The organism is Salaquimonas pukyongi (genome assembly GCF_001953055.1).
Taxonomy (GTDB): domain Bacteria; phylum Pseudomonadota; class Alphaproteobacteria; order Rhizobiales; family Rhizobiaceae; genus Salaquimonas; species Salaquimonas pukyongi.
The window spans coordinates 793,447-906,255 of sequence record NZ_CP019044.1 but is presented as its reverse complement, the minus strand read 5'-3'; the positions used below and the strand labels follow the sequence as shown (position 1 = coordinate 906,255).

The 112,809-nt window shown below is 59.1% G+C and carries 109 protein-coding genes, 1 tRNA gene and 1 riboswitch (2 of these 111 cut by a window edge); of the genes, 24 read left to right on the top strand and 86 right to left on the bottom strand.

Features of this window, described 5'->3' with window-relative positions; translation table 11 throughout:
- Window positions 1-1,314, top strand: partial view of a xylulokinase gene (gene xylB / locus BVL55_RS04400; protein WP_083649358.1) — the 3' portion only. Its footprint begins 141 nt before the window's first position; 1,314 of the gene's 1,455 nt are visible here — the last part of the coding sequence; its start codon lies off the left edge, out of view; its stop codon occupies window positions 1,312-1,314.
- 36 nt (window positions 1,315-1,350) lie between these two features.
- Entirely contained in the window at window positions 1,351-2,289 is a 939-nt protein-coding gene (locus BVL55_RS04395) for a carbohydrate kinase family protein (RefSeq protein WP_075995896.1), read from the top strand.
- Between the two features lie 331 nt (window positions 2,290-2,620).
- On the opposite strand, the gene BVL55_RS04390 is transcribed toward BVL55_RS04395, so the two are convergent.
- Entirely contained in the window at window positions 2,621-4,189 is a 1,569-nt protein-coding gene (locus BVL55_RS04390; protein ID WP_075995895.1) for a bifunctional helix-turn-helix transcriptional regulator/alpha/beta hydrolase, read from the bottom strand.
- A gap of 216 nt (window positions 4,190-4,405) precedes the next feature.
- On the opposite strand from BVL55_RS04390, the gene BVL55_RS04385 reads away from it, so the two are divergent.
- On the top strand, window positions 4,406-9,898 hold the full coding sequence (locus tag BVL55_RS04385) for an autotransporter-associated beta strand repeat-containing protein (RefSeq protein ID WP_083649357.1): 5,493 nt from the start codon (window positions 4,406-4,408) through the stop codon (window positions 9,896-9,898).
- 397 nt (window positions 9,899-10,295) lie between these two features.
- Here the strand turns inward: BVL55_RS04385 and BVL55_RS04380 are convergent, their stop codons facing one another.
- Window positions 10,296-10,814 carry a PadR family transcriptional regulator gene (locus BVL55_RS04380; RefSeq protein WP_075995893.1) on the bottom strand — a complete coding sequence of 173 codons (519 nt, stop codon included), beginning with the start codon at window positions 10,812-10,814 and terminating at the stop codon, window positions 10,296-10,298.
- 87 nt (window positions 10,815-10,901) lie between these two features.
- Between BVL55_RS04380 and BVL55_RS04375 the strand changes: the two genes are divergently transcribed.
- Window positions 10,902-11,324 (top strand): DUF6194 family protein, encoded by a 423-nt coding sequence (locus tag BVL55_RS04375; protein ID WP_156892412.1) that lies wholly within the window; start codon window positions 10,902-10,904, stop codon window positions 11,322-11,324.
- A 207-nt stretch (window positions 11,325-11,531) separates the two neighbouring features.
- Here the strand turns inward: BVL55_RS04375 and BVL55_RS04370 are convergent.
- From BVL55_RS04370 to BVL55_RS04295, 16 genes are all read right to left on the bottom strand, one after another.
- A tRNA-Ser gene (locus BVL55_RS04370) sits at window positions 11,532-11,621 on the bottom strand.
- Between the two features lie 267 nt (window positions 11,622-11,888).
- On the bottom strand, window positions 11,889-12,701 hold the full coding sequence (locus BVL55_RS04365) for a ferredoxin--NADP reductase (RefSeq protein ID WP_075997887.1): 813 nt from the start codon (window positions 12,699-12,701) through the stop codon (window positions 11,889-11,891).
- A 55-nt stretch (window positions 12,702-12,756) separates the two neighbouring features.
- A complete protein-coding gene (locus BVL55_RS04360; RefSeq protein ID WP_083649356.1) occupies window positions 12,757-13,203 on the bottom strand; it encodes a DUF934 domain-containing protein in 447 nt (148 codons plus the stop codon).
- Window positions 13,204-13,226: 23 nt separating this feature from the next.
- The gene (locus tag BVL55_RS04355; protein ID WP_075995891.1) at window positions 13,227-13,949 is read right to left on the bottom strand and encodes a phosphoadenylyl-sulfate reductase; all 723 of its coding nucleotides are present in this window, start codon (window positions 13,947-13,949) and stop codon (window positions 13,227-13,229) included.
- Window positions 13,939-15,606 (bottom strand): nitrite/sulfite reductase, encoded by a 1,668-nt coding sequence (locus BVL55_RS04350; RefSeq protein ID WP_075995890.1) that lies wholly within the window; start codon window positions 15,604-15,606, stop codon window positions 13,939-13,941. The genes BVL55_RS04355 and BVL55_RS04350 overlap by 11 nt, the downstream gene beginning before the upstream one ends.
- A gap of 11 nt (window positions 15,607-15,617) precedes the next feature.
- Window positions 15,618-15,920: a DUF2849 domain-containing protein gene (locus BVL55_RS04345; RefSeq protein ID WP_075995889.1), complete on the bottom strand. Its 303-nt coding sequence runs from the start codon at window positions 15,918-15,920 to the stop codon at window positions 15,618-15,620.
- Entirely contained in the window at window positions 15,920-17,044 is a 1,125-nt protein-coding gene (locus tag BVL55_RS04340) for an NAD(P)-dependent oxidoreductase (RefSeq protein WP_162841447.1), read from the bottom strand. The genes BVL55_RS04345 and BVL55_RS04340 overlap by 1 nt, the downstream gene beginning before the upstream one ends.
- A 236-nt stretch (window positions 17,045-17,280) precedes the next feature.
- Window positions 17,281-18,324 carry a Fe(3+) ABC transporter substrate-binding protein gene (locus tag BVL55_RS04335; protein ID WP_075995887.1) on the bottom strand — a complete coding sequence of 348 codons (1,044 nt, stop codon included), beginning with the start codon at window positions 18,322-18,324 and terminating at the stop codon, window positions 17,281-17,283.
- A gap of 232 nt (window positions 18,325-18,556) precedes the next feature.
- Window positions 18,557-19,624, bottom strand: coding sequence for a 3-carboxy-cis,cis-muconate cycloisomerase (locus BVL55_RS04330; protein ID WP_075995886.1), 1,068 nt, complete (start codon window positions 19,622-19,624; stop codon window positions 18,557-18,559).
- Between the two features lie 6 nt (window positions 19,625-19,630).
- Window positions 19,631-20,830, bottom strand: a complete 1,200-nt coding sequence (gene pcaF, locus BVL55_RS04325) for a 3-oxoadipyl-CoA thiolase (protein WP_075995885.1) — start codon at window positions 20,828-20,830, stop codon at window positions 19,631-19,633.
- Between the two features lie 29 nt (window positions 20,831-20,859).
- Window positions 20,860-21,693: a 3-oxoadipate:acetyl-CoA acetyltransferase gene (locus BVL55_RS04320; protein ID WP_075995884.1), complete on the bottom strand. Its 834-nt coding sequence runs from the start codon at window positions 21,691-21,693 to the stop codon at window positions 20,860-20,862.
- An 11-nt stretch (window positions 21,694-21,704) separates the two neighbouring features.
- On the bottom strand, window positions 21,705-22,286 hold the full coding sequence (gene pcaG / locus BVL55_RS04315) for a protocatechuate 3,4-dioxygenase subunit alpha (protein WP_075995883.1): 582 nt from the start codon (window positions 22,284-22,286) through the stop codon (window positions 21,705-21,707).
- Between the two features lie 12 nt (window positions 22,287-22,298).
- A complete protein-coding gene (gene pcaH / locus BVL55_RS04310) occupies window positions 22,299-23,060 on the bottom strand; it encodes a protocatechuate 3,4-dioxygenase subunit beta (RefSeq protein WP_075995882.1) in 762 nt (253 codons plus the stop codon).
- Complete coding sequence (pcaC, locus tag BVL55_RS04305; protein WP_075995881.1) at window positions 23,044-23,460, bottom strand: 4-carboxymuconolactone decarboxylase; 417 nt, start codon at window positions 23,458-23,460, stop codon at window positions 23,044-23,046. Before pcaC ends, pcaH begins: the two co-directional genes overlap by 17 nt.
- A complete protein-coding gene (pcaD, locus tag BVL55_RS04300; protein WP_075995880.1) occupies window positions 23,457-24,284 on the bottom strand; it encodes a 3-oxoadipate enol-lactonase in 828 nt (275 codons plus the stop codon). The genes pcaC and pcaD overlap by 4 nt, the downstream gene beginning before the upstream one ends.
- Window positions 24,285-24,727: 443 nt before the next feature.
- Window positions 24,728-24,994, bottom strand: a complete 267-nt coding sequence (locus BVL55_RS04295) for an SEL1-like repeat protein (protein ID WP_075997885.1) — start codon at window positions 24,992-24,994, stop codon at window positions 24,728-24,730.
- A gap of 638 nt (window positions 24,995-25,632) precedes the next feature.
- Here BVL55_RS04295 and BVL55_RS04290 point away from each other — a divergent pair.
- The 5 genes from BVL55_RS04290 to BVL55_RS04270 all read left to right on the top strand — a co-directional run bounded on the left by BVL55_RS04290 (window position 25,633) and on the right by BVL55_RS04270 (window position 29,755).
- Window positions 25,633-25,986, top strand: a complete 354-nt coding sequence (locus BVL55_RS04290; protein WP_075997884.1) for a DUF2147 domain-containing protein — start codon at window positions 25,633-25,635, stop codon at window positions 25,984-25,986.
- Window positions 25,987-26,227: 241 nt separating this feature from the next.
- A complete protein-coding gene (locus BVL55_RS04285) occupies window positions 26,228-26,434 on the top strand; it encodes a hypothetical protein (protein ID WP_075995879.1) in 207 nt (68 codons plus the stop codon).
- A gap of 64 nt (window positions 26,435-26,498) precedes the next feature.
- A complete protein-coding gene (locus BVL55_RS04280; protein WP_075995878.1) occupies window positions 26,499-28,001 on the top strand; it encodes an AMP nucleosidase in 1,503 nt (500 codons plus the stop codon).
- A 12-nt stretch (window positions 28,002-28,013) separates the two neighbouring features.
- A complete protein-coding gene (locus tag BVL55_RS04275) occupies window positions 28,014-28,973 on the top strand; it encodes an endonuclease/exonuclease/phosphatase family protein (protein WP_083649355.1) in 960 nt (319 codons plus the stop codon).
- Window positions 28,970-29,755, top strand: a complete 786-nt coding sequence (locus BVL55_RS04270; RefSeq protein WP_075995876.1) for an NAD(P)H-hydrate dehydratase — start codon at window positions 28,970-28,972, stop codon at window positions 29,753-29,755. The genes BVL55_RS04275 and BVL55_RS04270 overlap by 4 nt, the downstream gene beginning before the upstream one ends.
- Window positions 29,756-29,759: 4 nt before the next feature.
- Here BVL55_RS04270 and BVL55_RS04265 read toward each other — a convergent pair whose 3' ends face one another.
- Entirely contained in the window at window positions 29,760-31,349 is a 1,590-nt protein-coding gene (locus tag BVL55_RS04265) for a cation:proton antiporter (RefSeq protein WP_075995875.1), read from the bottom strand.
- Between the two features lie 122 nt (window positions 31,350-31,471).
- Entirely contained in the window at window positions 31,472-32,794 is a 1,323-nt protein-coding gene (locus tag BVL55_RS04260; RefSeq protein WP_075995874.1) for a serine hydroxymethyltransferase, read from the bottom strand.
- A gap of 153 nt (window positions 32,795-32,947) precedes the next feature.
- Here BVL55_RS04260 and BVL55_RS04255 point away from each other — a divergent pair, with 153 nt between their 5' ends.
- Window positions 32,948-33,784, top strand: a complete 837-nt coding sequence (locus tag BVL55_RS04255; RefSeq protein ID WP_205410839.1) for a LysR substrate-binding domain-containing protein — start codon at window positions 32,948-32,950, stop codon at window positions 33,782-33,784.
- 9 nt (window positions 33,785-33,793) lie between these two features.
- On the opposite strand, the gene BVL55_RS04250 is transcribed toward BVL55_RS04255, so the two are convergent.
- The gene (locus BVL55_RS04250; RefSeq protein ID WP_075997883.1) at window positions 33,794-35,455 is read right to left on the bottom strand and encodes an electron transfer flavoprotein-ubiquinone oxidoreductase; all 1,662 of its coding nucleotides are present in this window, start codon (window positions 35,453-35,455) and stop codon (window positions 33,794-33,796) included.
- A gap of 266 nt (window positions 35,456-35,721) precedes the next feature.
- On the opposite strand from BVL55_RS04250, the gene BVL55_RS04245 reads away from it, so the two are divergent.
- Window positions 35,722-36,588, top strand: a complete 867-nt coding sequence (locus BVL55_RS04245; RefSeq protein ID WP_075995872.1) for a uracil-DNA glycosylase — start codon at window positions 35,722-35,724, stop codon at window positions 36,586-36,588.
- 15 nt (window positions 36,589-36,603) lie between these two features.
- On the opposite strand, the gene BVL55_RS04240 is transcribed toward BVL55_RS04245, so the two are convergent.
- From BVL55_RS04240 to BVL55_RS04220, 5 genes are all read right to left on the bottom strand, one after another.
- On the bottom strand, window positions 36,604-37,689 hold the full coding sequence (locus BVL55_RS04240; protein WP_075995871.1) for a TRAP transporter substrate-binding protein: 1,086 nt from the start codon (window positions 37,687-37,689) through the stop codon (window positions 36,604-36,606).
- A 34-nt stretch (window positions 37,690-37,723) separates the two neighbouring features.
- The gene (gene thiD, locus BVL55_RS04235) at window positions 37,724-38,551 is read right to left on the bottom strand and encodes a bifunctional hydroxymethylpyrimidine kinase/phosphomethylpyrimidine kinase (protein WP_075995870.1); all 828 of its coding nucleotides are present in this window, start codon (window positions 38,549-38,551) and stop codon (window positions 37,724-37,726) included.
- A complete protein-coding gene (gene thiE, locus BVL55_RS04230; RefSeq protein ID WP_075995869.1) occupies window positions 38,548-39,213 on the bottom strand; it encodes a thiamine phosphate synthase in 666 nt (221 codons plus the stop codon). Before thiE ends, thiD begins: the two co-directional genes overlap by 4 nt.
- A complete protein-coding gene (gene thiM, locus BVL55_RS04225; RefSeq protein WP_075995868.1) occupies window positions 39,210-39,977 on the bottom strand; it encodes a hydroxyethylthiazole kinase in 768 nt (255 codons plus the stop codon). Before thiM ends, thiE begins: the two co-directional genes overlap by 4 nt.
- Before the next feature lie 51 nt (window positions 39,978-40,028).
- Window positions 40,029-40,145: riboswitch (TPP riboswitch) on the bottom strand.
- A 51-nt stretch (window positions 40,146-40,196) separates the two neighbouring features.
- Window positions 40,197-42,503: a xanthine dehydrogenase family protein molybdopterin-binding subunit gene (locus BVL55_RS04220; protein WP_075995867.1), complete on the bottom strand. Its 2,307-nt coding sequence runs from the start codon at window positions 42,501-42,503 to the stop codon at window positions 40,197-40,199.
- 229 nt (window positions 42,504-42,732) lie between these two features.
- On the opposite strand from BVL55_RS04220, the gene BVL55_RS04215 reads away from it, so the two are divergent.
- The gene (locus tag BVL55_RS04215) at window positions 42,733-43,662 is read left to right on the top strand and encodes a DMT family transporter (protein ID WP_075997882.1); all 930 of its coding nucleotides are present in this window, start codon (window positions 42,733-42,735) and stop codon (window positions 43,660-43,662) included.
- Window positions 43,663-43,700: 38 nt separating this feature from the next.
- Here the strand turns inward: BVL55_RS04215 and pgi are convergent, their stop codons facing one another.
- Window positions 43,701-45,335, bottom strand: a complete 1,635-nt coding sequence (pgi, locus tag BVL55_RS04210) for a glucose-6-phosphate isomerase (RefSeq protein WP_075995866.1) — start codon at window positions 45,333-45,335, stop codon at window positions 43,701-43,703.
- Window positions 45,336-45,491: 156 nt separating this feature from the next.
- On the opposite strand from pgi, the gene pepN reads away from it, so the two are divergent.
- Both pepN and BVL55_RS04200 read left to right on the top strand, forming a co-directional pair.
- The gene (gene pepN, locus BVL55_RS04205; protein WP_075997881.1) at window positions 45,492-48,140 is read left to right on the top strand and encodes an aminopeptidase N; all 2,649 of its coding nucleotides are present in this window, start codon (window positions 45,492-45,494) and stop codon (window positions 48,138-48,140) included.
- 208 nt (window positions 48,141-48,348) lie between these two features.
- Complete coding sequence (locus BVL55_RS04200; RefSeq protein WP_075995865.1) at window positions 48,349-50,760, top strand: sensor histidine kinase; 2,412 nt, start codon at window positions 48,349-48,351, stop codon at window positions 50,758-50,760.
- A 59-nt stretch (window positions 50,761-50,819) separates the two neighbouring features.
- Here the strand turns inward: BVL55_RS04200 and BVL55_RS04195 are convergent, their stop codons facing one another.
- From BVL55_RS04195 to BVL55_RS04025, 35 genes are all read right to left on the bottom strand, one after another.
- Entirely contained in the window at window positions 50,820-53,777 is a 2,958-nt protein-coding gene (locus BVL55_RS04195; protein ID WP_075995864.1) for a bifunctional [glutamine synthetase] adenylyltransferase/[glutamine synthetase]-adenylyl-L-tyrosine phosphorylase, read from the bottom strand.
- 362 nt (window positions 53,778-54,139) lie between these two features.
- Entirely contained in the window at window positions 54,140-55,534 is a 1,395-nt protein-coding gene (locus BVL55_RS04185) for a sensor histidine kinase (protein ID WP_075995862.1), read from the bottom strand.
- Window positions 55,535-55,806: 272 nt separating this feature from the next.
- Window positions 55,807-56,484, bottom strand: coding sequence for a response regulator transcription factor (locus BVL55_RS04180; protein WP_075995861.1), 678 nt, complete (start codon window positions 56,482-56,484; stop codon window positions 55,807-55,809).
- 169 nt (window positions 56,485-56,653) lie between these two features.
- On the bottom strand, window positions 56,654-58,237 hold the full coding sequence (locus BVL55_RS04175; protein WP_075995860.1) for a Do family serine endopeptidase: 1,584 nt from the start codon (window positions 58,235-58,237) through the stop codon (window positions 56,654-56,656).
- A gap of 185 nt (window positions 58,238-58,422) precedes the next feature.
- Complete coding sequence (locus tag BVL55_RS04170) at window positions 58,423-59,661, bottom strand: bifunctional alpha/beta hydrolase/OsmC family protein (RefSeq protein ID WP_075995859.1); 1,239 nt, start codon at window positions 59,659-59,661, stop codon at window positions 58,423-58,425.
- A 45-nt stretch (window positions 59,662-59,706) separates the two neighbouring features.
- On the bottom strand, window positions 59,707-60,198 hold the full coding sequence (locus BVL55_RS04165) for a cytochrome c-type biogenesis protein (protein ID WP_075995858.1): 492 nt from the start codon (window positions 60,196-60,198) through the stop codon (window positions 59,707-59,709).
- On the bottom strand, window positions 60,185-62,185 hold the full coding sequence (locus BVL55_RS04160) for a heme lyase CcmF/NrfE family subunit (RefSeq protein ID WP_075995857.1): 2,001 nt from the start codon (window positions 62,183-62,185) through the stop codon (window positions 60,185-60,187). The genes BVL55_RS04165 and BVL55_RS04160 overlap by 14 nt, the downstream gene beginning before the upstream one ends.
- Window positions 62,182-62,625 (bottom strand): cytochrome c maturation protein CcmE, encoded by a 444-nt coding sequence (ccmE, locus tag BVL55_RS04155; protein WP_075995856.1) that lies wholly within the window; start codon window positions 62,623-62,625, stop codon window positions 62,182-62,184. The genes BVL55_RS04160 and ccmE overlap by 4 nt, the downstream gene beginning before the upstream one ends.
- Window positions 62,622-63,800, bottom strand: coding sequence for a c-type cytochrome biogenesis protein CcmI (gene ccmI, locus BVL55_RS04150; protein ID WP_075995855.1), 1,179 nt, complete (start codon window positions 63,798-63,800; stop codon window positions 62,622-62,624). The genes ccmE and ccmI overlap by 4 nt, the downstream gene beginning before the upstream one ends.
- A 154-nt stretch (window positions 63,801-63,954) precedes the next feature.
- A complete protein-coding gene (locus tag BVL55_RS04145) occupies window positions 63,955-64,347 on the bottom strand; it encodes an RT0821/Lpp0805 family surface protein (RefSeq protein ID WP_075995854.1) in 393 nt (130 codons plus the stop codon).
- A 23-nt stretch (window positions 64,348-64,370) separates the two neighbouring features.
- Window positions 64,371-65,720: an ATP-binding protein gene (locus tag BVL55_RS04140; protein ID WP_083649354.1), complete on the bottom strand. Its 1,350-nt coding sequence runs from the start codon at window positions 65,718-65,720 to the stop codon at window positions 64,371-64,373.
- On the bottom strand, window positions 65,717-66,409 hold the full coding sequence (locus BVL55_RS04135) for a response regulator transcription factor (RefSeq protein WP_075995852.1): 693 nt from the start codon (window positions 66,407-66,409) through the stop codon (window positions 65,717-65,719). Before BVL55_RS04135 ends, BVL55_RS04140 begins: the two co-directional genes overlap by 4 nt.
- 42 nt (window positions 66,410-66,451) lie before the next feature.
- Complete coding sequence (locus BVL55_RS04130) at window positions 66,452-66,673, bottom strand: hypothetical protein (RefSeq protein WP_075995851.1); 222 nt, start codon at window positions 66,671-66,673, stop codon at window positions 66,452-66,454.
- A 70-nt stretch (window positions 66,674-66,743) separates the two neighbouring features.
- On the bottom strand, window positions 66,744-66,998 hold the full coding sequence (locus tag BVL55_RS04125) for a hypothetical protein (RefSeq protein WP_156892410.1): 255 nt from the start codon (window positions 66,996-66,998) through the stop codon (window positions 66,744-66,746).
- Window positions 66,943-67,194 carry a hypothetical protein gene (locus BVL55_RS04120; protein ID WP_075995849.1) on the bottom strand — a complete coding sequence of 84 codons (252 nt, stop codon included), beginning with the start codon at window positions 67,192-67,194 and terminating at the stop codon, window positions 66,943-66,945. Before BVL55_RS04120 ends, BVL55_RS04125 begins: the two co-directional genes overlap by 56 nt.
- Before the next feature lie 14 nt (window positions 67,195-67,208).
- Window positions 67,209-67,415, bottom strand: a complete 207-nt coding sequence (locus tag BVL55_RS04115) for a hypothetical protein (protein ID WP_075997880.1) — start codon at window positions 67,413-67,415, stop codon at window positions 67,209-67,211.
- A gap of 20 nt (window positions 67,416-67,435) precedes the next feature.
- The gene (locus BVL55_RS04110; protein WP_075995848.1) at window positions 67,436-71,320 is read right to left on the bottom strand and encodes a baseplate multidomain protein megatron; all 3,885 of its coding nucleotides are present in this window, start codon (window positions 71,318-71,320) and stop codon (window positions 67,436-67,438) included.
- Between the two features lie 2 nt (window positions 71,321-71,322).
- Window positions 71,323-71,781, bottom strand: coding sequence for an NlpC/P60 family protein (locus tag BVL55_RS04105; protein WP_075995847.1), 459 nt, complete (start codon window positions 71,779-71,781; stop codon window positions 71,323-71,325).
- Window positions 71,778-72,662 (bottom strand): DUF2163 domain-containing protein, encoded by an 885-nt coding sequence (locus BVL55_RS04100; RefSeq protein WP_075995846.1) that lies wholly within the window; start codon window positions 72,660-72,662, stop codon window positions 71,778-71,780. The genes BVL55_RS04105 and BVL55_RS04100 overlap by 4 nt, the downstream gene beginning before the upstream one ends.
- Entirely contained in the window at window positions 72,659-73,300 is a 642-nt protein-coding gene (locus BVL55_RS04095; protein ID WP_075997879.1) for a DUF2460 domain-containing protein, read from the bottom strand. The genes BVL55_RS04100 and BVL55_RS04095 overlap by 4 nt, the downstream gene beginning before the upstream one ends.
- A 33-nt stretch (window positions 73,301-73,333) precedes the next feature.
- Window positions 73,334-73,957 carry a phage tail tape measure protein gene (locus tag BVL55_RS04090; protein ID WP_075995845.1) on the bottom strand — a complete coding sequence of 208 codons (624 nt, stop codon included), beginning with the start codon at window positions 73,955-73,957 and terminating at the stop codon, window positions 73,334-73,336.
- A complete protein-coding gene (locus BVL55_RS04085; protein WP_075997878.1) occupies window positions 73,958-74,182 on the bottom strand; it encodes a phage tail assembly chaperone in 225 nt (74 codons plus the stop codon).
- Window positions 74,166-74,513, bottom strand: coding sequence for a gene transfer agent family protein (locus BVL55_RS04080; protein ID WP_075995844.1), 348 nt, complete (start codon window positions 74,511-74,513; stop codon window positions 74,166-74,168). Before BVL55_RS04080 ends, BVL55_RS04085 begins: the two co-directional genes overlap by 17 nt.
- The gene (locus tag BVL55_RS04075) at window positions 74,513-74,923 is read right to left on the bottom strand and encodes a phage major tail protein, TP901-1 family (protein WP_075995843.1); all 411 of its coding nucleotides are present in this window, start codon (window positions 74,921-74,923) and stop codon (window positions 74,513-74,515) included. Before BVL55_RS04075 ends, BVL55_RS04080 begins: the two co-directional genes overlap by 1 nt.
- A gap of 27 nt (window positions 74,924-74,950) precedes the next feature.
- Window positions 74,951-75,358 carry a DUF3168 domain-containing protein gene (locus tag BVL55_RS04070; RefSeq protein WP_075995842.1) on the bottom strand — a complete coding sequence of 136 codons (408 nt, stop codon included), beginning with the start codon at window positions 75,356-75,358 and terminating at the stop codon, window positions 74,951-74,953.
- Window positions 75,355-75,522 carry a hypothetical protein gene (locus BVL55_RS16375; RefSeq protein ID WP_156892408.1) on the bottom strand — a complete coding sequence of 56 codons (168 nt, stop codon included), beginning with the start codon at window positions 75,520-75,522 and terminating at the stop codon, window positions 75,355-75,357. The genes BVL55_RS04070 and BVL55_RS16375 overlap by 4 nt, the downstream gene beginning before the upstream one ends.
- Window positions 75,519-75,854, bottom strand: a complete 336-nt coding sequence (locus tag BVL55_RS04065; RefSeq protein WP_075995841.1) for a phage head closure protein — start codon at window positions 75,852-75,854, stop codon at window positions 75,519-75,521. Before BVL55_RS04065 ends, BVL55_RS16375 begins: the two co-directional genes overlap by 4 nt.
- On the bottom strand, window positions 75,851-76,420 hold the full coding sequence (locus BVL55_RS04060) for a head-tail connector protein (protein WP_075995840.1): 570 nt from the start codon (window positions 76,418-76,420) through the stop codon (window positions 75,851-75,853). The genes BVL55_RS04065 and BVL55_RS04060 overlap by 4 nt, the downstream gene beginning before the upstream one ends.
- Window positions 76,421-76,552: 132 nt before the next feature.
- Window positions 76,553-77,854: a phage major capsid protein gene (locus BVL55_RS04055; protein WP_083649621.1), complete on the bottom strand. Its 1,302-nt coding sequence runs from the start codon at window positions 77,852-77,854 to the stop codon at window positions 76,553-76,555.
- 61 nt (window positions 77,855-77,915) lie between these two features.
- Entirely contained in the window at window positions 77,916-78,653 is a 738-nt protein-coding gene (locus tag BVL55_RS04050) for an HK97 family phage prohead protease (RefSeq protein WP_075995839.1), read from the bottom strand.
- Window positions 78,654-78,674: 21 nt separating this feature from the next.
- Entirely contained in the window at window positions 78,675-79,046 is a 372-nt protein-coding gene (locus tag BVL55_RS04045; protein ID WP_244530587.1) for a DUF6107 family protein, read from the bottom strand.
- A complete protein-coding gene (locus BVL55_RS04040) occupies window positions 79,015-80,214 on the bottom strand; it encodes a phage portal protein (protein ID WP_083649353.1) in 1,200 nt (399 codons plus the stop codon). The genes BVL55_RS04045 and BVL55_RS04040 overlap by 32 nt, the downstream gene beginning before the upstream one ends.
- A 16-nt stretch (window positions 80,215-80,230) precedes the next feature.
- On the bottom strand, window positions 80,231-81,493 hold the full coding sequence (locus BVL55_RS04035) for a DNA-packaging protein (RefSeq protein ID WP_428977279.1): 1,263 nt from the start codon (window positions 81,491-81,493) through the stop codon (window positions 80,231-80,233).
- Window positions 81,489-82,064, bottom strand: a complete 576-nt coding sequence (locus tag BVL55_RS04030; protein WP_075995837.1) for a hypothetical protein — start codon at window positions 82,062-82,064, stop codon at window positions 81,489-81,491. The genes BVL55_RS04035 and BVL55_RS04030 overlap by 5 nt, the downstream gene beginning before the upstream one ends.
- Before the next feature lie 139 nt (window positions 82,065-82,203).
- Window positions 82,204-82,614: a YcgN family cysteine cluster protein gene (locus BVL55_RS04025; protein WP_083649618.1), complete on the bottom strand. Its 411-nt coding sequence runs from the start codon at window positions 82,612-82,614 to the stop codon at window positions 82,204-82,206.
- 203 nt (window positions 82,615-82,817) lie between these two features.
- Between BVL55_RS04025 and BVL55_RS04020 the strand changes: the two genes are divergently transcribed.
- From BVL55_RS04020 to BVL55_RS04010, 3 genes are read left to right on the top strand one after another with little or no spacing between them, the layout of a single operon-like run.
- Entirely contained in the window at window positions 82,818-85,052 is a 2,235-nt protein-coding gene (locus tag BVL55_RS04020) for a transglycosylase domain-containing protein (RefSeq protein WP_075995836.1), read from the top strand.
- Window positions 85,053-85,097: 45 nt separating this feature from the next.
- A complete protein-coding gene (locus tag BVL55_RS04015) occupies window positions 85,098-85,679 on the top strand; it encodes a DUF1214 domain-containing protein (protein WP_075995835.1) in 582 nt (193 codons plus the stop codon).
- A complete protein-coding gene (locus BVL55_RS04010) occupies window positions 85,676-86,230 on the top strand; it encodes a DUF1254 domain-containing protein (RefSeq protein ID WP_075995834.1) in 555 nt (184 codons plus the stop codon). Before BVL55_RS04015 ends, BVL55_RS04010 begins: the two co-directional genes overlap by 4 nt.
- 20 nt (window positions 86,231-86,250) lie before the next feature.
- Here BVL55_RS04010 and BVL55_RS04005 read toward each other — a convergent pair whose 3' ends face one another.
- Complete coding sequence (locus BVL55_RS04005) at window positions 86,251-86,439, bottom strand: hypothetical protein (RefSeq protein WP_075995833.1); 189 nt, start codon at window positions 86,437-86,439, stop codon at window positions 86,251-86,253.
- 193 nt (window positions 86,440-86,632) lie between these two features.
- On the opposite strand from BVL55_RS04005, the gene BVL55_RS04000 reads away from it, so the two are divergent.
- Entirely contained in the window at window positions 86,633-87,913 is a 1,281-nt protein-coding gene (locus tag BVL55_RS04000) for a hypothetical protein (RefSeq protein ID WP_075995832.1), read from the top strand.
- 3 nt (window positions 87,914-87,916) lie between these two features.
- Here the strand turns inward: BVL55_RS04000 and BVL55_RS03995 are convergent, their stop codons facing one another.
- The 3 genes from BVL55_RS03995 to BVL55_RS03985 form a co-directional block, all read right to left on the bottom strand.
- Window positions 87,917-88,270 (bottom strand): DUF1491 family protein, encoded by a 354-nt coding sequence (locus tag BVL55_RS03995; protein WP_075995831.1) that lies wholly within the window; start codon window positions 88,268-88,270, stop codon window positions 87,917-87,919.
- A gap of 69 nt (window positions 88,271-88,339) precedes the next feature.
- Window positions 88,340-89,053: a peptidoglycan-binding domain-containing protein gene (locus tag BVL55_RS03990; protein ID WP_162841446.1), complete on the bottom strand. Its 714-nt coding sequence runs from the start codon at window positions 89,051-89,053 to the stop codon at window positions 88,340-88,342.
- Between the two features lie 9 nt (window positions 89,054-89,062).
- A complete protein-coding gene (locus BVL55_RS03985; protein ID WP_075995829.1) occupies window positions 89,063-90,364 on the bottom strand; it encodes a sensor histidine kinase in 1,302 nt (433 codons plus the stop codon).
- 344 nt (window positions 90,365-90,708) lie between these two features.
- On the opposite strand from BVL55_RS03985, the gene BVL55_RS03980 reads away from it, so the two are divergent.
- On the top strand, window positions 90,709-91,041 hold the full coding sequence (locus BVL55_RS03980; RefSeq protein WP_075995828.1) for a DUF5330 domain-containing protein: 333 nt from the start codon (window positions 90,709-90,711) through the stop codon (window positions 91,039-91,041).
- A gap of 105 nt (window positions 91,042-91,146) precedes the next feature.
- Window positions 91,147-91,563: a SufE family protein gene (locus BVL55_RS03975; protein ID WP_075995827.1), complete on the top strand. Its 417-nt coding sequence runs from the start codon at window positions 91,147-91,149 to the stop codon at window positions 91,561-91,563.
- A 16-nt stretch (window positions 91,564-91,579) separates the two neighbouring features.
- Here the strand turns inward: BVL55_RS03975 and BVL55_RS03970 are convergent, their stop codons facing one another.
- The gene (locus BVL55_RS03970; protein ID WP_156892407.1) at window positions 91,580-92,398 is read right to left on the bottom strand and encodes a DUF6456 domain-containing protein; all 819 of its coding nucleotides are present in this window, start codon (window positions 92,396-92,398) and stop codon (window positions 91,580-91,582) included.
- Entirely contained in the window at window positions 92,391-92,843 is a 453-nt protein-coding gene (locus tag BVL55_RS03965) for a helix-turn-helix domain-containing protein (RefSeq protein ID WP_083649352.1), read from the bottom strand. Before BVL55_RS03965 ends, BVL55_RS03970 begins: the two co-directional genes overlap by 8 nt.
- A gap of 204 nt (window positions 92,844-93,047) precedes the next feature.
- On the opposite strand from BVL55_RS03965, the gene BVL55_RS03960 reads away from it, so the two are divergent.
- Window positions 93,048-93,347 carry a hypothetical protein gene (locus BVL55_RS03960; protein WP_075995825.1) on the top strand — a complete coding sequence of 100 codons (300 nt, stop codon included), beginning with the start codon at window positions 93,048-93,050 and terminating at the stop codon, window positions 93,345-93,347.
- A 77-nt stretch (window positions 93,348-93,424) separates the two neighbouring features.
- On the opposite strand, the gene BVL55_RS03955 is transcribed toward BVL55_RS03960, so the two are convergent.
- The 8 genes from BVL55_RS03955 to BVL55_RS03920 all read right to left on the bottom strand — a co-directional run bounded on the left by BVL55_RS03955 (window position 93,425) and on the right by BVL55_RS03920 (window position 99,978).
- On the bottom strand, window positions 93,425-93,853 hold the full coding sequence (locus tag BVL55_RS03955; RefSeq protein ID WP_075995824.1) for a Ros/MucR family transcriptional regulator: 429 nt from the start codon (window positions 93,851-93,853) through the stop codon (window positions 93,425-93,427).
- A gap of 239 nt (window positions 93,854-94,092) precedes the next feature.
- On the bottom strand, window positions 94,093-94,452 hold the full coding sequence (gene mnhG, locus BVL55_RS03950) for a monovalent cation/H(+) antiporter subunit G (RefSeq protein WP_075995823.1): 360 nt from the start codon (window positions 94,450-94,452) through the stop codon (window positions 94,093-94,095).
- Window positions 94,449-94,730 (bottom strand): cation:proton antiporter, encoded by a 282-nt coding sequence (locus tag BVL55_RS03945; RefSeq protein WP_428977278.1) that lies wholly within the window; start codon window positions 94,728-94,730, stop codon window positions 94,449-94,451. Before BVL55_RS03945 ends, mnhG begins: the two co-directional genes overlap by 4 nt.
- Window positions 94,731-94,782: 52 nt before the next feature.
- Window positions 94,783-95,256, bottom strand: coding sequence for a Na+/H+ antiporter subunit E (locus BVL55_RS03940; RefSeq protein WP_075995821.1), 474 nt, complete (start codon window positions 95,254-95,256; stop codon window positions 94,783-94,785).
- On the bottom strand, window positions 95,253-96,842 hold the full coding sequence (locus BVL55_RS03935) for a Na+/H+ antiporter subunit D (RefSeq protein ID WP_075995820.1): 1,590 nt from the start codon (window positions 96,840-96,842) through the stop codon (window positions 95,253-95,255). Before BVL55_RS03935 ends, BVL55_RS03940 begins: the two co-directional genes overlap by 4 nt.
- 9 nt (window positions 96,843-96,851) lie before the next feature.
- On the bottom strand, window positions 96,852-97,229 hold the full coding sequence (locus BVL55_RS03930) for a Na+/H+ antiporter subunit C (RefSeq protein WP_075995819.1): 378 nt from the start codon (window positions 97,227-97,229) through the stop codon (window positions 96,852-96,854).
- The gene (locus BVL55_RS03925; protein WP_075995818.1) at window positions 97,229-97,648 is read right to left on the bottom strand and encodes a Na+/H+ antiporter subunit B; all 420 of its coding nucleotides are present in this window, start codon (window positions 97,646-97,648) and stop codon (window positions 97,229-97,231) included. Before BVL55_RS03925 ends, BVL55_RS03930 begins: the two co-directional genes overlap by 1 nt.
- The gene (locus tag BVL55_RS03920) at window positions 97,645-99,978 is read right to left on the bottom strand and encodes a putative monovalent cation/H+ antiporter subunit A (RefSeq protein ID WP_075995817.1); all 2,334 of its coding nucleotides are present in this window, start codon (window positions 99,976-99,978) and stop codon (window positions 97,645-97,647) included. Before BVL55_RS03920 ends, BVL55_RS03925 begins: the two co-directional genes overlap by 4 nt.
- A 283-nt stretch (window positions 99,979-100,261) precedes the next feature.
- Between BVL55_RS03920 and BVL55_RS03915 the strand changes: the two genes are divergently transcribed.
- Complete coding sequence (locus BVL55_RS03915) at window positions 100,262-102,364, top strand: S9 family peptidase (RefSeq protein WP_075995816.1); 2,103 nt, start codon at window positions 100,262-100,264, stop codon at window positions 102,362-102,364.
- Window positions 102,365-102,669: 305 nt separating this feature from the next.
- Here the strand turns inward: BVL55_RS03915 and BVL55_RS03910 are convergent, their stop codons facing one another.
- The 3 genes from BVL55_RS03910 to BVL55_RS03900 form a co-directional block, all read right to left on the bottom strand.
- Window positions 102,670-103,584, bottom strand: coding sequence for a c-type cytochrome (locus BVL55_RS03910; RefSeq protein ID WP_075997872.1), 915 nt, complete (start codon window positions 103,582-103,584; stop codon window positions 102,670-102,672).
- Window positions 103,585-103,633: 49 nt separating this feature from the next.
- Entirely contained in the window at window positions 103,634-104,083 is a 450-nt protein-coding gene (locus tag BVL55_RS03905) for a c-type cytochrome (RefSeq protein ID WP_075997871.1), read from the bottom strand.
- A gap of 229 nt (window positions 104,084-104,312) precedes the next feature.
- Window positions 104,313-104,921, bottom strand: coding sequence for a superoxide dismutase (locus BVL55_RS03900; RefSeq protein WP_075995815.1), 609 nt, complete (start codon window positions 104,919-104,921; stop codon window positions 104,313-104,315).
- Between the two features lie 169 nt (window positions 104,922-105,090).
- On the opposite strand from BVL55_RS03900, the gene BVL55_RS03895 reads away from it, so the two are divergent.
- Window positions 105,091-105,750, top strand: a complete 660-nt coding sequence (locus BVL55_RS03895; RefSeq protein ID WP_075995814.1) for a haloacid dehalogenase type II — start codon at window positions 105,091-105,093, stop codon at window positions 105,748-105,750.
- Here the strand turns inward: BVL55_RS03895 and BVL55_RS03890 are convergent, their stop codons facing one another.
- Window positions 105,751-107,244, bottom strand: a complete 1,494-nt coding sequence (locus BVL55_RS03890) for a helicase HerA-like domain-containing protein (RefSeq protein WP_075997870.1) — start codon at window positions 107,242-107,244, stop codon at window positions 105,751-105,753.
- Window positions 107,245-107,491: 247 nt separating this feature from the next.
- Here BVL55_RS03890 and BVL55_RS03885 point away from each other — a divergent pair, with 247 nt between their 5' ends.
- Window positions 107,492-108,895, top strand: a complete 1,404-nt coding sequence (locus BVL55_RS03885; protein WP_075995813.1) for a TIGR03808 family TAT-translocated repetitive protein — start codon at window positions 107,492-107,494, stop codon at window positions 108,893-108,895.
- Between the two features lie 17 nt (window positions 108,896-108,912).
- Here BVL55_RS03885 and pyk read toward each other — a convergent pair whose 3' ends face one another.
- The 6 genes from pyk to sucC all read right to left on the bottom strand — a co-directional run.
- Window positions 108,913-110,361 carry a pyruvate kinase gene (gene pyk / locus BVL55_RS03880; protein ID WP_075995812.1) on the bottom strand — a complete coding sequence of 483 codons (1,449 nt, stop codon included), beginning with the start codon at window positions 110,359-110,361 and terminating at the stop codon, window positions 108,913-108,915.
- A gap of 299 nt (window positions 110,362-110,660) precedes the next feature.
- Window positions 110,661-111,590 carry a succinate--CoA ligase subunit alpha gene (gene sucD / locus BVL55_RS03875; protein WP_075995811.1) on the bottom strand — a complete coding sequence of 310 codons (930 nt, stop codon included), beginning with the start codon at window positions 111,588-111,590 and terminating at the stop codon, window positions 110,661-110,663.
- Between the two features lie 27 nt (window positions 111,591-111,617).
- Window positions 111,618-111,971: a PIN domain-containing protein gene (locus tag BVL55_RS03870; RefSeq protein WP_244530586.1), complete on the bottom strand. Its 354-nt coding sequence runs from the start codon at window positions 111,969-111,971 to the stop codon at window positions 111,618-111,620.
- 46 nt (window positions 111,972-112,017) lie between these two features.
- Entirely contained in the window at window positions 112,018-112,275 is a 258-nt protein-coding gene (locus tag BVL55_RS03865) for a DUF6364 family protein (protein ID WP_075995809.1), read from the bottom strand.
- 51 nt (window positions 112,276-112,326) lie between these two features.
- Entirely contained in the window at window positions 112,327-112,545 is a 219-nt protein-coding gene (locus BVL55_RS03860; RefSeq protein WP_156892406.1) for a hypothetical protein, read from the bottom strand.
- 103 nt (window positions 112,546-112,648) lie between these two features.
- On the bottom strand, window positions 112,649-112,809 hold the final stretch of the coding sequence (gene sucC, locus BVL55_RS03855) for an ADP-forming succinate--CoA ligase subunit beta (protein ID WP_075997869.1). 1,033 nt of this gene lie beyond the right edge of the window; the window shows 161 of its 1,194 coding nt (coding positions 1,034-1,194); the start codon falls outside the window, past its right edge; the stop codon is at window positions 112,649-112,651.

Below are 112,809 nucleotides of genomic sequence, written 5' to 3'. Positions count from 1 at the left end.
GACTGGGTAGCCGCCGCTGCGGCCTGCTGCAGCGACCTTCGGCAGGCTTTGGGCCGGCGATGGCAATCGGTTGGGGCGATCGGGCTTTCGGGCCAAATGCACGGGGCAACCCTGCTGGATGAAACGCTGAAACCCGTCCGCCCCGCAATCCTGTGGAACGACGGGCGCAGCGCGGAGCAATGCAATGCGATCAACCGAACTGTTGAAGACATTGAGAGCCGGGCCGGCATTTTCGCCATGCCGGGATTTACCGCACCAAAAGTGTTGTGGTGCGCACAGATGGAACCGGACGTTCATGCCCGCATCGCCCATCTGCTTTTGCCCAAGGATTATGTTCGCCTTGCCCTGACCGGCGAACGGGTAACGGACATGGCCGATGCCGCCGGAACCCTCTGGCTGGATCAGAAAAACCGCCGGTGGGATGATTTGCTTTGCAAGGCGAGCAGAACAGACCCGGCATGGCTGCCGGCCCTTGTGGAGGGAACCGAGGTTTCCGGCCTTCTTAGAGCGGCAATGGCAACGCAACTCGGGCTTCCTGCCGGAATTCCTGTCGCAGGCGGCGGCGGTGATGCGGCAGCCGGCGCGCTGGGGATCGGCGCGGTCAATGAAGGCGATGCCTTTGCCTCCCTTGGTACATCGGGTCAGTTGTTCGTTTCAACAAACACCTATCGTTCGGCACCCGGCACCACGGTTCACTGTTATGCACATTGTGTCCCCAAGCGCTGGTTTCAGATGGCTTGCATGCTGAACGGGGCAAGCCCCATGAGCTGGTTTTCGCACTTTTCAAACAGGCCGATTTCAGATCTGTTGAGAGAAGCCGAAACGATTTCAAACGCACCGCTGTTTCTCCCCTATCTGACCGGCGAACGCACACCCCACAACGATGCCAATATCCGGGGTGCCTTTTACGGGCTGGGGCCCGATACCTCCCACGCACACGCCATGCGGGCCGTCGTTGAAGCAATTGCCTATTCGTTTTGCGATGCCAATGACTGTCTGAAACAGGCCGGCACCCGTTTGCAGTCCATTGCCTCGATTGGCGGCGGCACGCGCAGTAATTTCGTCCTGCAAACGATGGCCGATGCCCTGGGCGTTGTCATTCAGCGCTACAGGGGGTCTGCGACCGGTCCGGCCCTTGGCGCAGCGCGGCTTGCCATGGTGGCAAGCGGTGTACACGATCTCAAGGATGTGGTGGCAAAACCGGAACCCGATGGCGAGTTCGAACCACGCAGCGAAACCAAACCATATCACGACAAGCAGCTTTCGCGCTGGCGCGAACTGTATCAGGCGCTCAAGCCGGTTGCCGCTGCCTGATACCAAGCAGCAGCTTCCAAAAGGGAGAATCAAACCATGATCATCTGTTGTGGCGAGGCGCTGATCGACATGCTGCCGCGCCAGCTTGAAAACGGTGAGGATGTCTTCCTTCCGGTTTGCGGCGGCGCGGTGTTCAATACGGCGATCACCCTGGGCAGGCTGGGCATGCCGGCGGCGTTTGTCTGCGGCATTTCCACCGACATGTTCGGCGAACAGCTCATCGACAGCCTGAAAGCTTCTTCCGTCGACACAAGCCTTTGCGTTCGCAAGAACAATCCCACCACACTGGCCTTTGTGAAACTGGTGCAAGGCCAGGCACAATACAGTTTCATCGACGAAAACTCTGCCGGCCGGATGCTGAGCACTGACGACCTGCCCGATCTTCCTGCCGGTCTTTCAGCGCTGCATTTCGGGGCAATCAGCCTGATACCGGAACCCTGCGGGACAGCATACGAAACGCTCATGACGCGATACCGGGACAAGGCCGTCATATCGCTCGATCCCAATATACGGCCGGGCTTCATCACCGATGAAACGGCGCACCGTGCCCGCATCAACCGCATGATTGCCATGTCCGACATCATCAAGGTTTCCGATGAAGACCTTGACTGGATCGCACCCGATGTCGCGAACGAGCAGGCAATCAGGGACATGATCGCCGGCAAGGGAGCCAGCATTGTCATCCTGACAAAAGGCTCTGAGGGTGTTGATATCCATACCGGAGCAGGCTGTTTTGAGGTAGCTGCCAGAAAGGTCGAGGTCGTTGATACCATCGGGGCGGGCGACAGTTTTAATGGCGGATTTCTGGCTGGCCTTCACCGGGCCGGCCTGCTGAGCAAAACGTCCCTCAAAAACGCCCGCCCTGGCGATCTGAAGCCCATTGCCGAACTGGCCGTCGAAGTTGCGGCAATCACCGTTTCCCGCGCCGGCGCAAATCCTCCTTGGGCAGAAGAAGTCCAGAAAATTCCCGTTTAAGCGGAACGACTGTTTCCCGCCCGAAGGCGATCTGCGTCTTCGATGAACTCCCGTCCGTGTTTTTTGGTCGAGGCTGTATCAACATTCAGGTTTCGGACGCGGCGAGAGACGGATTTCGTCTCTGGCAAGGCGAAAAAATCACCCATGCAAACTGCTTCCATTTAAACCTGACACGCTCCAGCTGAACCAGCCAGCCGATACCTTTCTGCCTTTCTGCCGTATTCGCCAGCCTCTTAAGCGCGCAAGGCGGACGATCTCAGGCGATGTCTTGGAGTAGCAAAACAGGCTGATCCAGGCCATCCCCAGAGGCTGAGCCCGTGCCAAGGTCAGTTCAATGGATTTTCTTTGACAGTGCCTTTTTCCGAATTTTGGCGACATTGTCTTTCCATGCATCCGCGTCACGCGTGACCAGCTCTTCAAAGCAGGTCAGGAACAGTGATTGCCCGCGGTCTTCCAGCTCGATGAACGTTGAATTTGCAAAGCGTTCGCTGACGGCTTTTGCCGCATCCAGCGGGTTTATCGGATCAAATGCGCCGTGAACAAATGTCACGCGGCATTTGAGCGAATCAACCCCTGCCCAAATGTCCAGATTGCCCAAAGTGACATCGCGGATGACGGACCAGCGCGAGAGACGATAGGTCTCAAATATCCAGGAATAGATCAGCGGATTGTCGATGATGTCGTTGAAGGTCTGAACATCAATCTCGGAATTTTTGTAGGTGGATTGCAACAGTTTTCGGAAGCCTGCCGGCGTACTCATCCGCCGCAGATACTGGTCATAGGTTTTTTCCAGAACCAGATTGTTGCTGGAGGCCAGTTTCTTCATGGCTGACACGAATTTGTGGACCTTGCCGCTCGTGTAGTCTCCCAAATGGGCCGCCGCGGCGATGGTGTACTCCTCCACCAGTTCCGGCGCATCCATTGCTGCCCTTAGTCCATAAGCGACCCCGGTGGATTGGGATACCAGCCTGGCAGAGCCGTTGCAAAGAAGCCTGATGGTATCGGCAATGTCCTGAGCACTTCGATGCAGGTGCACCGGGGCTGTATCCGGTTGAACCGTCCCCTGCATAAAGCCATGGCGCAAAGGAATAAGAAGCCTGGTATTGGACGCCGCCAACCATGATGGCTTAACCTGGGACGGCGGTGGCAGGGTTTGGCTGTGAACAAAGACCACAGGCTTGCCAAGTACCGGCCCTGCGTCGGCAACCCGCAGGGTTCGCCCGCCTTCCAGGGATATCTCGTGAAACCGGAACGTGTCGGGGTAATACAGATCGAGAAACACCTTTTCATCGACAACAGTCGAACCGGTCCGGGCAGCTTCCACGCCCACCGCATCAAGAATGTAGGACAACAAGGTTGCAAGGGTGATGCGAACCACCTCGCTTTGCGAATGGGTATCCGTTTTGGAAGCCAAAGACTTGAACTGGGAGCGTTTGGTTTCATAGGCAACGCCATCGATGTCAGCGGCTTCCTTCAGGCTGTTGCCGCATAAAATCTGAACCATCAGATGCAGTTCAGCGTCCGACAATTCAGCGGCAGGATAGATCTCTCCCAGCATTCGAAGAAGAAAGGCACGGGTAATGACGATGATTCTGCGGGTGTTCTTGATTTGTGAATAAAGAACGGTGTTGTTGCCAAAGGCATGCATTCGCGCCTGTTTTTCATCAGGATCATCTGCCTGAATGAGGGCGCCAAGCTCGCGGCAGATATGCAGGTTGCCAAATCCCCAGACTTCCTGGCCGGTGGAATTCAGGTAGAGAATACCAATCGTCGGATTGTCACGTGGCTCCTGCGCCACCGAAGCGCCGCGGCTCGCGCGCGTTTTGTCAACTTCCAGCAGTCCGAGGCTGTCTTCGTACCATGCACGAAGCCGATTGGGATCGGAAGTCTGGTTTTTCATCTCAGCCAAAGCATTCCCGCACCATGCTGCATGTTTGCCGCATGCCACCTTCCTTGCACATCACGCCCCGGTTTCAAAGAAGCTGTGTGATTGCTTACTGCCCGGTAAGGGGAACGTGATCACCCAATTGGGTTAAGACATGCAATTGGCGGTGTGGTTCGTTGCTCCGAAGAGTCGCCCTTAACGTGGCTGTGACAAGTTTTCGGAGTAAATTCAATGCGTAGCAGGGTAACCCGCCCTACCTTGATCATGCCTGCATCCGCTGCCCGGCGCGGCGGTGCAGCCGTTCTTCGCGATTTGCGGCGCGGATTGCTGTCTTCTGTTGCTGCAACGGTTTTGGCGATGAGCACGCTCAATGGTGCTGCGCCCGCTTTGGCAGCCGATACCCACTGGACAGGCGCGGGCGGCGATACAAACTGGAACAACCCTGCCAATTGGTCGAACGGGCTTCCTGGCGGTAACGATACCAGCAGAATTAGAAACGGACAGACGGCAACGGTTGACGGCATTACCGCAAGCGGAAACCGCTATACCTATATCGGCGGGAACTACTCCGCAGGCCACGTCGATGTAATAAACGGCGGGAACCTGTCTGGGGGCTGCTGTTTCTATATTGGCGACTACGGAGACGGTTCTATGACGGTTTCCGGCACCGGATCGACCGTCAGTGCCGGTGGTTCCGTTTTTGTCGTTGGACAATCAAGCACCAGGGGTGAACTCCTGATCACCAACGGTGGCACGGTCAATACACCAGCATCGTATACGATGATTGGCCGGTATGGCGGCAGCGAGGGCGTTGTAACCATATCGGGCACAGGTTCCCTGTTCCAAAGCGGCGGCCATTTGATGCTTGGTGGAGAATCCGCCAGCAGCACCTACAATACGAAAGGTACGCTCAACCTCGTTGAAGGTGGTCTTGTTCGGGCAGGCGGTTCCGGCATTCGGAAGATCATCATCGCACACTCAAACGGATCGACCGGTACCGTCAATGTCGGCAATGGCGGTACGCCCGGCACAGTGGAAGCCTCCAGCATACAATTCGGCAATGGCACAGGTGTGTTGAATTTCAATCACACTAATACAGGGTACAGTTTCACCGTCCCCATAACCGGCAATGGCGAAGTGCGCCAACTGGCCGGGACAACGGTCCTTTCGGGTTCAAACTCCTACAGTGGCGGGACAACGATCAATGGCGGCACCTTGCGGGCCGGCAGCGCGTCGGCGCTGGGAACCGGGCTTGTCACCGTCGCGGCGGATGGCACGCTGGATCTTGGCACCAATACCGGCGCAAGTGCCCTTGGCGGAAGCGGGCTTGTAACGCTCAACGCCAACACATTGACCCTGAGCGGCGATGGCAATGGCAGCATTGAGCAGGAATCAACCTATGCAGGGATCATCTCGGGCACAGGCGGTCTGATCATCAACAATGGCAATGACAATCAGATTCTGACCGGCGACAACACGTTTTCCGGCGGCATAGCTGTCGCCGGCGGCGCGTTGACGCTGGGCTCCAACACGGCTGCCGGTACGGGACCGATCACCACTACCGGATCGGTCATTGGGTATCTGAACGGCGTGAACAGTGCGGCGCCAATTATCATCAATTCCAATACGACCCAGTTGGAGGTGAACGGCACGGATACCGCCGTTCAATCTGGTGTGATTTCTGAAAGTGGCGGTGTGAGGCCGCTGGAGAAGATCGGCACCGGCACGCTGACGCTTTCTGCTGCCAACACCTATACGGGCACGACCACGATCACTTCGGGTACCTTGAACGTTACCGGTTCGCTGGCCTCCAACGCACTGGTTGTTCAGGACGGCGCAGCTCTTCAAGCTGATGGCGCGGCAATCCTCGACACAGCCTCGGTTACCCTGAACGGCTCCGGCAATCTGTCTCTAACCGGCAATGAGCAGATTGGCTCGCTCGCAAGTGCTTCAAATACATCCACCGTAGTCCTGGGGGCGAACCTGTTGACTACCGGTGGTGCAGCAAACACATCTTTCGCTGGCTCGATCACCGGAAGCGGCGGTCTGACCAAAGAAGGCAACGGCATCTTCTCGCTCACCGGCAGCAGCAATTACACCGGTGCGACGACCGTCAGCGCCGGAACTCTGGAAGTCACTGGTACTGGTGCTCTGGGTGGAACCGGTGGTGTGACCATCAGCAATAGCGGTACCCTGCAGGTTGACGCTGGCGCACTCGCTGCCGCACAGGCCGTCCAGATCAACGGGACAGGTACCTTCGATGTTGATGGAGACACGGCGATCGGTTCTCTGGCGAGCGTGGCAGGCACGACGGTTGACATTGCAAACAGTTCAACGCTGACGGTCAATCAGGGTACAAACGGCACCATTGCCGGAGTTGTCCAAGGCGGCGGTGGCTTGACCAAGGCCGGAGCGGCCAATCTGATCCTGACCGGAAACAATACCTATGCCGGTCTGACCACCATCAACAGCGGTACGCTGGAACTGCGGGGTAACGGAGCGATATCGGATGGCACTATCGGCGACGACGGCTCTGAAGGATCGATCCTCGTCAACGCGGGAGGGACGCTGCAAGTGGCTCAGTCGGAGACCATTGCCTCGCTGTCGGGCGCCGGCAATGTGGTGTTGTCGGGCACACTGACCACCGGCGATGCAGGAGACGACGAGATTTCGGGCGTTATCTCCGGCACGGGTCTCCTGATCAAGCAGGGCGCCGGCAATCTGACACTGAGCGGCAACAATACGAACTCGGGCGACATAACAGTCGATGGCGGCACCCTAACCCTTGCCTCCAACGCCGCTGCCGGTACCGGCAGCATTTGGACAACCGGATCGGTTGTTGCCTATGCCAATGGCGTCAACATCGCCAATCCGATTGTCGTCAGTTCCAATACCACGCAATTGGAGGTAAACGGCACGGATGCCGCCGAGCAATCCGGGGTAATCTCGCAAAGCGGCGGGGCTCGGCCACTTGAAAAGACCGGCACCGGCACGCTGACCTTGTCGGCTGCCAACACCTATACGGGCACGACCACGATCACTGCGGGCACCCTGAACGTTACCGGTTCGCTTGCCTCGACCGCGCTGGTTGCAAAGGATGGTGCAACCCTACAAGCAGACGGGGCCGCAATCCATGACAGTGCTGCAGTGACGCTGAATGGAACCGGAATCCTGTCGCTGACCGGCAGCGAACGGATCGGATCACTGGCCAGCACATCGGCAGGATCAACCGTGAGCCTGGGCGCCAACACGCTGACAACGGGGGATGCGGCAAATGCAGCTTTTGCCGGTTCGATCACCGGAACCGGTGGCCTAACCAAGGAAGGCGCCGGTACGTTCTCGCTGACCGGCGGCAGTAATTACACTGGTACCACGGCAGTCAACGGCGGTATTCTGGACATCACCGGAACCGGCGCCTTGAGCGGTGCCGGTGGGGTGACCATCAACAACAATGGCACGTTGCGCGCCGATGCCGGCGCACTCGCTGCGGCACAGGCCGTTCAGGTCAACGGCACCGGCACCTTCGATGTTGATGGCGATACGACAATCGGCCGCTTGACGGGCATGGCGGGCTCAACCGTTGACATTGCAAGCGGCTCGGCTCTGACGGTCAATCAGGGTTCCAACGGCACCTTCGCCGGGAACATGCAAGGTGATGGCGGCCTGACCAAAGGGGGGGCAGCCAATCTGATCCTGACCGGAAACAACAGCTACACCGGTACCACCACCGTCAGCGGGGGTGTGCTTGAGATCAAGAACGCAGGCGTACTCTCCAGCACGGGCGGGATCGTCATCAACTCAGGTGAGGTCGAGACCGACGGCGGCGGATTGGGAACCGGCCGGGCCGTTACCCTCAACGGGGCCGGATTGAATTCCATGCTTGATCTCAATGGAGATGAACAAATCGCTTCCCTGGCAGGTGTAGGAACCGTCGATTTCGACAGCATTCTGACAATCAAACAGGCCGCCGACACGGTGTTTTCCGGCAATCTTGTTGGCAACGGAAACCTGGAGAAATCCGGCGCCGGTTCGCTGACCCTTTCCGGCAACAACACGTTTGGCGGCGGCATCGACCACAAGGGCGGCACCCTGGAGCTGGCTTCCCAAAATGCCGCGGGCACGAGCGCCATCTTCAATGCCGCCATTTTGAACATCACGTCGAACCTGAGCGGGAGCGGCCTGTTGAAAAACGAAAACGGCGGCGTTGCCAATTTCGGTGGAAACACCGTTACCGGCTTTACCGGATTTCAAAATGATGCTGGCGGAACCGCCAGTTTCGGCAGTGGCAGCTCGTTCAATGCCGGGATCAACGACCTCTTCAACAACGGCCTGCTCAATGCCGATGGTGCCGTGGCCCTTACCGGCAAAAGTTTCACCAATGCAGGCGGCCGGCTGTCGATGAAGGATGGAGTGGCCGGTGATGCACTGACGATCAATGCGGCATTCGCAGGCACCGGCACGCTGAGCGTCGATGTCGATTATGCAGCGAACATAGCCGATGTTCTTGCCATTAACGGTGATGTGACTGGCGGTAAGACGATGATCACGCTCAATGACGTCACCACTGGAAAAGCGACCGGCAATGACATCCTTGTCGTTGACGGCAATGGTGCCATGCCGGCGGATGCCTTTTCACTCGCCGCACCGGCAACGTCCGGCGCCTTCACCTACGATCTGAGTCTGGTTGGCAATGACTGGTTCCTGACCCTTGCGCTGGCCCCCTCAACCGCCACCTACGAAGCTCACGCAGCTCTGCTGACGGAGCTAAATGGCACATCGGGTTTGCTGCGTCGTCTCAGCAACCGCAACTGGGGAAACGGAAGCAGCGCGCAAGCCAATCCAACGGTATACGGGTTTCCCGGAATTGCCGAAGCTGGCGACGAACTTCCAGGCGGAATTTGGACGCGGGTTGAAGCAGCGCATAGCTTTCATGACGCAAGCAGTTCCACCGCCGGCCAGTCCAGAGATACCAATATCAGGAAACTGCACTTTGGTTTTGACGGCCCGGTGGCCGACGCGGGCAACGGAACCGTCACCGCCGGCTTGTTCGGTTTCATCGGCTCGGCCCATACGGATATCTCGTCACCGACGGGTGATGGATCAATCGCCACGCGAATGTATGGCGCAGGCGGCTCCCTTACCTGGCTTGGTACCGGCGGGCTGTACTTTGATGCGGTCGGGCAGTTTTCCTGGTACAAGTCGGATCTTGAATCGGACAGCGCTGGCACCCTGAACAGCGATATGGATGCCACCGGCTACAGCCTGTCTGCGGAGTTCGGAAAGCGCCTGTATTTCTCCGAAAACCGGATCGCCATTCCCCAGGCGCAGATTACCTATTCCGGCATTGATTTCGACAGCTTCACCACCAACACCGGCAGCACAGTGAAACTCACCGATGGAGACAGCCTTAAGGGAAGGCTCGGCATTGCTCTCGGCAAGGAAGCGCAGTGGGAGAATGACGATGGCCAGCAAAACCGCAGCTACACCTATCTCAATCTCGACCTGGAAAACGAGTTTTTCGACGGCACGGAGATCAAAGTGGCAGGGACGGCTTTGAGAAACGAAAATGACAGGCTGACGGGAACCGCTGCCCTGGGTGGCACACTCACCTTGAATGACGGCCGGCTTTCGGTATTCGGTGAAGTGGCTTTTTCAACCAGCCTGGAAAACCTGGGAGATTCCGGAACGGTGCGGGGCAATGCAGGATTTAAACTGCATTTCTAGAGCGTGTCCTGGTTGGATGGAATCGTTTGAACGCCGGTTACCGGGTCTTCGGCAAGGGTGAGAGCTGCCCTGATCGGGTACAAAACCGAATCCGCATACGGGATTTGTACGGGGAACTTCCGCAAGTTATTGCCTTGTTCCTGCAATCATTCGCAGATTTCTGCATTCTCCCGTCAATCCATTATGCTTCAATGTTTCCGGCCAAACCGGAAGCGGCAATTATTTCAAGTGGTTGGAGAATACTCTGGCGAGCCGAAGCCGCCGAAACACAGAACTACGTCTACGCCATAGCCCTCCAAAATTGAGGCGAGAGCGAATAGCTTCGCCGGGTGGGGAACTGAATGTCGGCTTTTGGGGACATGGGCTTGCAAGCAGACGTACAAGCCGGACTGGAAAGCTATTCCCGAGCCAAAATCTTTGCCAGGCTGCCCGCCGTGGCGAAAAGATTGGCGCTCCACATGATGAGAAGATCATGTGTTCTGGGTGCCCCCTTTGCAGCGGAAGTAGTGGCTGCAATCTTTTGCAGCCGATGCGCATTCTCGTTCAAACGCACTGTGGTCTCGGCGAGAAGCGCCGGTCCCTCTTCGGGTAGAGCGTCGAGAAAGGCGATGCCCGAACTCAATTCGATCAAGTCAGAACTCGCAAGGGCTTCGCGCAGCAGCGCAAAGAACTCGGCGTCGCCCGCATTGGTGATTGTGAACCGCGTCTTACCGGGACCACGATCACCGGTTTCCTGCTCGCCTGCCGTGATCAGTCCTTCTTTCGTCATTTGCCGAAGAGCGTGATAGACGGAACCGGATCGCAGGCGGGTCCATGTTTGCACCTGCCAATCCTCCAGCAACTGACCAATTGCATAGCCATGAGATGGGCTTGTCTCGCGGAGCGCTCCCAGCACCAATAACCTCACCACATTCATGCTAGTTTACCTTCGATATTGAGAGCTAGCCAAATTTGGTTAATGGGTGTAAGCCTGATTGACCAAATTTGGTTGTTGGAGCTTAGCATGAGTGTTTCCCTCGTCGATACCCGATCGTTTCTCACCACACTGCCAGATGTCAGCGTGCACGACGGCACGGATGATCTGTTCTTTTTCCGGGGAGATGAGCAAAAATTTCCATTTGCGACCATCGTTACCCACGATGATCCCTATGACACATTGTCGAATTTGAGCCGGCCAGGGGTCTTCCGGCTTAACTTCGCAACCGACAAGGAAACCTTTGCGATGCTGTTTCCAGATTTGCAGACAAAGGCAGCGCTGACAGAAGCAAATCTGGACTATCAGGCCCTAGATGTTTTTTTCCCGCACCCCGTTTATGGCAGGATGCGGTGGGTAAGCGTCATCAATCCCGACAGGGTATGGAGCCATTGCCAGGAACTGCTGGTCAAAGCGCATCAGATTCGCGAACTCCGACCGAACAACTGGTAGATGCAAATCTCCGATAATCATAGCGCGAGCTATTGGCTGAATTTGAGGTTTGTCCCTGCAAACGGCAATGTCAGTAATGAGGTGGGAAGCTGCGGTCGCTGATCTTCAAGATATATCGGGCTGTAGCGTAGAAGCGGCGGTTTACTGCCGCTTGTGGAGCGTGGTGACCGGCACCAAGCCGCGCCATAGAGGGAAATTGGTTGTTTATGGCGGAGAGGAAGGGATTCGAACCCTCGAGACGGTTCCCCGCCTACGCCCTTAGCAGGGGCGCGCCTTCGACCACTCGGCCACCTCTCCGCTGGCGTGGATATATGCTGTGCTGCGTGAAAACAAGGAGTTTTTTCCGGGCGCCCGGGACAAATGTTGGCGATTGCAACACGCTGCAAATTGGCGCGCCAGCACTGCCGGATACCGCACCGGCAGGACTGTGCGGCTGTGTCAAACTGCAGACAAGGTACAGCCTGCGCGCGGAAGAAGATCCGGCGCACACTCTGGCTACACTCTGGCTACACAAGGAAATCCCGCAATGAACTCGCCGCGCGGGTTTTCAGGACACGCTCCAGCCTAACCGACAAAGGCTTTTTCGAGCACATATTCGCCGGGGGCAGCGTTCGAACCTTCGCCAAGCCCGGCGGCCTCGCAGATCGCCTTGACTTCCAGATTGAGCGCCATTGAGCCGCAGATCATGACCCGGTCGTCCTGCCCCAGGGGCGGTATTTCCAGATCGCTGAACACCTTGCCGGACTTCAGCAGATCGGTGATGCGGCCGGTATGGCGGGATTCCTGGCGGGTAGTGGTGGGATAATAGTGAAGCTTCTGCCAGGCTTCAGCGCCCACCAGGGGATCGTCGGCAAGATTGGCGACCAGGGCTGCGCCATAATCAAGTTCCGGCACGGTGCGGCAGGTATGGGTCAGGATCACTTCGTCGAACCGCTCATAGAGTTCGGGGTCGCGGATCAGCGAGGCAAAGGGGGCAATGCCGGTACCACTGGCAATGAGCCAGATGCGCTTTCCCGGAAGCAGCGCATCCAGCACCAGCGTGCCGGTCGGCTTGGGACGCACGATCACGGCGTCGCCCGGTGCTATTTCCTGCAGCCTTGAGGTCAGCGGCCCATCGGGCACCTTGATCGAATAAAATTCAAGTTCATCGTCCCAGCTTGGCGAGGCGATGGAATAGGCGCGCAGCAGCGGCTTGCCGTTTTCCTGCTGCAGGCCGATCATGGCGAATTCACCGGAGCGGAAGCGCAGGCTTTTCGGCCTCGTAACCCGGAAGGAAAACAGCCGGTCGGTAAAGTGTTTGACCGCCGTTACCGTCTGGGCGTCGGGATGGCGCGGCGCCAGGGGCACGGCGTCTTCTATCCTTGCGATCTCGTTCATCGATTTCATTCCTGTATTGGTGGCACCTGCAATGGCCATGTTGAATTGGCGGCCTTCAGGCTGCCTGGTGTTTGAGCCGGTCGAGATAGTTGTTCCGGGTGCGTTCAAGTGCCTCGCGCCACTGGGCCTGGGGCATGCGGCCGGCCTGTTCGTTGGAAATTTCCACCTCGTCAAAGCCGGACCGGATGGCGAGTGGATACTGATCGGCAAGAACATGTCCCTTTGCGCGAACAAGCCCGGCAAATCCCATGCGGCGCAGTTTGCGGGCGATGGAAAAGCCGCGGCCATCGGCAAAGGCGGGAAAGGCAATGCGGATGGCGGCAACCGAATTCATCAGCCCCGCCAGGGCCTGGGGATCGGTATCGTTGGGAACATCGATCCCGGTCAGGGCTGCTTCGCGGTCATGAACGGCAGCAGAATACTGATCGAGGGCAACGAATGCCCCGCCCGCCTCCACGAAGAGATCCTCGACAAACCGTCCATCCTTGATGATTACGGGCATGGTGATGCTCCCGGTGGCCGCCGTCAGGCGGTGGGGCGTGTGATCACGCCGTTTTCGATGTGAATGCCGCATTCGGTCTTTTCCTGACCGGACCAGCGCCCGCTGCGCGGATCAGCGCCTTCTGCAACCCGGACAGTGCACGGGGCACAGCCGATCGAGGTAAAGCCCTTTGCCACCATCGGATGGGGTGGCAGGGCATGACGGCTGAAATAGGCTTCGATGTCCTGGCGTTCCCAGAATGCCAGCGGGTTGAGCTTGAGGCGGCCGGAGGGATCGGCTTCGGAAAGCCTGATGGCCGAACGGCTTGCCGCCTGATGCCGCTTGCGGCCGTTGATCCAGCAGTCAAAGCCCGAAAGTGCCTGTTCCAGCGGAATGGTCTTGCGCAGGTTGCAGCAGGCATCGGGGTCGGAAAGGTGAAGCCGTCCGAAAACGTCGCCACGGCGAAGGTCGCGGCTGTCGGCGGAGATGCGGCGCACATCGGTAAGCCCAAGCCGCTCCGCCAGGCTTTGCTGATAGTCAAGCGTTTCGGCAAACATCATGCGCGTGTCGATGAACAGCACGGGCACGGAGGGGTCGACCCGGGAGGCAAGATGCAGCAGTACCGCTGCCTCCGACCCGAAGGAGGAGACCAGCGCTGCCTCGCCATGGGCCTTTTTAGCGATCGCCTCCTCAAGCAGAAAGAGTGCGCCAGCCTCGAGCGCCGCAGCATTGGTTTCCTGCACCCTGGTCTCAACATCACGCTGCATGGCGTTCGTCCTCCGGATAGAGCGCTGCAAGAAACGGCGCAGCGCCAAGACGGCGGTAGGCTGCAAGGAAGGTTTCCGACCGGTCCCGGCGCAGATCAAGATAGGTTTCCACCAGCCGCTCCAGCGCCGGGATGAGTTCGCCGGCGGCAAATCCCGGCCCGGCCCGTTCGCCCAGCGCCATGGTTTCCGTCGCATCGCCGCCAAGGGTAACCTGATAGTTTTCGACGCCTGCCTTGTCCAAGCCCAGTATGCCGATATGGCCGACATGATGGTGTCCGCAGGCATTGATGCAGCCGGAAATCTTGATCTTCAGTTCGCCGATTTCGTGTTCGAGCTTCAAGGCATGGAACCGCTCGGCAATTTCCTGGGCGATGGGGATGGAGCGCGCCGTTGCAAGGGCGCAGTAATCCATGCCGGGGCAGGCAATAATGTCCGAGACAAGGCCGATATTGGCGGTTGCGAGGCCCGCTTCCCGCAAGGCAGCGTGAACGGCAGGAATGTCGGCCTTGCGCACATGAGGCAGTACGGCGTTCTGCTCATGGCTGATGCGGATTTCGTCATGGCCATAGCGTTCGGCAAGATCGGCGATGACGCGCATCTGGTCTGCAGTCACATCGCCCGGTGTGCCGCCAACGGGTTTGGTAGAGACCGTTACGATGCCATAGGCCGGGTTCTTGTGTTGGGAGACGTTGGTTTCGACAAACGACCGCAACAGGGGGTCGGCCTCCTGCGCTTCCTCGAAGGCAAGGGTTTGGGTGTTGTCGAATTCCGGCGGCTCGAAATGACTTGCAATTTCGCTGATGAGGGCATCTGAGGGATATTCGAACTCTTCCAGCACCCGCTCGAAGGTTGCTTCCACCGCATCGCGGATTTCCTCAAGACCGGTCTCGTGAACCAGTATCTTGATGCGCGCCTTGAACTTGTTGTCCCGGCGGCCGGAGAGATTATAGACCTGCAGGATTGCTTCCAGATAGGGCAGCAGATGCGCCCTGGGCAGAAAATCGCGCAGCACCTTGCCGATAAAGGGTGAGCGGCCAAGCCCGCCGCCGACGATGATTTCGTAACCCGGCTCCCCCTGCTCGCTGCGCACCATGCGAATGCCGATATCATGGGCTTTCGTCACCGCGCGGTCATTGGGCGCACCGGTAATGGCGATCTTGAACTTGCGCGGCAGGAACTGGAATTCGGGATGATCGGTCGACCACTGGCGAATCAGTTCGGCGGTCGGGCGCGGATCCTCGATTTCATCGGCTGCAGCACCGGCGAAGTGATCTGCGGTAACGTTGCGAACGCAATTGCCGGAAGTCTGAATGGCATGCATGCCGACATCGGCAAGCGCCTCCAGCATGTCGGGCACGTCTTTGAGCTTCGGCCAGTTGAACTGGATGTTCTGGCGGGTGGTGAAATGGCCATAGCCCTTGTCCCATTTCTCGGCAATCATGGCGAGCTGGCGCATCTTGCGGCTGTCGAGCGTGCCATAGGGGATCGCCACCCGCAGCATGTAGGCGTGCAGTTGAAGATAAAGCCCGTTCATCAGCCGAAGCGGCTTGAACTCGTCCTCGGTCAGCGAACCGTCCAGCCGCTTTTCCACCTGGCCACGGAACTGGCGAACCCGTTCGCGGACAAAGGCTTGGTCAAATTCGTCATACGCATACATGGAAGAACGCCTCAGACTTCAGCCTGTTTGCCGTGAAAATAGTTGGAGGGTCCGCGGGTGCGAAACGCTTCGCGGAAATGCACCGGATGGGGGGTGCCGCTATCGTCCAGCGTTACTTCAGCAAGATAGGCGCCGACGATCTCGTCCTGCCGCGCACTGGCATGGGCGAGCATGGTCTGGGCCTGGTCTGCGGAAACGGCGACATGGGCATCTTCATGGCGGCGGGACCAGTTGCCCGCCTTGGTCAGATAAATCACATCGCCCAGCAGCAGATCATTGGCGGTCACGATTTGCGGTTTGAACTCACGGGCCATTACGCTGCCTCCGTGCGGGAGGTTTGGGTGCCAGACCGCCGGGCATTGGTATGCGGAGCGCCGGTCTTCAGGACGGTATTGTGCTGCTGCAGGTTTTGCCCTGCTGCGGCAAACCGGGCGATGCCGGAAGAAGAAACAACTGGCGCTGTCACACCGGGAAGGATTTCCCACGCGATGCCGGCAGCATCAAGGGCAGTAATTTCACGGGCAAATGTGTGAACGTCTGCGATTGCATCCCTTGCAAGGTGAACAACGGTGCCGCCACCGGCAGCGGTCTGCGCGATATCGGCTGGAATGCCGTTTTCGTTGTCGTCACGCCGTTCCACGAAAACCGCTTCCCGCCGGGCAAGCTCCAGGATGGAACCTGGAACGCCACCATCAAAGACCACCGCATCGGCATGCTGCAGCACCTTGCGCGCCTTCAGCGTCAACAGATCGGGATCGTCCTGGGCAGCGCTGATGAAAGTAACGCGGCCAGCCTGAAGCCCGCCGGCCGAAATTCCCGCAAGCAATGCGTGGAGCTTTCCGACCGCAGCGGCAGCACCGCCCGATGCGAAAGCTGCGGGTCCATCGCGAAAAAAGAAACGGGTCCACAGTTCGCGCCGGTCACGGCCCTGTTTCAGCCTGGCAACAGCCGCGCGGAAGGACTGGGCGATGCGGGCAAGCCTGCCGGTATCGGCAGGAAGCATCTCTTCCAGATCACTCTTGATCTTGCGGGCGAGAACAGGCGCTGTCCCCTCCGTGCCGATGGCGACAGTGACGGGATCGCGGTCTACTATTGCGGGCGTTAGAAACTCGCTGTGCTCAAGATCATCGACAACATTGGTCAGCGCGCCTGCCCAGCGTCCAAGTTCCGCCGCCTGTGCATCGAGTGCAGGTTCGCCATTGGCGCCATAGACGAGCCGCGCTCCGGCAACATCGTCCCATTGCAGGGGGCGCTCTGCAAGGATGAGGTGGCCCTCTTCATGCCATTGCAAAACCGCCGCGCAGGGCTCAGTTCCGAAAACCCTGATATGGGCGTCCGTCTTCAACAGCAGGCGGATTTTTGCCGCCGCATGTTCGCCAGCACCGGAAACGACCACTGTCTGGCCCTTGAGATCGACAAAGAGAGGAAAGAACCGCATGGACATGGCCTTGTGTGAAGCCGATTGCCATTACCGGCAATCTGGAGATGTTTTTTCCAAGATAGCGGTTTTGACGCCCCCTTTCGCGCTACATGATTTCAAATCCAGTAGTTTTTCTGCAAATTATTACCTCATCGGGCATTTGGCGGGACAAAAATTGGCAAACAAAAAGGCCGGGGTCCGAAAACCCCGGCCATAGCTGCAAGTCAGGCAGCTACCACAAATTGTGAAAAACGCTAGTTCGTCGGCCCGTTATTGTAGCCCACCCGGTCCACCAGTTCGGAAGCAAGCTTGCGGTTTTCGGCGATTTTCGCCAGCGGCAGGGTATCCGGCTTGATCTCGCCAAAGCCCTTGACGATTTCAGACGCGCTGGCACCGGGAGCCACCGGATATTCGAACACCTGCTCGGCATAGATTTCCTGTGCCTTCGGGCTGGCCAGAAATTCCATCAGCTTGACGGCGTTTTCCTTGTTCGGCGCATGTTTTGCCAGTGCCATGCCGGAAATGTTCACATGGGTGCCGCGGTCCTGGGAATTGGGAAACAGGACCTTGATGGCCTTTGCCCATTCCTTTTGCTCAGGCTCCTTTTCATTGGTCTGCATCAGACCGACATAGTAGGAGTTTCCGATGGCAAGATCGCATTCGCCTGCAAAGATCGCCTTTGCCTGGGCGCGGTCATTGCCGTTCGGCTTGCGGGCAAGGTTCTCCTTAAGGCCGGCCAGCCAGGCTTCCGTCTCCTGTGCACCGTGATGGGCGATCATGGAAGCAAACAGGCCGATGTTGTAGGCGTGCTGGCCGTCACGGGTGCAAATCTTGCCCTTCCATTTGGGATCGGCGAGTTCCTCATAGGTGATCGCATCCTGGGCAAAACGCTCGGAGGAGGCGTAAACAACGCGACCGCGGGTTGTCACCCCAAACCAGTTGTTGTCGGGATCGCGGTACTGGGCGGGAATGTTGGCGTTAATCGCCTCGCTTTCGAGCGGTGCGGTGACGCCCGCATCTTCCGCGCCCTGAAGGCGGCCGATATCGACCGTCAGGATCACGTCGGCAGGCGAATTCTCTCCCTCGGTGGCGATGCGCTCCACCAGACCCTTGTTGAGGAAAATGACATTTGCCGAAATGCCGGTCTCTGCCTTGAAGGCATCCAGCAGCGGCTGGATCAGTTCGGGCTGGCGGTAGGAATAGATGTTGACTTCGCCTTCGGCGAGCGCCGGCGTTGCGGCAAGAGCAGAAGCGAACATGGTGCAGCCGGCAAGGGCTGCGCTGAGTTTCTTGATCATTTTATTCTCCAATAGGCATCGTTAAAGGCGATGCAACCGGATTGCGTTTGCGCCGGCAGGAATAGCATTCCGCAAGCCGATGTCAATATTTTTCCAATAAAATCAATACTTTAGAATTGTTCTAAAGTAGGGCGGAACAGCGTATGCGGTTCGGCAGGTCACGCCAACCCCCAGGCCATTGGAAACATGGGAAAAACCGGCACAGCAAGGCAGGCGGCTTTGGCGTGCAGGATTACCGCTCGGGACTTCCCATGCGCTCGACGCTTTCCAGCAACAAGACCGCGTTGCGGGTAGCGGCAGCAGTTGCGACGCACATTTGCGGCAGCAGCATCCATTCCAGTGCCCAGGCAGCGCCCGAACGTTCCTGCTCGTGCACCATTGCCTGATGCATGCCGGAAAGCAGGACCGCATTGAAGCGGGCGAGCGTTATCAGGCTTTCCGCCTGCACCGGGTTCTGCTTGTGGGGCATGGCTGACGACCTGCCGGTTCCAGAAAGCGCGACTTCATCGATGCCGTTCTGCGCCATCAGCGCCATGTCCTGGCCAATCTTGCCGAGGCTGCCGGTGACCAGCGACAACCAGTTTGCGTAGCCGGCAATCGCGGATCGGTTGGTATGCCAGTTGCGCCGCGGCGTTTTAAGACCCAGCAGGCCGGCAAGTTCCCCTGCTACCGGTTCTGCCTTGTCTCCCAGCCTGTCGAGGGTTCCCGCCGCCCCGCCGAATTGCAGGCAAAGCAGACGCGGTTTTAACTGCGCCAGTTGGGACCGGTGGTCTTCAAACGGGCTGCGCCAGGCGGCGATCCGGTCCGCCACGGTGATGGGAATGGCTGCCTGCATGCGGGTGCGCGCCATCAAACCATTGCCGCCAAATGCCGTTTCGAGCCGTTCAAGTTGCGATTCAACCTGAAGCAATCTTGAGTCCAGGAGATTAGACAACTCCTTGATTCTCAATACCAAACTTGTATCGACCAGATCCTGGCTGGTGGCGCCGAAGTGAAGATGGGCGCTGTGCGGTTCGCCAATGGCGCGGCGCATCTGGCGCACCAGTTCGGGAACCGTAACACCGTCGCGGGCGGTTGCTGCGCCGATTGCCCGCACATCGGGTTCAAATCCCTCCAGGGCATCGGCGATTGCGCGGGCGGCATCCTTCGGAATGACATCATGGGCAGCTTCGGCCTTGGCGAGCGCCGCTTCAAAACGGATCATGCCATCAAGATCGGCCTTTACCGAGAAGAATGCTGCAGCATCCCTGTCGCCCAGCAGTTCACCCAGCAGTGGTGCGTTAAAGGGCGTAAACGACATGGCAGGTCAAACCCGTTCGATGGCGACGGCAATCCCCTGCCCCACGCCGATGCACATGGTGGCAAGCGCCAGCTTTCCACCGTTCTGCTGGAGTTCCAGCGCTGCCGTTCCGGTAATGCGTGCGCCCGACATGCCCAGTGGATGGCCAAGCGCGATGGCGCCGCCATTGGGATTTGCATGGGAAGCATCGTCGGCAATGGAAAGATCGCGCAAGGTCGCCAACCCCTGGGAAGCGAAAGCCTCGTTGAGTTCAATAACGTCAAAATCCTGTGGCGTAATGCCAAGGCGCCCGCAGAGTTTCTTCGTCGCCAGCGCAGGACCAAAGCCCATGATGCGCGGTGCCAGTCCGGCGGCAGCTCCACCCAGCACCCGGGCAATGGGCGTCAGGCCGTGCTTTTTGGCTGCTGCCTCCGATGCCACGATCAACGCCGCCGCGCCATCGTTGACGCCCGAAGCATTGCCTGCCGTCACGCTGCCGCCTTCCCGGAAAGGCGCCTTCAGGGAGGCAAGTTTTTCCAGGGTGGTTTCGCGCGGGTGTTCGTCGGTATCTACGACCGTATCGCCCTTGCGGCCGTTGATGGTAACCGGGGTGATCTCCTTCGCCAGCCTGCCTGATGCGATGGCTGAAGCAGCCCTTTGCTGGGAGCGCAGGGCAAAGGCGTCCTGATCCTCACGGGAGATATCAAAATCCCCGGCGACGTTTTCGGCCGTCTCAGGCATGGAATCGACGCCATATTGTGCCTTCAGCACCGGATTGATGAAGCGCCATCCGATGGTGGTGTCGTAGACCGCGTTGTCGCGGGAAAAGGCGGCTGCAGCCTTGGGCATCACAAAGGGTGCCCGGGTCATGCTCTCGACACCGCCGGCGATCACGAGTTCTGCTTCATCCGCCTTGATGGCGCGGGCAGCGGCGATGACCGCATCCATGCCGGAACCGCACAGCCGGTTGATGGTATTGGCGGGAACGGTTTGCGGCAGGCCGGCCAGAAGCGCCGCCATCCTGCCGACATTGCGGTTGTCCTCACCGGCCTGATTGGCGCAGCCATAATGAAGGTCGTCCACCGCGTCCCAATCCACCTTTGCATTGCGTGCCATCAGTGCTGCAAGCGGTACGGCTCCCAGATCGTCGGTGCGGATATGCGCCAGCGCGCCGCCAAACCGGCCAATGGGGGTCCGGATGTAATCGCAGATAAAGGCTTCGGTCATGGAGAAGAATACTCCCTTTCGGGCACCGTTCAGGCCGCGGGGCGCAGTTCAAGGATGCGGCGTGCCTCCTGGGACGTTGCCACGGGCCGGCCATACTTCTCGCACAGCGCGACGGTACGCGCCACCAGCGCGGCATTGGAGGGTGCCAGGGTGTTACGGTCGAGGCGGACATTATCTTCCAGGCCGGTGCGGGTGTGGCCGCCGGCTGCAATGCACCATTCATTGACATCGATCTGGTGGCGGCCGATGCCGGCAGCACACCATTCAGCTTCGGGCGCCAGCCGGTTCACGGTCTTCACATAGTAATCAAAGACATCCTTGTCGGCGGGCATGGCGTTTTTTACTCCCATGACAAACTGGATGTAGAGCTTGCCGGCAATCCGTCCGTCACGGTTCATGGCGACAGCCTGATGAATATGGGAAAGATCGAATGCCTCGATCTCAGGCTTTATGTCATGCTTGCGCATTTCTTCGGCGAGCCAGTCAACGAGGTCCGGCGGGTTTTCATAGACACGGGTGGGGAAGTTGTTCGAACCGACGGTAAGCGAGGCCATGTCCGGCCTGAGCGGCAGCATGCCCCCGCGCTCGGCACCCGCGCCCGACCGGCCACCGGTGGAAAACTGGATGATCATGCCGGGGCAGTGTTGTTCGAGCTGCTCTTTCAGCCTGGCAAAGCGCTCGGGATCGGAAGTGGGGGTACCGTCTTCAAGGCGCACATGGCAATGGGCAATCGAGGCGCCAGCCTCGAAGGCCGCATGGGTCGATTCGACCTGTTCTGAAATGGTGATCGGAACAGCGGGATTGTCCTCCTTGCGGGGAACCGAACCGGTAATGGCGACACAGATGATGCAGGGTTTTGACATGAGTTCATGACCTAGACGTCGAAAAACACGGTTTCATCCTCCCCCTGCAAGCGGATGTCAATGCAGTAGCGGCTCTTGCCGGTCTTATCGGCGATCAGCGTAGCACGCCGTGATTTCGGCACGCGGGAGAGCACCGGATCGGCGGCATTGGCTTCGGCTTCATCGGCAAAGTAAATCCGGGTGTGCAGGCCGATATTGATGCCGCGGGCAACAATCCATGCGGTGATGTGGGGCGCATGAAGGGTGCCATCAATGTCCTTGATGGCACCGGGTTTTGCCGTTTTCAACCGGAACTTCCCGGTTTTCAGATCAACCGGCACGCGGGCAAAACCGGTGAACTTACCGGTTTTCCTTCCTACCTTTGCCAGCTTCGTGCGGCCCTTTTCATCGGCCTGGGTAAATTCGATCAGACAATCGCGCACGGGTTCACCGGCCCCGTCAAAGACGGTTCCAGTCAGGGTAATCGCGTCCGCCCCGGTTTCCTTGCCCAGGTCCTGCGCATAGATGCCCCGAATGCCGACCGCGCCCGGCGTAAGCCCGATGTGAACATAGGGTCCGGCGGTCTGGGAGGGGCTTTCCTTTTTTCTTGCCATCGTCTTCTCCCCTCAATTCCCTTCAAGACGGTTTTCAAACAGGGTTGAACGGGCGCCGCGCAATATGATGTCAAAGCGGTAGGCCAGCGAATCCATGGGCTTTGCCCCGTCCATGTCAAGTTTTGCCACAAGCTGACCGATGGCCTTTGGATCCTTGATCGTGCGCACGATGGGACAGCGCGGGATCAGCGGGTCGCCCTCGAAATACATCTGGGTAATCAGGCGCTGGGTAAAGGCCTGGCCGAACAGCGAGAAATGGATGTGCGCGGGACGCCAGTCATTGGGGCCGTTCGGCCAGGGATAGGGGCCGGGCCGGATTGTGGTGAAGCGGTAGCTGCCGTCCTTTGCCGTCAGCGTTCGCCCGCAGCCGCCGAAATCGGGATCGAGCGGAGCGATATAGGATTCATTGACATGGCGGTAGCGCCCGCCCGCATTGGCCTGCCAGATTTCCACCAGGCAATCGGGTACGCCCCTGCCCTGTTCGTCGAGCACCCGGCCATGGACGATGATACGCTCCCCGATGGCCGATTTTCCCGAGCGGGCAAAATTGGTGATGAGGTCTGTGTCCTTGTTGCCGATGAGGTCATGGCCGAATACCGGGCCGGTAAGCTCTGATGCCGTCTGCGGGATTATCACCAGTTTTTTCTTCGGCGAGCGCAGGATGCTGGAGCGATAGCCTGCATCGCGCGGTTTTGGATGCCATTTGCGGTCGCGAAGCGGGAATACCGCACCGGGCCGGGCCGAAGCACCGGCTTTGCTAGTTGCCTTCGCCATTATCCTTGTCCTTCTCCGATTGGGCAAACACCTGTTTGGCAATTTTGAAAGCCCGGTTGGCGGCAGGAACGCCAGCATACACCGCCACATGCATCAGGGCCTCGCGGATGTCTTCCCTGGTAGCGCCTGTATTGGCGCTAGCGCGCACATGCATGGCAACTTCCTCGTCGTGCCCGAGTGCTGCCAGAAGCGCGATGGTAATCATGGAGCGCTCGCGTTTGCTCAGATGACCCCCGGACCAAACCGAACCCCAGGCGCCTTCAGTAATGAAGGTCTGGAAAGGTTCGTCGAACGCCGTCATCGCTGCCGTGCTGCGGTCCACATGATCGCCGCCCAGAACCGAACGGCGCACCGCAATGCCTTCCTCATAGCGCCTGGAGGGTGGGGTTTTGCCGCTCAATGCAAAGACCCTCCATCACCTTCTGCCTGTGCTGCCGCGTTTGCCGTCAAAAATCCCTTGATCAGGCCTGCAAGCTTTTTCGGTTGATCAATCGATGGCAGATGGCCAGCTTCCCCGATCACCTCAAACCCTGCATCGGGGATCAGGCCCGCCAGCTCTTCAACGAGCGCCGGCGGTGTTGCACCGTCTTCTGCCCCGACAACGCACAGGGCAGGCACGGCGATATTGGCCGCGTCCTGGGTGAAATCGGCATCGCGGATGGCGACACAGGTCCCCGCATAGCCCTCAGCGGGCTGGCGGGTCAGCATGTTGCGGTAACCCTCCAGTTCACCGGTTCGGCTTTTCCGGAAATCCGCGGTAAACCAGCGCTCGAGAATGGGCTCTGCCAGCACTGCGATGCCATCTTCTGTGACCTTTTTGATGCGCTCGTCCCACATTTCTTTCGTGCCGATCTTGTGGCCGGTATCGCACAAAATCATGGAGGCAACGAGGTCCGGCCGCTTGGCATAAACGCCCTGGGCAATCATGCCGCCAACCGACACGCCGCACAAAACCGCCGGCTTGACGGCAAGATAATCGAGCAGGGCAATCAGGTCCTCGACGTGATCGCCCATCGAATAGGGCGGTGAGCCGAGGGAAGAAAGGCCGTGGCCGCGCTTGTCATAGGTCAGAATGGCCGCATTCCCGGCCAATTCGACGATGACATCGCGCCATATGCGGAAATCGGTGCCCAGCGAGTTGATGAACACAATCAGCGGCTTGTCCTTTGCTGCACCGATTGTCTGATAGTGCAGCGTAACCCCGTTCAGTTCGGCAAATTGCATGACATCTCCCTGTTGCCGGTATGGCGCCGGGGCAGAAAGTGGCATTGTTTTGCGGTCAAGTAAAATGGCAGGTGGCAGCCAGGCTGCGGGCCCACAAACAGCCAGCGGAACTGGCGTCCATTGTATGCAAAATAATGCCGTTCCGCGGATAGATCATGCAGGGTTTGGCAAACAAAAGCTGCCTGTTTCCAACAACCAAGGCCGCTGGCAAGCCAACTGGCAGCCCTGACGATTGGTGGAAACAGACAGCATCTGGTGTGGGCGCCTCCCGAAAACCGGCACCACTTTAGGATCAGGCGCTTTTCGCGCTCTTGTTTTTCTGCCCCGGCTTGTCGCCCCGGCGCTTTTCGCGCTCTTTTCGGCAGAGTTTGCGGCCGGTTATCCGGCTCATGATTATTGGCCGGCCTACCGGCTATTTATGGAACTTTTGATTACCCGCAGTTCTAGTGGCGGGTAATCCAGTCACGGGCTTCGCGCTGGGCCTGGGCGATTTCCTCACGGCTCATTTCCGCCGCCAGCGCCTCACGATGATGCTTGGCCGCGTCAATACCGCGGAAAGCGGCAATGTTGAGCCATTTGTGCGCGGCAATGACATCGGTCTCGCCGTTGCGCCCGGTGGCATACATCAGACCAAGCTCAAACAGTGTCTCGGCATTGCCGGTAGCGGCAATATCGTCAAAACTTGTGGTTCCGGCATCAAAATAGGCCATTTTTCTGTCCCCGTCCTGTCCGCCTTTGCGGCGGTTTTCCATCGGCCCTCATGAGTATTCCCGCCTCATGGGTATTCCCGGGGGCCGTTGTCCAAAAAGTTCCCTGTCAACGCTTCAGAGCCACTTCGTGCCCTTCTGCCTTATGTCCGGTTTTTCCGGCTTCTTGTTCTTGCGGCCGGTTGGTCCGGCTCTTGTTTGTGAGTGGGAATTTGCCAGCCCGCCTTGAATCTTTCGCTAAACCAAATGCTTAATCAGCCACAAACAAAGATAAAATGCTTCGTAAATTTCACTATTGATTCACTTACAAATCCCTTGTTTTTCAATTGCTTACAAGGATTTTTACCCGCGATTCACTTCTCAAACTTAAGCGCGGAGTAACCTTGGCGCGAAGCGCGGTTGGGAATTTGAATTAAATTGCGGACAAAACCCGTGGGCGGTGGGCCGGCTGGGCCACCCGCGATTGTCTCGTCAAACCAGAACGCGATACACCTGTCTCTTGCTCCAGATCACGTTTACGTATAAGTAAGACACTGGTCAGACCGGAACGGGCAAGCGGCAAGCAGCTTTGCACTGCCGCCTGCGGATGACCGGGGCAAAACACAGGCAATACCCGTTATTGCCGGAAGGTGGAGGAAATCATGAAAAAGTTTCTTGTTGGCGGCGCCTTGATGCTTGCGCTGTCCGTTTCTTCAGTTGCTGCGTATGCTGCTGAGCCGATCGAAGGCAACTGGCTGCGGCCGTCCACTGGCACGCTGATAAAATATTCCAAACGGGGCGGGCAGTTCTGTGGCACTGTTCAAAGCGGTGAACACAAGGGCAAGTCGATTGGCTGCATGACGGGTTCGGGTGCCGATTACAAGGGCAAGGTCATCGCGCTTGACGAAGGCAAAACCTATAGCGGCAAAGCCAAGATCAACGGCAATACGATGAAGCTTTCGGGCTGCGTTCTTGGCGGCATGATCTGCAAGGGCGAGAACTGGAAGCGCCAGTAGGCCTTTACATCAGCGGTCCGGGCATGGTCCGCGGACCGCGCTGCAAACAATACAAGACCGTTTTCAGGGGGGGCCGCGGCTCCCCTGTTTGCTTTCCTGTCCCGCAACGTCGGGCTTCACTCTTTCTGAACACCACCTGAACGTCCCCCTCAGAACAAGTTCAGCGCTCCTCTGGCACACTCTCCAGCATCGGGGAAACGCCATTGCTGCGATCTTCTGCAAAACCGGAAAAGGGGAAGCCATGACCATCCTGTACCGCCGCTTCATATTGGTAGCCGCCATGATCGCCGCATTCGGCGTGCTGACGGCCAATCTCATTCAGGAAACCCGCCGGGACGTCATTTCCAGTCCTTCAATCTCTCCGGAATTGCCACTGATCATGAAGTTTTCCTGCAAGGGCCAAAAAACCTGCGCGATCCGCCCGTCCGCCAACACGCTGATCGGCTGAAGCCGGCGCATTACCGGCTTCTTCCGCAGTTGGCAGAGCCACCGGAAATGCCCTATTCAGGGATATGGAATCGATCAGCCATCCAAACCGCTCCGACCTGCCCATTCAAACTCCGGACTATCCGGAAGCCAGAACGACTTCCGATGCCGGGGAAGCCGTCGCGGAACTGCAGTCGCTCTATGCCCTTTCGACCGAGTTCCTGCGCAAACATTTCGAACAGGCACTGAAAGGCGAACCGCCGACGCACCGTTTTCGCGCGTTCTATCCTGAAATCCACTTTTCCACGACCAGTCACGCCAAGATCGACTCGCGGCTGGCCTATGGTCATGTGGCGGGTCCAGGAGACTATTTCACCACGGTAACGCGGCCCGATCTCTTCAAGCATTATCTGGAAAAACAGATTGCACTGCTTTTGGAAAATCACGGCGTTCCGGTCACCATCGGCATATCGGCGGTTCCCATGCCGCTGCATTTTGCCATCGGCGAAGGAACCCATGTTGACGGCTCGATCCATTCGCGGCTTGAACGGCCACTGCGCGATATCTTCGACGCGCCGGACCTGACCACAACCGATGACCGCATCGTCAACGGCCAGTTCGATGACACGCCCGGCACGCCGCAGCCCCTGGCACCGTTTACTGCAACGCGGATCGACTACTCCCTGCACCGCCTGGCGCATTACACCGCCACCAGCCCGACCCATTTCCAGAACTACATGCTGTTTACCAACTACCAGTTCTACATGGACGAGTTCGTGCACTTCGCCCACCGGATGCTGGATGATCCCGACAGCGGCTATACCGAACTTGTGGAACCGGGCAACGTGATCGTGCGCGGATCGAAGGTTGAGCCGGAAGGGGTATATCCTGCCCGTCTTCCGCAAATGCCGGCCTATCATCTCAAGCGCAAGGGCCGCTCCGGCATCACCATGATCAACATCGGCATTGGCCCGTCCAACGCCAAGACGATTACCGACCATGTGGCGGTGTTGAGGCCCCATACCTGGCTCATGCTCGGCCACTGCGCCGGCCTGCGCAACACCCAGTCGCTTGGCGACTATGTGCTGGCTCATGCCTATGTGCGCGAAGACAACGTGCTCAATGAGGATTTGCCGGTCTGGGTACCGATCCCGGCCCTGGCGGAAGTGCAGATTGCGCTTGAAAGTGCCGTTGCGGAGGTGACCGGTCTTTCAGGCTATGAACTGAAAATGATCATGCGTACCGGCACGGTCGCCACCATCGACAACCGCAATTGGGAATTGCGCGACCAGCAGGGGCCGGTGCAGCGCCTTTCCCAGTCGCGGGCGATCGGGCTCGACATGGAATCGGCGACGATAGCCGCAAACGGGTTCCGCTTCCGTGTTCCCTATGGAACGCTGCTTTGCATTTCCGACAAGCCGCTGCATGGCGAGCTGAAATTGCCGGGCATGGCGACCGAGTTCTACAACCGGCAGGTCGCCCAGCATCTTACCATCGGCATCAGGGCCATGGAGAAACTGCGCGAGATGCCGGCCGAAAGGCTGCATTCCAGAAAGCTGCGGGCCTTCAACGAGACGGCGTTTCAGTAGCGGACACATCAGATGACATCGTTGACCCGCATTTTGTTCCTGCTGGCAAGCCTCGGCCTGATTGCCGGCCTTGTGTCGGGCTTTTTCGGTTTCGTGCATCCGGCTTTCGACACGGCAGCCCATTTCAGATGGCATTTTGCGCTTGGGCTATTGCTGCTGACGGCTGCCGGACTTTTGCTGCGTATTGAGCGCGCGCCGCTTATCCTGCTGGTATTTGCCGCCTTGGGCATCTGGCAGAGCGGCGCCAACAACCGGATTGAACCGGCGAGCGCTGATCCCGGTCTTGCGGGAAATGCAGCGGGAATGCCATTTCGCCTGCTTCAGTTCAACCTGCGCTTCGACAATCCGGGGCGGCAGGAAGTCATCGACCTTATTCTGGATACCGATGCCGAAGTGGTCATGCTCAACGAAACCTCCCGGCTTTGGCAGGATGCGCTCAACCAGCTCAACGCGCATTATCCGCAACGCTTTCATTGCGCCGAATGGGGTGCCATCGGCGGCTCGATGATTTTCTCGAAGTTTCCGATGCGCAGCGGCAAGGATTATTGCGGCCCTTATGGAGCGATGGGTTTCAGCGAATTCATGATCGGCGATGAATGGGTTGAACTGGGCATTGTTCATCTTCGCTGGCCGTGGCCTGCCAGCGGCCCCCGGCAGATTGACGAGATCAGGCCCAGGCTGGAAAGCCTCGGCAAGAATGCGATTGTCGCGGGGGATTTCAATGCGGCGACATGGAGCCATTCGGTGGCGCGCATTGCCGCCTATGGCGGGCTGAAGATTCAGCGCGGCTTCGGCGGCACCTGGATGTACAAGTGGTTTCCCGGTTTTCTCGCGCCGCTCTTCGGGCTGCCGATCGACAACATTCTGTTCAAGGGGCGGTTCACGGTTGACCGCACGCAAACGCTTCCGGCCATCGGCTCCGACCACCTTCCCCTTCTCAGCCATGTACGGCTTAAGGGAGTAAAGCAGTGACCGAAAACACGCCCGCGCTCTGGAAGCATCTGCTGCCGCGCCCCAAGCCCGATACACACAAATACGACCGTGGCCATGCCGTCATCAAGGCAGCAGACGAACTGACCGGGGCAACACGGCTTGCAGCCACCGCCTGCTCCCGCATTGGGGCGGGGCTGGTTACCGTCCTTTCCCCGGCCAAGGCCGATTTCTTCCGGGCGGTGCTGCCGCCCGACATCATGGTGCGCAAGGCTTTGGACCCTTCGATGCGAAATGTGACCGCCGTCCTTGCCGGGCCAGGGGGCGGCGATGCCGCGTCGCCGCTACCCGATTTCGATGGTCCAGCTTTCAAGGTGCTTGATGCCGGCGCCTTGCCGCTGCCGGGTGACTTTTCCGGCGTCGATGCCCGGACCGTGCTTACGCCACATGATGGCGAATTTGCCCGAAGCTTCCCGGATTTGTCCGGCACCCGCACCGAACGCACGGCAGCGGCGGCAAAAGCCTGCGGCGGGATTGTCGTCCTGAAAGGAAGCGAAACGGTGATTGCGGCGGCCGACGGGCGGCATGTGGTCAACCGCCACGCCTCGCCCTTTCTTGCCAAGGCGGGAACGGGCGATGTGCTGGCCGGCATGATCTGCGGCCTGCTGGCGCAGGGCGATCCGTCAGATCACACGGCGATGTTTGAAACCGTGTGTGCGGCAGTGTGGATGCATGGCGAAGCCGGCATCCGCCTTGGCGCCGGCCTGACCGCAAGCGACCTTGAAAGTGCCCTGCCCGGCATTCTGACCGACTTCATCGGCTGAGCATTCATGCCTTTTCCGGTACTTCGCCCGGGTTTTTGCCGCCATGCGGGCTCGTATCCGGGTCTCCGTCATGCGACGGATCGCCGACGTGGCTGAGATGGGGCGTCATGACCTCGCGGATGGATTTTTTCTTGCGGCGGCGCTTTTTGGCCGCCATCCGGGCCGCGCGGTAATAGACCCGGCCGCGAAAGCGTGCGCTGGAAACCGCTTCCCCCGCTGCCTGAAGTCGGTCGAGTTCGGATGCGTATGCAAGGGCCAGTGCCTCGCGCATGGTCGAAATGCCCTCGGTGGTTTCGGCGTGGAACCGGCGAATGGTAATCATCCATATCGGCGAGATCATCAGCGTTACGGCGATGACGGAAAGTGCCAGCCGGTAAGCATCGAAATCGAGCACCCGGTTGGCAAGACCGACCGAAGCAAGAATGAAGGAGAACTCACCGATCTGTGCCATGGCAAGGCCCGCCGGCACCGCCACATCCCAGGAAAAGCCGGTGCGGCGCACCAGCACGATGTTGAGCAGCGTCTTGATGATCACGACGGCGAGCACGAAAAGCAGCACTGTCTCCCAGTTGGCCATGATGTAGTCGAGGTCAATCAGAAGGCCGATCGACAGGAAGAATATGAACACAAGGATGGACTGCACCGGATAGGTGAGCTGGATCGCCTCCGAGCGCAAGGTGGAATTGGCGATGACAAGCCCGGCGATAAAAGCCCCGTAGACTGCCGACAGGCCAAGGAGGCTTGACAGGGCAGCCCCTGCAAAACAGAAAGCAAGCATGGCCAGCGTGATAAGATCGGGCTTGCCGGTGAAATAGCGGGTGAAGGGCAAGGTAATCTTGCCCGGCATGTTCAGATACCAGATCAGCGCGCCGAGAATCGCCACGGAGGCAGTGATCAGCGTCAAGGTCTGCCAGACGGGCTGGCCGTCACCTGCTGCGCCGAAGCTCTCGGCGATGATCAGCATAGGCACGATGGCAATGTCCTGGGCGATCAGCACCCCGATGGTTATGCGCCCGGTTTCGGTGCGCAGTTCGCCGACATCATCCAGCACCTTGATCGCAACCGCCGTCGAGGACAGCGCGACAATGAAGGCCAGCAGCAGAATTTGCGGCAGGCCCCATCCAAGCAGCCAGCCGAACAGAAATGCCACCCCCATGCCCGTCACTAGCTGTCCTGCAGCAATCAACAGGGCTGGTGCGAGCACCAGAACAAAGGCGCGGATCGACAATTCCATGCCGATCAGGAACAGCAGAAGAAGAACGCCCATTTCCGCCAGAAGCGTGATCGATTCGGATTGTTCGACAATGCCCAGGCCGGTCGGGCCCAATAAAATGCCTGCCGCGATATAGCCGACGATGGGCGGCTGGCGCAGGCGCACGAAGATCAGCCCGAGAATGACGGCAAGGGAGGCAACCGCGGCGATGTTGCCCAGATCGGTCAGATGCTCGGCTGCCTGGCCAATGGCTTCGACCGTTTCTCCTGCGGTCTCACCGATTGCCTCTACGGTTTCTTCGGCGGTTTCGGTGATCGCATCGACTGTCTCTTCGACGCTTTCACCGACAGCTTCGCCGGCATCCTGGCTCGTTTCGTCCAAATCTGCTCTCCTGCCTCAGGCTATATCAACAGCCTGGCACAATGGTAGTGGATCGTTGCAGGAGTTTGAACCGGCCAGAGAAAAATAACCGGTTACTGTGAACCGTCTCTCCAGGCGATACCTTACGACGCAGTAAAATGGATCCTGTCAAATTGCGGGCGCCAGCCTGCGACCTGCGAAGCAACTGCCTGCAGATCGTTGCCGCGCAGGGCACGGGCGATCAATTCGGCAAGGCGCGGCATGTCGTCTGCCGTCATTCCCCAGCGTGCCAGTTCCGGCGTCCCGATGCGCAGACCGTTCATGTCGCCTTCTACCGGATCAATGGGCAATCCGATGCCGCAGGCAAGAAATCCTGCCTCACGCAAGGTCTTCGCCGCGGCCTGTCCGCCGCCAAATCCTTTCGCCTCGATGGCAAACTGGTGGGAGCGGGTGAAATCCTTGCCGGCAGCAAAAACCGGCAGGCCATGATCGGCAAGGGACCGGGCCAGCACACCCGCCAGTTCGACCATTGTGGCGGCATATGCTTTGCCCGCAGCGCGCCAGTCGGCCATGGTGATCGCAAGGGCAGCTGATTTTGCTGCGTCGAAATTCGCCGTCATGCCGGGAAAGGCAATGGCGTCGAGCTTTTCGGCCAATGCCGCATCGCTGGTGACGATCAATCCGCCCGGCGGGCCGCCAAGGCTCTTATAGGTGCTCATGGTCATCAGATGGACGCCTTCGGCAAGCGGGTTCTTCCAGGCTCCGCCGGCAATGATGCCGCATTGATGGGCCGCATCGAACAGGACCAGGGCGCCCACCTCATCGGCGATGGTTCGTATCTCAGCCACCGGATGCTCAAACAGGTTCAGACTGCCGCCTATGGTGATCAGTTTCGGTTGCACCCTTCTGACGGTATCGCGCAGGGCATCGAGATCGACGGTATAGCCATCGGCGCTCACCGGGGCGTGGTGGATATCAAGACCGTAAAGCCCCGCGCAGCCCGCGTCATGATGGGTGACGTGCCCGCCGATGGAGGCGGGCGGCACAACAATGGCATCGCCGGGGTTGCAGGTTGCCATGAAGCCATAGAGGTTGGCGATGGCGCCGGAGGGAACCCGGATCTCCGCATAGGCCGCCCCGAATACCTGTGCACACAGTTCAGCGCAGATCACCTCGATTTCCTCAATCGCCTCCAGGCCCATCTCGTATTTGTCGCCGGGATAACCCAGAGAGGGACGCGAACCGATGCCGGAGGCCAGCAGCGCCTCGGCACGCGGGTTCATCACATTGGTTGCCGGATTGAGGTTGAAGCACTGCCTTTCGTGAATGAGCCGGTTTTCGGCCGCCAGCGCCTCGATGCGGCCGGCTAGCGATGCGCTGTCCAAACCCGCGGCAGCTTCAGCGATTTGCTGAACGCGGTCTTCACAGTGTGCCGGAACCCAGCTCCGGCGCTCAAGGGCGGTCATATTCTGTTCCTTTCGGGAAGCCTTAGGCTGTAATTGGACAATGGTATCCAATTCATGGCAAACTATATTTTCTGTTGTCTAGGGGTAGAAATATTAGGGCATAGTGTCGTGGCCGTTATCCCTCCCCGACTTAGACCACCGCCGTTAAACGCCTTGCGGGCGTTTGAGGCCGCGGCAAGGCTTGGCGGATTTTCAGCCGCTGCACAGGAACTGTGCGTTACACAAGGTGCGATTGCCCAGCAGATCAAGCATCTGGAGGCGTGGGCTGGCGTATCGTTGTTTGTCCGTCATGCACGTGGGGTGAGGCTTTCGGCGACAGGCAAGGCGGTATTGCCAAAGCTTGGCGAGGCTTTCGATGCGCTGGGCGAAGTTACCCAGACTATGCGGCGGGAAGGCACTGCCAGCGAAGTACGCATCGCTACACTGCCGAGCATTGCTCAATTGTGGCTTTCGCCACGCCTGCCCGCCATCCGTCTTGCCCTGCCCGAATCTACCGTTTCGGTGACCGCCATGGAAGATGCGCCCAATCTGGTCCGCGACCCGTACGACATGGCGATCTTCTTTGCCGATGCAAACACGCTCGATACCAATACGCTCTCCCTTGGGCAGGATGTCATCTATCCAGTTTGCGCACCGCAAATCGCGAACAGGCTCAAAACACCGGCTGATCTGGCAGACTGCACGCTGATCCATGACGCAAGCTGGAAGGACGATTGGGAGGCATGGCTTGCGTTTGCAGCATCCGGTCAGTCGTTCGACACATCAGGCCCGGTCTTTTCGCTCTATGCACTGGCTGTCGAGGAAGCCCGCAACGGAGCCGGCATTCTGATCGGCCACAACGCACTCGTCCGCCCGCTCATTGAACGGGGTGAGCTTGCTGCGCCTTTCGAAATGACCGTCGAATTGCCACGGGTGCTTGCGCTCGAAACGGCACCAGCAATGCGCGGCAAGGCCGATGTCGAAACGGCAATCGGTATCCTTGCTGAATAAAGCGATACCCTACATGTTTGGATAGACCGGCCCTTCGCCGCCCTGCGGTGGAACCCAGTTGATGTTCTGGTTCGGGTCCTTGATGTCGCAGGTCTTGCAGTGAACGCAGTTCTGGAAATTTATTACGAATTTGGCGCCTTCCAGATTGCCCTCGCCATTGACGATGGTTTCGCCGCTTGCATCGACCCATTCATAGACCCCTGCCGGGCAGTAACGGCTTGACGGACCGGCGAATTCCAGCAGTTCCGAATTATACTGCAATTCCATGTCTTCCACATGCAGATGCGCCGGCTGCTCCTCGGAATGGTTGGTGTTCGACAGAAACACCGAGGAAAGCCGGTCGAAGGTAAGCTTGCCGTCCGGCTTGGGGTAATCGATTTTCTGGTGCCTGGAAGCAGGTTCCAGCGCATCGCAGTCCCGCTTGCCATGACTCATCGTGCCGAGAGGCGACCAGCCGAACAGGGTGTTGAGCCACATGTCGATGCCGCCCAGCACAATGCCGATCCTGGTGCCGTATTTCGACCAGAGCGGCTTGGCGTTGCGCACCCTTTTCAGGTCCTTGCCGATTTCGCTTTGCCGCCAGGCTTCGTCATAACCGGTCAGCTCGTCCTGTCCGCGCCCGGCAGCGAGCGCTTCGGCAACGTGTTCCGCCGCCTGCATGCCCGACAGCATCGCATTATGAGACCCCTTGATGCGGGGCACGTTCATGAATCCGGCCGAGCAGCCGATCAGGGCGCCGCCCGGGAAACAGAGCTTGGGCACGGATTGCCAGCCGCCCTCGGTGATGGCGCGGGCGCCATAGGCAACGCGCTTGGCTCCCTCAAAGGTCGGGGCGATCGCCGGGTGGGTCTTGAACCGCTGGAACTCGGCGAAGGGATACAGATAAGGGTTTTTGTAGTTGAGATGCACCACATAGCCGACAACGACCTGGTTGTTGTCGAGGTGGTAGAGGAAGGAACCGCCACCGGTATTGTTGTCGAGCGGCCAGCCGAAAGCGTGCTGCACCAGGCCTTCCTTGTGCTTTGAGGGATCAACTTCCCACAGTTCCTTCATGCCGAGGCCGAATTTCTGCGGTTCACATCCTTCATCCAGGTTGAACTTGCTGATCAGCTGTTTTGCCAGGGAACCGCGAACCCCTTCGCCGATCAGAACGTATTTGCCGTGCAGTTCCATGCCGCGTTCGAAATTCGGGCCGGGCTTTCCGTCCTTGCCGATGCCCATGTCACCGGTTGCAACGCCATAGACCGCGCCGTTTTCATCATAGAGTATTTCGCTTGCGGCAAAGCCCGGATAAATCTCCACGCCCAGCGCCTCGGCGCGCCCGGCTAGCCAGCGGCACACATTGCCGAGCGAAACGATGTAGTTGCCGTGGTTGTTCATCAGCGGCGGCATGCCGAAATTGGGCAGGCGGAACTTGCCGGATTTCGTCAGGAAATAGAACTGGTCATCCTTTACCGGCACGGTGAAAGGGTGATCTGCATCCTCCTGCCAGTCCGAAAGCAGCTTGTTGATGGCAATGGGATCGACGACGGCGCCCGAAAGAATGTGTGCGCCCACTTCCGGGCCTTTTTCCAGGACAACGACCTGCAGATCGGCGTTGATCTGTTTGAGGCGGATTGCGGCGGCGAGGCCTGCAGGTCCGGCACCGACAATCACCACATCGAACGGCATGCTCTCGCGTTCGGGCAGGGCTTCGTTTTGTGTTTGCGTGGCCGCTTCGTTTTCCACTGTCTTCCCCCTCACTGTCTTTGCCTGACGCTTCAACCAGCCGGCATTTCGGGTTTTCCCAATCCGTAGTAACCGAACATTTCTGCGGCATAAAGCCTTCAATGCGAAGCGTTGCAAGTCTGTTTGCGCTATCGCGGCGATAAAGCGCAAGCCGGGGGTAAGGTGAAAAACGGCTGGGATTGCGCCAAGCCACACGGTAAACTCGCCGCATGAACCACCAGGCGCTGGAGATTCTCAACTGGCTTTCGCAAATGGGCGATGATGTTGCCCTTTGTGAAACACCCGTCGACCGTTTTGCCGAAAGTGCTGCGGCAAGGAAAGCGGCTGCCGCCAATGCGGGAAAACAAAAGGCAGGCGCGGCTGCCCAGCCGAATCTTCAGCAGCGCGCTGCTGCAGTTAAAAAACACCTGCCGCAGCAAAATGCCGGCCGGACCGGCGGTGTTTCGGGCGCCACCCTGCCGGATGCCGAGGCCGTCGCATCGGCACGCGAACTGGCGGCCAAAGCCGATACGCTGGAAACGCTTCGCGAGGCGCTGGCGGCCTTCAACGGCTGCAACCTGAAACTGACCGCCAAAAACCTCGTTTTTGCCGATGGCAATCCTGAAGCCCGCATCATGCTGGTGGGCGAAGCGCCGGGGCGGGACGAGGATGCCCAGGGGCTGCCCTTTGTGGGGCGCTCGGGCCAGTTGCTGGACCGGATGCTGGCGGCCATCGGGCTCGACCGCACCAGTGTCTACATCACCAACGTGCTGCCCTGGCGCCCGCCGGGCAACCGCACGCCAACACCGGCGGAAGTCGAAATCTGCCGTCCGTTCATCGAGCGGCACATCGAACTTGCCGCGCCCGACCTGCTGGTGGCCGTTGGTGGTTCATCGGCAAAAATGCTGTTTCAGACCACGACCGGCATCCTGTCCCTGCGCGGCAAATGGCAGAAATACAGGGTCGGCGGGCGGGAAGTGGATGCACTTGCCACCCTGCACCCGGCCTATCTGCTGCGCCAGCCGGCACAGAAGCGGCTGGCCTGGCACGATCTGCTGCAGATCAGGGCAAAGCTGGACGCCCAGGCGCAGGGCTGAATTTGCTCCGGAAGATCAGCCGGCAGGTTGCCCACGGGCGGCGAGAAACGCCTTAACCGAAACATCCGACCATTTGCCGAGGTGGCGGGCGGCCGCGGTATAGCTTTCGACAATCCTGCCGGTCAGCGCATCGGTTTCCGCCAGTTCGGCCATCACCTCGGTGGTGGCGATCCTTGCCGCCGTCAGAACATCCTGCGGATATTCGCGCAGAATGACGCCTTCTTCAGCCTGCAGGCGCTCCAATGCGCGGGCATTTTCCCACTCCGCATCGGTGAGCGACCACAGATTGACCCATTCGCAGGCTCTGGCGACCGCTTCCTGCAGGTCCGCGGGCAAGGCTTCCAGCGCCTTGATCGAAACCAGCGCCTCGCCGGTGCCATTGGGTTCATGGAAACCGGGATAATAATAGTTCTTCGCCGCCTGCTGAAAGCCCATGGCGCTGTCGGAAAACGGGCCGAGAAACTCCGTCGCGTCGATCACGCCGGTCTGCAGGCTGGTGATGATTTCTCCGGGCGGCAGATTGACGGGGGCCGCTCCAAGCTTTCCAACCACCTGCCCGCCAAGCCCCGGCATGCGGATTTTCAATCCCTTGAAATCCTCCACCGATGCGACCGGTCTTTTGTACCATCCGCCCATCTGATAGCCGGTGTTCGATGCCATGAAGGGTTTGACGCCCAGCGGCGCATACAATTCGTCCCACAATTGCTGCCCGCCACCCTTGGATATCCAGGTGATGTGTTCAAGCGGCGTCAGGCCAAAAGGCGCGGCGGTGAAGACAGGGGCTGCGGGAAACTTGCCAGCCCAGAAAAGCGGTGCGGTGTGGGCCATTTGTGCGGTGCCGTTGGAAACCGCGTCGAACACTTCCAGCGCCGGAACCAGCTCACCGGCAGCATACAGTTTGACGGTCAGCCTGCCGCCGGAAAGTGCGGTGATGAGATCGGCAAGTTTTTGTGCCGTAACCCCAGGCCCCGGAAGGTTGCGCGGCCAGGAAGTGACCATCTTCCACTCGATGGTTTCAGCCGCGATTGCAGGCGCCGCCAAAGGCGCTGCAGCACCGGCAAGGCCGAGGCCGGCAACAAGGTTTCTGCGGGTAATGCTCATCAGTCCAACTCCTGCTCCTTTGAAAGCGGCGCCATCAATCCTTGCGCCACAGATTGTGAAAATGATGCACAGGTCCTGCCCCCTTGCCGACGGCCAGCGCGTGCGAGTTTTCCAGGGCACCGGTCAGCCACACCTTGGCCGCCGCCACGGCAGCGGACAAATCCATGCCCGCTGCAAGGTTAGCGGCAATCGCCGACGAAAGGGAGCAGCCCGTACCATGGGTGTTCGCGGTTTCAACACGCGGGGCGCTGAACCATTCTTCGCCCTGGCGGGAGACCAGAACATCGGCAGCTTCACCGGCATCGCCTTCGATCGGCGCATGCCCGCCCTTCATCAGTACAGCACCCGCGCCCATGGCGAGGATGGCTCTTGCCTGCCCCTTCATTTCGTTGCGGTTTGCAGCGACCTGGCCGCGGGCAAGCCGTGCTGCTTCATGCAGGTTCGGGGTCACGATGGCTGCAAGAGGAAAAAGCTCGCCTTTCAGTGTCTCCACCGCCTCATCGGCGATCAGCGGATCGCCGCTTGTGGTAACCATGACCGGGTCGACGACGATGTTGACCGCCTCCCATTTGCGCAGTCCTGCGGCCACCGCTTCAATGATCGGAGTGGAAGCCAGCATGCCGACTTTCACTGCGGCGACGTTCAGGTCGGAAAAGACCGCATCGATCTGGGCGGAAACGAATTCGGGCGGCACTTCGTGAATGGCCGACACGCCCAGCGTGTTCTGGGCCGTCAGGGCCGTGATGACGCTGGCGCCATAGGCACGGTTTGCCGAAAATGCCTTCAGGTCCGCCTGGATGCCGGCACCGCCGCCAGAATCAGAACCTGCAATGGTCAGCGCTATGGGTACAGGGCCGCTCACAGGTTCTGCCCATTGCTTTCGCGGGCTTCCTCGATCGCCCGCCGGAAGGCCTGGGTTGCGGCGCCAACATCCTCGGCTTCGAAAAGGGCGGAGATTGCCGCAATGCCATCGGCGCCTGCCTGGACCACTTCGGCACAGTTTCCCGGCGTCAGCCCGGCAATGGCGCCAACCGGCAGGCGCGGTGCGGATTCGCGGATGCGCTCTGCCCGCTCCCGCCAGCCATCAAGCCCGAAGGCGGCCGGATTGTCCTTTGAAGTGGTTTCATGCACGCCGCCGATAAAAGCATAATCGACCAGATGACAGGGGATGCTTTCGGCCCCTTCCGGTGTCTTGACGGATATGCCGATGATCAGGTCATCGCCGGCAATGCGGCGCGCCCGGCCTGCGTCCATGTCCGACGGGCCGAGGTGAACCCCGTGGGCACCGGCCGCCAGAGCGACATCCACCCGGTCGTTGACGATCACCTTCACCTCGCTGTCGCCCAGCGCATCGAGGATGGAAGTGACCGCGGCAACCATGTGCCGGGTTCCGTTGATCTTGTCGCGGTATTGCAGCAGCGTCGCGCCATTGTTGGCAGCGGTAACCGCCAGCTCGGCCAGATCCCGGTCGAGACAATGCTCGGGATCGAGAATGCCATACAGCGTAATATCAAAATTCTTCATGCCAGTTTTGCCCGTTCGATAAGTTCTGCCGGTTCAAGGTCGTAAATGCAGTCCACAAGCGCTGCCTGGAAGCTGCCCGGACCCTGCGCTGTTCTGGCGGCGTTTTCAGCCGCCACGTTCATCCAAAGCAAGGCAGCGGCCGCCGCTGCCGGCAAACTCTCCGCGGCCGCTGACGTCGCCGCCATCAGCGCGCCCTGGGCGCAGCCGGCTGCCGTGACCTTCGAAAGCCAGGGATGCCCATTGGCCAGTTGGTATTTCACGCCGTCATGAACAATGCTGTCCTGCTCGCCGGTGACCACCTGGCAGGCGGCACCAGTACCGGCACTGACCCTGGCACCGGGCGCGGCCTCCTCAATCGCCTGTGCCTCGGCTGCATTGCTGCGCAGGATCGCGGGCGCGTGTTGCAACAGCCTGACGGCAAAGTCCCGGCGCAGGGAGGAAAGGTGGCACATGACGGGATCGAGCACGAAAGGCTTGCCGGTTTCTTCGCACAGTTCACCGGCGGCCTTCATGGCCGCCATGCGTGGCGGATCGAGCGTTCCCAGATTGATCAACACCGCATCGGCGCGGTTGGTAAAGGAGGCAATCTCCTCACGCGCCACAGTCATCGAGGGCGTTGCACCGGCAGCCAGCAGCACGTTGGCGGTGAAGGGCTGGGCCACGGCATTGGTCAGGCAATGGACACGCGCACCCCGGGAACGCAGGCGCGCCATTGCACGCCCTGCGGCATTCAGCAGTTCCCTGGACGTGTGTGCCTGCGACATTGCCCTCTGCCCGGTTTGCACAGGTCATGCTGACAGGAACGGGTACTTTCACGGAAAAGCGCGCTCATTCCCTACGCCGGCATGACCCGGATCAGGTTCAGGGAGTTGGGATCACCCTCTCAGCCCGGTTTTCGCAAAAGCGACAAGCGGGCACCTCCATGAGTTCGCCCAAGTTTTAACCTGCGCAGGTCTTCCTAGCAAGTAGGTAAAACAGGGCGTTCAAGCACCCGTTCGTGCCGCTTCAATCGCTTCCCAAAGCAGATGGGGAACTACCGGCATGTCGATGGGCGCTGCATCGTATTTGCGGCGCAGGGCGTCGTTTACCGCATTCATGACTGCCGGACACGCGCCGATGGTACCAGCTTCGCCCGCTCCCTTGATGCCCATGGCATTTGTGGTGGAAGGCACGTTGCGGGTTTCAAAATGGAAGTTCGGGATTTCTGCTGCCCGCGGCATGGAATAGTCCATGAAGCTCGCCGTCAGCAATTGGCCATCCTCATCATAAACCACGCGTTCGTTAAGGCACTGTCCAATGCCCTGAACGACGCCGCCATGGATCTGGCCGGCCAGCAGTAGGGGGTTAACCGTGGCGCCGAAATCATCGACAATGGTGTAGGCAACAACTTCAATGCTGCCGGTTTCAGGATCGATCTCCACTTCACAGACATGGGTGCCGTTGGGATAGGTGGCCTCGTCCTGGGTGTATTCGGCGCTGGCGTTGCGATCTGATTCACTGGCCGCTTTGGCGATGGCCGCCAGCGAGATGGTCCGGTCCGTGCCGATGATCCGCGCCTCGCCCTCGGAAAGTTCGATGTCGCCGGGTGAAGCTTCCAGTTCGCCGGCTGCGACTTTCCTGACCTTTTCGGCCAGTGCGTCAGCGGCCCTGGCAACGGAAATGCCGCCCAGGGGAACAGAGCGCGAACCGCCCGTCCCGCCGCCTTTTTCCAGCACGGCGGTATCGCCCTGATGCACCCGGAAATTCTCAACCCCCATGCCGAATTTTTCAGCAGCAAGCTGGGAATAGGCGGTGGCATGGCCCTGGCCGTTCGACTGTGTCCCGATCCGGATCAGGATGGTGCCGTCGTCCTCCAGGGTCAAAAAGGCCGGCTCGGAACCGGCAAAGGCACAGGCTTCGATATAGGTCGACATGCCGATGCCGCGAAAGCGCCCGCGCTTGCCTGCTTCCTCATTGCGCTTGTCAAAACCGTTCCAGCCGGCGCGTTCCATGCAAAGCTTCATGTGCTCTGCAAATTCACCGGTATCGTAGAGCCTGCCCCCCGGCGTCTTGTAGGGCAGTTGGTCCGGCCGGATGAAGTTGCGATTACGGATTTCGTCCGGCGTCATGCCCATGTCCTGTGCGCATTGTTCGACAAGGCGCTCGATGAGATAGGCAGCTTCCGGCCGGCCCGCTCCGCGATAGGCATCAAGCGGCGTGGTGTTGGTGTAGGTGCCGCGGCAGGTGACCGCCATTGCCGGGATATCGTAAATGCCGGTCGTCATGGTCATGCCGAGCCAGGGAATGTAGGGTCCGTAGCAATGCAGATAGGCCCCCATGGCGGCAATCAGATCGACCTCGACGGCCAGAAACCTGCCGTTTTCGTCCATCGCCATGCGGGCATAGGCAATGTTGTCGCGGCCATGGGCATCGGCGACAAAATGCTCGGACCGGTCGCTGGTCCACTTGACCGGGCGGCCAAGGCGTTTTGCCGCCTCCATGGTGAGGGGATATTCGCGATAGGGGAACACCTTGGTGCCGAAGCCGCCGCCGACATCGGGCGTTATCACGCGAATGCGGCCGGCATCCTCACCGGTTATCGCTGCCAGATGCCGGCGAATGCCGTGCGCGCCCTGGGAGCAGACCGTGACCGTATAACCTTCTGCCTCGCTCCACTGCGAAAGACAGGACCGCACTTCCATGTAATTGCAGACCAGGCGGCTGTTGACGATCCGCAATTCGCTGACACGGGCGGCTTTGGAAAATAGTTCCGCAGTTTTTTCCCGGTCGCCGAGAAAGGTGGTGAAGGCGAGATTGGTACCGGCTTGGGGGTAGACAAGCGGCGCATCCTCATCAAGGGCGCCCTCGGTATCGATAACCACGTCAAGGTCTTCGAAGTCCACCTCAATGAGTTCGGCGGCATCCCTCGCCTCAGCCGTGCTGTCGGCCACAATGAATGCGATGGCATCGCCGACATGACGCACGATCCCGTCGCACAATACCGGAAGATCGCGGTTTACGATTTCAGAACCGTCCTCATTCCTGATCGGTGTGACGTTCGACAACGGCTTTAGGTGCGCGATATCGGCCGCCGTCAAAATCAGGTGAACGCCGTCGGCCTGCCGGGCGGCGGATGTATCAGTGATCGTAAAACGGGCATGGGCATGGGGAGAACGCAGAACATAGCCATGCAGCATTCCCTCTGCCTTGATGTCGTCGGTATAGCGGCCCTGTCCGGTGGCAAAGGCGTCATCTTCCGTGCGCAGAACAGATGCGCCCATTCCGAATTTGGCGTGAACGGTTTCGTTCATTGAGTGTCTCCGGCAGAACGGCAAGGCAGGTGGCAAATGCACTCGCCTGGTCTATTAGGTGATGGGAATCCCTATGTAGTGCAGGAAGCCGAGGCTTGCCAGATCGGGAGGCAACAATCGGTCCGGTGGTGAAGCCGGTCCTGCATGCCGGACTGTTCAGCACAAAAGCAAAAAATCACGATTGCAGGCGGCAGCACACTCTGTCATCGTGGCCATGAAAGTTCATACCGTGTCAATCCAGTCCACCCGCTCCAGCTTCAATGCGCTTTCCGGAAACCTGAAGGGATCGTTGACCCTTCTGGTTGCGGCAGCCCTGTTTGCCCTGATGACCTTGATGATCAAGGTTCTGGGGCAGCATTTGCACGTCACCCAGATCCTGTTCATCCGCCAGATCATCATGGCAGCCATTGTGATGCCATCCATTCTCCGGGGTTTTCCCGGCGTCATGAAAACGAGCCAGCCGCACCTTCAAATCCTGCGCATCGTGCTTGCCCTCGGGGCCATGCTGATGGGCTTTTCCGCGATCATTCACATGCCGCTTGCCGATGCGACGGCGCTTGGATTTGCAAAGAGCTTCTTTGTGACGATCTTTGCCGTATGGATCCTGGGGGAGGTTGTGGGCCTGCGCCGCTGGACGGCGGTGGCGCTCGGCTTTGCCGGTGTCTTCATCATGCTGCGGCCCGGTACGGAAAGTTTCACCGGTTATGGGCTGATGGCAGTTGCCGGTGCTGCCTGTGCCGGCCTGGTGATGGTGCTGATCCGGCTGATGTCGAAACGCGACAGCCCGACGACCATCCTATCCTGGCAGGCAATCGGTGTTGGCATCGCGGTAACGATCCCGGCCATCTATTTCTGGCGCTGGCCGACGAACACCGAGTGGTTGATGCTGGTGGCCATGGGCGCAATTTCCTATCTGGCCCAGATGGCGAACATCTTCGCGTTCAAATGGGGAGAGGCCTCCATCCTGGCCTCGCTCGACTACATGCGGCTGATCTATGCGACAATCCTGGGATATCTGGTGTTTGAGACCCTGCCCGGAACGGCCACATGGATCGGTGCCAGCGTGGTTGTTGCCGCCTCGGTCTATTCGATCTGGCGCGAGGCACGCAAGAATCAGCGCCTTACCCGCTCACCCTCCGGGCGCGGCTTCACGCATTAATCTGCGCCAGTAGGGGGCAGCATCAGCGGCAGTCTGCATCAGCGTTTTTTTCTGTGATAGGCGGCAAGCAGACCGGCGGTGGAAGCATCTTTTCTGCCGGCAGGCTTCTTGCCGCGGACCATGGGTATCAGATCGTTTGCCAGTACCTTGCCCAGCTCGACCCCCCACTGGTCGAAGGAATTGATCCCCCACAAGACGCCCTGAACGAAGACCTTGTGCTCATAAAGCGCGATCAGCGTGCCGAGCATTTTCGGGTCGAGCCGTTCATAGAGGAAGGTGGTGGACGGGCGGTTTCCTTCAAACACCTTGTGCGGTGCCAGCCGTTTGACTTCCGCAGCGGACAGGCCGGCTGCCGCCAGTTCGGCCTTTGCCTCGCCAAGCGTTCTGCCGGTCATCAGTGCTTCGGACTGGGCAAGGCAGTTGGCGACCAGCAATTCATGGTGGCCGGAAAGCCGGTCGTTCGACTTGGCGGCGATCAGAAAATCGCAGGGGATGACGGACGTACCCTGATGGATGAGCTGGTAGAAGGCATGCTGGCCATCGGTGCCGGGCTCGCCCCACAGAATGGCGCCGGTATCGGTGGACACCGCGCGGCCGTCCATCATCACCCGCTTGCCGTTCGATTCCATCTCCAGCTGCTGCAGATAGGCCGGAAAGCGGGCCAGCCGGTTGTCATAGGGCAGCACCGCATGGGTCTCAAAGCCCCATACATTGCGGTACCACACTCCCAAAAGGGCCATGACAACGGGAATGTTTGCGCCATAATCGGCTGTCCGGAAGTGGGTATCGGCCTCATGGGCCCCGTCCAAAAACTCGCCAAACCGCTTCGGCCCGATGGCGATCATCACTGACAGGCCAATGGCAGACCAAACCGAATAGCGCCCGCCGACCCAATCCCAGAACCCGAAGGTTCGTTCGTCGGCAATGCCGAATTTGCGGGTTTTATCCAGACTGGTGGAAAGCGCTGCAAAATGCGCCCCGACATCCTTGCGCTTCAGCTTGCGGCGCAGCCAGGCGCGGGCGGTCGCCGCATTGCGCATTGTCTCCTGGGTAGTGAAGGTCTTGGAGGCAATGATGAACAGGGTCGTCTCCGGCCTGATAACCTTGAATACCTCGGCAAGATCGGCCGCATCCACATTGGAGACAAAGTGGGTTTTCGGTCCATTGTGCCAGGGCGCCAGAGCGCGGGCCGCCATGGCAGGGCCCAGGCTGGAACCGCCGATACCGATGTTGACGACATCGGTAATGGCGCCGCCGCCAACCTTGTACCTGCCGCTGCGAACGGCATTGGCAAAGCGCGTCATGGCGCGGCGGACGGCGGCAATATCCGCCATCACATTGCGGCCATCGAATTCAATCAGCTCGCCGGACGGCGCCCTCAGTGCCGTATGCAGAACCGCCCTGCCCTCGGTGGCGTTGATGATCTTGCCGGAAAACATGGCATCGCGTCTGGCCTTCACGCCAGCTGTTTTCGCCACATCGAGCAGTGCGGCAAGACTGCGTTCATCCAGGCGATGTTTGGAGTAATCAAAGAGCAGCCGGTCCCAGGCGATGGAAAAGCGCTTAAAGCGTTTGGCATCTTCGGCAAACATTTCACGCATCGAGGTGCGCGCAAGCCGGTTCTTGTGCGCCTTGAGCGTGATCAGATGTGCCTTTACCGCATTGACTGCCATGCATTTGCCCCTGGTATCGGAAACGGCTTTGGATATCCGCCTTGCAAATTCTCATAGCAGGGCATGCGCGAATGGCAACGCCAGAGCCCTCAAACCGGTTTCCCGCGCCATGCGTTTGAGATAGGAGTGGCAAAGGAAAGTGGGGATTACCCGATGCTGCGTACCGACACTGCCAAATCGTTCTATCTGAAAGACTACAGGGCGCCGGACTATCTGGCGCGGACCGTGGATCTGCGATTCGTGCTGCATCCAGAACAGTCGGAGGTAACGGCCACCGTCAGCTATGAGCGGCGCAAGGGAGCAGATGGTGACGCACCGCTGGTGCTCGATGGCGACGGGCTTGAACTGGTGTCGGCTTCGCTCGATGGCAAACCGCTTGCCGGTGATCGGTATTCGGCAACGCCGGATCGCTTCACGCTTGCCTCCCCGCCGCAGCGCTTTACCCTTAAGACCGTCACCAGGGTCAATCCCGGTGCCAACACCGCGCTGTCGGGGCTGTACCTTTCGGGCGGCAATTATTGCACCCAGTGCGAGGCGGAGGGGTTCCGCCGCATCACCTATTTTACCGACCGGCCGGATGTGATGGCCGTCTACAGCGTGCGGCTCGAGGCCGATGCGAAACAAACGCCGCTGCTACTTTCCAACGGCAATCCCGGCAGGAAGGGAAAACTTGCCGGTGGCCGCCATTTCGCCGAGTGGCATGACCCCCATCCCAAGCCGTCCTACCTGTTTGCCCTGGTGGCCGGCGATCTTGGTTCAATTCACCGGGCCTATGTGACCAGCGAGGGCCGCAAGGTAAAGCTCGGCATCCATGTGCAGAAGGGCAAGGAGAACCAGGCCGGCTATGCGATGGACGCGCTGGTGCGCTCCATGCGCTGGGACGAGGAAGTCTTCGGCTGTGCCTATGACCTGGACGTCTTCAACATCGTCGCCGTACCGGACTTCAACATGGGGGCGATGGAGAACAAGGGGCTGAACATCTTCAACGACAAGTATGTGCTGGCAAGCCCCGAAACGGCGACCGATACCGACTATGCGCGCATCGAGGGTATTGTCGCCCATGAATATTTCCACAACTGGACGGGCAACCGGATCACCTGCCGCGACTGGTTCCAGCTCTGCCTGAAGGAAGGGCTGACCGTCTATCGTGATCAGGAGTTTTCCGCCGACATGCGGTCGCGTGCGGTCAAGCGGATCGAGGATGTGAGCCTGTTGCGTGCCCACCAGTTTCCCGAGGATGCCGGCCCGCTCGCCCATCCGGTGCGCCCAGACCGCTATCGCGAGATCAACAACTTCTATACCGCGACGGTGTATGAAAAAGGCGCTGAACTCGTACGGATGATTGCCACGCTTCTGGGCCCCGATGTGTTCATGAAGGGCATGCGGCGCTATTTGAGCAAGCACGATGGCGAAGCTGCGACCATCGAACAATTCATTGCCTGTTTCGAGGCGGTTTCCAAACGCGACCTGTCCCGCTTCTTCCTGTGGTATACCCAGGCTGGAACACCGGTGCTGCATGTTGCCACCCATTATGACCGCAGCCGCAAGACCTTTGCCGTCGACATCGAGCAATCGCAAGCCCCAACACCCGGCCAGGCACGCAAAAAACCCCTGCACATGCCGCTCGCCGTCGGGCTGGTGGGCAGCGTGAGCAAGCAGGACCTGAAAGCGGAAAAGGTCACCGGTGCGGAGGACCAGGGCGGGATTTTCGAGCTCAGCCAGCGGCGGCAGAAGATCACCTTTCACGGTATTGACGAAAAGCCGGTCCTTTCGATCAATCGCGGCTTTTCAGCGCCCGTGGAAATCGACTACCGGCATCTGGACCGTGAACTCGGCCTGCTGGCGGCCCATGACAGCGACCTGTTCATGCGCTGGCAGTCCTTCCGCCTGTTCGCTTCACGCCAGATCTTTGCGGCAATGCGCTCGCTTGCCCGGCGCAAAAAACCGGTATGGAAAAAGGAATTCCTGGATGCCGCCGTCAAAATCGCGGAGAACGGCGATCTGGAGCCGGCATTCCGGGCGATGGCGCTGACATTGCCTTCGGAAACGGAACTTGCAAGGCTGCTGGGGCGCAACATCAACCCCGATGCGATTTACAAGGCGCGCCGGGCACTGTCGAACGCGGTCGGCGAACAGCTCGAGCCGCTGCGCGAAACCATTACCGAAACGCTCGATCTGCCAGACCGCTTTGAGCCCTCGGGTGCGGACGCAGGCAAGCGCGAACTGGCCAACCGTTTGTTGGCTTATGGCGTTCACGCCGACAGTGAGACGGCTGAAGCAGCGCTGGTGGAAAAATTCCGCGCTGCCACCAACATGACGGACCGGGAGTTTGCCTTCCGGCTGATCCTTCAGGAAATGCAGGGCACACCGGCAGCCGAAGACGCTGTGACGCGCTTCCATGAGCGCTATCGCGACGACCCGATCGTTCTGGACAAATGGTTTGCCGCGCAGGCAGCCGTCAGCGGGCGCGGTGCGGTGGCAACCTGCCGCAAGCTTGTTGCCGATGATGCTTTCAACTGGACCAATCCGAACCGTGTCCGCTCGGTGATCGGTACCTTTTCCTCCGGCAATCCGACGGGCTTTAACCGGGCAGATGGGGCGGGCTACCGCTTCATCATTGATGCGATCAGAAAACTGGACGCCATCAACCCGCAGGTGGCCGCCCGTTTGCTGACTGCCTTCCGCTCCTGGCGCATGCTGGAGCCCGAGCGCCGCAAACAGGCGCAGAGTGCCCTTCGCCGCTTGAAGAAGGGACGAAAGCTCTCCCGAGACAGCAGTGAAATTCTCGATCGCATGCTTTCGTGATTGAGGGCTTCGCCCGGCTGAGGGCGCTTTGACACCGGCAGGTGTTACAAAAAAGACTCACTTTTTCTTCCGGGCCGCGAAAAATTGCGGCTGTTTCCCGATTTCGGCTGCCGTGATCTGGACAAGGCAATTCCACCTGATTCATGGTGGGGCGAATCGTCTGTGCGGCGTTGGCGGTTGGCAGCAAAACGATACGGGGAGGCCTTAAATGGCGAATGCGGACGCCCGCCCAGCGAGCGCCGGCTTTCAGGATTCCGCAGCCGGTGGGCGCGGAATACGCCAAAAGGGCCGTGCTGCCACGCGCGGTGTGGGCGGCTATGCCCGGATTTTCAGCCATCCCGCATACGAAAACCTGTTGTCGTCCGAAGACTTTCTGCGCAGGCTGGTGCCGGTTCTGATTGTCCTGTTTCTCGCCGTCGTGGGCGTCGCCCGGTGGGTGCAGATCAACAAGTTTGCCGAACAGATCATCGATACCAACCGCGCCGAACTTCACTTCATTGCCGAATTGCTGGAAGAGCGCATTTCCCATCAGCTCGACGCCGATGGCGCCTTGCCCGATGAAGAAGCCCTGAAACGCATTCTGCGCAATACCGTGGCTGCCCGTTATCTTGGCGGGCACCGCCAGATACTGGTGACCGGCAGCGACCACACCATCGTTGCGACGGTGCCGCAGGTCAGCCGGTATGTTGGCCGCAATCTACATTCGCTGGTTGGCAATGCGCATCTACTGACCATGTTCGGACGATCCGCTTCAAGCCGTGAAGTGGTGGTCGAAGGCGATGTGCAGGCCCTGGCGGTACATCGCATTCTGCCCGACGGACTGGGCGGCATTACGCTCTATCAGCCAAAAGATCCGATGATGGAAAACTGGCGCTATGCGGTTTCCACCAACGTTTCCCTTTTTGTCGGCACTTCCAGCATTCTGCTGGTCATTCTGTATGCCTATTTTGCCCAGAGCGCGCGGGCGCGGGAAGCCGACTCGATCTATCTTCTGGCGCAAAACCGGTTCGAAACCGCGCTTGACCGCGGCAAGTGCGGTTTGTGGGACTGGGACATTTCGCGCGGCCGTATCTACTGGTCGGATTCAATGTTCGCCCTGCTTGGCATGGAGCATGACAAGTCCCAGCCCGACGCCAATATTCTGGGCTTTCAGAAGATCGCCGAGCTGATCCACCCGGACGACACCAGCCTTTATTCCGTCGCCGATCTGGTGCTTGTCGAACAGGCAGACGCCATCGACAAGGTTTTCAGGATGCGGCACCACAACGGACAGTGGCTGTGGACGCGCATCCGTGCCCAGGTGGTCTATAACCGCCGTGGCGAGCCCCATCTTATCGGCATTGCCATCGATGTCACCGAGCAGGAGAAAATCCGCATGCGGACGCGGACGATTTCCACCCGTCTGCATGATGCCATCGAAAATCTCTCGGAAGCCTTCGTGCTGTGGGACCACCGCAAGCGGCTGGTCATGTGCAATTCAAAGTTCCAGCAGCTGCACGGACTGAAGCCGCAACTTGCCGTTCCCGGCGTGCCTTACGAGGAACTGATGGAACAGGCCGGAAACCCGCTGCAGGGCACCGAGATCATCCAGGGCGGAAAGAACAGCGGCAATTCGCGGTCCTATGAGGTGAAACTGCGCGACGGGCGCTGGTTGCAGTTCAACGAACGGCGGACCCAGGATGGCGGCTATGTATCAGTCGGCAACGACATCACGACGATCAAGCGGCATGAAAAGCAGCTGATCAATTCCGAACTGCGCCAGAAGGCGACCATCGCCGATTTAAAGCAATCCCGCCAGAAGCTGGAAGTGCAGGCAAGACAGCTTGAGGAACTTGCCGGCAAGCATGAGAAGGAAAGAACCCGTGCGGAGGAGGCCAACCAGGCAAAATCCGATTTCCTGGCCAATATGAGCCACGAGCTGCGCACGCCGCTTAACGCCATCATCGGTTTTTCAGAGATCATGCAGGAGGAAATGTTCGGCGCGCTGGGTTCGGAGAAATACCGTGAATACTGCCGCGACATTCACAACAGCGGCGCGTTTCTGCTCGGCGTGATCAACGATATTCTGGACATGTCCAAGATCGAGGCCGGGCGCTTTACCCTGGATTTCGAACCGGTCAGTGTCGACAGCCTTCTTGAGGAAACGCTGCGCATCATAAGCCGCGAAGCGGCGAAGAAAGATATCCGCATACGCGAGGAAGTGCGCCCCGGCCTGGAAATCGAGGCCGACCGCCGCGCGGTCAAGCAAATCCTGCTTAACCTCCTGTCAAATGCCGTCAAATTCTCAAGCAAGGGCGGGGAGATTTTCGTGCGCGCGCGCATCGTTTCCAAATGCCTGCGCATCTCCATCGAGGACAAGGGAATCGGCATTTCGCGACATGATCTTTCAAAACTTGGCCGGCCGTTCGAGCAAGCCCAGAACCAGATGACACGCGATCACAAGGGTTCGGGCCTGGGATTGGCGATCTCTGCTTCACTGGCCCACATGCATGGCGGCAAACTGAAAATCCGCTCCCGCGAAGGCGAAGGAACCATTGTTTCGGTGCAGCTTCCGCTCAGCCGCACCGGGGTCAACAAACGCAAGGCGAAAGCAGCAAAACCGGAAGAAGCTGCCGCTTAATACGCTACGAGCTTCCCTGCCAACTGGCTCCCCGGATCCTTCGTGATCCGGGGATTTTTTTATCCGACACAGCGCCTGAAAACATCGCGCACCGAACCCTGAACCGCTTCAAGTTCCTGCTCAAGCGCTGACAGTGCGGGATGGCCGGTTTGTTCGCACAGCAGGGATTTGAACCCCGACAATCCTTCTTCCTGCGGATCGAAGCCTCCCCTCAGGCAAACGCGCTGGATTTGAAGCACGGTGTTGTACAGCCCGTAGGCAGCCTTCAGCGTGTTGACGGCATCACTGTCGATAATGGCGGGATCGGCATGGTCGATCAACTCGATGGTGCTGGTCGGGTTTTGCGGCAAACCTTCCGTCAGATTCCCGGTCAAGGCCAGCCATTGGGCGATGAATTCGATGTCGATCAGGCCACCGGGCGCGCGTTTTGCATCGAAGGTGTTTTCGGGCGGCTTTTCTTCATCCAGCGTTTGCCGCATCTCCGCGATTTCCCTGGTGATCCTGGTGGCATCACCGCGCACCTTGCGCAGTTCGGCAAGTTTGGCGCGCAAGGCTTCGGCAAGGCCGGCGTCTCCCGCCACCGGGCGGGCCCGAACCAGCGCCTGGCGCTCCCAAACCCAGGCCTCCTTTGCCTGATAGCGGCAGAACGCATCAAAATGGGTGGCAAGAGGGCCGGCATTTCCCGATGGGCGCAGGCGGAAATCCAGTTCGAAAATCCTTCCTTCGGCCATGGGCGCGGACATGGCGGTGATGAGACGCTGCACCAGACGGGTGTAATACTGCTGGGCATAGAGCGGTTTTTCGCCATCGGACTGTTCTGCTGCCTCGTCATGGCGGTAAAGAAAGATCAGGTCGAGATCCGATCCGGCGGTGAGGTCACGGCTGCCCAGCCGGCCCATGCCGAGAATGGCGATTTCCCCTCCCGGTATCTCGCCATGGCGCAGTTTGAACTCGCCCAGCACCTCATCGAAAATACCGTTGATCAGCGTTTCGGCAAGGATGGTATAGGCTTCGCCCGCCCGTCTGGGTGAAATCGTTCGATTGATCAGCCGGACCCCGATGAGGAAACGCTGCTCGGCAGCAAACAGCCGTGCCTGATCGAGTTTTTCCTCATAGCCGCGGGAGCGGGCAAGAACAGCGCTCAGGCGTTCCTTCAATTCTTCGGGACCTGGAATGTCGGCACTGAAGGTGGGATCGATCAATCCGTCGAAGATATGCGGCTTGCGGGTGATGATGTCGGCCAGGCGGGGGGCTGCATCCAGCAGCAATGTCAGCAGCCGGGTCAGATTGGGATTGGCCTTCAAAATACCGAAGAACTGAATGCCCGCCGGCAGGCCCTGCAGAAAACGGTCGAACCCGACAAAAGCCTGATCGGGATTGCCGGTGGTGCTGAAATCTTCCAGCAATTGCGGCGTGATCTCGGTCAGCATCTCGCGCGCCTGGGAGGAGCGTACCGCCGGATAGCGGCCGTAATGCCATGCCTTGATGCTGGAGATGACCTGCGAGGGCCGTTGAAAGCCGAGCCTGCTCAAGGTCTCCACGGTTTGCGGGTCTTCATCCTCGCCGGTGAAGACGAGATTGCCGCCCTGGCCTGTCAGTTGTGGCGCCTGCTCGAATAGCTCCGCGTAAAAATGCTCGACCTCGCGCATGGTGGCAACCAGCGCACCGGTGAACGCGTCCACGTCTTTAAATCCTGCCATTGCTGCAATACGGCAAAGACCCTCATCATCTTCCGGCAGGACATGGCTCTGCTCGTCGGCAACCATCTGAATGCGATGTTCGACCTTGCGAAGAAACCAATAGGCAACGGAAAGGCGCTCTGCTGCCTCGGCGGAAATCCAGCCATCGTCCCGCAGCTTTTCAAGGCCCTCTACCGTGCCGCGAACCCGCAATTGCTCGCGCCGGCCACCGGCGATGAGTTGCTGGGTCTGGACGAAGAACTCGATCTCGCGAATGCCGCCCCGGCCGAGCTTGATGTTGTGGCCCTTGATGGCGATCTCACCATGCCCCTTGTGGGCGTGGATCTGCCGCTTTATGGAATGAACATCCTGAATGGCGGCAAAGTCCAGATATTTGCGCCACACAAACGGTGCCAATTCGCGCAGGAACCGTTCTCCGGCAGCAAAATCACCGGCGACGGCCCGCGCCTTGATAAAGGCGGCGCGCTCCCAGTTCTGACCATAGGCGGCGTAATAATTCATCGCCGTTTCAACGGGAATGGCCAATGGTGTGGAACCGGGATCGGGGCGCAGGCGCAAATCCACCCGAAACACGTAACCATCGCCGGTGCGCTCCTGCAGCAGGCGGCTCAATTGCTTTGCAAGGCGTGCAAACAATGAGGCCGGGTCATCACAGGCTGAAAGCACCGGGCTCTCGTCATCGAAAAAAAGGATGATGTCGATGTCCGAGGAGTAATTGAGCTCGTACGCCCCGTACTTGCCCATGCCAAGCACGATCAGTCCGCTGCCATGGGAAGGATTTTCCAGATCGGCAAGCACCAGACGGCCTGCCTCGTGCTGAGCTTTCAGCAGGTGATTGACGGCAGCAGAAAGTACGGCATCTGCAAACAGGGACAGATGGCGCGTTATCTGCGCTCCATTCATCCAGCCACCCAGATCGGCAAGGCCAAGACACAGGGCCATTTGCCGCTTTGCTTCGCGCAGGCCGGCCATCAATTCTGCTTGGGAACCAGCGGTATTCCACAGAACGCCGGCGTTCCCGGTTATGGAACCGGCAGCCATATCAAAGGAATTGCCGAGAACCTGGACGAGGTTTTGCGGCTTTATCAGTGCGCAATCGCGCAGATAGGGCGAAAGGACAAACGCGCCGGAAAGAAAGGCAAGGGCATTGTCCTTGTTGCGCAATTCCCCGATCAGGTGGCCTGCCTGCCGCTCCTCAGATGACAGTTCATTCAGCGCTTCGATGATGGTGCGCTGCATATCATCATCGCCACTTGCAGCAATAACCGCTGCCTGATCGCTGTCAGTTTGAAACAGGGGGTTTGTGATTTTCACCATTTAGAGCCTTTCACGCTCATATGGGATCGTTTGAACGCCGGGGGTTCGGTCTTCGGAGAGGCGCAAAAGGCGCAGCAGTGCAGACACTGTCAGCTTTCCAGGGCGCTGTGCGAAGGCCGAAGAACCAGGTTCAAACGATTGCAGGAATGACAGGTGTTTCAACAGGTCAAACTCCCGGCTGTGGAAGCTTTTCCAATCTGCATTCGTCGAAATCCTCGCAGGATGGGCAACCATCCTGCTGCGGTATTCTCCTTGCCAGATGTGAAAAATCCCACCATTCAAACTGCTTCCATAAGAGCGTGAAAGGCTCTACCCGCTTTGCTGCATTCCCGGATTCGCACCGTACCAGCCGGCAGGATCGTTCATGCGGAAGGTGCTGGCAAGATCAGTTTTGCTTCAAGGCCCGGCGCGGCATCGCTGAATTCCAGCCGCCCACCGTGAATTTTCGCAATGGCTTCCACCAATGCAAGCCCAAGCCCGTTGCCCGGCTTGGTGCGGCTGTCATCGAGCCGGGTAAAGCGCTCCTTGACTGCCTCATATTTGTCGGCGGGAATCCCGGGGCCAGTGTCACGCACTGTAATGACTGTCCGGTTCTTGTCCGAACGTGCGCTCAAGGAGATGCGGCCCTTTCCGTCCGGCGGCAGTCCGTATTTGAGCGCATTATCAATCAGATTGGTAATTGCCTGGGAAAGCAGCTCGCGGCTTGCATCAATGCGCAGTCCTTCCGGCACATCCACTTCAAAGACAATGCCTTCATCCTCGGCAACCGGCTCGTAAAGTTCTGCAACATCGTTCAACAGCTCACTGAGATCGAGCGCCTGCAAGTCGGTGACATGGGAACCGGCTTCCACCCGGGAAATCATCAACAAGGCATTGAAGGTCTTGATGAGCTGATCTGCCTCCTGAATGATGTCCGACAGCAATTCGTGCCTGCGCTCGCCTGCATCGGCAGCCAGGGCCTGGTCGGCCTTGTTGCGCAGGCGGGTAAGCGGTGTCTTCAGATCATGCGCGATGGAGTCCGACACGTTCCGCAATCCCTCATCAAGCAGGAAGATACGGTCAAGCATCAGGTTCATGCGCTTTGAAAGCCGGTCGAACTCGTCATTGGAATCGCCTACCGGCAACCGTTCGCTGCGGTCACCGGCCAGGATGCGTTCGGTTGAGCGCGAAACCATGTCGATGCGCTTGAGCGCGCGGCGCCCCACGAAAAACCAGATGAGCAGGGCAGCCATCAGCATCATGCCCATGGAAAAGGTAAGGGCGCGGCGTACCACCTTGCGGAAGCGTTCAGGTTCGCCGATGTCCTGGCCGATCAGGATGCGCATGCCATTGGGCAGATCCATGATGCGCGCCACCGCCCGGTTGGAGCGGTCATCGTCTTCATCGGCAAGGCTTTCATATTCGAAGGGATGTTCCTGCCAGCCGCTTCTGGCCAAGACCTCCGGATCGATCGACAGCACATTGCCGGCAAGGATGCGGCCATCGGGCCCGGCTACCACATATAGATTGGCGCCAGGGGCACGCGAGCGGCGCTCCATCTCGCGCACCATGCCGTTAAGGCCGCGGGTGCGATAGGTTCGTTCAAGCGAAAGGATTTCCTCGTTGATCGACTGGCGGAACTGCTGGCGCAGATAGTCCACCGCACCGCCGGTCATGTAGAAAATGAGGATTACCGCAAGAATGCCAAAGGCAAGCGTATAGGCAATCGACAGGCGAATGGCCGTCACGCGCGAAAGCTGCTTAATGCGCGCCCACATTTGCTAGGTCCAATCAACATGCAGGTTTCGGATGCGGCGCGTGACGGATTTTCGTTCTGAGCAGGCAAAAAGGCCGCCGTGGTGCGGACCACCACAAGGGCTTTTCAGCGCATTCAGGGCAAGAAGCCGCCGCGTCCTTATAGGATATGGCGAAAATCGCTCATTTTGGTGTCGCAGATCCTTGAAAGGGTGGCGACCTGTCTTCGGCCCTGCTCCTGAAACTGAACGATTTTCGCGCATACCGCATTCCAAATCCTGCATGTTGATTGGACCTATATCTCGGTGCGCAGCATGTATCCCGCGCCACGGACAGTATGCAGCAGGGGCGGGTCGAAACCCTTGTCGATCTTGCCGCGCAGTCTGGATATATGTACATCGATCACATTGGTCTGCGGGTCGAAGTGGTAGTCCCAGACCTCTTCCAGCAGCATGGTTCGAGTGACCACCTTGCCGGGATTTCGCATGAGATATTCCAGCAGGCGGAATTCCCGCGGCTGCAGCAGAATTTTCTTGCCGGCCCGTGTTACCTCGCGGCTGAGGCGGTCAAGGGTCAGGTCGGCAACGGTGAGAACCGTTTCGGCCTCATCCGGTTTCCTGCGGCGGGCGAGAATCTCAATTCGGGCCAGCAATTCAGAAAAGGCATAGGGTTTGGTGAGGTAGTCGTCTCCCCCGGAACGCAGGCCCTTGACGCGGTCATCGACCTGTCCCAGCGCGGAAAGAATGAGAACCGGCGTGTCGTCTTCTTCGGCGCGCAGTTCGCGAATCATGGAAAGTCCGTCACGCTTCGGCAGCATGCGGTCGACAATGAGCACATCATAGGAGGCAGAGCGGGCCATTTCGAGCCCGGTTTCACCGTCGGCGGCCTCATCTGGAATGTGGCCCGCTTCCTTCAACGCCCTGGCAAGATAGGCGGAAGCGTCACGGTCGTCTTCGACAATCAGAACTTTCATCGCACATTTTTCCTGGATGTTTCCTATCACAATCGGCGGTCAAGGAAACCTGCCGGAAAGTTGATGCTGACCGAAAAGGGGCGGCGGCGGGCTAAGGGGAGTTGGCCCGCCGCCTGCCTGCCGGCTGCATGGAGATACCAGACCACCGACAGGGATGCTTTGAGGCTTGTTATGCCTTGGGGAACGGGACAGCCACAAAGCGGGAGTTTCCGCCGCGCTCAATCTGGAAGAGCGTGCTCTTGCGGCCATTCTCCTCAGCTTCACGGACAGCCCTGGATACATCGCCGGGCGACTTGACGGGCTCGCCGTTGACAGAGGCAATAATGTCGCCGGAACGGATGCCCTTGCGGTCAGCGCTGCTTTCGGGCGCTACTTCCAGCACCACGACACCACCATCGTCTCCGGTGCCCAAAGCGAGGCCGAGCTTGCCGGTGCGAGCCGCGTCTTCCTTGTCTTTACTGCCGCCCAGGGCGGCGGTGTCGCCCAGCGTGCCAAGGGTTACCTCGACCTCTTCTTCTTCACCATCGCGGAAGATGGTCAGCGTTGCCGTGCTGTCAGGATCGAGCTGACCGATCATGCGGGCAAGCGCCCTGGGGCCGCGTACCTTCTTGCCGTTGACTTCTGCAATGACATCGCCAGCGCGGATACCTGCCTTGTCAGCGGGGCTGTCGTCCTGGGGTTCGGTAACCAGCGCGCCGCGGGCATCCTCGAGATCCAGTGCTTCGGCAATGTCACGGGTTACCGGCTGGATTTGCACACCAAGCCAGCCGCGCACAACGCTGCCGTTTTCAATCAGCTCTTCAACGATCTCCTGGGTGGTGGCTGCGGGAATGGCAAAGGCAATGCCCACATTGCCGCCGCTGGGCGAGAAGATTGCGGTGTTCACACCAATGACCTCGCCTTTCAGGTTGAAAGCCGGGCCACCGGAATTGCCCTTGTTGACGGCAGCATCGATCTGGATGAAATCGTCATAGCGATTGGAGCTGATTTCACGGCCCTGGGCAGACACAATGCCTGCCGTCACGGTTCCGCCGAGGCCGAATGGATTGCCGACGGCCACCACCCAGTCGCCAATGCGCGGTTTGGTCTCTGCAAAACCGACATAGGTGAACGTGCGCTCTTCATCGACCTTGAGCACTGCGAGGTCCGAGCGCTCGTCGGCACCGATCAGCTTTGCTTCATATTCGGTGCCATCATCCATCTTGACGATGTATTTGGAGCCACCTTCCACAACATGGTTGTTGGTGACAAGATAGCCGTCTTCAGAAATGAAGAAGCCGGAGCCCTGGGACATGCCGAAGCGCTTGCCCCGGCGACGGTCGCGCGGCCTGTCGTCATCGCGGCGATCACGCTCGCTGTAACGGTGGCGGTCGTCATCACGGCCATGACCACGTTCGCCAAAGCGTTCGCCAAAGAAGCGTTTGAAGAATTCAGGATTGCGCCGGAAGAATTCCGGCAGATCATCGCCATCGCGGCGGTCAAAGCGGTAATCCCGGCGGGAGTCCCCGTCTCTGGATGCCGGGTGGATCATCTGCTCGACGCGGACGCTGACGACAGCAGGCGAAACGGCTTCTACCACATCGGCAAAGCCGGGCGTTGCCGGAGCCTGCAGTTTGACGGCTTCCGCATTGGCGACAGGCAGTGAAAGCGGCGAACCGGTTACCGGTGCAACAGCGAAAGCGGTAACGGCGACCGTGGAAGCCAGCAAAGCGGCCCGTATCAATTTGAATGTGCTTTTGGGTTTGCGTTTCATGCTTTTCCCTCTGGTTCAGGTGTCCTTGCCGGACGTTTTCCTCACGAGCGGACATCTGGGCGGGACTGGAGGGCCGCCGCGATGCCGCTTTGAGGCCAGACTATGGAAAAAGCCAGATTACACGATGCTTACGGGCAGATTAAATATCGTTCATGTAAGCAGAAGAGCTTTCAGACCGCGGAAGATCAAGCTCCATCCTTGACGGCAAGGGCGGTGGTGATTTCGGAAGAGGCATGGAGTGTGCGGTGCACCGGGCATTTGTCCGCAATCACCAACAGCGCTTCTACCCTCTCTTCGTCGATGCCGGGTTTCAGTGTGATGGTGCGGTGGAAGCGGTCGATCTTGCCACCTTCTTCCTTGCGTTCCTCAGAACAGGTCTCGCAATCGACCGCATGGATTTTTGCATGGTCCACCGATACCGAAACCGGTGAAATATCCCAGCCCTTGCGGTCGGCATACATTTTGAGCGTCATGGAAGTACAGGCCGCCAGCCCGATCGCCACATAGTCATAGGGTGAGGGACCGGTATCATCACCACCATAGGATTTTGGTTCGTCCGCAAACATGTGATGACGGCCCGATTGCACAAGGTTCTGGAATTTGCCAACGCCGGTCTCCGTGACCGTAATGCCTGCCTCGTCAACCGTTTCGCCGGCTGAAGGTGTCTGCGGCACGTAGCGCTGCGCCCAGGCAGCAATCGTTGAGGCAACGAATTCCGCATCGTCGGGCCTGGTCAGCAGATGGTCGGCTGTATCAAGCGAGACGAAACTCTTTGGGTGTTTTGCTGCCATGAAGATGTCGCCGGCATTCTCAATTCCGACCGTCTGGTCAATCGGCGAGTGGAATATCAGCAGGGGTTTCTTCAAAGCCTTGACGTGTTTTTGAACGGAGCTTGCCGATACATCTTCCAGAAACTGCTTCTGGATGGTGAACTTGCGCCCGCCAAGGCTGACTTCGGCGCTTCCCTCCGTTTCGATCTTTTCAAGGTTTGCGGCAAAATTATGGGTGACATGGGCAGCATCGGCAGGTGCGCCAATCGTCACCACTGCTTCGGTTTCAGGAATGCTGGATGCTGCAACCAGAACGGCAGCGCCGCCCAGCGAGTGGCCGATCAGGATCGAGGGAGCTGCATAGCGTTCACGCAGAAAGTCCGCCGCACTGACCAGATCGGCGACGTTGGAGGAAAAATTGGTCGAGGCAAATTCTCCGCCCGACTTGCCAAGGCCGGTGAAATCAAACCGCAGAACTGCGATGCCCTCGGCTGCCAGACTGGCTGAAATCCGCCGGGTGGCGTTCAGATCTTTCGAACAGGTAAAGCAGTGGGCAAATAAGGCATATGCGCTGACCGGGCCGAGCGGCAGGTCAAGCCTGGCTGCCAGCGTTGCGCCGCTTGCACCGGCAAACTCAAGTCGCAGCGATTCCATGACAAACTCCTGTAGCAAGACGGATTACCCGTACTACCGGAAGTTTTATTCACGATCATCCAGAATTTTCGTGAGTTTGGCGTGTTCGGCTTTTGTCAGGTCACCAGCGGCCGGCTCTGCTTCCCCTTTTCTTGTGCGGAAATAACGCATTACCAGCAGAAAACCGCCCAGAAGTCCGAGAACCGGTGCAGCCCAAAGAAGAAGGTTTGCTGCCGTAAAACGGGGCTTGAGCAGAACGAACTCACCATAGCGTGCGACCAGAAAATCAAGGACTTCCTGATCGCTGTCACCGGCGGCCAGACGCTCGCGAAGCAGAATGCGCAAGTCGCGGGCAAGATCGGCATCAGAGTCGTCAATCGACTGGTTCTGGCACTTCATGCAGCGGATCGTCGCCGAAAGGTCGCGGGCACGTTCCTCCAATACCGGATCGGACAGAACCTCATCGGGATTGACAGCAAAAGCAGGCTGCGTTGCAACCAGTGCAACCATGATCGATACGAACAGGCAAAGGGCAGATATCGGTTCAGGTAAGCGCATCGGCCTGCCTTCCCTCATTTGAGGCAGTGCTGCGTTTTGCCCGCCGCGCAACGCCCACGCGCAGGCGCCGGTCGGAAAGCGAAATCACGCCGCCTGCCACCATGAAGATCGGACCGATCCAGATCAGCGTTACCAGGGGCTTCCACCATGCGCGAACAACAAGCTTGCCATCCTCACTGATTTCACCGGGAGAAACGTAAAGCTGGGAAAAACCGATGGTGCGTATTGCAGCTTCCGTGGTTGGCATGCCCCGCGCCTGATAAAGGCGTTTGGAAGGCTTCAACGGAAAGGTTTTTCCCGAAGAGGTGGCGACAAGGAGATTGGCTACGGTTTCAGTGTAATTCGGGCCGGTGACAGGGGTTACGCCCTGAAAGGTGATTTCGTAACCGGCAATGGCCACCGTTTCACCGGGGGCGACCTCGGAAACACTTTCGCGCTCAAACACCGAAACGGTGACAACGCCCAGCAGGACTACACCCAAGCCGAAATGGCCAAGCGCCGTTCCCCACATGGAGCGCGGCAGTCCGGCAAGGCGGGAAAAGACACTCGAAGCCTTTGACTTGCCAATGCCGGCGCGGCTCCAGATCTCGGCAAATGCCCCAATCTTCACCCAAACCGCCAGGCCGATGCCAAGGCTCGCCAGAACCGGCTCACCGGAGGTGAAGGCCAGCACGACGATGACGGTAAGGAGCGCCAGTCCGGCGATCCAGAACAGGCGCTGCAGCGCCCCGTAAAGATCGGCGCGCTTCCAGGAAAGCAGCGGGCCGATCGGCACCAGCATCAGCAAGGGGATCATCAGCGGGCCGAAGGTGACGTTGAAGAACGGCGCGCCTACGGAAATCTTTGCTCCCGAAATCGCTTCGACAACGAGCGGATAGAGGGTTCCGACCAGCACGGTCGCTGCCGCGGTCGTCAGGAATACATTGTTGAAAACCAGCGCACCTTCCCGCGAAATCGGCTGAAACAGCCCGCCTGCCTTCAGCAAGGGAGCCCGGATCGCAAACAAGGTCAGCGAGCCGCCGATAAACAGCAGCAAAATCATCAGAATGAAAACCCCGCGCTCCGGATCATTGGCAAAGGCATGAACGGAGGTCAGGACCCCGGACCGGACCAGGAAGGTGCCCAGCAGCGACATGGAAAAGGTGATGATGGCCAGCAGGATGGTCCATATCTTCAATGCATCGCGCTTTTCCATCACCAGGGCAGAATGCAGCAGGGCGGTGCCGACGAGCCAGGGAATGAAGGAAGCGTTTTCCACCGGATCCCAGAACCACCAGCCACCCCAGCCGAGTTCGTAATAGGCCCAGTAAGAGCCCATGGCGATCCCGGCGGTCAAAAACAGCCAGGCCGTCAGAGCCCAGGGCCTGACCCAACGCGCCCAGGCAGCATCAATACGGCCTGAAAGCATGGCCGCTACGGCAAAGGAAAAGGTCACCGAAAAGCCGACATAGCCGAGATAGAGCAGCGGTGGATGGATGGCGAGGCCGATATCCTGCAGGATGGGATTTAGATCATTGCCCTCGAACGGGGCGGGAGAAAGCCGGGCGAAGGGATTGGAAGTAAGCAGAATGAACAGCAAAAACGCCGCCGCGATCCATCCCTGAACGGCAAGCACATTGGCCTTCAGTTGTGCGGGAATGTTGGAGCCGAACCAGGCGACCAGCGCGCCGAAGAAAACCAGGATCAACACCCATAACAGCATTGACCCCTCGTGGTTTCCCCACACGCCGGTAATCTTGTAGAGCATGGGCTTGGCCGAGTGGGAATTTGCCCAGACGTTTTCGAGCGAAAAGTCGGAGGTAACATAGGCACTTGTAAGTGCTGCGAAGGCCAGTGCTGTGAAAACGAACATGCCGGTGGCGGCGGACGAACCGATCGCCATCAGTTTGTGATTGCCGAGCTTTGCGCCGGCCAGCGGCACGGCCGACTGGACCAGCGACAGGGCAAAGGCCAGCACCAGGGCGAAATGGCCCAGTTCGTTGATCACTGCGCTGCCTCCTCTCCCTGCCAGACACCTTTTTCCTTCAATGTGTCGGCAACCTCTTTCGGCATGTAGTTCTCATCGTGCTTGGCAAGCACGGTGTCGGCCGCAAACACCGTGTCAGACAGGCTTCCCTCGGCAATCACCCCCTGCCCTTCGCGAAAAAGGTCGGGCAGAATGCCAACATAGGCGACCGGCAGTTCATGTTCGGTGTCAGTGATAACGAAGCGGACGGTTTCGCCGCTCTTCTCGATGCTGCCTTCCTTGACGAGCCCGCCAAGGCGGAAGCGTTCCCCGGGCCGCGCCTTGTGTTCGGTCAGAATATCGGTCGGCGAATAGAAGAACACGATCTCGTCACGCAGGGCAAACATTACAAGAAGCACTGCGGCCATCAGCACTGCGCCGATCGCGCCGATCATTGTCAACCGTTTCTGCTTGCGGGTCATTGCGTATTATTCTCCGAACCCGCCTCGCCGGCAGGCATTTGTTCGCCATCCTGGGTTTTTAGCTGTTCCAATGCCGATTTCATCTCGGCCACGAAAGCACCATCGCCGGCATTGGCGGCAATTGCCTGTTCCACCGCGCTCTTCGCAGCATTGCTGTCGCCCAAAACGATATAGGCACGCACCAGCCGTTTCCAGCCCTCTTTGTCCGTGGGGTTGTCCTCCAGCCTGCCGGCAAGGTTCTGCACCATGGCGGTGATCATCTCGCCGCGCTCCTCAGCAGTCATGGAGGCAGCTTGTTCCACCTGGTCAGCGGTTGGACCCGGCTGGACTGATTGCGCCGGCGCAAGACTGGCAAGGCGGGCGGATTGCCCGCGGAAGGTTTTTGCCGCCTCCATCCAGGGAGACTGGTCGGTGCCGCCGGAAATCAGCTCGTCCCACAATTCGACGGCTTCCTCGTGTTTTCCTTCCTGCCCCTTTGCCATGGCAAGATAAAAGCGGGCCTTTGCCGAAGCCTGATTGTTGACGAGTTCCTGGCGAAACAGCCGGCTGGCCTCTTCGGTCACGACGCCGCCGGCAACCGCAACCATGCTTTCTGCAAGATTGGCACGCACGCCCGGTCTTTGCGGGTCAAGCCGCAGGACATTCGCCCAGGCCTGGGCTGCATCGCGATCGCGGCCCATGCGGGTATAAACAGGCGCCAGCACCTGCCAGCCGCGAACATCGTCGGGCTTTGCCGCCAGATGAGCTTCGGCGCGGGCCACCAATTCTTCGATACGCTGGTTTTCAAGATTGCCGGCCTGCCGCCCGGCAAGGCGTTGATCGGGCAATTGCGGATTACCGGCCTGAAGGTAGAAGGCCGTGGCAACCACCGGAACGCAAACGACCGCAGCCAGGGCTATTGCGCGGGACAGGCCGAGATTTGCCGGCGTGGTGCCAGGCAGGTTCTCAACAGCAGCAATCAGCTTGCGGCTTTCCTCGGCGATTGCCGCCCGCGCAGCATCGGCATCGATGCGGCCTATGGCGAGATCGTTTTCGATCTCCGCCTTGCGCGCCTTGAAAAGCGCCTTTTCAAGATCGGCAGGGCTTTCGTCTTTGGTGCCGACGGCAAACAAGGGCACCAGCACGAAGGCTGCCGCCAATACCATCAATACGATTGCCATGATCCAGAACGCCATGGCGGCTAACTAGCGCTTAAAGACGGGGAAAAAAAGTTCCAGCAGGCTAATTCCGCATTTGCGGACATCAAGTCGCACATCATCGCAGCTTAAGGTCACGAGCAGGACACGGGAAAAGACATTGGGCAAGACATTGGACAAGACATGGGCGATGTCAGCCTCCGACCGGCTGCCAGACATCATCCTCATTCTTGCAGGCGGTTTCCGTACGGCTCGATTGCGTTCCATCGACGGTAATCTGATGGGTATAGCGGCGGCAGATGCGGCCGGATACTTCAAAGGGCGGCCCCGGCAAGACCCTGCCCGATGCTGCCTTGCCGCTGCGCCAGTCCTTTGCGCCACCGGCTGGCGTTGCCTCCAATGCGCTGACCTCCGCCGAGACCGCCTTGTTGAGCGCGAACTGATTAAGTTTCTGGCCGGAAGGCGTGGCAGCCAGGTTTGCAGAAAGCAGCGAACCTGGCCCTTTTCCGGTCGTAACACACGCTGAAAGCGCACCAATCAGTACCACGCAGGCCAACGCAGCCTTTACCGGAAAACGCAACCCCATATCTGTCCCCTCCAACAAAGGCATCACCGGGACACGCCGGCAAGTGGCAACTTCAATTCAGCGTTCAGGCCGCCCAATTTCGAACGGCCCAAGGTCAGGGTCCCGTTATATTCTTTCGCGATGTCGCGGACAATCGACAATCCAAGGCCGGAGCCCGGTTTGCTCTCATCCAGCCGTGTACCGCGTTTTACCGCCTCGCGGATCTGCGCTTGCGTCATGCCGTCTCCGTCATCACCGACGGACAAAACGATGGCCTTTTCTGCTGTGGTGGCACTGACCTCGACCCTGGAGCTGGCAAATTTTGCAGCATTTTCCAGCAGGTTGCCGGCCATTTCCTCAAAATCCTGCTGTTCGCCTGCAAATACGGGATCAGAAGCCGTGATGGTAACGGTAAAATCAATGTTGGGATTAAGCTTCTGCATGACCCGGACGAGGCGCGTGAGGCTTTGGGCAATTTCCGTTCTTGAGGTGACGGTGCCGCTGCGGGCGGAAATCCGCGCCCGGTCCAGATAGGTCTGCACCTGGCTTTGCATCAGTTGAACCTGCTGTTCGACGACCTGACGAACAGCAGGCGCAGCACGCGAAGCCTCGTTGCGCAGAACAGCCAGGGGCGTTTTCAGCGAATGCGCCAGATTGCCCACCTGGGTGCGGGCACGTTCAACAACATTCCGGTTGGAAACAATCAGCGCATTGGTTTCGTCGATCAGGGGCTGGATTTCGAGGGGAAATTCGCCGCTTATCCGCTCCGCCTTTCCTTCCCTTATGTCTGCCAGCCGGGCGGTCGCCTGTTTGATCGGGTCAAGGCCCAGGCGGACAAGAAAGAAGGTGACCAGAATAAACCCGAGCGCGAACAGCGACAGCACAATCAGCAAACGCTGCACGAACTGGCTGACCTGTTCATCAGCTTCGTTTCGGTTTGCCGTTATAACAAAGGAATAAAGCGCATCGCCATCGCCGAGAAAGGCACGGGCTTCAATGCCGATCAGTTCCTGGCCGCCAACATCCCTTGCCAGAAATTCGCGCTGAAAACCGGAATCGAACGGCGCTCCCTCGGGAACCTCGATCACGCCACCGGCAAGTGAGGCGGAACTCAGACTGTCGTCACCGGTAAGATTGCTGACCTTCCAGTAATAGCCGGAGCCGGGCCGCAGGAACCGCGAATCGCGCAAGTCGGGACCACCTGTCAGCTGGCCGGCACCGGTCTGGCTCACCGACCCCATGACATTGTAGAGATTGGCCGTCAGGCGTTCGCGAAGATTGATTTCGACACCGGTGCGAAAACTTTCCGCCAAATACCACGCCACTGCAGACGTCGCCACGATTGCCCACAAGGCGGTAAGAAAGAACAGCCTTGCAGAAAGGGTGCGGATCAAGACGCCGCTTCCCCGCCTTCTTCCTGCTTCTCGCCCGATACCAGGCGATAGCCGAGGCCGCGAACCGTCTCGATGTATTGGCCGCCCAGTTTCTTGCGCAACCGGCCGATGAACACCTCGATGGTGTTGGAATCCCTGTCGAAGTCCTGATCGTAAAGATGTTCGGTCAGTTCCGTGCGCGACAGCACCCGGTCCTGATGGTGCATGAAATAGGAAAGCAGCCGCAGTTCATGGGAGGTCAGCTTCACCGGGCCGCCGTCAAGCGTCACCTTCGACGTTCGGGTATCGAGTTGCAGATTGCCACACTCGATCAGCGAGGCGGCATGCCCTGCAGAGCGTCGGATCAGGGCACGCACCCGCGCCAGAACCTCCTCGATGTGAAACGGCTTGGTGACGTAATCATCCGCCCCGGCGTCAATGCCAGAAACCTTGTCGTTCCAGCGGTCACGAGCGGTGAGGATGAGCACCGGCATGTTGCGCCCCTCGCGGCGCCAGTTTTCCAGGACGGTAATCCCGTCCATCTCCGGCAGGCCAATGTCGAGAACGACCGCGTCATAGGGTTCGGTGTCGCCGAGAAAATGGCCTTCCTCGCCGTCACAGGCCTTGTCGACAACATAACCGGCCTCCTCGAAGGCATCCGACAGCTGTCGGTTGAGGTCTTTGTCGTCTTCTACAATGAGGATACGCATGGCAGGTCCCGAGCAGGTCCATGGAAATGAATCGGCTGGAGTTTATCCCTTGACCTTCTTGGTGACTACCCGTGGCGGCTTGCCGTCTTTGCCGGGAAGGAGCAGTTTTACCTGACAACCGGAGCCCGATGCCTCGACGCTCAGCAATTCCGCATTTGCCTCGCGCGCAGCCTGCTGGGCAGCCGCCGTGCAATCGGCAGCCGCGCTGGTGCCAGCAAGGACCGGCACAAGAAAAAGCAGGAGGGCAAAGACAATTCGTTTCATGGCGCCTTAAATAGCAGGCTGAGGCTGAACCGCAAATGAACGAAACGGCGAAATTATCGTTGACGTAACGTCATTTCACGTCGTCCAGGCACAGAGAATCCCATACGGCGTTATGCTCAAATATCTGAGCCTTGGTGGGTATTGTATCCTCATCGGAAAACTCAATCGGCAGGAAGGCGATACAGACCCATTCTTCCGCCTTGTTCCCGCCAGCGCTGTAGCGGATTTCCTTGCGGACTTCCTGTCGCTTGAGGCCACTTGCACAGCCGCTAAGTGTCAGAAGAGCGGCGGCCAGGCACAGCGCGGCCAAGTGCCGGTTGGCCATGGTGTTCTTTCCACTTTGCCGCAGCTTTGCGGCGCGCCTTGAGCGCTGTTAGAAGGCGGTCATAGCCCGCCGCCTTGCGCGCTTCATCAGACCGCTGGTGCGCTGATTGCAACTGGCGGGAGCGGTTGACTGCCGCAAACAGTGCAGCCAGCAGCCTTGTGATGGCTGCCAGCAGTTTTACCGAGGAAGCAAACATGCCGCATTACACAGTCAGGAAATGATCTCGGTCGCCGCCAAGCGTCCGTAAATTGCGACAAGTGCCCCGGCCGCTCCCGCCAGTTGCACCACTATGTCGGCAAGTTCGGCCTGGGTTGCCTGATCCAGGGAAATTCCAAGCATCGAACCGAGCGCTGAAGCAACCGCGATGAGCGAGCCCCAGATGGTTTTTGAAAAGTACCAGGGTTTTTCATCAATCATGGCGTTGTCCTTTGTTTGCTTCATGGGTTGGGGGTGAAGAAATACCGCGCTGGCGGGCCAGCTCTGCCGGAGGAGGCAAGCTGCACCACCTCGATCATCACCGGCGCTTGCAATGAACCGGCATCTGAAAGCCGGTCTGCGTCGGCATAGCTGGCAGTGGCCGCATGTACTTCCCATTGGCGCAGCACGTTTTCCTGCTGATCGCGAATGGTGACGCGATAGCGTTCGCTGTCCGCATCGAGCGGCGGCTCGGGAATTTCCCAGTTGTCGCCTTCCAGTCGCGATCGCCGTATCCAGGCTAGATCGATCGCGTCGGCCACCTTCGCGGCACGCAAATGAGCCGGGCTCAACGGTCTGGCGCCCAGGGCCGAACAGACAGCCGTCACTGCCACCGTGCTGTCTGCACCGGGCAGATCGCCCGCCGGCAGGATGCGGTAGTTGAGCGCCAAGCCGGTATGGGCAGCGGGAACAGGGACGGGTACCAGCGTTTCATCGATCACGATTGCCGTCGCGCCAGCCTGTGCGCCGTATGCCATTTCACCTTCACTGCCCAATTGCCCGCGCAGGAGGCCGGTGAGCACCCATTCATCCGGGCCGGTCAATTCGGCATTGGCAAACTGCAGTATCTCAAACGCTCCGGGCTGGGTTTCCACCGCAACCGCGTTTCGCCCTGAAAATACCAAAAGCTTATCGAGGGATTCCAATTCGCTGCCATAGAGCTTCACGCGCAGCCTTGCAGCGCGATCCCAGCGGCCAAGGGGACCCGGCGCCAACGGCTCCAAAAGCTCCATGAAGGTGGCGCCGCCTTGGACCGTCGCGACAGGCTCGAACCCGCTTGAACCGGGGGAACTTTCAATGATGTAACTGCCGGACCATGGCTCGGCATAAACTGCCGCATACAGTCGGGGCACGGGCGAAGACTCGCCCTGTGCCAGCGGCAGGTTGATCATGACGGCCCGCGGCGCTCCTGCATAAAGGGCATCCTGCACCGGCGCTACCGACGCCCCCGTCCATTGGGCTGCTTCCTCAAAACGGGTAAAGCGTGTCGCTTCAACAGCCTTTATCCTGCCATGGCTTGCAGAACGGATTTGATACAGTTCACCTTGCCCGGTTGTAACGACATCGCCCGCTTCAAGGGCAAGCCATTTGCCCGAAACCGAAAATTGCTGCTTGCGGCGGGCAGCCCAATAGTCCCGTAGCCGGGCGGTGGCTGCTGCCTCCGCCCCATCGCGCGCCCATACCGCGGGCAGTTCGATCGCCATTTCGTGCTCGCTTGCGGTATCGAGCATCCGGCTGGTGGTCGTCACGCTGTTATAGCCGCTCTCCACCTCGCCATGGGTGACAACGATCTTTGCAGGCAGCGTGTTTTCACCGGCCTGGGTTTCGGCGATTGCCGGGACATCGTCTTCGAGAACCAGATCCTCAGCCGGTACTTCAAGCGTTTTGAGGCGGCCCTTGCCTTTAAATACCAGTGTGCCTTCCCGCTCTCCCACTGCCAGATTGAACGTGGCGAGCAGAGGTTCCAGCACGTCGCGCAGGGAGGCGCCGCCCTTGACCACAAAGCCCGTCAGGTGGCCGTCCGCGGCGCATTGCGGCGGCGCCAAACCAAGGTCGGCAAACAGAGCGGTTATCAGATCGTCCAGCGGGCAGGTTCCCAGCCGTCCGTTTAGCCAATGGCCGCGATACCAGTTCTCTCCATCGCTCCAGACATTCTGTGTCTCGGGGAAAGCGGGATAGGGCCGGGTATCCCAGGCCCACAAACTGATGGCGGACGGGGTGACCATGCGCCCGCCATGGCTTGGCGAAACGGGATTGACACTATCGGCATCGGGATAGTCCGGGGACCAGTATTCCAGATGTGCTTGCGCATAGCGCAGAGGCAGAAGATCGTCGCGGCCGCGCTTTGAAAAATACGGCACGGCAGATTCCGACGACTTGGCATCGACAAACAGGTTGGGCTGGTTGGTGCCACGGTTGATTGCCGGACAGCCAAGCTCGGTGAAGGAGAAGGGCTTGGAAGCTGGCACCCACGCGGTCGCCTCGCTGGAACGCACGCCGCCAATACGCTCAAAGTGCTGGTTTGCCCACCAGTCCTTAAGGTTCTTGCAAGACCAGACCCAGGGTTCGCCCAACCCGTCCGTGATTGGCGTTCTGATGCCCGAAGCGCGATCGGCCGCATTTTGGTAATACCAGTCATGTCCCTCTCCCCCCTGGATGTTTGCCTGCAGATAAGCCTTGTCATGCAGGGCGTGCTGGTCCGTAAGGCCGGGATCACCCGTTTCATGCCAGTCGGATAGCGGCATGTAATTGTCGATGGCGATGAAATCGACGTTCGCATCGGCCCAGAGAGAGTCGAGGTTGAACAGAACATCGTTGTGCGGCCCCGGCGGGTGATAGCCGAAATACTCACTCCAGTCCGCCGCATAGCTGATCGCGGTTTGAGGACCGCAAATGGAGCGCACTTCACCTGCGAGAGTTTTAAGCGCGGCAACGAAGGCAAACGCACCGGTATCGTCCCGCAATCTGGTCAGGGCACGCAATTCCGAACCGATCAGGAACCCGTCAACACCGCCTGCGATTTGGCAAAGATGGGCATAGTGCAGGATCATGCGGCGAAGGCCCCAGCTGTCAGGCCCGCTATAGGCAACGCTGCTGCCTGCAACGGTAAAGTGCTGCGGTTGTGCCGGCCCCAGAAGAGAGGAGATTTCCGCGGAAACGCCGGCGGTTTGATCCGGACTGCCGGTCAGACCCGGTGCGGGGTGACAGGTAATGCGTCCGCGCCAGGGAAAGGCCGGCTGCTCTGACGCGCCATAAGGGTCCGGCAGCCCGTTTTCCGGTGGAATATCCAACATGATGAAGGGATAGAAGATTACCTTCAATCCGCGGGCTTTCAGGTCCTGGATCGCCGCGACCAGCGAGGCATCGTCCGGCGTGCCACCAAAAGCCGCCCGTCCGTCGATCTGGCTGACACGGTTGACACCGAGCCTTCCCGCGCCGCTGACGCTCCAGGCCGCACGTGCCGGATCGTGATGGGTTACCCGCGGCTCTATCGAACAGTGTCCGGCTCTCAGATCATTGCCATACCAGGCAACCACCAGATTGACGGATTGAAGATTTGGGCACAGCGCCTGCAGTTCATCAAGCGATGCCTGCCAGTCTGTCCGGGCAACCAGAGTGTGGCGGTTCTCGCTCGTGTGTCTCCCCCGGTGATTGCTGGCAACCAGGTGCGGGGAATATCCGAATTCCGTGGCACCAGGGATCAGGTTTACCGAGCGGATTTCCCTGTCGGCGGCAGCAACGGAGCGGATTACCTCGAAGCTGACTTGCGGAATGCGATTGCCATAATCTGCAATCGGGAAGTTCTCGAAGACCGCATAGGCCATTCCACGAAATGCCGGTGCGAGCCCGTATCCCTGCTTTGCCTCGATCAGGGGATCGGGAAGCTGGTCCGAAGTGCCGCGGTAAAGGCGGATCGTATATCTGGTACGGTCGAGTTCGGTCCCGTCGGCCCATATGCGTCCGAAATGGGCGATTTCGCCTTCGCAGATGCCAATGGCGAAATTGGCGTAGTAGGAATAGGTGGTGGTCGTGGTTTTGGGGCCGCCGCCCTTGCCGCCACTCTGCTTTTTCTTCTTGCGGACTTCCCTGAACCGCGTCGCCCAGATGATTTGCCCGCCAAGGCGCACACGGCCATAGGCACGGGGAACAGATTCACCCTCGTTGGCTGCCAGGAACCTTGTTTCATCCAGACGGCCATCGTCGATGACCTGTTCGCCGGAAAACAGTTTCCGGTCGATGGAATAGCCGGCGGCTGCACCGGCAGCACGCCCCAGCATCGCACCGAAAGGACCGCCGATGGCGCCACCAATGGCAGCTCCGGCGACCTGCAAAACAACCGTTGCCATGGTCAGCGATCCGATTTCATGGTGATTTCAGCCGGCAGGGGAAAGCGGAACACCCCGGCCATTTTCCTGCGCCAGTGCGAGCCCAGCCGGGCACGGGTCACGCCTGAATGTTCACAGGCGTGAATGAACGCATCCGAAGCTGTCATGACGGCAACATGCTTGGCCGGCAGTTGATCAGTCCAGCGGAACAGGACAACATCGGCCGGTTGCGCGCTATCTGCCTTAAGAAGATGCCGAAAGGCTGCTTCCAGCAGGGGGTCACCGCCATCCGTCTCGCCCCAGTCGCCGGTATAGGCGGGCATTGCCTCAGGTTCGCTTCCATATAGAAACCGCCACAGGCCCCGCAACAGGCCAAGACAGTCGCATCCCACCCCCTTGCAGGAAGCCTGGTGGCAGTAAGGCGTGCCGATCCATGCCTCGCATTCAACGAGGATCAACCGGGTCAGTTCATCCCTGGTCATTCGAACAGCGGACCGCCATCCATGTTCCTGGCGTTTGAAGCATAGGCGGAAATGAATTCCGCCGTGGGCATGTGGGGAAAGCCGCGGAAATTAAGACCATTGGCAAATTTCTTGCGGCAGGTCTCGAACCGCTTGTCGCAACCGGGTGTGACGGAAAACGCATCTTGTGCGGAGACCGCCTCAACCGGCGCTGACCAGAATTCGAATGAACGGTTGCCGTTTTCAAGCCGTCGGTCGCTGACGATCTGGAGGTTCTTTCCGCCATCATCCGGCAGGGAAACCAAGCCACCTGCATACCAGCCCTCGACCCGTTCAGGCAGATCGGCGACATGCCAGATCGTTTCGCCCACGATTTCGGCGATGGTTCCGGTGTCCGTCAGCCCGGCGGTCAAATCGACACCGCAATCGCCATCGCCAAGCCGTGCACTGCAGTGACGCTCGTAACGGCGGGTGCGTATCTGATCGAGCAAGGCGGCGATGCTTTTCAGCTCGGCCCGGAAGGCGCCGTCCTCCCGGGTTATCTCGCTGATCAGATAGGTGTGCATGCGGACCCGTTCGCCGGGTGCAGACCAGTTGACAATATAGTGGGCTACACGGGCACCATCATAGATGCGTGCGGCGATGTCGGCTTCCGAGATAGCGGCGCTCGACAGGGCTCCGGCAATTTCGTGGTTGTCGGGCGTCAGGCTGCTGGTCGTTTCCACATCGCTTGCCTCAAGCCCCGTATGCGCATGATGCGTGATGGTATCGAAGACAATATCCCGGTCGTGATCGGTAAAGCCCATGATCACGCCATCGGTGCGGTGAATCTGCCAGCAATTGCACAGGGCCGTTACCTCGCCATCGAGATGGTCCTGAAATTCAGGCGTCAGTTCCTTCACGGGAAAATCTCCACGATCGGGATAGAGGCGATATCACCGGCGAGAAATGTCTTCATGTTGACCGCGATCTCGTCGGCATCGAAGCGAACCGGCACATCGAATTCGAACCCGGCATGGACCTGTTCTCCCGATTGGGGCTGCCTGCCCGGGATAAAAGTAACCACGCCGGTGGAATGGTCGATCGTATAATCAAGACCTTCCACCTTGATGATGCCTTCCACAGCCACGCTGACGCTGTCTTCTACGGGTTTGAGGATATCGCGCTGATAGGCTTCGCTGCCCTCGCCATAGTTCTTGGCCAACTGAAAAGCGGCGCTGGATCCGTCACCAACACCAATGAACTGATCGACCGGCTGAACCGTGCCGCCTGGCGGGCATGACTTGTTGTCAAGGGGATCACGGAAACGGAAGCCATGGAGGCGGCCGCGCCGGGCCTCGAAAAAGGCGATGACTTCCGACAGATCATCCAGCGTCTTGACACCATAACCGGCGTTGTAGCGACGGCGGGATCGGGCCCAGCGCTGATTACGCTGCTCGCGGCCGGACCCGAGCGTGACAACTTCCGTGCGCCGCTCCGGCCCGCCGGTCGAGCCAAGCGCGATGGCGGTCGGAAACCGAACTTCGTGGAATGCTGTAATCTGCGGCATCGGTTTGTTCTGCTCCGGTCTTTGTCAGAGGCTTCGGCTGCCACGGCGCACGGCCCGCGCCAGCATGGCCGTCATCTGGGATTCTGAACGCCGGAAACTTTCCGCATCGCGGGCCTGGACGTTGAACACCACATTGACGGGAGCAGCGGCACCGTCTGCTGCCACGCCAAGACGGCCGTCGGCGCCACGGGAGAGGGGAAGAACGGCTTCTGCCCCCGCCTCTCCCATCACGCCCATTCCGCCGCGATGCGAAAACAGCGTGGGGCCGGAAACAACCCCGCCCCTTGCAAAGGCGTCAATCGCCGCGCCTCCCGAAAACGCACCGCCCCTGGCATAAGGCTTTGCTGTCAGCATGTTCTGCAGCAACGCGTTAACAGTGCCGGAAATCCCTTTCTCGATGGGTGCCAGCGCACTGTTGAGCGCCAGGGTGGACAGCCGCATCGCGAGGGCGCGCAAAGTGTCTTCCAGCGACTTTCCGGAAGTCACCGCGCTTTTGAGCGTGGTGGTAAAGACACTGCCGAAATTTCGGGTGCTGTCGCTGGCAGCTTTCATGGCTGCTTCAAACCCCCGTATGTCGGCATCGACGACATAGGTTTGATAGCGGTCCGGGGTTTGATAGCGGTCCGGGGTTTGACGGCTTTCAGGCATCTAGAGCGTGTCCTGGCGCTTGGGGTTGGCGGTCGGCAAATCGGGGTGGGCCTGCATCAAATCTTCCAGCGCTTTGCGGCTGGGCAGATCAGGCGCTCCTGGCGTTCCGGCAAGTGCTGCCAGTTCCGCAAGGCTAAGGCGCCAGAACTCGCCCGGCGCAAGGCCAGCCTGAAGCACGGCAAAGCGGAATGCCGACGCCCACCAGTCATCATTTTGCGCCGGCATCATCCGGTGAACCTTTCGCCGCTCCTGTTCTGAAGGTCGCTTGCAGCAATTCGGCAACGATGCCGGCGAAGCCTTCTGGCCCCTCGCCGTGACGCATTTCGGCAACGTCCTCATCGGCAAGATCATGGCCGCCACCGCGAAGGCCGGCCGCCAGAATGGCAATGAGATCACCGGCAGACAGCGGACGGCCGGCAAAGGCCTGCGCCAGTTCTGTAAGGCTTGCGGCCTTGAAGTGGGTTTCAAGCTCGGCCAATGCACCGAGCGTAAGACACAGGGTCCAGCGGCGGCCATCGAGTTCCGCCACGATTTCACCGCGATGCCGGTTGGTCATTATGCAGCCTCGAACAGGATCTGGCCGGCCGACTCCATCACCAGTTCGAAGGCAACCTCGCCATTGTGCTGCCCGCTATATTCAAGGGCGGTAATCTGGAAGGGACCGGCGAGTTCTCCGAAATCCGGCACGATGATCTGCCAGATTGGTGTCGTGCCATCAAAAAACACCTCCCGCACCAGGGCATCGGAAGCAGCATCCTTGAAAATACCGGAGCCGTTGATCGATGCCCGCTTAAGGCCTGCACCGGACAGCAGTTCGCGCCAGCGCCCGGCAGACTCAGAATCGGTGATGTCGACCGTCTCGGCATTGAGCGCGATCTGGCGGGAGCGCAGGCCGGCGACGGTGACGAAGGTTCCCGTTCCATCGTCGATTTTGAGCAGCAGGTCTCTGCCTCTTTGAGCAGTCATGGTTCAGGCTCCTTGGTGCAATTGCGGTCAGGTCAAAGGCTCGGTCACCGCACGAAAGGTCACGACCGCCCTGAAGTGCCGGTCGTTTGACCCGGCCTGGCTGCGGGTTGATTCATGGGTGAGGTTGACAAGGACGTGTCCGGCAAGGGTTCGCGGCAACGATGAGAGAGTGGTTCTGATTTCGGCTGCCATGGACACCACAGCCTTGCGGCCATTGGCCAGCGACCAGATGGCCACGTCGATGAAATGCTCTTCGCCTGCTTCCGTCGATGTGCTCCAATCGAGGGTTTCGACCGGACCGATCACCACGTAGGGCGGACGGCGGGCATCGGGCACATCGTCATAGATATGCGCTCCGCCCAGCAAGGCGGTGAGGGCGGTAGATTGTCGAAGGGCCGAAACAATAGCCATTTGGAGTTCGAGCGCGGCCGTCATTTTCCGGCTCCCTGCCTGGTAGGAACACGCCTGCGCGCTGCCCGGTCCGGACGTTCGCCATTGCGGCTGCCGGGCTTGCGGTGCGAAACCGTTTCAGGCTGCCTTGCAAGGCGCTTCAGCAGGTCCTGCAGATCATTACCGGTGATGCGATAAGCCGGTTTCATGAACGTTCCACCACCTTGCAGACGAGATAGCGCCCGGTCTCGTCGGGGTCGTGGACGGTATCGACGTCGAAGATGCGGGCACCCTTGACGAACCGCATGCCGGGGCGGACAGAATTGTTCATCCGAATGTAAATCCAATGGGTAATGGCATGGCCGAGATTGGCGGCGGAATGGGCAACGATCCCCTCGACCGGGATGATGCGGGCCCAAACCGGGTCCAGATTCTGCCACAGCGAAGCAAAGCCCCCGGCGCCATCGTCGGTTTCCTGGCGCTGCTGCAGCGTCAGGCGGACGGAAAAACTGCCCGCCTGCAGAAAGGCATGGCCGTTCAAAGCCCGATCCCCCGAAAGGGTGCGATCAGGGTGCGAAAGCCGTGCGGTTCGCACGCCGGCTGCTGCTCCAGGGGAACGGCGCCCCGGAACTCATAGGCATGGCCAACAAGCAGCAGCAATGCGCGGCGCAGGCTGTCGGGTATATCGGCCGGTGTGTCACCAAAGCCTGCTTCCATGTCGATCTCGATGCCGTTGACGGCCCTTGCGGGCTGAACTGCCTCATGCACCACCAGCCGCGGCGGGCTGGACACCCGGTCAAGCTCCAGATTGACAGGCGATACCGTCTGCGGACTGCCCGTCTCCCCATATACCCTCATTTCCATGATCGACTGCACCGGTTGAACGGCAAGACGCAGGCAGCGTCCCTTGGGCATTGCATCCAGATACTGCCGCCAGGTCTGGGTGATCAGCCGCAGGCCTGAAATGCTTTCAAGGTGATCGGTCGATTGGGCGATGAGATCCGTCAGATAGGCATCGTCGTCATCGTGCTCGATGCGCAGATGCCGTTTGACTTCCTCAAGCGTCAAAACCGCCGCAAGCGGCGCTGAAAGGCGTGTGATTGCCATGTAAAACTTCCTGCAGAAAAGAAAATGGCCCTGCCCCGGCTGTCATGGGACAGTGGGCGGTTCCGGAGCAGGGCCGAACGGTACCGGGCCGCTGGAGGGGGCGGCCTGTGAAAAGTCCCGGGAGGGGAGGACTTAGGCGGTACCGAACTTGACGAGCTTGATGGCGTCGAAATCCTGGACTCCGCCACCGACACGTTTGGTGGTGTAGAACAGGACATAAGGCTTGGCAGAATACGGGTCGCGCAGAACCCGGACACCGGCGCGGTCCACCACCAGATAGCCACGGGCAAAGTCACCGAAGGCAACCGGCAGGCTGTCGCTGGCAATGTCCGGCATGTCTTCAGCCTCAAGCACGGGGAAGCCCATCAGCATGGCCTTTTCCCCGACGGCAGCCGGTGGCTGCCACAGATAGTTTCCGTCGGCATCCTTGAGCTTGCGGATTTCCGCCTGGGTGCGGCGATTCATCATCCAGTTGGCGTTCTGCCGGTAGCCGGCCTTCAGCGCATAGATGGTATCGACCAGCGTGTCGGAAGGATCGGATGCTGCAAAATCGCCATCGGCGCCGGTTGCCACATAGCCGAGATTGCCCCAGCTCCAGGCGCCTTCATCGACGGCGGGATTGTCGAGCAGACCCTTGGGCTTGTTTACGCCATCGCCATTGATAAAGGCTGCGCTTTCCTGTTCGGCAAAGGCGATCTCCACCTCCTGGGCCAGCCACTCGTCGATGTTGACTGCGGCATCGTCCAGCAGGGTCGAGGTTGCCGCCGGCATGGCATAAAGTTCCATGGTGGGGAACTGCAGTTCGGAAAGAGAAGGCGTTGCCGTCTGGGCGCGAACGTCAGTTTCGGCGACCCATCCGGTAGCAGGGCCAGTGACCGCGAAGGGCTTCTTGTACATGGAAGAAGACACCGTGCGCACGGAAGCAACGGAGCGGACCGGGGAGATGTTTGCCAGGCGGCGGCCGATTTCCTGCGCGGTTTCATCGGGCACGAGAAATCCGCCATCGGGGTCGGAGCCGTAAGACATCGCCTTTGCCTCGAAGCGGCGAAGACCGGTCTCATTGCCCTTGCGGACATAGCCCTCGAAGGCGTTTTTGTGCTCGATGCCGGCAAGGGTGAGTGCACCGCTGCGTTGCGCACCGGGGCGCTGCTGCTTCAGCAACAGGTGGTCCATCACCCGCTTGTGCTCATCAAGCGCGGTGTTGATGCGGTTCATCTTTTCGGTGGTGAGCGGATCGGCGCCAACCTGATTTTCGACCTGAGCCAGCCGCTCGTCGTTTGCCTGACGAAATGCTTCGAAGGCAAGCATGAATTCGTCAAAGGCTTCGGCAACGTCCTGGGCGGGGGAAGCCTGCGGCTGAGCGGCAATGACAGGCACAGCCGCGACCGCCTCGTCCTTGCGCGAGAAGGCCTTGATTTCAGGCGCCGCTTTCATCCCGGTCCCGGCTTTGCGGGCCGGACCGGCAGGTTTTCCGTTTGTTTTCCTGGTTTTCATATCAACATCCTTGTGGGTTGGTGTGGCGGGCGCCGTTGTGCAGAAGCGAGGCGGCAGCACGAATGTGCGCTGCCAGATCGCCTGACGGCATGCCCGGTGAGCTGCCAGCCGCATCGCGCCGGTTGAGGCAGTTGCGATAGCCCTTGGTGATCACCCGTCTGGCATCGCTGCGCGAAAGCCCGGCATCCCGCACGAGCCAGCGCTCAAATTCCCGAATGGAGGGAAGGGCCGGGTCTTGGTTCAGGCCGGGCCAGACCCGTTTGACGTTATCGACGCGGGCGCTTTCCTGCATGGGAAAGGTGACGACGGAGATTTCCCAAAGATCGGCTTCAAGAATGCGCCGCGCGCCGGTGGTGCGGTCCTGGCGGGCGCGGATGGTACGAAAACCGATGGAAAGCCCGTCGATGGCACTCGCGCGCATCAACTCGTGCACTTCCCTGCCCTTCTGGGTTGCCAGGGCAAGGCGGCCACGCACCTTCAGACCCTGGGGTGTTTCCTCAACCTTTTCCCAGGTGCCGATGGGTTCAGCCGCATCGTGCTGAAAGAGCATGCGGATGCCGGAAGGCCCGCGCTGCGCAAGCGAAGCGGTGAAGGCACCCGGGGCAACCACATCGTTGCCGAGATCGACCTCGTTGAAAATGCTGGCATAGCCCTCGAACGTGCCATCAAGGCGCACGCTTCCCATATCGGCGGGGACACGCTTCATCTCCCGCAGATCGAGCAGGCGATCCTGTTTCATGCAGAACTCCGTGATTTGGAACTATTTGCCGCGCCGCACAAAGCGCGTGTCGAAAAACCGCTGTAGCGCGCCCAGTGCCCACCAGGCGGCGAGGCTGGCACCTGCAGCACCCATCAGTGCCACTTCAAAACGTGAAAGGCCGTCTTCGAGACCCAGCCGCCGGACAAGGCTGGTGCTGACCACCGGGCCGAACACAATGCCAACGGAAACGCCCGTCAAAAACCGCACGGCTGCCTCGCGCCGGCCTCTCGGCAACACATAGGCAATGGAAATTGCCGATCCGAGGACCGCGCCGGTCGCCTTCGCCATCCAGAGCAATATCTGTTCGGGCAGTTCTGCAGGCAGCCATGATAGGGAAACATCAAAGCGCGGCATCGTCATCCAGTCTGCCATACCCCGTGGCCTCGCGTTTTTCGTCGTCGCTGAGGAATTGCGCTTCATTGACCCGCTTCCACAGGGCGTCGCGGTCCGCGGAAAGCGCCTCAATGGCGTCGCGGTCCACATCGAGCCGAAGACCCTCTGCCCAGGCGGGGCCCAGCCAGTTCTGCAGCGCGGCGGCAACGCGCAGCACCAGCGGCAGAACGGTCTGGCGCCAGAAGGCGCGGTTTGCCTCCTGATAGTTGGAATAGGTGTTATCGCCCGGTATGCCGAGCAACATGGGCGGCACGCCAAAGGCCAGCGCTATGTCTCGCGCTGCGCCGTTGCGGGCATCCATGAAATCCATGTCCTTTGGGCTGAACCCCATCGGCTTCCAGTCCAGGCCGCCTTCCAGCAGCATTGGCCGCCCTGCCCTGTTGGCGCCCGTATAACCATCTTCCAGTTCACCCTTCAGGCGTTCGAATTGTTCGTCGGTCAGGTTGGTGTTTTCAGCGCCCGAATAGACCAGCGCGCCGGAAGGGCGCGCCGAATTGTCGAGCAAAGCCTTGTTCCAGCGGCTTGCCGCGTTGTGAATTTCAAGCGCCATGTGGGCTGCCCGCAGGGGCGAGGTTCCCTCAAAGTCATCGAGCGGATTATATAGCGACAGGTGCAGCAAGGGCGCATTGGCGCCCCCGGCTTCAAACCGGGTCTTGCGCCCGTTGACAGCATATTCATACGTCTCCGGCCAGCCATCTTCCCCGTTGAGCAGCGAGATGCGGTCAGCGCGCAACAGGTGCAGTTCGCGGGGCTGGCCTTCAAGATCGATGCGCTGCACATAGGCATTGCCGGCGATCAGCAGGCCGCAATAAAGACTGTCGAAAAACGCAGCGCCGGGACGCCAGGGATTGGGCCGGTTGAGCAGATCGAGCAGCGGATGGGTCTGCAACTCCTCCCCGGCTTCATACAACAGCCATGGCATGGAGCCGGCTGCCTCGGCGATCATGCGCACGCAGCGATGCACCACGGGATTGGCGAGATAGCCGTCGCGGGAAAGCCCGGCATAGCTGCCTTCGCCCCAGCTTGCCTCGGCAAGGCCCTGCAGCGCGATCAGCGGGTTAATCGCCTGCTTGGTTTCCAGCCGGGGATCATCATGGCGGCGTGTCAGCCAGCCGGGCCGGCGAAGCCAGGTCGTCAGAGCATTCATCAGATTTCCCGTGTTTTCAGGTGGCGCGGATTTTCGGTTCGCCACGGTTTTTCAGCACCAGTTCGTGCAGCGCCCAGACCAGCGCATCGAGCCTGTCTGGCGAGCGTCCACCGGCAAGTCCGTCGGCGGTAAAGTCACACATCTGGTCTTCCAGCTGCCGGAAGGTGCCGGCATGGCGCACCCTGCCGCGGGCATAGAGCATGGCAACGGGTTCGGCCCGCAGCCACTTGCCCCGGCTGGCGCGCACCATGTGCACCGGCAGGGACGCGTCCGCCTGCATCAGCACGCTGCGCACCATCTCGCCGCCCTGGTTGACCTCCGCCACGACGCAATCGGCATCAAGGCGGCGATAGAGGCAGGCAACGGCATTGGCCCATTCTTCCGGGCGGGCGCTTTCAAGGGTGGCATCGGCCAGCACGTAGCAAATGCCATCTGCGGCCTTTCCGGCGGCAACGATGCCGCAAGCATCGGATGTCTGCGACGAAGACGCCGGCGGATCGACAGCGATGACGATGCGCATCAGCGGCGGCGCATGCTTCAGCCGCAGCGCATCGATCGCATCGAGGCGCCATAGCGCCCCTTCCGCCTGTTCGATGATTTCACCTTCTATTTCCTGCCGGCCAAGCCGGGTACCGCCATATTCGCCGGTAACGAAGGCCAGAAAGCTGCTGGCCAGATGGTGCCGGTTATCCAGCGTCGCCGACCGCGTCACCGCGGTATTTGGATCGGCAACCAGCTTCTTCAACAGCCGCAGGGGGCGCGGCGTGGTGGTGACCAGTTGCCGGGGCGAAGCGCCCAGCCGCAGGCAGAACTGCAGCATGTTCCAGGTGGCTTCAAGATAGGGCCACTTCGCAAGTTCATCGCACCAGGCCAAACCGAACTGGTTGCCGCGCAGCCCGTCGGGATCGTTTGCCGAAAAGACCTGTGCGACGGCGCCATTGTGCCACTGCAACAGGCGGCGGGAGGGCATCCATTGCGGTTTGCGATCCTTTCGCTGCACTGAAAGCAGGCCGGACTGGCCTTCGATCATCACCTGGCGCACATCCTGAAAGGTTTCACCGATCAGGGCGATGCGCCCGGCGCTGTCGGCCAGATAATGAGGATCTTCATGCACGATGCCGGTCAGCCATTCAGCGCCCGTGCGCGTCTTGCCCGCCCCGCGACCGCCAAGAGCCAGCCAGGTGCGCCAGTCCCCCTCCGGCGGGCGCTGGGGGTCATGAAGAAAGACCGGCCAGTCGCGGTGAAACATTTCGCGCCAGCCAGGCGAAAGGCTGTCAATCAGGGCAAGGCGCTGTTGCCTGTGCGGCAATTGCAGCAATGCGTCTTTCAAGCTCGCTGCGGAATTCCACAACATCCGTCGGATATCGTCCGGCATCGGCGGTCTGTTCCAAATCCTTCACCATTGCCTCCAGATCGCGCACCGATTTTGTCAGTGCCAGATGGGCGCGTGCCCGTTTTTCAATGTCCGCGGTGTTGGCTTCCTTCGCTTCCCGGCCAAGAGCTGCCAGATCACGGCGGATGGCGGCCATCGTTTCGCGGGCAAGCTCGGCGGTCACCGTCCGGGTCGCCGTTTCAGATTCTGCAGGCATGCGCGCCTGCCAATCCCCGGCAATGCGCCAGGCTTCCACCTTGGCCCGTTGCGTGCCGATCAGCCGGGCGATCTGGCCGGTGGCAAGCCCGTGATGCTCATAGGCGATGCGGGCCGTCCAGCGCTGCTCGGGGGAGAAATTTTCTTCGGAACGGGGCTCACCCTCAGCGGCTTGCACGCCACATGGCGCAGCAGATTGCCCGCCCTCGCCCGGTGCTGGCGTCTCACCAGCGGGCGGCGGTTCGTTGTCATCAATGTCCAAGGAAAATCCCCGTCGGCAATATGTGGGGTATCGTAATCGGCCAGTCAGCAGCGGCCCAGTGAGCCGCACTTCTCCGACCGTAGAAAGAACCTAGCAAATCACCGTTCCGGTGTCAAGGAATTTTTTCCTATTTTGTTTTTCAGGGCTCCTCCCCCGGCCAGGTGGCGAGGTGGTCTTCATAGTCGTCAACGCTCAGCCCGTCCTCGCTGACGACGCGGCCGCGCACGGATATGCCGGCGTCATGCACGCTTTGGGAGCTGCCGGAAACCAGGGGATGCCAATCATGCAGGTCCTTGCCCTCGGCGACCAGCCGATAAGCGCAGGTCGGCGGCAGCCATGTGAGTTCGCGCACCTTTTTCGGCGTCAGATCGATGCAGTCGGGCACCAGGCGAAAGCGCTCACCATAGTTCATGCAGCGGCAGGTCGTGCAGTCGAGCTGGGTACAGGCGATGTTCGTCCAGTAGATTTGGCCGGTGTCCCAGTCCTCCAGCTTGTTGAGGCAGCAGCGCCCGCAGCCATCGCACAGGCTTTCCCACTCGCCCGGCGTCATCTCCTCAAGGGGTTTGCGCTTCCAGAACGGGGTTTGCTGTTCCACTGACCGCCTCCGGCTGGGCTGTTTCCCTGGCTGCCTTACCAGAGACAAAAAGCAATGGCCATGACGGTTAACCGGCTGCCTGATTTTTCTCCAAATTCATTGGCAATTTGTTATAAGACGTTCCCAAAAGGAATATTCGCGGAAAGAGGCCGCGTACCATGCGCAATCCGTTCGAGAAAAACGGCCGCAGCAAGGGCCGAAACCGGCTGCTGGAAATCGATTCATGGATCGATTCGGCCATGTACCGCCTGTTTTCGGGCGGTTCGGAGTTCTGGGAGAATCTCGTCATTTTCTTCCAGCGGTTTCGCGCAACCGGTTTCAAACGCCTGCTTGTGGAAATCGCCGATGAGGGGCTGACCCTGGGGCTTGCCGGGCTTGTGGTGCTGCTGGCATTGGCATTGCCGGCCTTTGACGAGACTTCCAAGAACTGGCGGGACAAGAGCGACTATTCGGTGATCTTTCTTGACCGCAACGGCAAGGAAATCGGCCGCCGGGGGGTGCGCCAGACCGATTCTGGAGAAATCGACACCCTGCCCGATCATTTCATCAAGGCGGTGCTGGCGACCGAAGACCGGCGTTTCTTTGAGCATTACGGCATCGATTTCTTCGGTCTTGGCCGGGCGCTGGCGGAAAACGTAAGGGCCAATTCGGTCGTACAGGGCGGCTCGTCGATCACCCAGCAGCTTGCCAAAAACCTGTTCCTCACCAATGAGCGGACGATCGAGCGCAAGATCAAGGAAGCCTTCCTGTCGCTGTGGCTGGAAACCAATCTGGAAAAGAACGACATCCTCAAGCTCTATCTTGACCGTGCCTATATGGGGGGCGGCAATTTCGGCATCACGGCAGCGGCCGAATACTATTTTGAAAAAAGCCCGAAAGACCTGACGCTTGCCGAAGCGGCGATGCTGGCCGGCCTTTACAAGGCGCCGTCGAAATATGCCCCGCACATCAACCTGCCCAATGCCCGCGCCCGCGCCAACGAGGTGCTGACCAACATGGTGCAGGCAGGTTTCATGACCGAGGGCCAGGTGGTGGCGGCACGCCGCAAGCCGGCAACGCCCATAGAGCGCAACGACATCGAACAGCCGGGCTATTTCCTCGATTTCGCCTTCGAGGAAGTACAGGATCTGGCCCGCGGCCTGCCAGACAAAACCTTCTATGCAAAGACCACGATTGACCTTGACCTGCAGCGTGCAGCCGAGGAAGCGATCAACAATCACCTTCGCCAGTTCGGCAAGGAGAAGGGTGTGTCGGAAGCCGCGCTCGTCTCTATCGACCGCGACGGTGCGGTCAGGGCGATGGTTGGCGGGCGCGACTATGGCGAATCCCAGTTTAACCGGGCCACCAATTCGCGCCGGCAGCCCGGCTCCTCCTTCAAGCCTTTCGTCTATGCAACAGCAGTCGAAGAACTTGAACTGAACGAAAAAAGCAGGGTAGTCGACGGGCGCATCTGCGTCAGCCGCAACGGCCGCTCCTGGTGTCCCAGCAATTATTCCGGCAGCTTTCGCGGCCGCATCGATCTTCAGACGGCGATCGTCAAGTCGATCAACACCATACCGGTGAAATTCTATGTTGGCGCCGACGGGCGGCGGGGCATCGGCGGCAGGAAGATCGTGGATACCGCACGGCGCATGGGTGTTACCTCCGAATTGGTGATGTCGCCTGCCATGGTTCTCGGCTCAAACGGGCTGACCGTGCTGGAAATGGCAACCGGCTACGGCACATTCATGACCGGCGGCTACAAGCTCGACCGGTACGCCATCGTGCAGCTGACCAACCTTCAGGGGGAGATTGTTTACGACCGGCGCGACCAGACACCACCAAGGGTGCGTGTCCTGACCGAGCGCACCGCGGGGGTCATGAACCGCATGATGGCGCAAATTCCCGAATGGGGCACCGCCAGAAGGGCTGCACTTGACGGCATAAGGGCGGCGGGCAAGACCGGCACGACCAATGCCTATCGCGATGCGTGGTTCGTCGGCTTCACCGGAAACTACGTCACGGCGGTATGGATGGGAAATGACAACTACCGCCCGACCCGAAGGCTTACCGGCGGCAATCTGCCAGCCATGACCTGGAAACAATACATGACGTTTGCCCATCAAAACATCGAATTGCAGCCGATCCCCTATATCGAAAACCCGTTGCCGGGAAGAAGCCCGGAGGCAATTGCCGAGCAGAACGAGGATGGTTTGAAACCCGCGCTTAGACCAAAAACCCTGTCCCAGGAGGCGGAGGACTATTTAAGGGCGCTGGGGCGCACACTGCGGCAGGCCAAGCCCGTCTTGAGGCGCGATGTTGTCGCGGCGCGCGAACAAAAGCGTGACGCAACAGTGCTTGCCGGCCGGGTGAACGGCACGCGCGGCGATACCACGCCCAAAGTGGCACAGTAGTCCGGCAGCAAATGGGGCGGCTTTTTCTTTGATTGGGATGATCTTGTGCGGTTGATTGCCGATACGCTCATTGTTGTATTGATCGGTCTTGTACTGGGCGGAGCTTCCGCCTGGTATACGATCAATACAGGACTGGCATTCGGCGGCATCCGCTCCGGGCCGTGGGTTTCCTGGCCGTTTGCCAGCGGCGCATCCGTTGACCCCTACACCATGGCCAAGACGGTCAGGAACGGGACGATCCCTCTTGGTGCAGCCGAAGGGCTTGCTTTCGAGGCAAAAACCGACAGCCGTGGAGAGCCGCTGCAGCTTGCCTGCGACTACAGTGTCTCGGGAACAACACCGCCTTCCAAATTGTGGACCCTTGCAGCCTATGCCGCCTCGGGCGAACAGATCAAACCGGATAACGGAAGCCGCTCCTCGGTCCATTCGGGCCGCCTGCTGCGCTATACAGACGGATCATTCCGCATTCTGATCAGCCAGCGTCCCAAGGCCGGCAACTGGCTTGGAACCGCCGGCGAAGGCCGTTTCCGGCTTGTCCTGCGGGTTTATGACACGCCCGTCACCAGCACTTCGGGCCTTGTGACGCCCACCATGCCCAACATCATCAGGGGAAGGTGCGAAACATGAAATGGCGCATCCTCTATCTTTTGGCCATGGGCTTGGTGCTTGCGGGTATCGTCCATATCGCGGTCGTTCTGATGATCCCCAAATACGGCACCAGGGGTGCCTGGGCATTTCTTTCCGGAAGAACGGAACCCTATCGCTTCACGCCGCTTAAACCGGAAGAAACCGGTTCTGCCATTTCGGAAGTCGATCCATTCTTTTCCTATGGGATATGCCGTTTCGATCTGGAAGAAGCAGGCTTGCGGCTGCGGGGACCGGAAACCACAAGCTTCTGGTCGGCATCGGTGTTCGATGAGGATGGTGCGGTGGTCTACAGCCTCAACAACCGCACGGCCATCGACAACAATCTCGATCTGCTGATCCTGACCCCGTTACAGGGCCTGGAAATGCGGGGAGCGCAAGTCGAACTGTTCGAGACATCCGTTGTGGTGGAAGCCGACATCGAGAACGGCTTTGTCATTGTGCGCGTCTTTCAGCCGGATGACAGCTGGTCAGCGGCAAACCGCAATTTTCTCAGCGAAACCAATTGCGAAAAATTCACCATTGATTCGTGATGCCGCAATTTCTGCCGGCATCAAACCCTGGGTATCGGGCGGCGGATGCGTTGTGAAGGCAAACTCAGTTGGCGTTCGTAGCGCACCCCGGTGAAAAACAGTAGTTCGGCTGTCTTGCGTCCGTCCTGCCGCTTTACAGGCCCCATCTTCTTAACGCGGTCGGCTGGCGTCTCGCCTTCTTTTGCCGGAAACTGAATTACCTGTCCCATCAGACTTCTCCTCGGGAGGTTCGATTACATCCTTCCAAAACGAATCACTTTACGTTCCGGGAGATAGCGCGATTGAACGCCAACGTAGTTAACAGTTCGCTAATACATTCAGGAGCAATCTGGTCCGCGAACGATACCGATTCGCGGGCGGTGCGGAAAAGCTGCCCCTTTTTGCAAGAAGGTCCGGCGGTCCATGGGTGCTCAAACTCCTTTTGTCAGCGCAAACAGCCAAACAGAAGCGTTTTCCCGCCGCGCTCGCCACACCCGTATTCTTGTCGATGCAAGCCGCGACCTGACCGCCAACCCGCGGCCTGCGCCCCACCAGATCGAAGCCTATAAGGAGCTTTTCTATCAGCTTGCCGGCCAGCTGCTGCCTGCCGACCGCAGACTGATCTCTACCCTTCTGGCGCAGTCCGCCTACACACCTCGCTCGGTTGCCATTTATCTGGCTCAGGACAGCCTGGATGTCGCCATCCCCTGTTTGTTGTATTCGCCGGTGCTGGGAGAGCTCGACCTGAAGGAGATTGCCCGCAAGATGGGGCCCGCCTACAGGGATGTTATTTTAAAGCGTGCCGTACCGCCGCTGCAGGAAAGCAGTCTTGAAAGCCTCCACGACGGCGAGAAAGCTGAAGAGGCGGTACAGGACCTTGTGGAAAACAGTGCGGCAAAACCGGCCGAACAGTCCCAGCCGCCGGTTGAAGAAGCAACCCTTTCCCAGGATGCCAGCCCCTTCGGCAGGAGGCCTTATGCGACATCGCTGATTGAAGAAATACGGGAGGACGCAGATCAAGGCACGGCGCGTACACAATGGCTCGATGGGGAAGAGATCGTTGCGCTGGCTTCCGCCGGCGGGCGCCTTGGCCGGCAAAAGCCCGGCCAGCAGGAAGCCTCATCGCCTCTACAAACGCATCAGGAAGATGCAGCGCGGGAACGCCCCGCCTTGGGCGCAAAGCGCTTTGAAAGGCTTGCCCCGCGCGAAACCCGGCACCTTGTGGCCCTTGCCCGCAGCCAGAACAAAAAAGCGATGGCAAGACAGATGGCCAACCTGTCGGGAATGGAAACCAAAGCCATATCAACCCTTTTGCGCAAACGCAGCGGAGATGAGCTCGCTTATCTGCTGAAGGCCCTCAATCCCGACAGTCCGCACGACCTCAAACTGCTGTTGATGCTCGCTCCGCGTTACGGGCGAACACCACAAGCCTATGCAGGCGCCAAGGCGTTGCTGGGTGAACTGGATACCGGCATCTGCCGGATGATCTTCAACCAGGTCGGCGCGGCATTTGCCATGCCCAGCCTGGAGCCCGCCATCGAACGCGGCGTAACGGGCGATACGGAGTTTGCCGCAGCGGCCCGCTTCCGCAGAGAGGAAATCGGCCAGAGCATCGATGGCCGCTCCATCGAACCGCGGCCGCAAACAAGCGCGGAAGGGCAGCAGGAATTCCAAAACCGGCCCCAACACGCTGCCGGTGCCTGACCGTCAGGAACCGCCATCCAAATCTGCAATGTCGATGGATATGAGCGGTGAGCGTTTTTCGATTTCGACAATCCAGCAGTCGGGATCGAAACTGATCTGACGGTCAAGGAACCCGTCCACCTCAACGGCTTCAACTTCCCGCAGTCTTTCCTCAAACAGGCGATCGGCGCTGTTGCTTTCGGCTGCAAACATCTGCGGCGCGGGCGCATAGACAGTTGCGATATCCGCGCTGATGCGGTGAACCAGAAAGATGGCGCCGGCATCTTCTGACCCCTTGCGCAAGACGGCGCCAAACGCGCCATCGGCCTGCTCACGGCGCAGGATTGCGGAAACGAAAATAGAGGATTTCAACCGCATGAAGCTTGCTGCCAGAATGTGGAAGGGTTGGCTATCTGCCTGCCATACCGCTACCACAAGACCGGCACGTCAGGAACTGACCAGTTTCTCAATCGTCGTGCGATCGGGCTGGCCGGTAACCTTGAGGCCGTGACGCTGCTGAAACTGTCTTAGAGCCTGCTCGGTCTGGTTTCCGAAAATGCCATCCACGTCGATGTTGCTGCCGGTGGCACGGGCAAGATGTTCCTGAATGCGCATTACCAGAGCACGGTTGAGCATTTCATCGTCCGACAGTACCGGTTCGGTGTTGGCAATGATGCCGGAAAGCTTGTCGGCCTTTTTCTGCGATGCCACTTTTGGCAACCGGTTCTCGACAAAGGCTGCCAGTTCCTGTGTCGCCTTGCCGGTTTCATGCATATTGTTGCGCTTTTGATACTTGGTAATCGCGGCGCGGGTCATAGGTCCCATGAGGCCGTCCACATCGCCCTCGTAATCTCCCGTCTTTGCCAATGCGATCTGCAACCGGGAAACCAGCTTCTTGTGCCGGGCTACCGTTGCGCTGTCACGCGCAGGCCTTTTTTTCGGCTGTATGCGGGTTGTCTGTACCGGCCGCACATCGGGAACCGACTGGGTTGTTGTCATGTCGCGGGTGGCCCAGATCGGATCGGGATGGGCGCCGCTCTGGGCGTAGAATGCATTGCCTGCAACCAGCGCGAAGGCAATTGCAAAGGTACATCCGCCTGCGGCAACCGACGGGTTGTTCTGTAGCACGGAAAAGAACCGGTCCATGATGCTGCTAGCCATCTCCATCTCCTATGCGGTATTGCGCAAAATTCTGAGTTGTTCCCCGGTCATCTCTTCTCCAGCCTCTGCATCCCCGCCATTGGGAGCATTAACCGCCTTTTTGATGCGGCTGACTTTGGAGGGGGATGCGACCGGACGTGTTACGGCGCCGTGGATCGGCAGGCGAACGGTGACCGTGGTGCCGTGGTCGCGGCGGCTTTCAAACCGCACATCGCCACCGTGCAGTTCAACCAGTCCCTTTACGACGGAGAGGCCAAGGCCCGTTCCCTCGTAGCGGCGGTCATGCTTGCTGTCGGCCTGGAAGAAGGGCTGCCCGAGACTCTCTATGTGTTCGGGGGAAATGCCGATGCCGGCATCCTGCACGATCAATGTCGCAAACCGGGCACTTCTTTCTCCCTGCAGCGTTACCACAGCGCCTTCAGGCGAAAACTTGATCGCATTGGACAGCAGGTTGATGACGATTTGCCGGACTGCTTTCTCGTCGGCGACAATCTCGGGCAGACCCTCAAGATTGATCGCGTTGACGGCAATCGAACGGGTTTCGGCCTGGCCGCGCATGATGGCGGCTGTCGTGCGAAGGCATTTTTCAAGATCGAAGCGCTGCGGCTGGATTTCGTACATGCCGTGTTCGATCTTCGACATGTCGAGAATGCCGTTCAGCACATCCAGCAGATGACTTGCCGAATCGTGAATGAGGCAGATGTACTCCTCTTTGCGGGCATCGGGAAAATCGGCGGCTATCGGCGATTTCAGCAATTCGGAAAAGCCAAGGATCGCATTGAGAGGCGTACGCAGCTCATGGCTCATATTGGCAAGAAACCGGCTCTTTGCGATGTTGGCGTGTTCGGCCCTGTCGCAAAGCCTTTCGGCCTCGGCTTCTGCTTCCTTGGCCTGGGTCACATCACGATAGGCGAGGACACGAAACCGGGAGGCCCCGGTATCACATTCAACCCCGGCACCACCGGCGGAAATTTCCAGCCAGCCGGCTGCATTGGCCTGCTGGCGAAGCGGGCGGAACTCCAGTTTGCCGTGACCGGCACCGGCATCTGCCAGAAACTGGCCGACTGCAATACGGTCCTGCACATTGACCAGTTCGAGAAAATGCCCTGCTTCTTCGCCTTGCCTTAGGCCAAGCATGGCGGCAGCGCGACTGCTTGCCCATAACAGCTTGCCGTGATGGTCGTGAATTGTTGCAGGCTGAACCAGATCGGGATTGCCGATTTCACGGCAAAACGCTTCGGCCTGGGCGAACTTTTCGACCAGGGAATCGAGAGCCTTTCCGGCAGCTTCTTCTGAAGGGGTGTTACGCAAAACCTGTGAACCCTTTTACTTTGATCCAAGGTTCGCACAGCACCTTTAATGGAACCCTAAATGCAGCCTGGCAGAAGCGCCCGCAGGCCGGTGAAGGGTGCAAATCGCTGTTTACTTACGGACATGGTTAATGTTTGGTCACTGTCCGGCAGCGCCAACAGAAGACCATTTCTGCGAGAAAGCGGCGCTCTTCTCCAGGTTTTTTCGCCTGCTGCAGCGCCCGGGGAAAGCGATCTTTCCGCCGGTGAAACACGATAGGTACAATTTTAGACAAATGCCGCCGGCAGAATGAAACGATCCTTATCCCGCCAGTGTTAGAGCAGGGGCGGGAAAGGTGAAAAATCATGTTTTTAATTCGTGCAGTGTTCTGGTTGTCCCTGGTCGTCGCTTTCATTCCGGTGAACCCGTCAGACCTTTCAGCAGATCAAGATCCCGTTTCGCCGCTTGAAACGGTAGGACTTGCCCAGTCGGTGGTTGAGGATGTCGCCGGTTTTTGCTCACGCAATCAGGGAACCTGCGAAACCGGCGGCCAGCTGTTCTCGCAAATGGGCGTCAAAGCGCGGGAAGGAGCCCGCATTGCCTATACCTGGCTCGACAAGCGTTATGGGCCACAGGCACAGACAGCTTCTGGCGAAGCGGAGAATGTCGATAACGTTGAAACCGGCGCAGTAGAGTAGCCGCTACCTTCCCTGAACCTTTTTCCCTGGAAAACGATAGCCGTCAAAGACGGTTCACCCCGCCGACATGATCCTGTATGGATTTCCGCGAGAGGTGAAAACTGCATGAGCATCGACGAGATCATCGAGAATTTCGAACTCCTGGATGACTGGGAGGACCGTTACAAATACCTGATCGAGCTTGGCGACCAGCTCGAACCGTTTCCTGAAGAAAAACAGGATGCGGCACACAAGGTTCAGGGCTGTGTCAGTCAGGTGTGGATCGACAGCAAGTTTGAAGGCGGCCCGGATCCGGTCGTCACGTATCGCGGCACCTCCGATGCTCATATCGTGCGCGGCCTGATTGCGGTTACGCTGGCTCTTTTTTCCGGACGCAAGGCAAGCGAAATCGTCGAAACCGACCATCAGGCGGTGTTTGACCGGCTCGGACTTGCCGAGCACATCACCCCGCAACGCTCGAACGGATTGCGCTCCATGGTTCAGCGGGTAAAGGACGTTGCCGCTGCAAGGTTAGCGGCATAGACGCCTGCCATCAGGCCTACGTCACGTCTGCAGCGCCAGCAGAACCGATTTCCGGCCGGTATCCCTGACTGCCCCATTGCCGCATGGCCCGCTTCCCGCCGCTTGTTTTAAGGCCGTAGTGGCGCGCCAGAATTTGCAGCGCGGTGCGCAACATCAATTTGGCAGATCGCGGCGGCCAGCCCCGTTCCCGCTCAACGGTTTCCAACCCCTTCAGAAAACAGCAAACATCCATCGCAACGCCCGCAAGTTCCGGCCCGATGGCAGCATGGGCTGTTTCGAAGCGCTTCCTCGCATCCAGTGCAAAGTCGCTTATCTCCACGCTGCCGCCCGCCGACCGGCTCCGGGAGGCGACCGTCGCCACCCAGTTTGCGGTAATGCGTGGCTGCAATCCGGCAAGTTCGAAATCACGGCGCAGTTTTTCTCCGGCCTGAAATTCATGCTCCCCGATCCACGGCGTTCCATTGCGGTTTTTGCGCATGAAAAGCCGCTCCAGCGGCGATTCTGCGCGATTGGCGAGAACTTGCCGGCAGGTTTTGTCTTCAGATGCCGCCTTAAGCTCCAGCATGCGGTTTTGCGACCGAAATCCGTTTTCAGGATCAAGCAACCGGGTCAGCGCCGCCTGCCCTTCCACCGTGATGTGCAGCCGGCCCTGTTCAGATATTGCGACAAGGCCGCGCCGCAGCGCTTCTTCATACAAAGTACGAGCAAAGCGGTGAGAGCGCTTTTGCCGCAATACACAGAGTGTTTCCCCATCGAACTCATGATCTGCGCCGCTGGCACCGGTGGCATTCAGAACTTTCAGCAGCCGTGCGAGCGCCTTTAGGCGGTCACGCATCGCCCGCTCCCCGATCGGAAATCTCATATAGGCTGCGTGCCGACACCAGCAGGTTTTCCATCGCCTCCAACTGCTTGTCGAATTCCTCTGCGTCGCGCATGTCCTCTACCAGGCGGCAGGCATGGGCTACCGTCGTGCGGTCGCGGCCGAAGAACTCCGCCACGGTGTGATAGGGCGAGGAAAAAACGGTGTGCATGAGATACATTGCCTTTTGCCGCGAAAGACAGATATCCGCCTTGCCGCGAGAAGCACGGAGCAGGTCGCCAACCGATACCCTGTCCAGCACGGAGACAAGCTTGATGACAAGCTGACCGGCCACCCGGTCATAGCCGGGGCTGATGTCCTGCTGTGGCCGGGGTACATGTTTGCGATGCGGCAGAGCCGTCAGCTCCGCTTTCCGGATGCTTGTCTGCCGTGCCTGACAGGTATGAATGCGCTGATACATGAGACACTCCCCAAAAAAGGATTATATTCCTATTGTGGGAAATGCAATCGCCGGTGGCATATGTTTGCACCGCTGCAGCCTGCCGGTTTGTCAATAAGACGCAAAATCAATGGCTTGCGCCAAACCTTCCTGGGAAAGGGGCAATACTTATTCCCGCCTGAGAGATGCCGGACAGAATCCCCGGCATTCTTTCACAGGTGAACAATGGCCAGCAGCCTGGAAAATCTTGAGCACCGGCTTGCCCATGAAGCAGCCGCGTTCGGCAAGCGGGAAGCCCGTGGTGGAGCCAACAGCGGGCAATTGACGTGGAAAATCTGCGGACTGACAGGGCTCCCGCCGACGGCAGCAGCATTGCGGCGAAAAGCCATTGGCAAGCTTCGCGGCATGCTGGCTGCACAACGCCGCTGGGCACGCGCAAGCCATCCCGCCTATGACCTCAACCGGCACCTTGCAATCCGTGAGGCTTTGGCGGCTCTGGAGAATATGAAGGATGGCGGGCCATAACCGCATCAAACAAAGGCCGGATGCCTGTTACGGGCTTCCGGCCTTCAAAACCAATTCCGGCACAAGAATGCGCTTGCCTACTTGCGAGCGCCTTTCTTGCGGCCCAGGCCTTTTTCCTTTGCCAGAGCCGAACGGCGCTCCGAATAAGCAGGAGCAACCATCGGATAGTCCGGCGCAAGGCCCCATTTCTCCCGGTACTCTTCGGGCGACATGTCGAAATGAGAACGCAGGTGGCGCTTCAGCGATTTGAATTTTTTGCCATCTTCCAGGCAAACAATATAATCGCGGAATACCGATTTTTTGGGATTCACAGCCGGCTTTAGCTCCGGTGCAGGCGGCGCTGCAGCGATGGCAGCAACACCACGAAGCGCCTTGTGGACCTCGCTGATCAATACCGGCAATTCTGTAGTGGATACCGGATTGTTTCCAACATAGGCCGACACGACATCGGCTGTAAGTTCAACTAGTAACTCGTCATTTCTGGAGTCGGGGATTGTGTCATTCATGTGGGTCAAGCTTCCGTAGCTATTTTAGTTTTTTTGTTTACGGTGCCCGGCATCATGCCGCGCGCTGAATCAGCCCCCAAAATCACCTTATACTGACTCCGCAACACGCTTTTGCAAGATACAATCCAAATGTCAATTGTCATTTATATCCAAAAATAGAAAAAACGACGCCAGTATTAATAAACACGCTTGGAAATGTAATTTCGCCGGTAGCATCAACATAAAATTGATTTGACGAACTATTTCGATTTTCTGCCTTTCCCACGCTTGACCGGTTGATGAACCGACATTTCATCGGCGACGCTGCCCTGCCAAAGCGGATACCCCACCTTGTATGCTGCCCGGGCAAGTAGATGGGCGGCAATGGGCGCAGTCAGAATGAAGAAGAACAGCCCGGCAAGGGCACGGATCGCGGTGCTGCCGTCAGCGGAGATCACGGCAAGGGCAATCATCATCAGGCCGGAACCGACGGTCCCCGCCTTCGAGGCAGCGTGCATGCGCGAATATACGTCGGGCAACCGCACCATTCCGATGGCCGCGACCAATGCAAAAAAAGCCCCGACGATGACGAGCAGACCGGCAACGATTTCAATGATCATTCCGCACCTGCCTTCCTGCCAACCTCTTCCCGGTCACCTTCCGGCATGTCGCGTTCCAGCACAAAACGGGCAAACGCCACGGTTGCAAGGAAACCCACAAGACCAAGGGCGATTGCGATATCAACGTAGAGATAATAACCCGTCTTTACTCCCACGACCGCGATAAAGCCGATGACCACGCCCACCAGCATGTCGAGCGCCATAATGCGGTCGGGCAAGGTTGGCCCTGCCACCACACGGTAGCAGGTAACAAAGAACGACAGGGTCAACAGGACCATCGCGATCTGGATTGAAAGGGCAAGAAATGCCGAGCTGTCCATCATTTCCTCCCTATCTGAAAGCCTCAAGTATACGGCGTTCGAACCCCTGGGCGATGTCGGCTTTCGCACTTTCGATGTCCGAACAATCGATGGCATGAACATAAAGAAATTTCCGGTCGGTAGAGACATCCACCGAAAGGGTTCCCGGGGTGAGCGTGATCAGATTGGCCAACAGCGCGATTTCAAAGTCCCTGTCGACGGTCAGCGGAAAGGCGAAAATTCCGGGCTTGGTCTTCATCTTCGGCTGCAACACCAGCATGGCGACCCGCAGGGCCGACAATGTCAATTCCTTCAAGAAAAGCAAAAACAGCAGTGTCAGGCGCGTAAGGCGGCCAAAATACCCCCCGGTGCCGAGCTGTTCGCGGATCAGCCAAATCGCAAAGAATCCCAGTATGAAGCCGAAAAACAGGTTGATCTCCGCAAAGGAGCCGGTCATTGCCCCCCAGGCCAGCATCAGCAGCACGTTGATCAGCAGAATGTTCATTGGCTGACACCTCCGAATGCCGAATCGACATAGGACATTGGGTAAAGCAGGCTGCGCGCGCCATCAGCAGCGGCAGAAAGCAGCATCTCCGGTGCTAGGCCCAGCGCAAAGGTCATTGCCGTGAGCACACCAACGGTAAGCGCGGCGTGCAACCGGAATTTCGCATCCAGCGCGTTCACCGTCCAGCCCTCCGCACCGTCGGGGGTTCCTTCCGGCCCGCCGCGCCAGAAGGCGAAGGTCCAGACCCTGAAAATGGCGATGGTCGTCAGGAGCCCGCTGAGCAGGATCACAAAGGCAAGCCACCAGGCTCCCACTTCGAGCGCCGATTTCACGAGGACGAACTTGCCCCAGAACCCGGATGTTGGCGGCAGGCCGGAAACCGAAAAGGCGAGGATCAAAAATGCACCGGCAAGCATGGGTGAGGCAGCATACAGACCACCGCCGCCTGCCATGTCCGCGCTGCCGGAAAGCCGGTTCATGATACCGGCTGCCAGATACAATGCTGCCATGACGATCATGGAGTGAACGGCGTAGACCAGCACGCCGGCGACTGCGGTCTGGCTGCCGATGGCCAGACCCGCCAGCATGGTACCGATGCCCGAGATCACCAGATAGCCCAGCACCCGGCGCACCTCGCGCTGTGCCAGGGCGCCCAGTACACCGATCAGCATGGTCAGTGCCGCCACCCAGGCCATGAACAATGCCAACTGGTCGCGCTGGTCGGAAAACAGCATCAGGGAAATTCTCAGCAGCGCATAAACGCCCACCTTGGTCAGCAGTCCTGCAAACAGGGCAGAGACGAGGTATTTCGGTGTGTGATAGGAGGCCGGAAGCCAGAAATTGAGCGGAAAGGCAGCCGCCTTCATGGCAAATGCCAGAAAATAGAGCACGGCAATTGTCATCACCGGCCCGCGCACTTCTCCGGACGCGTTCAGCTTCTGCCAGATATCGGCCATGTTGAGCGTGCCCAGCGTGCCGTAAAGCAGGCCTGTCGCCACCAAAAACATGGTCGTCGCGACCAGGTTGAGGAACGCATATTTCATGGTGCCGTCGAGCTGGCGCTGCTCGCTTCCCAGAACGATCATGCCGAAGGATGAGATCAGCAGGACCTCGAACCAGACGTAAAGATTGAAGACATCGCCGGTGAGAAAAGCGCCTGATACGCCGGCCATCATCAGCATGAAGAAGGGATAAAACCCATAGCGCGTTTCGAGCGCTGTCGCGGTCGCTGCGCCATACACCGCGCCACCAAGCGCAATGAGTGCACTGGTAAAGGCCAGCAGCGCACCGGCGACATCAACGGAAAAGGAAATGCCGAATGGCGGCAGCCATCTGCCCATGGTCATGGTGACCGGGCCGGTTTCCAGCACGCGCTGCAGCAGGCCGAAGGTCGCCAGCGTCAGAAGCGCCATGCCGAGAATGGCCATGAAACCGTGATTGACGGAACGGTTTCTGAGCATCAGGTGCAGCGCGCCGAACAAGATGGGAATAACGACCGGGGCGACGACAAGATAGTCGGCGGGCTGAAGCGTAGCCTCCACCATCACACCGGTCAGATCGATTGTTTTGCCGCTATCACCTGCCATGAAACGCTCCTAATAGCCTTCGGGCGGCGGTGGCGGGTCCACCGGCTCGGCAAAGCGCATGTTGTCGGTATCGTCGGTGTTGAGATCCTGGAACGAACGGAATCCAAGCACCAGCAGAAAGGCGAAAAAGGAGAAGGAAATGACAATCGCCGTCAGGATCAGCGCCTGGGGCAGCGGATTGGCCGTTGCCTCGGCTGGCACCTGTAGCGCTTCGGGGATGATTGGCGGCACCTCGCGGTTCAGCCTTCCGGCGGTGAAAATGAGCAGGTTTACGGCATTGCTGAGAATGGCGACGCCGAGCAGAATGCGGATGACGTATTTCGACAGCAGCAGATAGATGCTGACGATGAAGAAACAGCCGACGAGGAGCGCAAGATAGATTTCCATCAGCCCTCGTGCCTTTCTTCCAGGGTAAGGGCGATTGCCGTAATCGCACCAACCACGACGAAATAGACCCCGATGTCGAATACCAGCGGTGTCGACAGCGCCAGTTCGAAGCCGAATATCCGAGGATAGGTCCACAGGCCGGTCAGGAAAGGCACCCCGGCAAACAGTGAGGGAATGCCTGCAAGCGTGGCGATAAACAGGCCGAAACCGGCAAGCGTGATCGGGTGGAAGTAGAGCGCACGCCGCACCGGCGCCACTCCATTGGCGATGCCGTAAATGGCAAAGGCGGAAGCGGCAATCAGTCCTCCGATGAAACCGCCACCAGGATCGTTGTGGCCGCGCAGAAGGATGAAGATCGAAAAGATCACCATCAGTGCCGTCAGGTAGGGCGCGGCGGTGCGGAAGATTACGGTGTTCATCCTTCCGCCTCCGATCTGGGCTGGCGCGCCTTGACGCGGATCAGGGCGATGATGCCGAGGCCTGCGATCATGACGACCGCGATTTCACCCAGCGTATCCAGTCCCCGGAAATCCACGATGATGACGTTGACGATGTTCCGGCCATGGGCAACAACCCGGCTATAGGCGCTGAAGAACTCGGACAGGCGCGGATCGAACGGCACCTGAAGAACGGCCAGCATGAGCACGGCAAATCCCGAACCTGCAATTGAGGCCACGGTGATGTCGAAGGATTTTTCGCCGAACGGGCGATGGTCGGTCTTGTTGAGCGTCAGGCGGGTCATCACCAGGGCAAGGATGACAACCGAGAGCGTCTCGACCATGAATTGGGTAAAGGCGAGATCGGGCGCACCGAACAGGATGAAGATCACGGCAACAGAGAACCCCTGAATGCCGAGGGACACGATGGCCGTCAGGCGGTCATGGGCATAGATCACCGCGCCAAGTCCCAGCAGGGCAAGCAGGAAAATGCCGGCTTCATAGAAGGTTGGTGCAACGAATTGCGGGAAGTCCGGCAGTTCTCCGTAGGTATACAAGCTGAACCAGACGGCAGCACCGAAGACGAAAAACACCGTGGTCATGTAGCCTTCCAGGCGCCCGTTCTGGATGACGCGCGTAATGGCGGCCGAACCCGACACCAGCCCTTTCATGAACTGGTCGAAACCGTGGTCCGGACCCCAGCCGATGCCGCGCAGGGCTGCAGCCATTGCATCGCGCGAGCGGGAAAGCTGCAGGAACAACACAACCCCCAGCGCAATGGTAATCACCGACAGCAGCAGCGGTATTCCGATGTGCAGGGCAATTGCCGCATGGGCGTGCACTTCGCTGCCGGCCACCGCGCTGGACATCGGCGAAATGATCAGATGATTGGTCTTTCCCGACAGCACGGCGGAAACCAGTCCGCAGACCGCAAGAACGACCGGCCCAAGCCACAACAAAACCGGGCCCTCATGGGCATGTTTGGGGGTTTTAACCGATTTTCCCAGAAAAGGTAGGATCGCAACGGCTGCGGCGATCACCAGCATCAAGGCGTTGCCCACAACCGTCAATGCGGTGATGGCCAAAGGCCAGGGATCGCCGGCGGCGATGGCGGCGTAGATCTCCTCCTTCGCCATGAAGCCGACAAAGGGTGGCAGGCCGGCCATGGACAGGGCGGCAAGGGCGGCAGCAGCAAAGGTGATCGGCATTGCGCTGCGCAGGCCGCCCAACTGGCGGATGTCGCGTGTGCCTGTTTCATGATCGATCAGGCCGGCGACCATGAACAGCGCGCCCTTGAACAGGGCATGGGCAAACAGGTAATAGACCGCAGCTTCTATCGCCTTCTCACTGCCGAACCCGGTCAGCATGACCAGCAGGCCGAGGGAGGCAACGGTGGTATAGGCAAGCATCAGCTTGAGATCGGTCTGGCGTATGGCCAGCAAGGTTCCCACCAGCAGGGTTGCCGTGCCGAACACCGGCAGCACCGTCTCCCAGACCGGTGTTTCGCCCAGGACCGGGTTCATCCGCATCAACAGATAGACACCGGCCTTCACCATGGTTGCCGAATGCAGATAGGCGGAGACCGGCGTTGGAGCCTCCATCGCATTGGGAAGCCAGAAGTGAAACGGGAACTGCGCGGACTTGGTGAATGCGCCCGCCACCACCAGCCAGAAAATCAGCAAGTAGAACGGGCTTTCGCGCAATGTTTCGCCGCTGGCGAGAATGAGCGACAACTCGTTCATGCCGGTGGCAAGGTTCAGCACGACGACCCCAGCCAGCAGCGCAAGGCCGCCCCCGCCCGTGACCACCAGCGCCTGCATTGCCGCCCTTCTGGATGCCATCCGGTTGTGATCAAATCCGATCAGCAGAAAGGAGGTGATCGAGGTCAGTTCCCAATAGATGAACAGGGCAATCAGGTTGTCCGCCGTCACCACGCCCAGCATCGAACCCATGAACAAAAACAGATAAGCGACAAAGCGGCCGTGCTGGGGATGGCCTTTCAGATAGCCGCCGGCATAAAGGATGATCAGCGTTCCTATGCCGGAAATCAGCAGCGCGAAGATCAGGCTGAGACCATCAAGAAAATAGGACAGGTTGACCCCGAGCGAAGGCGCCCAGGACAGCCCCATCGTGAAAGCTTCGCCGGAAGCAACCTGTGGAACGTAACCGGCAAGATGGATGAACACGGCAAGCGGTATGAGCGCCAGCACCCAGGCAGCGGCAGCACCCATCAACCGGAAAAGCGGTGGAGAAAGCAAGGCAGCCAGAAATGGGGAAAGCAAAAACAAGATGGTCGGATTGACTTCGATCATGAACGCTTGCTTCTTCGCTTTCCCGTCTGGCTGTCTAACTTGAAATGCCTTCCATTGGTAATAGTCAATGGCGTGCGGTGCTTCAAGCACAAGCGGCAGTGATCAACGAGATTCGGCGGCAGGAGGGAAAATTTGCGGAGACCACGGCGGGCCGCTTGAGAAGCAGGCGCCGGAGCCCTATGTTTTGGTCCTACGTTTTGTTCTTAGGCCGTCAGTCACTTTGCGACAGGCCTTCCCGCCTGTTTTGAACCCAACCGATTACAGCGATTTCCGGCAACTCCCGATGAAGCACGTATTCAAGAAAATTGGCGGCGAACCTGCCGCCGACCGGCACACCACAACCCAAACCGTCCATGGCGTCACGCTGAGTGACGACTATGCCTGGCTAAGAGCGGAAAACTGGCAGGAAGCCCTGCGCGAGCCGGATAAACTGCCAGACCCCATCAAGGCGTATCTTGAAGCTGAAAACGCCTATTTTGAAAAGGCAATGGCCGATACCGGAGACCTTCAGAAGGCGCTGATTGCCGAAATGCGCGGACGCATCAAGGAAGACGACAGTTCCGTTCCGGTTCCCGATGGTCCGTACAAATATGGCTGGCGCTACGCGCAAGGAGCCGAGCATCCGGTGTTTTTCCGCACATCGCAAAAGGGGGACGAGGAGGAGATTCTGATTGATGTGTCCGCAGAAGCGGCAAAACACGAGTATTTCCAGCTTGGCAGCGCGGAAGTCAGCCCCGGACATTCAATGCTTGCCTGGAGCAGCGACACCAGAGGGTCTGAATATTTCCAGCTGAAGTTTCGCCCGGCAGGATCAACCGAAGATACCGGCACCGGCATTGCCGATGTGGGTTCGGTGGCCTGGGCGGACGATGAAACGCTGTTTTATACCCGCATCGACGAAAACCACCGGCCGAGCAAGGTTTTCCGCCACCGGCTGAAAACCGACCCGGCGAAGGATGTTCTGGTATACGAGGAAAAAGACCCCCGCTTTTACTGCAGCGTCGGGCGGTCGCGTTCGGGCGACTTCATCTTCATCCATGCGGGGATGAACGACCAGGACGAAGTAATGTTCGTTCCGGCGGCCAAACCGGATGCCGGCCTTTCCGTGATAACGCCAAGGACAGAGGGTTTGGAATATTCCGTCGAACATCAGGACGGCCGGTTTGTCATCCTGACCAATGCAGACGGCGCAGAAGACTTCAAGATCGTCGAAGCCCCGGTTGATGCCCCCGGTATCGGCAACTGGAAAGACGTCATCGCGCACAAGCAGGGACGGCAGCTTCTTTCCATCGATGCCTACAGGCACTGGCTGATCTGGATGGAACGGGAAAATGCCCTGCCCCGCATCTGCTTCATGGGTGCGGACGGGCGCACGAACTCCGTTGCCTTCGACGAGGAAGCCTATGCGCTCGGCGTTTCCGCCCTGCCCGATTTCGACAACGATGTATTCCGCTTTACCTATTCCTCGCCAACGACCCCCTCACAGACCTATGACTATGATCTGGCAAGTGGCGAGCGCACGCTGCTGAAGGAACAGGAAGTTCCTTCAGGCCATGACCCAAAGGACTATGTGACGCGCCGCATCACGGCGGCATCCCATGACGGGGCACAGGTTCCCGTTACGGTCCTGCATCACCGTTCCACACCCGTCGACGGCACAGCGCCCTGCCTGCTCTACGGCTATGGCTCCTATGGCATGTCGATGCCGGCAGGCTTTCAGACCAACCGGCTGTCACTGGTCGATCGCGGGTTCGTCTACGCGATTGCCCATGTGCGGGGCGGGCAGGAAAAGGGCCGTGCCTGGTATGAAGCTGCCAAATTCGGCAAGAAGCCCAATTCCTTCCACGATTTCATCGCCTCTGCCAAAGCGCTGAGCGATCAGAAGTTTGCCGATCCCGGGCAGATCATCATCCAGGGCGGTTCTGCCGGCGGGCTGCTGGTTGGCGCCAGCGTCAACATGGCCCCGGAAGTGTTTGCCGGTGTCATCGCCGATGTTCCGTTCGTCGATGTGCTCAACACCATTTTGGATGACAGCCTGCCGCTGACGCCCGGCGAATGGTCGCAGTGGGGCAATCCGATCGAAAGCGTGGAGGCTTTCAACGATATCCGCTCCTATTCACCCTATGACAATATCACCGCACAGGAATATCCGCCGATGCTGGTGACCGCCGGTGTTTCAGATCCGCGCGTTACCTATTGGGAACCGGCAAAATGGGTCGCGAAGCTGCGGACCATGAAGCGCGACGACAATATTTTGATGCTGCGCACCAACATGCAATCGGGGCACTTTGGAAAGTCGGGCCGGTTTGCAGCGCTGGAAGACGCCGCGCGCTCCCAGGCCTTTGCGCTGAAAGTGACCGGACTGGCCGGCGGCAAAATCGCCTAGAGCGTGTCCGGCTTAAATGGAATCGTTTGAGCGCCGGGAGTTTGGTCTTCGGCAAGGAGGAAAATGCGACGCAGTGCAGGCACTGTCAGTATTTTCCGACGCTGCCCGAAGGGCAGGGAACCAGGTTCAAACGATTGCAGAAAACCCGATACATTCATGATGTTAAGTGCCCGGCTGTGGTGTCTTTTGCGTTCTGGCTTCGTCGAAATCCTCGCGAGGTGGCAAGGCACCGCGCTGCGGTGTTCTCCTTGCCGGAAACGAAAAATCCATCCATGCAAACTGCTTTAATTTAAACCGGACACGCTCTAGTTGCCTACAGCAGGAATCGCCTTGAGATAGGCTGCAATCGCGGCGCGATCCTCCTTGCTCAGCCTGGCCATGTTTTCCTGGACGGAGACCATGGTGCCACCGACCGAATCGAAATCGGGGGTAAACCCTGATTCCAGATAGCTTGCGATGTCGCCGGCACTCCAGCTTTCCAAGCCCTTTTCATGGGGAGTGATGTTGGGGATTTTTCCATCGCCCTCCGGTGCCGGGCCACCGGCAAGCCAGCGGCTTTCGTCCATGCCGCCAAAACCAAAGACCGTGCGCGGGGTGTGGCATTCGCCGCAATGGCCCGGTCCTTCCACCAGATAGCGGCCGCGCAGCAGCATTTCGTCCGCATCGATATCCTGCTTGACCGGTGCCGCATCCAGAAAAGCCGTCTTCCACAGGCCGATGCCACGGCGGAAGTTCAGCGGCAGTGGCAGGTCGTGGGGTTCGTTGGCGCGCGAAACAGGCTCCAGCGTCTTCAGATAGGCAAACAGGTTCGAGATATCTTCGCCGGTCATCCGAATATAGGACGAATAGGGAAAGGAAGGATAATAGTGCCTGCCACCGGGTGAGACGCCATTCCACATGGCATTGGCGAACTGCTCCAGGGTCCAGTTGCCGATGCCGGTTTCTCCATCGGGCGAGATGTTCGGCGTGACGAAAATGCCTGCCGGGGTGTTGAGCCGGTGTCCGCCACCCAGCAATTTCTTGGCATCGCCCTTGGCAGATTTTTCCGCATGGCAGGAGCCGCAGCCGCCCGCCCAGAACATTGTTTCACCGGCAGCAGCATCACCTTCGGTGAGGCTTGCACGCTGCTCTTCGCTCAGCGCTGCCGGTGCGGACAGCCACCAGAAGACGGCAAGTGCCGCCACGCCAATCAGCAGCGCAGCGGCAATCAGTTTTTTCATCATGATCATTATCCTGCTCAATGGGCGTGCATCATAGCAGGGTATTCGATCATTTCTTTACACGGAAGCTTTCGTGGCAGGATTTGCAGTTGCCTCCCACAGAACCCATGATCGGACCCAGTGCTTCCGCCGATGCGGGCGCTGCTTCAATGGCGGCAGCCGTATCGGTTTGGAGTTTTGCCACTGCGGCCTTGAACCCGGCCATGTCCTCCCAGATTTTCGGTGCAGCGGTGGTATCGCCGCCACTGTTGGAACCCTCAGGAAAATGCTGCTCGAAAGTTGCAGCAACATAGTTCATCAGTTTCAGCGCCGACAGGGCCGATTTTTCGTTGAACGGTGCTTCTCCCTTCGCCATTGCTGCAAGGGTGCCCATGGCAAGACCAACGCCCTGCATGCCGTTCTTGCGGGTGGCAATCGGATCGGCGCCATGGGACGCTGCGATGGCAGCGCCGGCGGTGAGGGTTGCCGTCAGGATGGACGCAACTACCAGTTTTTTCATTTCATGCTCCCATTGATGGACAGGCGGTGCCTGCCACAGCTTGTTTTCCCGCCAGCAAGAATGCCGGCGCACTAATCCCCCAACGGCGAGTTTCCTGCCGATGGGGAAGGGTAACACAGTTGCCGGGCGCCGTATGTTCAACACTTTGTCAATGAACTGCGAACAAAGAAAAACCCGGGCCGGTTCGAATCCGGTCCGGGTCTTCATCAGCCTGGTTTTATAGATTTTCTCAGGACGTGGCGGACTCGAACATTTCCGCCGCATACTCCCAGTTAACGAGGCTGTCCACGAACGCTTCCAGGTATTTCGGCCGCGCATTGCGGTAGTCGATGTAATAGGAATGCTCCCAGACATCGCAGCCGAGAATGGGGCTGGCCTTGTGAATAAGCGGATTTTCGCCATTGGGGGTTTTCATGATTTCCAGCTTGCCGTCCTTGACCGCAAGCCAGCACCAGCCGGAACCGAACTGGGTTGCGCCGGCGTTCATGAAATCCTCGCGCATCTTGTCGTAACCACCAAGATCGCTTTCGATTGCCTTGAGCAGATTGCCGGGGATTTTGGAAGCCCCGCCACCGCCATCCTTCTTCATCCATTTCCAGAAATGGATGTGGTTGTAATGCTGGCCGGCATTGTTGAAGAGGCCGGGATTTTCGCCGTAGCTTTCCTTGACGATTTCTTCCAGGCTTTTGCCGTCCAGGCCTGAATCGGCCAGCAGCTTGTTGCCGTTGGTGACATAGGCCTGATGGTGCTTGTCATGGTGAAATTCAAGCGTTTCAGCAGACATGAAAGGGTCCAGCGCATCATAGGCATAGGGAAGATCGGGCAATTCGAAAGACATTGAATTCTCCTGTTGTTAAATGGGTTTGCCGCCTTGCGGCGCTCGGCGCGTCCCTGTGAATCTAGGCACAGGCCGTCACTGATGCAACGCTTTTCCGGCCAATTCGTTGCTTGTATTGGTACCGGGAATACGCGATCTTCCGAACCCGCAAGATATGCCAGGAGGTTTCATGGCCTACACCTGTTATGTGTTCGATGCCTATGGCACGCTGTTTGACGTTCATTCCGCCGTTGCCCGTCACGCCGGAAAGGTCGGAAAAAATGCAGCGCGGGTTTCGGAAATCTGGCGCAACAAGCAGCTTGAATACAGTTGGACCCGCTCAAGCATGGGCAAATACCGGGATTTCTGGTCGCTCACCGAAGAAGCCCTGGATTTCGCACTTGCAAGCGTTCCCGATACCAACAAGGAAGCCCGCAAGGCATTGCTGGATGCCTATATGGCGCTTGACTGCTACAGCGAGGTTCCAGGCGTGCTCAAGACCCTGAAGGAAAACGGGGCAAGGACTGCCATTCTTTCCAACGGTTCGCCCGACATGCTCAACAGTGCGGTTGCTTCCGCCGGTCTTGAAGACCTGCTGGACGAGGTCTTTTCCGTCCATCCGCTTATGGTGTTCAAGACATCGCCGGAAACCTACCGGATGGTCACCGACTACTGGAAGATCGAGCGGGAGCGGGTAAGTTTCCAGTCGTCCAACCGCTGGGATATTGCCGGGGCAACCGCTTTCGGATTCGATTGCGCCTGGGTCAACCGGACGGGCCAGCCGGACGAATACACCGATCTTGAGCCAAGCCGCGTGCTGAAGGATCTGACCGGACTTCTCAAAAGCTGATCAGCGCTTCAGGCTGCCGAGAATGCCCCGTACCAGCGCCCGGCCGAGGGAACTTGCCACGGAGCGGGCAATCGACTTGACGGCAGCTTCGGTTACCGATTGCCGCTTGCGCCCGGAGGAACGGGTTTTCTTCTTCTGCTTGTATTCGTATTCCTCGCGCTTCTTGCGCTCGGCTTCCTCTTTCGCTGCCTTTTCGGCGCGCTCCTGCAACACCTCATAGGCCGATTCGCGATCGATATCCCTGTCGTATTCGCCTGCGACCGGGCTCACGCCCATGAGGTCCTTGCGCTCGCGCTCATCCAGCGGTCCAAGGCGCGAGGAGGGCGGGCGGATCAGCGTGCGCTGCACGATGGAAGGAATACCCTTTGACTCCAGGGTGGAAACCAGCGCCTCGCCGACGCCGAGATTTTTGATCACGTCTTCGGCGTCAAAGGCAGGGTTGGGGCGGAAGGTATCGGCTGCCGTCTTGACCGCCTTTGCCTCCCGCGGTGTATACGCCCTGAGCGCATGCTGAACCCGGTTGCCAAGCTGCGACAAGACCGCATCGGGAATGTCCAGTGGGTTCTGGGTGACGAAAAACACCCCTACCCCCTTGGAACGGATCAGCTTGACGACCTGTTCGACCTTTTCGATCAGCACTTTGGGTGCCTCGTCAAACAGCAGGTGAGCCTCGTCGAAGAAGAAGACCAGCTTCGGCCTGTCGGGATCGCCGACCTCGGGCAGTTCCTCGAACAGCTCGGACAACAGCCAGAGCAGGAAAGTGGCATAAAGCCGTGGTGAGGACATCAGCTTGTCGGCAGCCAGAATGCTGACTGCGCCGCGGCCATCGCGTGTGGTGCGCATCAGATCACGGATATCAAGGGCCGGTTCGCCGAAAAACGCCTCGCCACCCTGTTGTTCGATTACCAGCAACTGACGCTGGATCGCACCGATCGACTGGGTGGAAACCAGGCCGTATTCGTCGTTCAGTTCCTTGCGCCGGTCGGCCATGTTGGAAAGCAGGGAGCGCAAATCCTTCAGATCGAGAAGCAGAAGGCCTTCATCGTCGGCGATCTTGAAGGCCATGTTGAGAATGCCTTCCTGGGTTTCGCTCAGATCCATGAGACGGGAGAGAATCAGCGGCCCCATCTCGGAAATTGTGGTGCGCGCCTGGTGGCCCTTTTCTCCGAACAGATCCCAGAAGATGACCGGGAACTCCTGAAACTCGTAATCGTCGAAACCGATGGTGTCGGCGCGCTTTGCCAGAAAATCCTTTTCAACACCCTTTGCGCCAAGGCCGGAAACATCGCCTTTCACATCGGCGCAGAACACCGGCACGCCAGCGTTGGAAAAGCCTTCAGCCAGAATCTGCAGCGAGACCGTCTTGCCGGTACCGGTGGCACCGGTCACAAGGCCGTGCCGGTTGGCATATTTCAATTCAAGATATTCGCCCTTGTTGATCGAATCATCAGGATTGCGGCTGGTTCCCAGATAGATACGGCCTTCTTCCAGCATGAAGTCTCTCCCCTTGCGGGTTTGCGCAGCACTCGGCAAACCGCGTGAATCTGTGTCGCCCCGGATATAGGCCATGGCTGGAAGCGCCGCAATCGGCAGGCTTGGTTTTGCTTGCTCCCGCTGTGGGAACAACGCCTTCAAAACTGTTCCATATCGAGACTTTTGCGTGGAAACGGGGGCAATTGCAGCTGGCACGGTTCCTGCAGCTTGCCCTTCAGATACAGGCCCGCAGGGAAGAAGGTGTTTTATGCGTACCAATCGGAGAAAGTTTCTTGCAGCCCTGGCCGCCACGCCGGCGATGGCAGCGCCATTGCTGACTCCTTCTGCTGCAAATACAGCCGACAGCGAAGCCGGCGACACGCTTTTTTCGCTGGCTGAACTGCGCGGGACCGCCAATGCCAACGAACTGGGCCTGCGCCCTGGCGCCATTGACGACCAGAGCCGCCTTTTCCAGTCGATCCTGGACAAAGCGGCAAGCGAGAACAAACCCGTTTTCCTGCCGCCGGGAAACTACTTCGTCTCCAACATCCTCCTGCCGGCCAATACGCGGCTGATGGGAGTACCGGGCGCTTCGCGGCTGATTTATTCGGGCAATGGGCATTTCATCATCGGCGAGAACGGCTCCCATGTGGAACTGACCGGTCTGGTGCTCGATGGCGCTAACCGGGGATTGCATTCCTATGCCGAGGCAGCCCTTCGCCTGACAAATGTCGATCATGCCGTGGTCGACAACTGTCTTGTGGTCGGCAGCATCGAAAAAGGCATTCAGATCGACCGCTCGGCCGGGCGTATCGAACGCAGCAAGGTGACCGGTGCAGGTGGTGACTGCGGCATATACGGGTTTGAAAACCACGGCCTGTCAATCCTCTCCAACGAGGTGAGCGACTGTGTCAATGGCGGCATTCTGGTGCACCGCTGGACACCGGGCGAAGACGGCACGCTGGTACGCGGCAACCGCATATCACGCATTGGCGCGCTCAATGGCGGCACAGGCCAATGGGGCAACGGCATCAATGTTTTCAGGGCCGCCAATGTGATGATCGCCGACAACCATGTTACCGATTGCGCCTTTTCGGCAATCCGCTCCAATGCGGGAAGCGGCGTGCAGATCAGTTCGAACACCTGCCTGCGCTCGGGCGAAACGGCGATCTATTCGGAGTTCGAATTCGAGGGAGCGGTGATCTCCTCCAACATCATTGATGGCGGAGCACGCGGCATATCGCTCGCCAACTTCCTGCAGGGCGGACGGCTGGCCGTGGTTTCCGGCAACCTGATCCGCAACATCGACACACCGCCGCCTTATGAGGATGGCGATCATCTGTGGTTTGAGGGCATCTCGGCAGAAGCCGACACGGTGGTAACCGGCAATGTGATCGAGAATGCCAGGAACTTCGGCCTGATGCTTGGATGGGGCCCGTATCTGCGCGATCTGGTGGCATCGTCCAATGTCATTCGCGGCTCGAAAACCGGCATCTATGTCAGCGTGGTGGAAGGTGCCGGTGCGACCCACATCGCCGACAACACCATCACCGGTGCAAGCAAGGGGGCTGTGGTGGGTTATCGCTGGAAAGAAGCGGTAACCGGCGATATCGCCGCCAGGACCGATAGCGGCTTTCCCCATCTGACGGTAGAGCGCAACCGCGTTTCCTAACTACTCAGGCTAAATCGTCAGCGGAATTTCTCGCCGCTATGTTCGTGCTCGCCGACAACGGCAACGCGCAGAATGTTGGTGCTTCCGGCCGTGCCGAACGGCACGCCAGCGGTAATCACCACCCTGTCGCCGTTCTTCGCCAGCTTCTCACGCCGGGCAATGCGCGTTGACTTGCCGACCATGTCGGAGAAATTCTCGACATCGTCCCGTGTCTTGACGCTGTGTACACCCCAGGTCAGGCACAACTGCCGCGCCACGGTTGCATCGGGGGTCAGCCCCAGCACGGGAACAAGAGTGCGCAAGCGCGATACGCGGCGGACCGTCGAACCGGTTTTGGTAAAGGTGGAGATCGCCGCACATCCCCTGGTGCGCGCGACATCGCAGGCGGCAGATGCGATGGCGTCGCTGTCGTTTTCCTCGATCTCCATTGGCGTTGCGTGCAGGATGTTGTCAAAGTCAGGATCGCGTTCGGTGGCATCGACGATGCGTTCCATGGTCCGTACCGCTTCCACCGGGTATTTTCCGGCTGCCGTTTCCCCCGACAGCATGACCGCATCGGCACCGGCATAAACTGCATTGGCAACGTCAGAGGCCTCTGCCCTGGTGGCAACGGGTTCTGAAATCATCGATTCCAGCATCTGCGTTGCCACGATTACCGGCTTGCCCTCCCGGCGGCAGGCAGTGATGATTTTCTTCTGAATCTGCGGCACGTGCTCTGCGGGCATCTCCACACCAAGATCACCCCGGGCAACCATGACCGCATCGGCCAGTCCGACAATGCCGTTGAGATTATTGACCGCCGACGGTTTTTCAATCTTCGCCAGAAGGCGGGCGCGGCCCTTTATGATATGACGTGCCTTGTGGATGTCATCGGGCGTCTGGACAAAGGACAAGGCAATCCACTCCACACCCAGGGACAGGGCGAATTCCAGATCCTCGCGATCCTTCTTCGTCAGGATATTGATGGGCAGTACCGTGCCTGGCACGTTCACGCCCTTGCGGTCGGCAATCATCCCGCCGTTTACGGCCTTTGCCGTGATTACCTTTCCGTCGTTTTCCTCCACCTTGAGACGCAGACGGCCATCATTAACCAGCAGATCCTCGCCGGGCTTGATGGCGGCGAAAATCTCCTTGTGCGGCAGGCTTACCTTGGTGACGTCACCGACGAATTTGGAAAGATGCAGTTCGATCTTCTGGCCGCGCTTCAACGTTTCCTGGCCGCGATGAAACGTACCGATGCGCAGTTTCGGCCCCTGCATGTCGGCCAGGATACCGATCGGCCTGCCCTCCTCTTCCTCGATTTTGCGAATGGTGGCGTGGCGCTCGGCATGATCTTCATGGGTGCCATGGGAAAAATTCAGGCGGAACACGTCCACGCCCGCCTTGAACAGCGCCTTGATGGTTTTGTAGTCGGAACTGGAAGGGCCGATGGTGGCTATGATCTTGGTATAGTTGTCGCGTTTCATGAATGGCTTTTGGGTTGGAGAAGGTAAATGCCTGAAGACAGCTAATTCAATCGTTTAAATTATCGCCACCGCGCTTTCAATGGCGTTGGAGAGAAAGATGGCGAACATCAGGAACCCCGACCAGACATTCGGCATCCAAACGTCTGACAATTGGACATGACAAGCAGCGGCAATGGTGTGTTGAGGAAACAGGACCGATCGCATGTTCAACAAAAATCAAGTTTGTTGAACATGGACTGGATCAGCAAAGAACCGCACCCCAAGAGGCGTGGTTCTTATCAGTATCTGCGCTGCATCGTTCAACTGTTGAAGCGCTCGATTGCTGTCAACAGCGTTTCACCCAGTTTGGCAGGCGAATCGGACACGACGATACCGGCAGCTTCCATGGCCGCAATCTTGTCCTCGGCACCGCCCTTGCCGCCGGAAATCACCGCCCCGGCATGGCCCATGGTGCGGCCGGGCGGAGCGGTACGGCCGGCGATGAAACCGGCAACCGGTTTTCTGCGGCCCTTTTTGGCCTGTTCAGTCAGCCATTCGGCGGCAGCTTCTTCCGCGGAGCCACCGATCTCGCCAATCATGATGATCGATTCTGTTGCGTCGTCGTCCAGGAACATGTCCAGCACATCGATGAATTCGGTACCCTTTACCGGATCGCCGCCAATGCCCACAGCTGTTGTCTGGCCAAGCCCGATATTGGTGGTCTGAAAGACGGCTTCATAGGTCAGCGTACCGGAACGCGATACGACGCCAACCGAGCCTTTCTTGAAGATGTTGCCCGGCATGATGCCGATCTTGCACTCTTCCGGCGTCAATACGCCGGGGCAGTTGGGGCCGATCAGGCGGGAATTCGATTTGTCCAAATGAGCCTTGGCTTTCACCATGTCGGAAACCGGAATGCCCTCGGTGATGCAGATGATCAGCTCGATGCCGGCATCGATCGCCTCGACGATGGCAGCCGCAGCGCCTGCCGGCGGCACGTAGACCACTGAAGCATTGGCGCCGGTCGCCTCTTTGCCCTCTTTGACGGTGGCAAAGATTGGCAGTTCGGTTCCCGCAGCTTCACCTGCTCCCTCGCCGGCAGTCCAGGTGGAGCCGCCCTTCTTGGGGTGGATACCGCCGACCATCTGCGTGCCGTGATAGGCCAGCGCCTGTTCGGTGTGAAAGGTTCCGGTCTTGCCGGTCAGGCCCTGAACGAGAACCTTGGTGTCTTTGTTGATGAGAATGGACATGAGAATAGAAAACTCCGGATTTTCGGTTCAAATGAACGGGTTGATGACCGTGACAGCACCATAGGCCTGTCCGTTGTTCAGATCTTCGGTGTAGATGCACTTACAGCCGAGCCGTGCTGCTGCTGCGATGATTGCCCCATCCCAGTAGGACAATTCAAAGCGCTGCGAGAGATTGATGCCTTCCCGCACCAGATTGGCATCGACAATCTGACATGGTTTGCGGGCAAGATTGGCGACCCACTGACGCGCTATTTCCGGCGACAGCGGATGGGGTCCTTTTCTGATAGCGTTGGTGTAAAACTCCGCAAGCACCTGTGCCGAAACCCCGAAAGGCTCGGTCAGGATTTCCAGCGCACGGGCATGCTTTTTTGGCGCATGCAAGCGGCCTCCTGCGGCATAGAGCAGGATATTCGTATCAACGAAAACTTCAGCGCCAGCGATCAAATCTGCGCGCCCCTGAATAAGCGTCTTCTCTGACGAAAGGTCCGCTGCCGAAATCAGCCTCGCTCTCCCGTGCCAACTTCAGCAATGTTTCGGTCGCCTCGTCCTGCTCGACAGCATCATCGACAGACCGCTTTAGAAATTCCCGCACCATTTCATTAACGCTGGTGCGGCGCATGGCAGCAAGAACCCGCGCCTTGTCGAGCAGGTCTTCATCAATTGCGAGGGTGAGGTTCTTGGGCATTGTCACTCCACACATATCCTGTGTTACACATAATATGTGTGGCCTGAACCGTCAACTCGAAGATTCTCTTGGTTCCTTTTCCACCGGTGATAATTTGAAATAGAGCAATCCAATGCCAGCCGTCATGCCGCAAAGCAGATGGGCCATAATGAAAATACCAAAGAGGCCGGCAGCAATTGCATTGCCATCTTGGCAAAAACGGCTTGCATCCCCAGACAGACAGGTTTCCATCCGGATTTGTGCCAGCAATCCGATAGCACAAGCGATCATGATCGCAGCCGCACCAGGGTTCGGACGTTATTCAAACAGAAGAAACCAACGGATAGATGATCAACAGCGCGAAGGCTGCAACAACCATCGGCTCGGCATTCTCCTACCCCTTCACTGCCTTGACGATTTTCTGGGCGGCATCGTCGAGATCATCGGCGGCGATGACGTTGAGGCCCGATTCGTTGATGATCTGCTTGCCCTTCTGAACGTTCGTGCCCTCCAGGCGAACCACGAGGGGAACTTCAAGGCCCACCTCCTTCACGG

What these genes read in the sequence shown, in the direction of transcription:
- BVL55_RS04395 (WP_075995896.1), top strand. Translation starts at nt 1,351, where the DNA reads ATGATCATCTGTTGTGGCGAGGCGCTGATCGACATGCTGCCGCGCCAG.
- BVL55_RS04390 (WP_075995895.1), bottom strand. Translation starts at nt 4,189, where the DNA reads ATGAAAAACCAGACTTCCGATCCCAATCGGCTTCGTGCATGGTACGAA.
- BVL55_RS04385 (WP_083649357.1), top strand. Translation starts at nt 4,406, where the DNA reads ATGCGTAGCAGGGTAACCCGCCCTACCTTGATCATGCCTGCATCCGCT.
- BVL55_RS04380 (WP_075995893.1), bottom strand. Translation starts at nt 10,814, where the DNA reads ATGAATGTGGTGAGGTTATTGGTGCTGGGAGCGCTCCGCGAGACAAGC.
- BVL55_RS04375 (WP_156892412.1), top strand. Translation starts at nt 10,902, where the DNA reads ATGAGTGTTTCCCTCGTCGATACCCGATCGTTTCTCACCACACTGCCA.
- BVL55_RS04365 (WP_075997887.1), bottom strand. Translation starts at nt 12,701, where the DNA reads ATGAACGAGATCGCAAGGATAGAAGACGCCGTGCCCCTGGCGCCGCGC.
- BVL55_RS04360 (WP_083649356.1), bottom strand. Translation starts at nt 13,203, where the DNA reads ATGCCCGTAATCATCAAGGATGGACGGTTTGTCGAGGATCTCTTCGTG.
- BVL55_RS04355 (WP_075995891.1), bottom strand. Translation starts at nt 13,949, where the DNA reads ATGCAGCGTGATGTTGAGACCAGGGTGCAGGAAACCAATGCTGCGGCG.
- BVL55_RS04350 (WP_075995890.1), bottom strand. Translation starts at nt 15,606, where the DNA reads ATGTATGCGTATGACGAATTTGACCAAGCCTTTGTCCGCGAACGGGTT.
- BVL55_RS04345 (WP_075995889.1), bottom strand. Translation starts at nt 15,920, where the DNA reads ATGGCCCGTGAGTTCAAACCGCAAATCGTGACCGCCAATGATCTGCTG.
- BVL55_RS04340 (WP_162841447.1), bottom strand. Translation starts at nt 17,044, where the DNA reads ATGCGGTTCTTTCCTCTCTTTGTCGATCTCAAGGGCCAGACAGTGGTC.
- BVL55_RS04335 (WP_075995887.1), bottom strand. Translation starts at nt 18,324, where the DNA reads ATGATCAAGAAACTCAGCGCAGCCCTTGCCGGCTGCACCATGTTCGCT.
- BVL55_RS04330 (WP_075995886.1), bottom strand. Translation starts at nt 19,624, where the DNA reads ATGTCGTTTACGCCCTTTAACGCACCACTGCTGGGTGAACTGCTGGGC.
- pcaF (WP_075995885.1), bottom strand. Translation starts at nt 20,830, where the DNA reads ATGACCGAAGCCTTTATCTGCGATTACATCCGGACCCCCATTGGCCGG.
- BVL55_RS04320 (WP_075995884.1), bottom strand. Translation starts at nt 21,693, where the DNA reads ATGTCAAAACCCTGCATCATCTGTGTCGCCATTACCGGTTCGGTTCCC.
- pcaG (WP_075995883.1), bottom strand. Translation starts at nt 22,286, where the DNA reads ATGGCAAGAAAAAAGGAAAGCCCCTCCCAGACCGCCGGACCCTATGTT.
- pcaH (WP_075995882.1), bottom strand. Translation starts at nt 23,060, where the DNA reads ATGGCGAAGGCAACTAGCAAAGCCGGTGCTTCGGCCCGGCCCGGTGCG.
- pcaD (WP_075995880.1), bottom strand. Translation starts at nt 24,284, where the DNA reads ATGCAATTTGCCGAACTGAACGGGGTTACGCTGCACTATCAGACAATC.
- BVL55_RS04295 (WP_075997885.1), bottom strand. Translation starts at nt 24,994, where the DNA reads ATGGCCTATTTTGATGCCGGAACCACAAGTTTTGACGATATTGCCGCT.
- BVL55_RS04290 (WP_075997884.1), top strand. Translation starts at nt 25,633, where the DNA reads ATGAAAAAGTTTCTTGTTGGCGGCGCCTTGATGCTTGCGCTGTCCGTT.
- BVL55_RS04285 (WP_075995879.1), top strand. Translation starts at nt 26,228, where the DNA reads ATGACCATCCTGTACCGCCGCTTCATATTGGTAGCCGCCATGATCGCC.
- BVL55_RS04280 (WP_075995878.1), top strand. Translation starts at nt 26,499, where the DNA reads ATGGAATCGATCAGCCATCCAAACCGCTCCGACCTGCCCATTCAAACT.
- BVL55_RS04275 (WP_083649355.1), top strand. Translation starts at nt 28,014, where the DNA reads ATGACATCGTTGACCCGCATTTTGTTCCTGCTGGCAAGCCTCGGCCTG.
- BVL55_RS04260 (WP_075995874.1), bottom strand. Translation starts at nt 32,794, where the DNA reads ATGACCGCCCTTGAGCGCCGGAGCTGGGTTCCGGCACACTGTGAAGAC.
- BVL55_RS04250 (WP_075997883.1), bottom strand. Translation starts at nt 35,455, where the DNA reads ATGCCGTTCGATGTGGTGATTGTCGGTGCCGGACCTGCAGGCCTCGCC.
- BVL55_RS04245 (WP_075995872.1), top strand. Translation starts at nt 35,722, where the DNA reads ATGAACCACCAGGCGCTGGAGATTCTCAACTGGCTTTCGCAAATGGGC.
- BVL55_RS04240 (WP_075995871.1), bottom strand. Translation starts at nt 37,689, where the DNA reads ATGAGCATTACCCGCAGAAACCTTGTTGCCGGCCTCGGCCTTGCCGGT.
- thiE (WP_075995869.1), bottom strand. Translation starts at nt 39,213, where the DNA reads ATGAAGAATTTTGATATTACGCTGTATGGCATTCTCGATCCCGAGCAT.
- thiM (WP_075995868.1), bottom strand. Translation starts at nt 39,977, where the DNA reads ATGTCGCAGGCACACACGTCCAGGGAACTGCTGAATGCCGCAGGGCGT.
- BVL55_RS04220 (WP_075995867.1), bottom strand. Translation starts at nt 42,503, where the DNA reads ATGAACGAAACCGTTCACGCCAAATTCGGAATGGGCGCATCTGTTCTG.
- pgi (WP_075995866.1), bottom strand. Translation starts at nt 45,335, where the DNA reads ATGGCAGTCAATGCGGTAAAGGCACATCTGATCACGCTCAAGGCGCAC.
- BVL55_RS04200 (WP_075995865.1), top strand. Translation starts at nt 48,349, where the DNA reads ATGGCGAATGCGGACGCCCGCCCAGCGAGCGCCGGCTTTCAGGATTCC.
- BVL55_RS04195 (WP_075995864.1), bottom strand. Translation starts at nt 53,777, where the DNA reads ATGGTGAAAATCACAAACCCCCTGTTTCAAACTGACAGCGATCAGGCA.
- BVL55_RS04185 (WP_075995862.1), bottom strand. Translation starts at nt 55,534, where the DNA reads ATGTGGGCGCGCATTAAGCAGCTTTCGCGCGTGACGGCCATTCGCCTG.
- BVL55_RS04180 (WP_075995861.1), bottom strand. Translation starts at nt 56,484, where the DNA reads ATGAAAGTTCTGATTGTCGAAGACGACCGTGACGCTTCCGCCTATCTT.
- BVL55_RS04175 (WP_075995860.1), bottom strand. Translation starts at nt 58,237, where the DNA reads ATGAAACGCAAACCCAAAAGCACATTCAAATTGATACGGGCCGCTTTG.
- BVL55_RS04170 (WP_075995859.1), bottom strand. Translation starts at nt 59,661, where the DNA reads ATGGAATCGCTGCGACTTGAGTTTGCCGGTGCAAGCGGCGCAACGCTG.
- BVL55_RS04165 (WP_075995858.1), bottom strand. Translation starts at nt 60,198, where the DNA reads ATGCGCTTACCTGAACCGATATCTGCCCTTTGCCTGTTCGTATCGATC.
- ccmE (WP_075995856.1), bottom strand. Translation starts at nt 62,625, where the DNA reads ATGACCCGCAAGCAGAAACGGTTGACAATGATCGGCGCGATCGGCGCA.
- ccmI (WP_075995855.1), bottom strand. Translation starts at nt 63,800, where the DNA reads ATGGCGTTCTGGATCATGGCAATCGTATTGATGGTATTGGCGGCAGCC.
- BVL55_RS04145 (WP_075995854.1), bottom strand. Translation starts at nt 64,347, where the DNA reads ATGGGGTTGCGTTTTCCGGTAAAGGCTGCGTTGGCCTGCGTGGTACTG.
- BVL55_RS04135 (WP_075995852.1), bottom strand. Translation starts at nt 66,409, where the DNA reads ATGCGTATCCTCATTGTAGAAGACGACAAAGACCTCAACCGACAGCTG.
- BVL55_RS04130 (WP_075995851.1), bottom strand. Translation starts at nt 66,673, where the DNA reads ATGAAACGAATTGTCTTTGCCCTCCTGCTTTTTCTTGTGCCGGTCCTT.
- BVL55_RS04125 (WP_156892410.1), bottom strand. Translation starts at nt 66,998, where the DNA reads ATGGCCAACCGGCACTTGGCCGCGCTGTGCCTGGCCGCCGCTCTTCTG.
- BVL55_RS04120 (WP_075995849.1), bottom strand. Translation starts at nt 67,194, where the DNA reads ATGTTTGCTTCCTCGGTAAAACTGCTGGCAGCCATCACAAGGCTGCTG.
- BVL55_RS04115 (WP_075997880.1), bottom strand. Translation starts at nt 67,415, where the DNA reads ATGATTGATGAAAAACCCTGGTACTTTTCAAAAACCATCTGGGGCTCG.
- BVL55_RS04110 (WP_075995848.1), bottom strand. Translation starts at nt 71,320, where the DNA reads ATGGCAACGGTTGTTTTGCAGGTCGCCGGAGCTGCCATTGGTGGCGCC.
- BVL55_RS04105 (WP_075995847.1), bottom strand. Translation starts at nt 71,781, where the DNA reads ATGACCAGGGATGAACTGACCCGGTTGATCCTCGTTGAATGCGAGGCA.
- BVL55_RS04090 (WP_075995845.1), bottom strand. Translation starts at nt 73,957, where the DNA reads ATGCCTGAAAGCCGTCAAACCCCGGACCGCTATCAAACCCCGGACCGC.
- BVL55_RS04085 (WP_075997878.1), bottom strand. Translation starts at nt 74,182, where the DNA reads ATGCCGGCGCAAAATGATGACTGGTGGGCGTCGGCATTCCGCTTTGCC.
- BVL55_RS04080 (WP_075995844.1), bottom strand. Translation starts at nt 74,513, where the DNA reads ATGACCAACCGGCATCGCGGTGAAATCGTGGCGGAACTCGATGGCCGC.
- BVL55_RS04075 (WP_075995843.1), bottom strand. Translation starts at nt 74,923, where the DNA reads ATGACTGCTCAAAGAGGCAGAGACCTGCTGCTCAAAATCGACGATGGA.
- BVL55_RS04070 (WP_075995842.1), bottom strand. Translation starts at nt 75,358, where the DNA reads ATGACGGCCGCGCTCGAACTCCAAATGGCTATTGTTTCGGCCCTTCGA.
- BVL55_RS16375 (WP_156892408.1), bottom strand. Translation starts at nt 75,522, where the DNA reads ATGAAACCGGCTTATCGCATCACCGGTAATGATCTGCAGGACCTGCTG.
- BVL55_RS04060 (WP_075995840.1), bottom strand. Translation starts at nt 76,420, where the DNA reads ATGGCAATCACACGCCTTTCAGCGCCGCTTGCGGCGGTTTTGACGCTT.
- BVL55_RS04055 (WP_083649621.1), bottom strand. Translation starts at nt 77,854, where the DNA reads ATGAAAGCGGCGCCTGAAATCAAGGCCTTCTCGCGCAAGGACGAGGCG.
- BVL55_RS04050 (WP_075995839.1), bottom strand. Translation starts at nt 78,653, where the DNA reads ATGAAACAGGATCGCCTGCTCGATCTGCGGGAGATGAAGCGTGTCCCC.
- BVL55_RS04045 (WP_244530587.1), bottom strand. Translation starts at nt 79,046, where the DNA reads ATGGCAGACTGGATGACGATGCCGCGCTTTGATGTTTCCCTATCATGG.
- BVL55_RS04040 (WP_083649353.1), bottom strand. Translation starts at nt 80,214, where the DNA reads ATGAATGCTCTGACGACCTGGCTTCGCCGGCCCGGCTGGCTGACACGC.
- BVL55_RS04025 (WP_083649618.1), bottom strand. Translation starts at nt 82,614, where the DNA reads ATGACGCCGGGCGAGTGGGAAAGCCTGTGCGATGGCTGCGGGCGCTGC.
- BVL55_RS04020 (WP_075995836.1), top strand. Translation starts at nt 82,818, where the DNA reads ATGCGCAATCCGTTCGAGAAAAACGGCCGCAGCAAGGGCCGAAACCGG.
- BVL55_RS04010 (WP_075995834.1), top strand. Translation starts at nt 85,676, where the DNA reads ATGAAATGGCGCATCCTCTATCTTTTGGCCATGGGCTTGGTGCTTGCG.
- BVL55_RS04005 (WP_075995833.1), bottom strand. Translation starts at nt 86,439, where the DNA reads ATGGGACAGGTAATTCAGTTTCCGGCAAAAGAAGGCGAGACGCCAGCC.
- BVL55_RS04000 (WP_075995832.1), top strand. Translation starts at nt 86,633, where the DNA reads ATGGGTGCTCAAACTCCTTTTGTCAGCGCAAACAGCCAAACAGAAGCG.
- BVL55_RS03995 (WP_075995831.1), bottom strand. Translation starts at nt 88,270, where the DNA reads ATGCGGTTGAAATCCTCTATTTTCGTTTCCGCAATCCTGCGCCGTGAG.
- BVL55_RS03990 (WP_162841446.1), bottom strand. Translation starts at nt 89,053, where the DNA reads ATGGCTAGCAGCATCATGGACCGGTTCTTTTCCGTGCTACAGAACAAC.
- BVL55_RS03980 (WP_075995828.1), top strand. Translation starts at nt 90,709, where the DNA reads ATGTTTTTAATTCGTGCAGTGTTCTGGTTGTCCCTGGTCGTCGCTTTC.
- BVL55_RS03975 (WP_075995827.1), top strand. Translation starts at nt 91,147, where the DNA reads ATGAGCATCGACGAGATCATCGAGAATTTCGAACTCCTGGATGACTGG.
- BVL55_RS03970 (WP_156892407.1), bottom strand. Translation starts at nt 92,398, where the DNA reads ATGCGTGACCGCCTAAAGGCGCTCGCACGGCTGCTGAAAGTTCTGAAT.
- BVL55_RS03965 (WP_083649352.1), bottom strand. Translation starts at nt 92,843, where the DNA reads ATGTATCAGCGCATTCATACCTGTCAGGCACGGCAGACAAGCATCCGG.
- BVL55_RS03960 (WP_075995825.1), top strand. Translation starts at nt 93,048, where the DNA reads ATGGCCAGCAGCCTGGAAAATCTTGAGCACCGGCTTGCCCATGAAGCA.
- BVL55_RS03955 (WP_075995824.1), bottom strand. Translation starts at nt 93,853, where the DNA reads ATGAATGACACAATCCCCGACTCCAGAAATGACGAGTTACTAGTTGAA.
- mnhG (WP_075995823.1), bottom strand. Translation starts at nt 94,452, where the DNA reads ATGATCATTGAAATCGTTGCCGGTCTGCTCGTCATCGTCGGGGCTTTT.
- BVL55_RS03945 (WP_428977278.1), bottom strand. Translation starts at nt 94,730, where the DNA reads ATGGTCCTGTTGACCCTGTCGTTCTTTGTTACCTGCTACCGTGTGGTG.
- BVL55_RS03940 (WP_075995821.1), bottom strand. Translation starts at nt 95,256, where the DNA reads ATGAACATTCTGCTGATCAACGTGCTGCTGATGCTGGCCTGGGGGGCA.
- BVL55_RS03935 (WP_075995820.1), bottom strand. Translation starts at nt 96,842, where the DNA reads ATGGCAGGTGATAGCGGCAAAACAATCGATCTGACCGGTGTGATGGTG.
- BVL55_RS03930 (WP_075995819.1), bottom strand. Translation starts at nt 97,229, where the DNA reads ATGGAAATCTATCTTGCGCTCCTCGTCGGCTGTTTCTTCATCGTCAGC.
- BVL55_RS03925 (WP_075995818.1), bottom strand. Translation starts at nt 97,648, where the DNA reads ATGAACACCGTAATCTTCCGCACCGCCGCGCCCTACCTGACGGCACTG.
- BVL55_RS03920 (WP_075995817.1), bottom strand. Translation starts at nt 99,978, where the DNA reads ATGATCGAAGTCAATCCGACCATCTTGTTTTTGCTTTCCCCATTTCTG.
- BVL55_RS03915 (WP_075995816.1), top strand. Translation starts at nt 100,262, where the DNA reads ATGAAGCACGTATTCAAGAAAATTGGCGGCGAACCTGCCGCCGACCGG.
- BVL55_RS03910 (WP_075997872.1), bottom strand. Translation starts at nt 103,584, where the DNA reads ATGAAAAAACTGATTGCCGCTGCGCTGCTGATTGGCGTGGCGGCACTT.
- BVL55_RS03905 (WP_075997871.1), bottom strand. Translation starts at nt 104,083, where the DNA reads ATGAAAAAACTGGTAGTTGCGTCCATCCTGACGGCAACCCTCACCGCC.
- BVL55_RS03900 (WP_075995815.1), bottom strand. Translation starts at nt 104,921, where the DNA reads ATGTCTTTCGAATTGCCCGATCTTCCCTATGCCTATGATGCGCTGGAC.
- BVL55_RS03895 (WP_075995814.1), top strand. Translation starts at nt 105,091, where the DNA reads ATGGCCTACACCTGTTATGTGTTCGATGCCTATGGCACGCTGTTTGAC.
- BVL55_RS03890 (WP_075997870.1), bottom strand. Translation starts at nt 107,244, where the DNA reads ATGCTGGAAGAAGGCCGTATCTATCTGGGAACCAGCCGCAATCCTGAT.
- BVL55_RS03885 (WP_075995813.1), top strand. Translation starts at nt 107,492, where the DNA reads ATGCGTACCAATCGGAGAAAGTTTCTTGCAGCCCTGGCCGCCACGCCG.
- pyk (WP_075995812.1), bottom strand. Translation starts at nt 110,361, where the DNA reads ATGAAACGCGACAACTATACCAAGATCATAGCCACCATCGGCCCTTCC.
- sucD (WP_075995811.1), bottom strand. Translation starts at nt 111,590, where the DNA reads ATGTCCATTCTCATCAACAAAGACACCAAGGTTCTCGTTCAGGGCCTG.
- BVL55_RS03865 (WP_075995809.1), bottom strand. Translation starts at nt 112,275, where the DNA reads ATGCCCAAGAACCTCACCCTCGCAATTGATGAAGACCTGCTCGACAAG.
- BVL55_RS03860 (WP_156892406.1), bottom strand. Translation starts at nt 112,545, where the DNA reads ATGATCGCTTGTGCTATCGGATTGCTGGCACAAATCCGGATGGAAACC.